This is a genomic window from Anaerocolumna xylanovorans DSM 12503 (assembly GCF_900143645.1).
Taxonomy (GTDB): Bacteria; Bacillota; Clostridia; order Lachnospirales; family Lachnospiraceae; genus Anaerocolumna; species Anaerocolumna xylanovorans.
In genome coordinates, this window is the sequence record NZ_FRFD01000013.1 from 57672 (window position 1) to 173014 (window position 115343).

The window sequence follows — 115343 nt, forward strand, 5'->3', positions numbered from 1 at the left end:
TTCCAATCGGAAATACGGATACGCAGAAAGGACGGAGCATATGATTGGTGCATTGTAGCACATGCACCCTATTATAATCTGCAAGGAGAACTTAAAGGATACTTGGCTTCCATTCTTAACATACAAAAGCGCAGGGAAGCAGAAGAAAGACTGGAACGCTACCGGACTATATTTATCAGTGCAAGGGATATTGTTGTCATGATGGAGCCGGACGGGACCATCCTGGAAGCAAGTAAATCCGCACTGGAAGCTTATGGGTATACAAAAGAAGAATTGACCGGCATGAGTATCGGAAACATCTGGCTGGATAGCCATTTAGCAAGAGAGAGGCTTAATAAAAGCAGGCAAAAAGAGATTTTTTTGGAAGCTGTACATAAACGGAAAGATGGGAGCATTTTCGAAACAGAGGTCAGTACGCAGCTGGTTAATATCGGAGAAAAGATGATACTATTTAGTATCATCCGGGACATAACCGAGAGGAAAAGGACAGAAAGGGAAATACGTATAAGCCAGGAGCGCGCAGAGGCTGCCAACCAGGCTAAAAGTGAGTTTTTGGCAAATATGAGCCATGAAATCAGGACTCCTATTAACGGAATGACCGGCATGATTGACCTTACACTGCTGACGGAATTAAATGACGAGCAGAAGGAAAATCTGATAACAGCCAAGGCATGTGCGGGTTCTCTGCTAAACATCATAAACGATGTATTGGATTTCTCCAAGATGGAAGCCGGGAAGATGTCTATTGAATACAAAGATTTTGATATCAAAGAGATGATGCAGGAACTTGTTAAATTGTACACCGTACGTGTAGAGGAAAAGGGACTCTCACTAAAATATTCCTTGCAGGAGGACATTCCAACATATTTGAACGGAGATTTGGGGCACCTTCGGCAGATTATTGATAATCTGATGAGCAATGCCGTTAAATTCACCAATAAAGGTTATGTCAGCCTGGAAATCAGTAAGACCGGAGAAGTACAGGGGATGATAGAATTACTGTTCCGGATATCTGACACCGGTATTGGAATTGCAGAGAATAATCTTTCTTCTCTGTTCACAAGTTTTCATCAGGTGGAACATTCCTTTACAAAAAAATACGGAGGTACGGGGCTTGGACTTGCCATTGCAAAAAGGCTCATAGAGATAATGGGAGGTACCATAGAAGTTGAGAGCAAAGAAGGAGAGGGCAGCAGCTTTTTCTTCCGCCTTAAATTCAGAGAAGGAATTCCGGTTGCAAGTACAAAAAGAAACATACCGGAAATGCGGAAAACAGACAATCCTCTGAACATACTGCTGGTGGAGGATGATGAGATTAATCAGATGGTTACCACCAATATGTTAAAGAAGCGGGGACATAAGGTTGAGCTTGCCCGTAACGGAAAAGAAGCGGTAGGGATGTTTAGGGACAAAAAGTACGATATTATACTGATGGATATCCAGATGCCGGAGATGAATGGATTTGAGGCCACCCAGAAAATCAGGCAGATGGAAAGAGACGGGAAGCATATTCCAATAGTTGTCCTGACTGCCTATGCCCTTGAAGGAGATAAGGAAAGATTCCTGCAGATGGGGATTGACGGCTATCTGCCCAAACCTGTAAACATGGATATGCTTTTCAATATGATTGAAAAAAACTCATACCCGGAGGGAGTTTATTTGGATAAGAACGGAGAAATAAAGTACCTTACCCGGATAGAGAAAGAAAAATCCTCTCCGAAGACAGAGGAGCTGTTAAAGGAACTTTCGGGAAATATAAAGGAGCTTGGCAAAGCAATAGAAGGCTGGGATTTTGAAGTAACAGAGAAGATGGCACATCAAATCAAAGAGCAGGCTATAAAAGCCGGATTGGATGTATTAAAAGACATTTGCTTTAAGACGGAATTGTCTGCCAGAAAGGAAGAGATGGAGAAAGTGAAGAAAAACTATCAAAAGATGAAGGAGGAGCTGACAATTATCAGGGAACAGCTGGGCTGACAGCTTGGTCTAAGACGAATAAGAAGGAGGTGGCAGGATATGAGAATACTAATTGCTGAGGATGACTTGATAAGCAGAAAATTCTTATATAAATTTTTAAGCAGGTACGGGGAATGCGATCTGGTAGTGGACGGGCTGGAAGCATTGGATGCATTTTTAATGGCAGTACGGGAGAACCAGCATTATGACCTGATCTGTCTTGATATTATGATGCCGAAGGTAGATGGTGTTAAAGTATTAAAATCTATACGGGAACTGGAAGAACAGAAAAATATGCTTCCGGAAAAAAGAGCAAAAATCATTATGACTACGGCACTTGCAGAGACCAAGATAGTTCAGGACGCCATGGATATCGGATGTGATGCTTATGCAGCAAAACCTCTTGATGTTGAAAAAATAGCAAAGGTGTTGGAGGACTTTGGATTTACGAAAGTATCATAAAACAATGGGAAGGAGAGGATGGCATGGATGACGCGCAGAGATTTATAGAGGAAGAGGAGGATACGCAAAAGGACAGGTACTTGACATTCCAGATAGGAAGCGAAGTATATGGGATAGAAATTAAGTATGTGACAGAGATTATCGGAATACAGCCTGTCACAGAGATACCGGAGCTTCCGGCTTACATGAAGGGAATCATCAATCTGCGAGGCAAAATTATACCGGTGATGGATATACGGCTGCGGTTTAAAAAGGCACCCAGGGAATACAATGACAGAACCTGTGTTATCGTAATAGATATTAATGCATTGTCGATCGGACTTATTGTTGACAGCGTAGCAGAAGTGTTGACAATACCGGAAGAAGACATCGTATCCCCTCCTGATGTAAAAAGCGGCGGGAACCGTTTCATGAAAGGGATTGGTAAGGCAGGAAATGAGGTAAAGCTTATATTGGATTGTGAGCATCTGCTTAATGAGCAGGAGCAGGAGAATTTGATAAATATCTAAAAAGCACAGACCGGAAGAAATTAAAAAGAAAGGATGCCACAGTTATATCTTCCGGATGAAAAATAGTGGCAATACCACAGGCCTAGCCTTAAGGTTATTGGTTTACAAAGGATGAAATTTAGAGATTTAAGAATCGCTACAAAGCTTCTTATAGGATTTGTTATAGTTGCAGCCATTGCAGGGGCTGTCGGAGGAGTAGGAATTTACAACCTTTATTCCATGGATAAGAAATACACTTCCCTATATCAGAATTACGGTACGCCATTGGGAAATATCGCAGAGGCCTCTCTGGATTTCCAGCAGATACGTGTTAGTCTTAGAGATCTGCTGTTAGAGGAGGACAATGCGAAGCAAAAGGAATATGTGGAGAAAGCGGAAACTTATCATGGAGAAATGACGAAATCCCTTTCTGTATTTGAAAGCTCTCTTCAGACAGCGGAAGGAAAAGAGGTATTTGCTAATCTGACGGCTGCATTAGATGAATACCAGCCTTTGCAGGAACAGATAATACAATTGGCTCTGGATGGTCAAAAAGAAGACGCCACCGCTTTATTAAAGAAAAATAGCAGTGCGGAATTGGTAGCGGAAATAACAACGGATATCGATAAATTATTCGAGTTAAAAGACGAGGGCGGAAGCAGCTTATCCAAACAATATAGCGCGGATTCCCGGAAGACGATTGATCTTGTAGTTGGCATCGTTGTCGTAGCAGTCTTAATTGCTGTTTTTCTTGGGATTATACTTTCCCGTATAATCAGTAAGCCTATAGTAAATATGGTTGGGGTTGCTGAACGGGTTGCACAGGGAGACCTGGATTTAGAGGTGGAAGCTCGTGGAAAAGACGAGATAGGTATCCTGTCTGAAGCTATACGTAAAATGGTCGATAATCTGAATGGAGTCATGGCAAGCATCAGTACCGCTGCACAGCAGGTTTCCATCGGTTCCTCCCAGCTTTCCGATACAAGCATTGTACTTTCCCAGGGAGCTACCGAGCAGGCCAGTACCATTGAAGAACTGTCTGCATCTGTGGAAGAAATATCTGCACAAATCAAAACCAATGCCGATAATGCCGATAAGGCAAATTCAATTACAGGGCAGACAAAACTTAGTGCGATGGACGGAAATGCCCAGATGCAGGAAATGCTTCGAGCAATGGAGGATATAAACAATGCCTCCATGAACATATCTAAGATTATAAAAGTAATTGATGATATTGCCTTCCAAACTAATATTCTTGCCTTAAATGCGGCGGTAGAAGCAGCAAGAGCAGGGCAGCATGGCAAAGGCTTTGCAGTTGTTGCGGAGGAGGTACGTAATCTGGCGGCCCGTTCAGCTGATGCAGCAAAAGAGACAACGGCCATGATAGAAGGTGCTGTAAAGAAATCTGAAAGCGGAACGAAAATTGCCAATGATACAGCTGCAGCGCTTAAGAAGATTGTAGAAGGTATAGAAAATGTAGCAAGTCTGATCAGTAGTATATCGGTTGCTTCCAATGAGCAGTCCATAGGGATTGAGCAGGTAAATCAGGGTATTATCCAGGTATCGACTGTAATCCAGACGAATTCCTCCACCTCCGAAGAAAGCGCAGCAGCCAGTGAAGAATTGGCAAGCCAGGCAGTATTATTGGAGGATCAGGTGCAGAAATTTAAATTAAAAAATCAGAAGAATTATGATATCCGCAAAGAAGCCGCCAGTTCCGACTTCAGATACGGCCATAATAACAGTTCAAAGAAGATCGACGGAGGACATAACCCGGAAAAAATAAAAAAAATCATATTAAGTGATGAAGAATTTGGGAAATATTAGAGTGGCCTCCTATGGTAGAAATAACAGAAAATGAATTCAGGCAGCTGGCAGATTATATCCACAAATATTGCGGAATTAATCTGAAAAGCGAAAAAAAGGCATTGGTAAACAGCAGATTGCAAAATACACTATACCGGTACAATATGCAAAGCTTTACGGAGTATTTTACATACCTTACACAAAACAGCTCTGAGAGTGAGATTACGGAAATGATTGACAAACTCACGACAAACCATACCTTTTTCATGAGAGAGTCGGAGCATTTCCGGTTTTACGAAAAGGATATCCTGCCGAAACTTAAGAATACCGTAACCGACAGAGACATGCGTATCTGGTGTGCTGCCTGTTCGACGGGAGAGGAAGCCTATACACTTGCTATCTTGAATAATGAATTTTTGGGCAGAGAAAAGCTTTGGTGGGATACGAAGGTACTTGCGACTGATATTTCCGTAAGCGCTCTGGATATTGCCAGAAAAGCTACCTATTCCAAGGAGAATACGGCACCCTTGCCGAATGAATGGAAGAGGGATTATTTTTATATGAAAGAGGATGACCAGTGGGAGGTTAAGGATTTTCTGAAGAAAGAAGTAATCTTTCGCAGATTTAATCTTATGGAGGAAGTATATCCTTTTAAAAAGAAGTTTCATGTGATTTTTTGCAGAAATGTAATGATTTATTTTGATCAGGCAGATAAGGACAAGCTGATTCGGAAACTGCAGGAGAATTTGGCAGAGGGGGGATATCTGTTTATCGGTCATTCGGAAGCTATTAATAAAGAAGACATCGGCCTTCAGTATGTTATGCCTTCCGTATACCGGAAAACAAAACAGAGGATTTATGGTTAGAGATAAAATAAAGGTATTGGTTGTAGATGACAGTATTGTATTTCGGGAAGCAATCATACGTGGAATCAGGCAGGACAGGCAAATAGAAGTAGTGGCAGGAGCAGAGGATCCCTTTATGGCGAGGGACAAAATCATTGAATTCGAGCCGGATGTCATGATTTGCGATGTGGAAATGCCAAGAATGAATGGTATTGAATTTATTCGAAGGCTGCTTCCGCAGTATCCGCTGCCAGTAATTGTAATAAGCGGAAGGAGCAATGCGGTCTTTGAAGCAATGGATGCCGGTGCGGTGGACTTTATTTCCAAGCCGGAAGAGAAGACTTCCTCTGCCATGCAGCTGTTTTACCTGGATCTGATTACAAAGATTAAGATGGCAGCAGCAGCGAAGGTCGTTGAACAGAAGGAAATGTCAGGGGACGGTCTTCCCGCAGACATGGAATTTCCGCTTGGAAAAATAATTGCTATGGGCGCCTCTACCGGAGGGACAGAAGCTCTTTATCAGATATTAAAGCAGTTGCCGGTCGGCATACCTGGCATCGTGATAACACAGCATATACCGCCTGTGTTTTCGGGTATGTTCGCAAGAAGACTAAACACCCAGACTTCACTTGAGGTAAAGGAAGCAGAATCCGGAGATGTCATACGAAAAGGGCGTGTCCTTTTAGCACCCGGGGACCGGCATATGAGGATCAAAAGAGCAAAAGAGGGCTATATAGCAGAAGTATTTGAAGCAGAAAAGGTTAATGGGCATTGCCCTTCCATTGATGTGCTGTTTGATTCCATAGCAAAAGAAGCCGGTAAAAATGCCGTGGGAATCATTCTGACGGGCATGGGATATGACGGTGCCAGAGGTCTTTTGTCTATGCGAAGAAAAGGCGCCAGGACTATCGGGCAGGATGAAAAAACCTCTGTTGTATATGGAATGCCCAAGGTTGCCTACGATATCGGAGCGGTAGAAAGGCAGGCGGCATTGCAGGCCATACCGAAGGTATTGGCAGATATACTGCTGGAATAGTATTAGTTGGGAGCTGTTGCATTTGGATTAATTTTGCAGCAGCTCCTTTCACGTTATACAGGGCAAATGTATGAAGGAGACCTTTGGAAGTGTACGATGTTTTTCGTTTATATTTATTCATTTCTTATATGATTGCAAAGTGGTTCCGGGTTCTGTTAGGTTGAAAAATAAATTTTTCAACTACGTATTCAGGAATATCAAATTAAAAATTTGATATTGACGAAAGAGGTTAAAATGAAGAAAATAAAACTGGTATGGCAGGAATATAACATTGGAATGAAAGGGGAAAGATATATGCTGGCTACTATTTATAATTTTCAGGACTTTAAAGAGAATCTTTATAAGGCAGGGATGAGTACAGGAGGAGTGAATAATGAGGGAGTGTTTTCACTTTGTGATTATTACGGGGATACCATACAGTGGCATACAGAGGATGCAGATACCGATCCATGGGAATGGAGAATGAGAGTATTAAATGAGGAAACCGATATTGCCTATGGCAAGTTCTTCTTTAAAAAGAGCGGTTATATAACCAGGGAATGGTATCCTTACTTTTATGCAGTCAGAAGAGGGGACAGGGAGTTGGAAGAGGAATATGAGAATGGGAATATCAGCCTCTTTGCCAGAAAGATTTACCGGCTGCTTACAGAATACAAGGAGCTGCCTCTTCACCTGATAAAGCAGTATGGAGGTTTTAGCGCAGAGGATAAGGCAAGGTTTGATGCAGCCATGACGGAGCTTCAGATGAAATTCTACATTACCATGTGCGGCAGGGCCAGAAAGACATCAAAGGCAGGGGAAGAATATGGCTGGTCTTCTACGGTTTTCTGCCTGACAGAGGACTTTTTTGGTAAAGAGATTATAAAAGAAGCTCTGAAGATAAAACCGGATGATGCATATGAAAAGATATATCAGTGGATTAATCGGCTCAATGCAGGAGCGAATCCTAAAAAGGTCAGTAAATTTATCAAAGGTTAAAATCTGATGTAGAAAAGTTCCATTATGATGCGCCGGGGAAGTTGTCACTGCGTGACGGCGCATCAGCGCCAGAGTCTGGCTTGCCAGACTCTTTCTTGTTTTTATTATAATTGTTGTAACGAAATAAGAAATGGCAAGTCTAATCTATGTAACAGGAAGAAACGAGGTGATAAAAAGTGGAGAATATGGACTTTGACCGGATATATAAGGAGCACTTTAAGACGGTGTACGCCTATATCCTTGGCTTATGTGCCAGTCAGTCCGTTGCGGAAGAGATAACCCAGGAGACTTTTTATAAGGCATTAAAAAATATAGGACGTTTTCGGGGAGAATCCAGAATCAGTACCTGGCTGTGCCAGATTGCAAAGAACAGCTACTATACCTATTGCAAAAAGCAAAGGGCAGAATCAGTAGAAGAGTGGGAGCAGGTACCGGATGACAGGGATTTTGTTATACGGCTTGAGGACAAAGAGATGGTGTTTACGATTCATAAACATCTGCATAATATGGAAGAACCTTATAAAGAGGTATTTTCCTTAAGGATTTTCGGAGAACTGTCTTTTTTACAGATAGCAGAATTATTTAATAAGACCGAAAGCTGGGCAAGAGTCACTTTTTATCGCAGCAAGAAAATGATTAGAGCATTAATGGAGGAAATGGAAAATGGAAAAGACCTGTGATATTATAAAAGACTTGCTGCCTCTTTATATAGATGGTGTATGCAGTGAAGACAGTAAAAGGGCGGTGGAAGAGCATATAGAAGGGTGTGAAAGCTGTAAAAGGGAGCTGGAAAGTTATAAAGGAGAGATATCCGCAGTGGACAGACAGGAAGAAGAAGTCATTAAAAAAATCTCGTCCCGCTGGAAAAGGTCAAAAACCAAAGCCTTATTAACTGGTATCCTGGCAATGGCAGTTGTTATTGTATTTGGAATATCAGCCCTGCTTTATTCGGTCACAACCAGAGCTGTGAAAGATAGTGAAGTAACCGTGGAGGATTTGAGTATGCTGTCGAATTCCAATGTCTATTTTGCCTTAAAGGTTTCGGATGCCATTCACGCAAAAGGTGTAAGCTGGTTTGAGGAAAAAGGGGATATTTATATTACACTTAAGACGGATAAGCTGCGGCTTAAGAATACGAAAACAGCAGAAAACAGCTTTGCAGAAAATACGGACGATTACAGCCGCTGGGAATTCGACACGAAGATGAGCGGTATTAAAAATATATACTTGTATGAAGGATTAAAGGGATATGAAGACGGGAAGTCTGCAAAGACCTTAATCTGGAGCAGCGGTATGAATCTTTCGGCGGCAAAAACGGAAGCGGAGGTCTGGATAAGAACCTATCACCCGTGGGGAAACACAGAACCCGGCTTATTGGCAAATACCCTGTATGAGCATAAGAATCCCTATGTGGGTAATATGTCTGCCAATGGCAGGATAGTAGCAGATCTTAAAGTGGGAAGGGTACTTGGGAACTTTAAGAATGAACTGCAGACAAAGAAAGAGCCTTATGGCTACACTCTGCTGTTTGAAGAAAGTATAAAGGACAAAGAGCAGGACAATTTTGACAGTACTATGAAAAAGTATGCCTTTTGCATGCTGGCATTGATAGAAAATTTAAGTGAGGTAAGCTGGAAGTATACACTGATAGAGGATGGAAAAGAAAGAGCAGTAACACAGAGCATTACAAAAGAAGAAGCTTCAAAGATTCTCGGAAACAATATCAAAAGTTATGGGGCCTCTGCGGCAGATGTACAAAATCTCTTATATACCGTAGGAATAGAACAGTAGCTTTAAGCTGGTGCCGCAGGAAAGAACACATGTGGACACCAGCTTGCTTTCTATGGTTAGGTAAGACCAGCATACTTTTCAAACGTAATAACAGGCAGCGGCGGTGAATAAAAATATCCCTGTGCAATCTCACAACCAGACCTGTATAAGAATTCTGCCTGGCTGAAGTTCTCAACACCTTCTGCAACTACTTCAATGCCAAGGCTTCTTGCTAAAGCAATCGTATATTCAAGGACAGTTTCTTCCTTGCGGTTCTCCCCAGTTCCGGCAAGGAAGGCTTTGTCCATCTTCAGGATATCCAATGGAATATCCTTTAGACAATTTAGGGTAGAATACCCGGTACCGAAATCATCTAAGGAAAGCTTGAAACCCTTATCTTTTAAGGTGTACAGCTTAGTCTGCAAGTCCCCCTTATAATTAAAGAAAGCAGATTCTGTAATTTCAAGTTCAATGCACGTAGGAGGCACATGGTACCTTTCCGAAAGATAAATCAGTTTTTCTACAAAATCAGAGTTACCAAAATGTACACGTGATACATTAACCGATATTGGTATAACCGGGTAGTTTTCTTTTATCCAACCAGCAATTGTTCGAAATGCTTTTTCCCAGATATAATAATCAAGTTTGACAATAAAACCATTCTTCTCAAAAAGATGGATGAAATTGTCCGGTGTGATTAATCCTTTTTCGGGATGATTCCAGCGCACCAATGCTTCTGCACCAACGATTTCCGTCGTTGGGATAGACATCTTGGGCTGCAGATACATTTCAAACTGGTGATTTTTCAAAGCAGACATCATTTCATTTTCGATATCGGTATCTTCCAGGTTGCGCTTTCTTAAGGAATCCTCATAAAATGCAAGAGTCTTTAATACATCATGCTTTATGGATTTCTTTGTCAGATTGGCACGTTCGCATAATACAGATATTGGCATATCAGCATGATCGACCCGGCAGACCCCTATGGAAAAAGCAATCTCCATCTTTAACGGATACTTTTTCATACGCTGCTTCAAAACAAAAGCAAAATCATAGATTTCGGAGTCATTCCTGTATTCAGTAAACACAGCAAAATTATCTGCATATAATCTGCAGCATGCATAACAGCTGGATTTGTTGGAAGACAAGATACTTCCGATATATTTTAATACACTATCCCCCTCTTTGTTACCATACAAATCGTTGATAACACTAAAACGTTTTACATCAAGCACAATTACTGCGAATTTTTTGCCAGGATAATTCGCGCGAATACGTTTTGTTCTGGCTTCGAACTTGTTGAAGGAAGGAAGACCCAAGGCTTGTCCTTTGAAAAAATCTATTCCTTTCAATGGGTTTGCAACCATTTCCTTAGAAATATCCTGTGCGGTTCCGAGAACCCTTGTCAGTTTATTCTCTGCATCAAAGTAACATTTTTTCTTACAGCGAATCCAGACATATTCACCCTTTTCGTTCCTTCTGCGGAAAGTTAAGGATACGGAAGCACCTTTTGGGCTGCAAGCTCTTATAAAATCTTTGAATTTGGAGATATCATTTGGATGTATGTACTTTGTTTCAAGAAGACATTTTAATATGTTTTTCTTATTGCATACGGATATCCCTGCCGACTCAATAAAATTATCAGACACATAGAGCTTATCATCCACAAAATTCATGTCAAAAATAATTAGGTTTGTCTGCTCAGCTATAACACTGTACCGCTCGCACATATCGTCAAAAACGGTACTCTTGGGTATCTTGTGGACACTGTTGATACTGCTGCCTCTTTTGCTCATTAAAACCCCTCACTTTTCAAATCACAAGTGGATCAGCCTCTTATATTATTTTTGACTATATTTCACAGGAAATAATTGCAACTGGCTGCCATACCTGTAAGGCTTAGGCCCTGTAGCTTTGCGTCACTGCCTTTAGGCAGTTATGCTCATCCTCTTTAGTTATTAAGTTAAGAACATATGAATCTTTTAAAATATTTCATATTATGGGTGCGTACCCTCTGCCGAAATACATAAAAGCCAGGTCATCAAATTATATGTGTCTCGGCAGAGCCAAAAAATTTGTAACCTTTTCCAGGATATGCTATAATACATTATGGATAACTATCTTGTTTCTAAGAGCCAGTTAAATCCAGGCTCTCCTAAAGTTGTTATTAAGCCTGTACTTCTGGTTGGCGTAGCTATGCTTGAAACAGTGGCAAGAACCAATAATAATGCAATAATATAACGTACCTTTGTAAATTTCTTCATGTTATACCCTCCTTTCAGATAGAAATTTATTGATGATTAGATTATAGCATTGTATTTTTTTCATATAAATGGACACTTATGTCCATCGAAAGAAAAGGCGGACAAGACATATGAGTTATGAGCATTTTGGTGTATTCCTGCGGGAACTAAGAGAATCCAGAAATTTAACAAGGGAGCAGCTGGCGAAGGATATCTGTACTCCGAAACAGATTTACCGTATTGAAAAGGGAGACTTTGAGCCTTCCCTTTACTTACTGAACCAGTTATCTATCAAATTTAATATGGATTTGAATGAATATTTCAAAATGTATTTTTCCGTAAATACAATTATCGGATTTGAGGGTATCCAGGCATTAAATAATGCTATTGCAAAAGGAGATATGGGATTAATCAAGAGCTTGGCCGAGAAGTATGAAAAGCATAAGGATTTCAAGAAAGGTGAGAATTTACAGCATATTTATTATGCAAAGGCTATCTGCGCTGCCTTTGAAGAGAACTATACTTCTTCCTTAAACCATTGTCTTAAAGGTATTATGATAGAAAATCCATCCTTTACTCTGGATAGCATTAGAAAAAGTACATATTCCAATGTTGGATTATCAATTATAAGCTGTATGGGTTTGGATTATATTTCGCTTAATAGGGAAGATATTGGACTTAAAATATTATTTGATTTACTGTATACTTTGGAAAACTACGTTTTGTCATCACCCTATCCGATGTATCAGGCATCTCAGTTTTCAAAAAAGATTTACCAAAATACTCTCAATAATTTAAGCTATCAGCTTCTCAATGAGGAAAAGTATGAAAAAGCCGAGGAACTCATTGAAAAAGGTATTGATTTTTCCATTCAGGAGAACAGCTTAAGATTTTTACCGGGTTTGTTTTTTATGAAATTTAAACTTCTTTATAAACAAGGATATTTTGAAAAAGCAAAAGAGATATACGCCCAGATGCGCTGTCTCTATACAATAACCAAGCAGACAATGGTACTGGAAGAAATGGATAATTCCATAAAGGAAGATTATCCGGAGATTTTTAAAGATACTGGCACGGACACAAACACCGATAACTGATTTTGACTACAAAGGCCTTTGGATGGATTGCATAGAGCATCTGTCAGGAGGTCTTTTTTGGAGATATTTCCATTAATAGTTAATTCAAAGGACTAAGGCAGCAAAAAAACATTGTTAATATTTTATTTTGTATTTTTTGTAATACATTGGTGGCTGTCATCAATTGAAGATGTATTGTCAATAATACGTATATAAATGCAAAACTAACCTCATCATACGATGGAACTGTCTATACAATATACGAATAAATCTTGTTAAAATTTAAACAATTAGACAAAAAATTCTTTCTAAAATCAGAAAATTTTATACAAAAAGTAAACAATAGCTTTGCATTGTAAACTATTTAGGTGTATAATTAGACATAATCACGTATAATGTGATGAATAAAAGGATAGTTGTTTAAAAGGCAGTCTTAAAAGACTGCATTTCTTATGACATGCCTTAAAAAAATGACGACAAGGTGACAAATATGAACTTAATAACCACACTCATTTTATTTCCATTGGCAATAGCTGTTTTAACCTTTCTTATCAGAAATGATAAAATCAGAGGCGCTATTGTTACTATTGGGGCAGCCTGTATTGCCCTCTTAGCCGTACTGGTGACTGTTACGTATTTTCAGAACGGCATTACCTTCTCTTATCAGGGAGAGGAAGCAATCTCATACCTCATAATGGTTTTAGAAGTCCTTATAGCAGGCTACGTTATCACAATAGGTATAAGGGACAAGAAGTACATTGTATCTGTATTTTCAATTATCCAGACCCCCCTTATTTTATGGTTTGAATTAGCCAGAGGACATGAAATAGAGGTTGCAAAAGACATGGTGTATGATAAGCTGTCCGGAATTATGGTGCTTATCGTAGGTATTATCGGAAGCCTTATCTGCATTTATGCAGTTGGGTATATGAGGGATTACCACCACCATCATAAAGAATATGCCGAAAGAAAATCCTTTTTCTTGTCCGTATTATTCTTATTCTTATCAGCCATGTTCGGGCTTGTATTAAGCAATAACATGACCTGGCTGTATTTTTGCTGGGAGATTACATCTCTTTGTTCTTTCCTGCTTATCGGCTATACGAAAACAGAAGAAGCAAAGAGAAATTCTTATCGTGCGTTGGCAATTAATCTAGGCGGCGGTGTCGCTTTTGCCTTTGCCATCGTATTTATTGGAATCCATTACAAGACATTGGAACTGTCCGTGCTGACCTCCATGCAGCCGGAAGCCGCGGTCATGATACCGGTATTTTTACTTGCTCTGGCGGCCCTTACAAAGTCTGCGCAGTTCCCGTTCTCTTCCTGGCTTCTTGGAGCCATGGTAGCACCCACGCCTTCTTCTGCTCTGCTTCATTCAGCAACCATGGTTAAGGCCGGTGTTTACCTGATTATCAGACTGGCACCTTTACTTGGAAATTCACCGGTTGGAATTGCTGTTACAGGAATCGGATGTGTAACCTTCCTTCTTAGCTCTTTAGCAGCAGTAACACAGAGTGACGGCAAGAAGATTCTTGCCTACTCTACCGTAGCAAACTTAGGTCTTATCGTAATCTGTGCAAGCATTGGCAGCCAGGAGGCTTTATGGGCAGCCATCCTTTTGATCATATTCCATGCTTCCTCCAAGTCCCTGATGTTCCTTTGCGTAGGATCGATTGAACACCAGATAGGAAGCCGTGACGTAGAAGATATGGCCGTTTTGGCAGAGGTGTCCAGAAAGTTGAACCTGTTTATGTTTATCGGTATTGCCGGTATGTTCTTAGCACCCTTTGGGATGCTGATTTCCAAATGGGTAGCAATGAAAGCATTTATTGATTCCAAGCATATATTATCCGTTGTAGTAATTGCTTACGGAAGTGCCGTTACCCTGTTCTACTGGGCAAAGTGGATGGGTAAGCTGGTTTCCGGTTCCAATAAGAAACAAAAAAATGACCACAAGCTTTCCATTCACGAAGAGATACCTATTACAATCCATGCAATTCTTGTAATAGTATCCTGTTTTGCATTTCCTTTTATATCGGATTATGCTCTGATTCCTTACCTTACAGAGCTTTTTGGTAAAGATGCCGTGATACCCATTGGCACCAGCGATGTGAATCTGATGATTATGATGTTAGCCATGCTAATTATCATTCCGATTAGCTTTATTCCGATTTACAAGAAAGATAAGAGACGTATTGTACCGATTTATATGGCAGGTGAAAATACCGGAGATAACGAGACCTTCTATGGAGGCCTGGGAGAGAAGCGCAAGGCCACGATGCGTAACTGGTACCTTACCGAGTATTTTGACAGTAAGAAGATGCTTTATATAGGAAATATCATTGCTGTTCTTATTTTAGTACTTGGCATAATACTTCTAATTGGAGGGCTTGCAAAATAATGTTAATTATCAAAATTTTAGCCATAATAATATTAACGCCTATTGTAGGCGGATTGCTTACCGGGATAGACCGGGTAATAACTGCAAGAATGCAGGGCAGACAGGGTCCGCCGATACTGCAGCCTTTTTATGATGTGTTTAAGCTGATACAAAAGGAACCGATAGAAGTTAATCTGATGCACCGGTTTTACGTATACCTGTCCCTTATTTTTGTTATATTGACCGCTGTTATACTTTTAGTTGGTGGGGATATCCTGTTGGCGGTGTTTGCATTAACTCTTGGCTCTGTTCTCTTTATCCTGGGAGGCTATGCTTCCAATTCACCTTACAGTCTGGTGGGTTCCGAAAGAGAGCTGTTGCAGATGATGGCCTATGAGCCGATGGTGCTTCTTACCGGTATCGGTTTTTATCTTGCAGATAAGAGCTTCTTTGTCAGCGATATTGTAAAAAATGATATTCCGGCAATTGTATATCTGCCGGGTATGTTCCTTGGATTTGTATTTATACTGACCTTTAAGTTAAGAAAATCACCCTTTGACTTTAGTATGTCCCATCACGGTCATCAGGAAATTGTACAGGGTATTACGACAGAATATTCCGGCAAGGATCTGGCAGTAATAGAAGTTACGCACTGGTATGAGGAAATCATAGCATTTACGTTTATCTTCCTTTTCTTTGCCACGAAAAATCCAATCAGCATTCTGGTTGGCATTATTGCCTGCTTTTTGGTATATTTCCTGGAGATTTTAATTGATAACGGATTTGCCAGAATGAAATGGAACTTTGCATTAAAGTCAGCATGGATTGTAACCGCTGTTTTAGGTTCTTTGAATTTAATCATACTGTCCTATTTTAAATAATATATCAGACAAACAGCAGAATAGATATTGCTGCTAAAAAGAGAGGTTCTTATGAATTTTGTCAAGAAATCACCGTGGATATTACATTATGACGGTTCCAGCTGCAATGGCTGTGATATCGAAGTACTTGCCTGTCTTACACCTCTGTATGATGTGGAGAGATTTGGCATTATAAATACAGGCAATCCGAAGCATGCGGATATCCTTTTGATTACGGGAAGCGTCAATGAGCAGAATATACCTATTGTAAAACAGCTCTATGAGCAGATGCCGGAACCTAAGGTGGTAGTAGCCGTAGGTATCTGTGCGACCTCAGGAGGAATCTTTGCCGATTGCTATAATATTGTCGGCGGCGTAGACAAAGTACTGCCTGTTGATGTATATGTACCCGGCTGTGCTGCCCGTCCCGAATCCATTATTGACGGGGTTGTGAAGGCTCTGGCCGTTCTGGAAGAGAAGCAGAAGGCGCTTTCTAAGAAGAAATCAGCCGTTAAAAAGTAAAAGAAGTTTCAAATCTTTCGTTTGACAGTTTGTGTCTGCGCTGCGACCACAAGCTTGGAATATGTAAAAGGCAGTGCAGAAATGAAGGTGAAGGTTGAAAGATTACATTTTTTCAACCGGAGATTTGTGCTGCGCACAAAGTCTCCAGACTTTGAAAGGAGCATGGTTATAATTATGGAACAAAATATAAAAGTGATACAGACAGGAGAGCTTCTTTCCCATGCTGTTTCGTTAAATCATGAAGGATACCGTCTTGTGGCTATATCTGCTACAGCAAAAGAAGGAATAGAACTTACTTATTCTTTTGATAAGGAATATGACTTTATTAATCTTAGACTGGAAATTGATGCAGACACGGAAGTTGACAGTATCAGCCCGCTTTATTCCTATGCTTTTCTTTATGAAAATGAAATCAAGGAATTATTCGGTGCAAAGATAAGAAATATTACTCTTGATTTTAATAATCAGTTATATAGAATACCGATAGAAACACCATTTGCGAAGAAGGAGGAGAAGGCATGAGCGAACGTACAGTAATCCCCTTTGGGCCGCAGCATCCGGTATTGCCGGAACCGATTCACCTGGATTTGGTGCTGGAGGATGAAACAGTTGTGGAAGCAATTCCGCAGATTGGATACATTCACAGAGGACTTGAGAAGCTGGTAGAGAAGAAAGACTTCCAGCAATACACTTATGTAGCAGAGAGAATCTGCGGGATCTGTTCTTTTATGCATGGAATGGGCTATTGCATGTCCATTGAAAGCATCATGGATGTTAAGATTCCGGACAGGGCCGACTATCTAAGAACTATCTGGGCAGAACTTTCCAGAATGCACAGTCATCTTTTATGGCTTGGACTTTTGGCAGATGCCTTTGGCTTTGAAAGCCTTTTCATGCATTCCTGGCGTTTAAGGGAGCGAGTGCTTGATATCTTCGAAGAAACCACCGGAGGCAGAGTTATTTTTTCCGTATGCGATATCGGCGGCGTCAGAAAAGATATAAGCAGCGAGACATTAAAGAAAATCAATGAATCAATGGATATTATCGAGAAGGAACTTACGGAGCTTACAGCCGTGTTCTTTAAAGATTCTTCTGTAAAATACCGTACCAAGGGCGTGGGCGTACTTTCAAAGCAGCTGGCCCATGATTTGGGAGCGGTAGGACCTATGGCAAAAGCCAGCGGCCTTCCCTTTGATATGAGAACACAGGGGTATGCAGCTTATAAATATTTGAAGTTTGAACCCATCATTGATACAGACGGTGATTCTTATGCCAGGACCACTGTACGTATTAAGGAAATATTCCAGTCCATTGACCTGATAAGACAGGCAATCAGCCTGATTCCGGAAGGTGAAATAAAAACGAAGGTAGTGGGAAATCCCAATGGTGAATATTTCACCAGAGTGGAACAGCCGAGAGGAGAGGTAATATATTATGCAAAAGCAAACGGTACGAAATTCCTTGACAGAGTGAGAGTCAGAACACCGACGTTTGCCAATGTACCCGCACTTTTGGAGACCTTAAAGGGCTGTTCTTTAGCAGATGTACCAATTCTTATCCTAACAATTGATCCCTGCATAAGCTGTACGGAGAGATAGTTTGAAAGTTTGAATAGTAATTTTTATTTTTGATTTATGGCAGTTTCGCAAGTAACTTGCGAGATGTATGGGAGTTAAAAGATAAGTAACAAACCAGAATGGAGTGAAACGATATGGCCATACTTAATATGTCAAAAACCCTGTTTAAGAGCTTATTTCATGGTCCTTACACAACGCTTTATCCTTTAAAGGAAAAGGATAAATATGAGCGTACCAGGGGAAAGATAGAGATTGATATGCCGCAGTGTATTTATTGCGGTATGTGCCAAAGACGCTGTCCTACGGGGGCAATCCAGGTCGATAAGGCTTCTGTTTCCTGGGGGATCGACAGGTTAAAGTGCATCCAGTGCGGTTATTGCAGCGAGGTATGCCCTAAGAAATGCCTGTCCATGGATAATCATTACACAACACCATCCTATGGTGAATCAAAGGATAAGTTTACCAATGCATGAGTATCCTATTACCCAGCACATAATTGAGATGGCTGAAAAGTATGCAAAAGAGCAGGGTGCCTCTTCTGTTGAAGCCATTAATCTGGTGGTGGGAGACTATTCCGGTTATGTAGGGGAGTCTATCAACCTGTACTTTGATATCATAGCAGAAGGGACCCTTTGTGAAAGGGCAAAGCTTAATATTGAAAGGGTAAAACCAAAATTAAAATGCACTTCCTGTGGGGAATATTTTGAAAGACGTCCTTTTTCCTTTGAATGTCCTTATTGTAAAGGAGAGGGAGAGCCTACAGAGATTGGGAAGGAATTCTATTTAAAATCTATTGAGATTAAATAACGAGACTTCATAGAGGTGCGGCTGGGATGCTTGTGTTTTCCGGCAGCACCCATTGCATTTGTATGATAAATAAAAAAGCATTATCGCAGGCAGGCTTGCGGTATGCATAAGCTTATATAAGAAAGGCGGCTTTGGTTGAAAAATAAATTTTTCAACTACCAATTATGGAATATCCAATCAAAGATTGGATATTCAGGAAAGAGGTTTAGCATGGAAGAGACAAAAGAAATCGAAATTATGGAAGCTGTGTACGATAAAAATGACGAAGTAGCGGCACAGACAAAGGATAGCTTTACGAAAAAAGGAATCTTTGCCGTGAATGTAATGGGAGCGCCCGGTGTTGGCAAGACTTCCTCACTGGTACAGATAATCAAGGGGCTTTCCGGTATCACTTCCTATGTCATTGAGGGAGATATTGAAGCAGACTTTGATACGAAGCTTTTACAGTCTCTGGGTGTTGATGCCATCCAGATTAATACAGGCGGTGCCTGCCATTTGGATTCTCCTCTTATTGAAAAGGCAGCAGGAGAGTTGCCTCTGAAACCCGGTGTACTCTTCATTGAGAATATCGGAAATCTTGTATGCCCTGCGGAATTCCAGATTGGAGAGCATGTGAAAATGCTGATTTCAACTGTTACCGAAGGCAGTGATAAGCCATATAAATATCCTTTGGCTTTTGAAAAGGCAGATATTATATTGCTGAATAAATGCGACCTGATACCCTATGTGGATTTTGATGAGGAATTCTTCTTAAAAGGCGTCCGCGCCCAGAATAAGACAGCTCCCGTTATCAAAGTATCTGCAAAAAGCGGAGAAGGCTATGAGGAAGTAGTGAAGTGGATAAAGGAAAAAAAGGAAACGTTATAAAGCGTTATCTGATATATGGTCTGGTACAGGGGGTGGGTTTCCGCCCTTTTGTATATTCTCTGGCGGTGCGGCTGGGAGTGGATGGAAGTGTATGTAACCTCGGCGGAATTGTCGAGATCATAGCAAAAGCGCCAGGGGAAGTTCTTAATGCATTTTTAGGTGAACTTAAGGATAATAAGGGCAAGGACTATGAAATTCATGCTGTGGAAGAAGAGGATATTACAGAGGAGAGGTTTTTAACGGAAGGAAATAAAGAGGGTTTTATTATAAAATCCAGCGCAGAAAGCCTTCATACTTTTTCTTTAACGCCTGATATCGGACTTTGCGATAAGTGTGCCAAAGAGGTGCTAGAAAAAGGAAACCGAAGATATCATCATCCCTTTATCAGTTGTGCCGCCTGCGGGCCCAGATATACTATATTAGAGCAAACGCCCTATGACAGGCAGACCACAGTAATGAGGGAGTTTCCCATGTGTAAAACCTGCGAGGGGGAATACACCTCCAAGGAAGACAGGCGTTTTCATGCGGAAACCATCTCCTGCAAAGCTTGCGGCCCTTATCTTTTATGGAAGGACAAAAAGGGCGGCAGGTCTTCGGACAACCCATGCTCTACCAAAGGGGAAGATGCCTTTAGGGAGGCTCTGACAGCACTGAAAAATGGCGGAATTATTGCAGTGAAAGGAATCGGCGGTTATCATTATGTCTGCACGCCCTTTTCACCTGAGACTGTAAAACGGCTTAGGCTCTTAAAGGGAAGGGAAAAGAAGCCCTTTGCCCTGTGCTTTCCGGATATCAATACGGTTAAGGAATATGCCAAGGTTTCAATGGAAGAAGAAAAGCTTCTCCTTGACAAGGCAAAGCCCATTGTACTGCTTTATGAGAAGAGGCGCAAAATGGCAGAGGAAGTCAGCGAAGAGAGCATTTACCTTGGTGCCTTTCTTCCCTATACGCCCATTCAATTGCTTTTGACGAAAGAGCTTGGACCGCTGATTATGACCAGTGCCAATGAGTCGGGCAAGCCTATCATAAGACAGGATGAAGAGATGTTAGGCGTAGAAAGCGGGTATCTGGACGGCATCTTGTATCACCAAAGAAAAATTCTCCGCTCTGTTGATGACTCTGTAGTAAGGATAACAATGGGAAAACCGCAGATGATACGAAGAAGCAGGGGGTATGTGCCTTCTCCTCTTTTGATGGAAAAGAGCGGGGCGGATATCTTTTGTGCCGGCGGGGATCTAAAGGCTGCTTTTTGCTTTTATAAGGAGGGAAGAGCGGTACTTTCCCAGTATTTCGGGGACTTAGAAGAGTATGATATCCTAAAGGAGTATGAGAACTCTTATAAGGATTTAAAAAAGCTCTTTTCAGCAGAACCAAAGCTTGCAGTCTGCGATATGCATCCCGGCTATTTCTCCGCTGAATTTGCCAGAAGCCTAAAGCTTCCCCTGTTACAGGTGCAGCACCATCATGCCCATATTGCTTCAGTCATGGCAGAACACCGCCTAAAGGGCAAGGTACTGGGGATTGCCTTTGACGGCACCGGTTATGGTACGGACGGGAATATCTGGGGCAGCGAGTTCTTAATCTGTGAAGGCGGAGACTTTACAAGAGCGGGACATTTGCGTTATACTTCCCTGATAGGAGGGGATGCTTCCTTAAAGGATGTGAAAAAGATTGCTCTGTGCTATCTGTTACAGGAAGGCCTTGAGAAGGCACTGCCGGACGAGAGGACACCCCTTATAAGAGCAGCATTGAAATGCAATACCAATACCTATCTTACCTCCAGTATGGGAAGGCTCTTTGACGGAGTATCCGCCCTTCTTGGTATCTGTATGGAAAACCGTTATGAAGCAGAGGCGGCCATTTTACTGGAACAGGAGGCAAGAAAGGCCCTTATAAATGGAGCAGAACCTGTCAGCCTCCAATTTGCAATCAAAAAAGAAGAGGAAATGTATCTTTTGGACCCGGCACCTGTTTTAAAGAGCCTGGTACAGTTAAAAGAAACAGAAGGAACAGGGGCTCTGGCTCTTGGTTTTCACTATGCGGTTGCGGAAGCGGTCCTTACTTTATGTAAAGAAATAAATAGAAATCAGAATATAAATGACATCGCACTAAGCGGCGGAGTGTTTGGAAATACGCTGCTTTTAGAGAAGGTCAAGGCGCTGCTGACAGAAAGCGGTTTTAATGTTTACCGCAATGAGTCAGTTCCCCCGGGAGATGGCTGTATCAGCCTGGGGCAGGCGTTTATCGGATTAGAAAGGGATGTATGAGCAGAAAACATGTGCAGGAAGAGAGGCAAATATGTGCGTAGCAATACCGGGAAAAATAATTGAGATTCATGGAGACACTGCCAAAGCCGATATCATGGGAAATATATTTGAGGCAAATATCAGCCTTGTGGACGCCAAGTTAGGCGACTACATTCTTATCCATGCAGGCTTTGCCATTGAAGTGGTACAGACAGAAACAGCACAGGAAATGATAGATATCTTTGCAGAATTGGATGAGGTTATAAGAAATGACACTGGAGCAGGTAAAGAAGGAGCTTAAGGGCTATAAAGGAAGAACAATTAAGATTATGGAGGTCTGCGGCACCCATACCGCAAGTATCTTTAAGGCAGGAATCCGTTCCATATTGCCTGCAGAAATCAGACTGATATCGGGGCCTGGCTGCCCTGTATGCGTAACACCTTCAGCCTATATTGATAAGCTGGTAGAATACTCTTTGAAAGAAAACCATCAGGTGCTTACCTTTGGCGATATGATGAAGGTGCGGGGAAGTGAGTATTCCCTGACTCAGGCAAAGGCTTTGGGCGGACAGATAAGCTATCTCTATTCCCCCTTGCAGTCCCTTGCCCTTGCAAAGCAAAATCCACAGACAAATTATATCTTTGCAGCAGTAGGCTTTGAGACCACGGCTCCTCTTTATGCCATCCTCTTGGAGGAGATGGAAAAAGAGGGGATTCGGAACTTGAAGCTTCTTATTGCGGTAAAGACCATAGTTCCTGCGCTCTCTTATCTTTGTGAGAAGGAGGAGATTGACGGATTTTTATGCCCGGGACATGTGAGTGTTATTATTGGCAGCAAGATATATGAGCCTTTAGCAAAAAAATACCAAAAGCCTTTTGTTGTAACAGGCTTTGAGGGAGAGCATATCTTAGCCTCTATCTATGAAATAATGACCCAGCTTAGTACGGAAGAATACCGGGTAAAGAATCTATATACCAGCGCTGTAAAGGAAGAAGGAAATGAAAAGGCTTTTGGTGCAATTATGAAATACTTTGAACCCTGTGATGCCTACTGGAGGGGAATCGGCACTATACCGGGTTCCGGACTTAGGCTCAGGGAAGAATTCTTAAAATACGATGCCGGAAGCGAAGAGGCCTTTGCAGAAGAAACTCTTCCGAAGGGCTGCAGCTGTACCGATGTCATACTGGGAAGAATCCAGCCCATAGAGTGTCCTGCTTTTGGTAAGAGATGCACGCCTATGGATGCGTTGGGTCCCTGCATGGTATCCTCGGAAGGAGCCTGCGGAATCTGGTATAAGAACCGGTAATGAGAAGCGGTTAGGTTGAAAAAACAAAAATGCTGTTTTTTCAACTACCAATTATCGAATATTCAATCAGAGATTGAATATTCAGGAAAGAGGTTAATATGCATATTGATATGTCCTACGGAAGCGGAGGGAAGCAGACAACGAGCTTGATAAATGAAGTCTTTGTAAAGCATTTTTCCAATCCGGTCCTGCAAAAAATGGAAGACAGTGCTGTTCTTACGGTAAAAGAAAAGATTGCCTTTACCACGGATTCCTTTGTAGTAACGCCTATGTTTTTTAAGGGAGGAGACATCGGAAAGGTTGCAGTTTGCGGTACGGTCAATGACCTTCTTATGATGGGAGCTAATCCGAAATACTTAACGGCCGGCTTTATCATAGAAGAAGGAGCCTCTCTTACGGACCTGGAACATATTGCAGCCTCTATGGCAGCAGCAGCGAAAGAGGCAGGAGCCCAGATTGTGGCGGGAGATACCAAGGTGATAGAAGGAAAAGGCGGTATCTACATCAATACTGCCGGAATCGGTGAGATTGAAAGAGAAGGAATCAGTATTTCGGCTTGCAAGGAGGGGGATATCATTCTCCTGTCCGGTAACTTAGGAGAGCACCATACGGCTATTATGTCCCACCGGATGGAAATAGAGAACGATATCAAGAGCGATTGTGCGCCTTTAAAAGAAATCGTGATGAATCTCATAATGGCAGGAATTGATATTCACTGTATGCGGGATGTGACCAGAGGCGGACTTGCCACAGTTCTAAATGAAGTATCTGCTTCCTCTTCCTGCAAGGTAGAGATAGAGGAAAGGGCACTTCCTGTCAGCCCGCAGGTAAAGGGCTTTTGCGATATATTAGGACTTGATCCTCTTTATATGGCAAATGAAGGAAAGTTAATTGCTGTCGTAGCACAAAAGGATGCCAAAAGAGCATTGCAGATAATGAAAGAATCCCGGTACGGTGAAAATGCTGCGGTAATCGGCACCATACAGGCTGGGTCAAAAGTTGTAATGACAACAGCCTTTGGAGGAAGCCGTGTTATCGATGTATTATACGGAGAAGGACTTCCAAGAATCTGCTAGGTTTTTATATTACCATAAACATTAAATGCAATAGCAAGGCGGGAAGTTCAAATAAGCGCCCTTGTACTTGAACGGACCTTTAAGGTGGGGGTCAGGACTATCTTTGTGATAGGCTCGTCATTACCGTTAATCCGTTCTATAATCCGGTCTGCTACCAAAGTCCCTATCTTGTCATATGGATGGCTTATAGTGGTAAGATTGATAAAGCTGGTGCCGGATAAGGGAATATCATCAAAACCTACTATGCTGACATCTTCCGGTATCCGTATTCCGTTCCGTATCAATTCGTCCATTACGCCATAGGTCATCAAATCGCCCCCGATAAAAGCAGCAGTAGGAGCATCGGGGCGCATCAGTATCTTACGGGCAAATTGCTGGCCGGATTCCATATTCAGGGTCCCGCAGTGGACATAAGATGGGACAGGCTCAACATGATATTCCTTTAAAGCATGAAGATATCCTTCATACCGCTTCTGACTGGTAGTGGATATTTCCGGTCCCCGAAGCATTGCTATTTTCCGGTGTCCCAAGGACAGCAGATGGGTGGTTGCAAGATAGCCGCCCATTTTATTGTCTATGGAGATACTGTCATACCCTGCCATAAAATCAATCTCACGGTTAACGAGTACAATGGGGCAGGAAGCACCTTTTAAAATTTCTCCGAAGGATTTTTCATTACGGGCATCCGCTATAATAATGCCGGAAAAACCATAATCTAAAAGCTTCTGTAAATGCTGGTCGTTTTCGCCGGCTATCTGGGAGCTGTTATATAGGGTCATAAGATAGCCCTTTTCCCGAAGACTGTTATTAATAACCCAGATGAGCTCTGCATAAAAGGGATTCCGGATATCACTTACAATGAGGGCAACCATATTAAGTCTGCCGGTAGCCAGTCCTCTGGCTACAATGCTGGGATGATAATTTGCCTTTTCCATTACCTCTAATATCCTGTTTCTTGTTTCTTCTTTTACCTTTGTGCTGTTCATAAGCACTCTGGAGACAGTGGAGCGGGAAACACCGGCCTCCTTAGCAATATATTCAATATCTATTTTCTTGGACAAACATATCCCTCATTTCCGAAAAATTCAAAGTATAATAGTGTTGCATCAGTATCATTATAGCACATAGGAATATATATGAAAAGTTAAAAGTAGTGAGAGCGGTACCAAAAAATGTTCGCGCTTATACAGAGAATATATAGGAATTTCATCAGGTGATAAAGAATGCTTAGATATTTAAAATTTTAAATAAAAATATGCACAAAATTAAAAGCTAAAAATGGTGATTCTATATAATTGACAAAAGTATAGACTTGGTATTATGATAAATGCATGAATATTTTATGAGAGCGCTCTCATAAAATGCAATTGCTTGATGAATACATTATCAGAAATGATACCAAACACTCGTATCATTGGATATGGTTAACTTAACATGGAAAAGAGGCGGGGTATGATTAAAGGAAGCACACTATGGGATGACTCCATTACCCAGGATATGGAGAGTACAGTGTTTAACGGGATACAGGTTCTATCCTATACCGATATGCCAAGCAGCCTGTATCACGCATTGAGGTTGTCAGCGGATCGGTACCCGGATAAGATATTATTTTGCGATAATTGGGAGCGCTCCTATTCATATCGTGAATTTCTTGCAATGACGGACAAAATGGCCTGGTGGCTGAAAAATAACCTGCAAGTAACCAAAGGAAAGCACGTAGGGCTGCTTTTACATAACAGTATTGAATTTTGTACGGCATTTTTTGCAGTTGTAAAATTAGGCGCCATTGCTGTTCCCTTTCCCACGAAATACAAGGAAACGGAAGCAGCGCACTTGATTATGAAAGCGGATTTGGATGTACTGATATTCAGTGAGACTTTTAAAGGCTGGATGAAGCCTTATGAGGAGGCAGGTATCAGACTGTTGGAGTCAGAAAACGAAGAAGCGGGATTTGGATTCCGGCATCTTTTACGAAGCGGCTTTTACGGAGAAGAAAGTGTGGGGGAGGGGAACTTATCGGATGAAGTAATCATCATGTTTACTTCCGGCACCACCTCCAGGAGTAAGGGGGTAGTGCTTCGGAATTACAATGTCATGAATGCAGTTGCTATTTACCATAGGATACTTGGTATTACTGCACAGGATAAAACCATCATACCGGTGCCTGTTTATCACATTACCGGTATGGTAGCACTCCTGGGCCTGTTTGTATTCACCGGCGGAACGGTTTATCTGTATAAACGGTATGATGCCGTAAGGATACTGGAGTGCATCAGGCAAAACGGTATTACCTTTATGCATGGAGCTCCTACCGTATACAGCCTGATGTTAGAGCATAAGGAGGAATATCCCATGCTTACGAGTCTAAGAATCCTCGCCTGCGGAGGCAGTTATATGCCGACGGAAAAACTAAGAGAGCTTCATAAGTGGCTGCCGCAGGCTAAGATTCAGGTAGTATACGGTATGACAGAGACCTCATCACCTGCTGTTATATTTCCGGGGGATGCACCAACCAGTATTTTCGCCGGTGCAGCCGGAAAGCCTGTCCCCGGGCTGGAACTCAAGATATTGGATGAGGAAGGAAATGAGAAAGGATATCTTGAAACCGGTGAAGTATGGATAAGGGGAAATGTAGTTACCGGCGGTTATTATAAGATGGATACAAGCCTTATTGATTCAGAGCATTGGCTTAATACCGGCGATATGGGGTACTGCAACGAGGAAAGCTATGTATTTATCGTTGACCGTAAGAAAGATATGATTAACCGGGGCGGCGAGAAGATATGGTGTACGGATGTGGAAGAGGAACTTTTAAAGCTGCCCTTTCTTAAGGATGCCGCAGTAGTCGGAATAAAAGATTCCCTTTATGGGGAATCAGCTGCAGCAGCTGTTGTTATTCCGAAGGGGCAGAAGGTAAATGCAGAGGATATCAGGAAAGCCTTAGAGCCTAAAATGGCAAAGTTTAAGATACCGGTCAAATACCTCTTTCTTGACGAGATACCTAAGACTGCCGGAATGAAGACGAATAAAAAAATAATCAGGGAAATGTTTGAAAGGAATCCAATATGATAAAAGCAAATTTTGTGACAGCAAGGGAAGCTGCAGCTATGATCCGGGACGGGGATACCTTGTGTCCTGTAGCAATGACTTTGGTCAGTGCCAGCGAGTCCATATTAAAAGAAATTGAGAAGAGCTATGAAAAAACAGGGCATCCAAAGAACCTGACACTGCTCCATTCCTGCGGGCAAAGTGACAGAAAAGACGGAATCCAGCACTTAGCCCATGAGGGACTGGTGAAAAGGATTATTGGTTCCCACTGGGGACTTCAGCCGAAGTGGATGGAAATGATAGCAGAAAATAAGGTAGAGGCTTACTGCCTTCCACAGGGGCAGATAGCCCAGTTATACCGGAGCATGGCCTGCGGACTTCCCGGGAAAATGTCAAAGGTCGGCCTTGGGACCTTTATCGATCCCCGCATTGAGGGCGGTAAAATGAATGAAAGGACCAAGGTGCTGGAAGACATTACGGAAATCCTGACTTATAAAGAGGAAGAATACATGTTTTACCGGGAGATTCCCATTGATATTTGTCTTATTCGCGGTACTGTCTGTGATGAAATGGGAAATCTGACAACCACGGAAGAAGCCATGAAGCTGGAGGTACTTCCGGCGGTTATGGCGGCAAAGCGTTATGGCGGCAAGGTAATCGCCCAGGTTAAGAAGGTAGCGGCCTTCGGAACCCTTAATCCCAAAGAGGTAACGGTTCCGGGAGTATTTATAGACGCCGTTGTAGTTTGTGAGAATCCTCTCACAGATCACAGACAGACCTCTTCCTGGTACTTTGACCCCTCTTACTGCGGGCAGCTTAGGGTGCCTTGGGGCAATATCGAGCCGGCACCCTTTAATGAGAGAAAATTTATAGCCAGAAGGGGAACCTTGGAGTTATACCCCGGTGCGGTGGTGAATTTAGGAACCGGTATCCCAAATGATATGGTGGGTAAAATCTGCAGTGAAGAAGGTATCTCCGAGGATATTATGATAACGGTGGAATCCGGTATCTACGGAGGAGTACAGGCCGGAGGCATTGATTTTGGCATCGGGCAGAATCTGTGTGCCATGATCGGACACCATGAGCAGATGGACTACTATAACGGAGCAGGAGTTGACTTGACTTTTATGGGTTTGGGAGAGCTGGATGGCTCCGGTAATGTCAATTCTACCAAAATGGGAACCAGGTGTACCGGAGCCGGAGGATTTATTGATATCACCCAGAACGCCAAGAAGGTGGTTTTTCTTGGAACCTTTACGGCAGGAGGGGCGGAATACGGCTTTGAAGACGGTAAGCTGGTTATCAAAAAAGAAGGCAAGATTAAGAAAATGGTAAGTCAGGTAGCACAGATATCCTTTAACGGACCCTTTGCAAGAAAGAAAAAACAGATGGTCGTAATCGTTACGGAGCGGGCGGTTTTTGAGCTGGCAGAAGAGGGAGTGGTGCTTACGGAAATTGCACCGGGCCTTAAGCTGAAAGAGGATATTCTGGACCGCATGGATTTTAAACCAATCGTAAGTCCTGCACTGAAAGAAATGGATAAGGAGCTTTTTATTCAGGACGGAACTTTTGGTTTGAAAAATAAAATATTGAAATAAAGGATGGAGATATGTTGAAAAAACAAAAATGCTGTTTTTTCAACTACTAATTATCGAATATTCAATCAGAGATTGAATATTCAGGAAAGAGGTTAATATGAGAAAATTAGCAGTTATCGGAGCCGGATTAATGGGAGGCGGGATCGCCCAGACCTGTGCCCAGGCAGGCTTTGAAGTAGTAAATGTGGACACCTTTGAACCTGCCCTTTCAAAAGCAAAGGCAAATATCGAAAACCTTTACAGCAAAAAAATTGCAAAAGGCACCATGACAGAAGAGCAGAAGCAGGAAATACTGGGAAGGATACGCTACAGTACGGATATGAAGGATTTAAGGGAAGCGGATATTATTATCGAAGCTGTGCCGGAAAAGATGGAGATTAAGAAAGAAATCTTTCGCATGGCTGATGAGGCAGCAAAAGAAGGAGCCATTATCGTGTCTAATACATCCGGCCTTAGTATTTCTGAAATGGCCGCAGCTACGAAAAGACCGGATAAGGTAATGGGAGTACACTTTTTCTATCCTGCCCCGGTTATGAAGCTGGCAGAACTAATCAGAGGAATTGCCACAACGGAGGAAACCTATCAAAAGGTCAGGGAATTTGCCATAGCAATCGGTAAAGAAGTCGTGGATTGTCCGGAACTTCCGGGATTTATCGTAAACCGGATTCTGGTACCCATGATGAATGAAGCTGCCTTTTTAGTGATGGAAGGCTGCAAAGCGGAGGATGTGGATGCTGCTATGAGGCTTGGAGCAAACCATCCTATGGGACCGCTGGAACTATGTGACTTTGTCGGTATTGATGTAATGCTTGCTACCATGACAGGACTTTATAATGGTTTTAAAGACAGTAAATACAGACCCTGCCCAATCTTAGAAAATATGGTAAAGGCAGGACATCTTGGCAGAAAATCAGGAAAAGGATTTTATTCCTATAACAAGTAACATACGCGGGGAAAACAGATACCGCGCCGTAAAAGGAGGATTATTATGGCAGACTTAAAAGAAGTTGTAATTGTAAGCGGAACGAGAACTCCCATAGGGAATTTTGGGGGCAGTTTAAAGGATATATCGGCTATTGATATGGGAGCAATGGTGGTAAGGGAAGCGGTAAAAAGAGCGGGACTTGCACCGGAGGATATTGACGAGGTAATTGTAGGGCAGGTAGGACAGATTGCAGAATGCGGCTTTGTTGCAAGGGCAGTCAGCCTTACAGCAGGTCTTCCTGATGCTGTGACGGCTTATTCCGTCAACAGGCAGTGCGGCTCCGGGCTTCAGGCCATAGCCGATGCGGTAATGGAGATACAGACAGGGCAGGCAGATATCGTAGTAGCGGCAGGAACAGAAAATATATCCCAGCTGCCTTACTATGTCAAGGATGCCAGATGGGGAGCCAGAATGGGGCATAAGACCTTTGAGGATGGTGTAATCGACATCCTGACCTGGCCTTTAGGACCTTATCATAATGGGGTAACGGCAGAAAATGTTGCCAGGGAATACAATGTCACAAGAGAAGAGCAGGACAGCTTTGCATTAGAGAGCCACCAAAGGGCAGTGAATGCTATTAAGGAGGGCAAATTTAAAGAAGAAATCCTCCCCATTGAATTAAAAGGTAAAAAGGGTGATATTACTATCTTTGACACAGATGAAGGTCCAAGAGAAGGGCTCACCATGGAAAAGCTCCAGAAATTAAAGCCCTGTTTTGTAAAGGACGGTACGGTTACACCCGGTAATGCCTCCAGCTTAAATGACGGAGCCGCTGCCGTGGTAGTGATGTCGGCAGAAAAAGCAAGGGAGCTTGGTATTAAGCCCATACTAACTGTCAAAGGCTTTGCAGTAGCCGGAAATGACGGCGCCCTGATGGGTTACGCACCCAAGCTTTCCAGTGAAAAGCTTGGAGAAAAGCTCTCCCTGGATCTAAAGGATATTGATATGTTTGAAATCAATGAAGCCTTTGCAAGCCAGGCCTATGCGGTACGCAGGGATTTAGGACTGGACGGGGACAAGGTGAATATATACGGGGGAGGCATTTCTATCGGACATCCAATCGGAGCAACGGGAGTTGTTCTGGCAGTTAAGGTTCTGTATGAACTTCAAAAAACAGAGAAAAAGGATGCCATGATAAGCATGTGTATTGGCGGGGGACAGGGGATCTCCATGTACTTTACCAAAGCGGAATAAAGAAAGATATCTTTTGCCAAAGCAAATTTTAGGGTATAATAAAAATAAGTATGGGGAGAGAACTACAGTTAATTGCGTCAGTAAAAAAGCAATGAGGTGAAGCAATGCTATTAACCCGGGAGAAGAAGATATTAGAACTGCTATATACAAAAAACAGGGATTTTACGGTGGCTGAGCTTGCGAATGCAATGCATATCAGTCCCCGTACCGTAAAGACGGACATCAAGCGTATTTCCGAGGAACTAGGGGAAGAAAAAACGGGATGTATTCTTCATACAAAAACCGGTAAGGGAATATGGCTGACCTATGATTCCCGCGGAAAGGAATATCTGGACGAGCTCCTTCGAAACGGAGAAGAATCCTCCTATCTGGTACCGGAAAACAGAAAATATTTTGTGGCGTTAAAGCTTTTAGACGCAGACGGGTATATTTCCATGGAGTCCATAGCCAATTCCATGTTCGTCAGTAAAGGAACGATTGTTAACTGCATGAATGAATTGGAGCCCTTTTTTAAAAAGCAGGGTATTATTGTGGAAAAAAAGGTCAAGTACGGCATGCGTCTTATCGGAGAGGAAGGACAGCTTAGAATTGCAAAAGCCTCTATTATAAGAAAAAATATATCCGTACAGGGCAGCCAGATAGCAGACCGGCTGCAGCCTTTTTTTGAAGGTATTCCTCTGGCGGCCATTAATAATATCATTCAGGATGCAGAAAACAAATTTGAATTTTTGCTGGCAGATACCGCCTATTCAGAGCTGGTTATACAGCTTACTATTGTGGTTAAGCGCATACAAAAAGGCAAAGGCTGTACCATTGGGGAAGCAGACCTGAAAGCTTACCAAAATAAAAAGGAATGGAGTATTGTCCTGTATTTATCCGAAAGATTGGAAAAGGAGTATTCCATTACCTTATCCCCCGGGGATATGGCCTATCTGATGATGAATCTGGAAGGAATGAATACCCGGATGAATTCCCTGACAGCGGAAGAGAGCCTGCTGGAGCCGGACGGAGCGGAAGATTACGATTTACAGAGCTGGGAGGAAATATTAATGGAAGCGGGAATTGTCTTTCATGAAAACCTGCCCAGGGATGAGATGTTAAAGTGTGCGCTTTATATGCATCTAAAGGCTATGTTTAACCGCCTAAGACACCAGATACACCTGTCCAATCCCATGAAGCATATGGTAAAGGAAGAGCTGGTATATGAGGTAGAGGTCGCTTCCTTTATGGCAAAGCGTATTAAAGATAAGTTCGGTATGGAACTGGGAGAGGATGAAATATGTGACATTGCTATTTACCTCGGAGCCAGCTTAGAGAGGGAGAAAGCCCAGAAGTCAAGGAATAATCCTGATATCGTAGTAGTATGCGGCAGCGGGCTTGGTACCTCACAGTTTATTGAAGCAAAGCTTAAGCGGATATTCCCCCGCATTAATATCAACAAGGTACTTTCCGTAAAGGATGCGGAGAATGAGATTCATCCGGGACATCAGGATCTTGTGATTTCAACTGTGCCTCTTTTATTGGAAGGGACGGAGGTTCTCTTTGTATCCCCCATCCTGTCAGAAAGTGATATCTCTGCCATTGAGAAAAAACTGTATGGGAATATTATGGCTGCCCAAGCAGCGGATAAAGGAAAATATGAAAGCTTATTTTCTCTGATGGATGAAAGGATATCCATTTTCAAATGTGATTTAAAAACCAGGGAAGAAGTAATAAGGCTTTTAGGAAACCGCCTGCTGCATGAGAAATATGTGGAAGAAGGCTTCATTGAGTCTGCTTTTAAAAGAGAGGAATTATCAGCTACTTCCATCGGTGATTTCATAGCTGTTCCCCATGCCTTTGAAGGGTATGTAAAGAAAATAGGAATAGGGCTTCTTACACTTAAGAAGCCCATCCTGTGGGGAAATGAGAAGGTTCAGATAATCCTTATGCTTGCTCTGGATGCAAGAGCCCAGGAGCAGTTTAAAAAAGTATTTACAGACTTGGCGGAGCTTACAAAGGATACCTCTTATCTGGCAAAAATCATGAATGCCGAGAGATTAAGTGATGTTATAGCGAAGTAAGGTGCCAAAGGGCACCTTATTTCGCCATATTGAATATCCGGACAACATCCTCTTTATAAAGGGGCTTAAAGAAACCTATCTGTCCGCCTCCGGCCGTAACGCATTTTTCTGCCATTTCTTCAATCTGTTCATCTGTAGGATGAATTCCAAGGGCTGCCATAGTAGTCGGCATGCCTATCTTTTTACACCAGTTCTCCCAGCCTTCTATTCCCTTTAACGCCGTTTCCTCCAGGTCAAAAAGATTCAATGGGGCATCAAAAACCTTAACGGCAAACCTGGCAAAACGAGCCACATTTGTTTTATATACATAGCGTGCCCAGCTTCCCCAGATGGCACAAAGCCCGGCACCATGGGCGACGTCGAACATACCGCCCATCTCGTGTTCGATTTTGTGGGAGGCAAAGTCCGCTACCCTTCCGGTACCGGTAAGTCCGTTATGGGACAGGCTGCCGGCCCACATAAGGTCTGCCCTGGCATTGTAATCACTGGGGCTTTTTAAGGCTTTTACAGCGGCTTCCCTGACAGTAACAAGCAGCCCCTCTGCCATACGGTCGATCAGCTCGGTGTGTTCCGTGTTGGTAAAATAGCGTTCCATGGTATGCATCATAATATCTGCGGCACCGCTGGCAGTCTGGTAAGCCGGCAGAGTGTAGGTAAGTTCGGGATTCATGATGGCAAAGATGGGACGGGAGCAGTCATGGTTGTAGGAGCGCTTTAACATACCCTCTTCAATGGTTATAACGGAAGAATTGCTGGTTTCAGAGCCGGTGGCTGCGATAGTGGAGATGCAGCCCAGGGGAGCAATCTTATTAGTAGTTACACTTCCCATGTATAAATCGGTCAGGTCGAAATCATTTACAAGTCCGTAAGCGATAGCCTTTGCAGAATCAATGGGGCTTCCGCCTCCGATGGGCAGAAGAAAGTCCACGCCCTCTTCCTTGCAGAGTTTTACGCCTTCTTTGACCAGGGACATGTGGGGATTGGGAACCACACCTCCAAGATCGATATAGGATATGCCGCTTTCTTCAAGGCTTTTGTGCACTCTGTCAAGTACACCGTTCTCATACAGATAGGTTCCGCCAAAATGAATCAGAACTTTCTTATAGCCTCGGGATGCGATTTCTTTTCCAGCCAGGGTTTCCGTGTTTTTACCGAAGATAACCTTGGTGGGTGTGTGAAATTCAAAGTTAATCATAAGTTTGTTGCCTCCTTTCAGATGTAGCTTCATTATAGCGCTGTTAATTGGGAAAAGAATAGTTATACAGTTACACCAATATGATGCAAAAAAGTTAACAAAGCTGTATTTACAGAATGATATATATGCTAAATTACCAGTAAAAGAGGGGAGCAATATATAAAAAGTTAGATTTGTTGTGCATTATGTATAATTAGTACAGGCGAATGAGAATAAAAAACTAAAAATGCACCAATATAGTGCAAGGAATTGATTTGTGGAACAGGAAAACTGTTGATATACTAAGCTCAAGAACAGGAGGTACAGCAATGGAAATAAATTTAAGCACATTGATTGACGAAAAGGTTATCCGGTTTGAATTTCCCGGAAACGATAAAAATGAAATAATAAAAAGCATTGCAGCTTTAATGTATGAAGCAGGAAAGGTTACAGATAAAGATAAATACGCAGAGGGCGTATTTGAAAGGGAAAGGGAATGCACCACGGGAATAGGAAAGGGAGTTGCAATTCCCCACTGCAAAAGTGCAGCGGTCAAGGAAGCTTCCTTTGCACTAATCAAACTAAAGAACAGCGTTGAATGGAATTCACTGGACGGGAAGCCTGTCAGTTATGTCATAATGCTTGCGGCTCCTGATAACGGTGAAGATGAACATCTGAAAATGCTGTCACAGCTTGCCAGGAATTTAATGGATGACGACTTTGTAGATATATTGACACATGCCGCCACCGTTGAAGAAATAGAAAAATTATTTATGGGAGGAAGGTAGACTATGTATATTGTATGTGTGACAAGCTGTCCGGTCGGAATTGCCCACACCTATATGGCAGCGGCGAATCTGGAGAAGGCAGCCAAAGCCAAAGGTCTGGAAGTTAAGGTGGAAACACAGGGAGCACAAGGGGTTGAAAATGAAATCACCAAAGAAGATATTAAAAGGGCAGACGGATGCATCATAGCCAGCGATATCAGGATCAAGAACAGCGGCCGGTTTGAGCCGATTCCTACCTTGAACGTCAGCGTAAGCGAGGCGGTAAAAGATGCAAAGAGTATTGTAGAAGAATTGTTGGAGGCGATTGAATAATGGCAGAGATTAAAAGGAAATCAAAAAGCAAAAAAAATCAGTTTATGTTCCTGAAAGATTCCATAATGACCGGTATTTCCTACATGATTCCAGTAATCGTAGGAGGCGGTGTGCTCCAGGCAATTGCAAAAATGCTCGGAGGCTATGATATTGCAACAAGAATGACAGACATTGATTCCCTGGCAAAGGTAATCATGCTTATCGGCCAGGCGCTTATGGGCTTTACGGTACCTGCTATTGCAGCCTTTATTGCCTATGCTATGGCGGATAAGCCCGGTATAGCGCCCGGACTTGCTATGGGAGCTATTGCAACTACTTTAAATACCGGCTTCGTCGGTGGTCTTGTAGGCGGTATCCTGGTAGGCTATCTGGTTATTGCCGCTAAGAAAATTAAGGTTCCAAAAGCTCTGTCCGGTATTATGCCCATTCTGGTCATTCCTACCCTAGTAACGTTGGCAGCGGGGCTTATTATGTATTACATCCTGGGAATCCCGATTTCAGCCTTTATGAAATTGCTTACAGGTTTCCTGACATCCTTAAACGGCGGTTCCAAATTCCTGTTTGGCGCAGTAATCGGAGCAATGATTTGTGCGGACCATGGCGGACCTATTAATAAGACAGCAGCCCTTTTTGTTAATGGATTAAATGCAGACGGATTCTTTATCCCCACTTCTGCAAAGATGTGTGCAGGTATGACAGCACCTATGGGTATTGCTCTTGCTACGTTTTTAGGCGGTAAAAAGAAATTCAGCGACGGTGAAAGAGAACAGGCAAAATCCCTGGTACTGCTTTCGGCCTGCTATGTACAGGAAGGTGTTATACCCTTCTTATTGAAAGACCCCGTTCGAGTATGTGCATCCTGTATGACAGGCGGTGCCATTACCGGAGGCTTATGTATGATGGCAGGGCTGGAATCACCGGCTGTACACGGCGGAGCATTTGTAATTGCCATGACTTCCAATCCCTTGTTATTTATTGGTTTCTGGGCTCTTGGTGCATGTATAACGGGCGTCCTTTATGCCATCTTGAGAAGACCTCTTCCGGAAGGCTATATAGATGAGGATATGTCCTCACCACTAATCTAAGTATAAGAGTCAGGCTAAAGTATTCAGGAGGAATTAAAAATGTATGTATCCATGAAAGAGATGCTGCTTCACGCACATGAAAATAATTATGCAGTTATGGCTATTAACTGTGTCAACATGGAACAGGCCAAAGCTATCATTTCGTCTGCTTCCGAAGAACATTCAGCAGTAATTATCAATATATCCCCCAGACAGATGAAGGCTCACGGACATCCGGAAATTCTGGCTCCCATGATACGGGATATGGCAGAAAGAGTTATGGTTCCCGTTGCTTTTAATCTGGATCACGGAAGCAGTTACGAAGACATAGCTTATGCCGTCCAATGTGGGTTTTCCAGTGTAATGATCGATGCCTCGGGCTTTGAATTCGAGGAAAATGTCAGAAGAACAGCCCTGATAGCATCTCTGGCCCATGGAAAAGGCTTATCCTGCGAAGCAGAGTTAGGTCACGTGGGAATGGCAAACCAACAGGACAATATAAAAACGGATTTGTATACCAATCCCTCCCAGGCAAAGGAATTTGCCAGCAGGACCAAATGTGATTGTCTGGCGGTTGCCATTGGAACGGCTCATGGAAGTTATCCTAAGGGCTTTGTTCCCGAACTGGACTTCGGCAGGTTAAAGCAGCTAAAAGAAACTTTAAAGATGCCCCTTGTACTGCACGGCGGCTCCGGTGCAGGGGATGAGAACATAAAAAAAGTGGTTGAAAGCGGGATTAATAAGATAAATGTGTGCACGGACCTTTTCAAGCATGGCAGACAGGCAATGGCGGATGCAATAGCAAAAAATCCGGACATTGACTACATGGATGTGAATATGGCAGCCGAAGAAGCAATGAAACAGTTTATTAAACGTTATATGAGATTAATCGGCTCCAGCGGACGGTATACTTTTGAGCGGTATACAGGCGCCGAATTGGATTAAAAAAGAAGAAGGGGACTGCTGCAGCGTTATCTTTGCAGCAGCCCCGGGATTGCAATCTCCGGACTAAAATAAAAGGGGGAAGGCTGTTATGGATGAATTGGTATTTGGTTTGGCGGTAAGTGCTTTGCTGGTGTATTTGCTAAGGTTAATATCCGGCTATGGTATGTATAAAAGAAGTGTCCACCAGATGATATATTCCGGGTATCTGGAATATGTGACAAAAAGAAAGCGGATAAGAAAGCTTTCTGTAAGCAGTGACTTTGAGGAGTTGTTTGGGAAAAGCAGAATATTATATCAGTTCTATAAGGGGACAAATCAGAAGCAGCCCCTTCCATATATTATAATAATATTGTCAAGCGGAGTATTTTGCTTTAAAATATGTAATAACAAAGGAAATGTAACAGGGAATATAAGTAAAAAGCTCGTACAGGAAATGAATGATTTTGTCATGAAGCTGCAGGGTAAAATAACAAAGATAAGTACAGAAATCTACCGGATAGCGGTATTTCCTGACCAATGCAGCTTAAATATAGCGGATAATAAAGTAGGTATGGCTGTCATAAAACGTTCCCAGTTAAGACAGGTACTGATTGACATACACAAATCCAGGGATAAGGAGCTTGAACCTTGGGAAATCGATGCAATCTGGGATATGCTGGCGAAGGATTCCCTTGCGCTGGAGGAAAGAAAGAATAATTGGAATGTGAAAGCAGAGGCTTGAGGTATGCAGGAAAGGAGAATGATAATATTATGGTAAAAGAAAAAATCACAGTTGTAAATAAATCAGGGATTCATATGAGGCCTGCAACAGAGCTCTCCAAGCTTGCAGCAGGCCTTAGTTCTGATATTAAAATAATATCCGGCGGGATGGAAGTCAATCCGAAAAGTATCCTTATTCTAATGAGTGCCGGGATTACCAAAGGAACCGAAATTGAGGTGATCTGTGAAGGAGAGACAGAGGAGCAGGATTTAAAAATATTACTGGAAGCTATTGCAGGCGGACTGGGTGAAGAATAAAAAGGAGAGATACAATGAAGACATGGAAGGTAAAGAAAACCTATTCAAGAGGATATGCGCTGGGCCCGGCGCGTATTATCGAAAAAAAGGAAATCAGAACCGTATATGACAAAATTACCGGAGATAATATTACGGCAGAAATCAAGAGATTTGATGAGGCCGTAGAGGAAGGATGCAGGGAGCTTATGGAGCTTTCAGGGAAATCCGAAATATTTGCCGCTCATGCAGCCCTTGCCTCTGATATTGCTCTGCGTGAGGGAGTGGAGAATAAAATTAAAGACAAATTAATGTGTGCCGAGGAGGCGCTCCTTGAAACCAGCGGGGAATTTGTCTTCATCTTTGAGAGCATGGAAGATGAATATATGCGGGAGAGGGCAGCAGACATGAAGGATGTCTGTGAGAGGCTTCTTACTATTTTATCGGGAGAAAATGAAAATCCTTTTGAGGGAATAGAGGAAAAATCCATCATAATAGCCAGGGAACTGACTCCCTCGGATACGGCAAAGATGAATCTTAAGCTGGTTGCAGGTTTTGTAATGGAACTTGGCGGAGCTACAAGCCATGTGTCTATTATGGCAAAAAACCTTGGAATTCCCTGTCTTACGGGAGCAGAAGGTGTCCTTAAAGGTGTAAAGGATAAGGACTTTATCATAATGGATGCGGGAGCAGGAGAAATCTTTGCGGAGCCTTCTAAGGATTTGATTGAAGAATATGAAGAGAAAGCAGGAAAATGGCGGGAGGAAGAGAAACGCCTTAGGGAGTCCGCAGGACTTCCATCCCTTACGAAGGATGGGATACGGTTTGAATTGTGTGCCAATGCAGGCAATCCGGAGGAAGTCCGCGGGGCAGCAGAATATGAAATAGATGGAATAGGTTTGTTTCGGTCGGAGTTTTTGTATATGGGCTCGGATCATTTTCCTACTGAGGAGGAGCAGTTTTTTGCTTATAAGGAAGCAGCCTGCCTGTTAAAGGACAAGGAACTTACCATAAGAACCTTGGATATCGGCGGTGACAAGGAACTTAAGTACTGGCAGCTTCCAAAGGAAGAGAATCCTTTCCTGGGTTACCGGGCAATCAGAATCTGCCTGAAGGAGCCGGATATCTTTAAGCCCCAGTTAAGAGCTATTCTAAGAGCCGGAGCCTTTGGGAATGTCCGGATTATGTATCCTATGATAACCTCCGTGGAGGAAATAAGGGAAGCCAATAAAATCCTTGAACAGTGTAAAAAGGAACTGGAAGAGGAAGGGATTCCCTATAAAAAAGATATCCAGACAGGAATTATGATTGAAACACCCGCAGCTGTTATGATTGCGGAGGAGCTGGCAAAGGAAGCAGATTTTTTCAGTATCGGAACCAATGACCTGACGCAGTATTTTCTTGCAGCTGACAGAGGAAATGAAAAGGTTGCTGAAATTTATAATTCCTACCATCCTTCCGTATTGCGGGCCATTGCCGCAACGATACGGGCAGCCCATAAGCAGGGGATTAAGGCGGGCATGTGCGGGGAGTTTGCAAGTGATGAAAAAGCTGCCGTATTGTTACTTGGCATGGGACTGGACGAATTCAGTATGTCCGCAGGGGAAATATCACGTGTTAAGAGCCGCTTAAGAGAGACCGATTACAAAGAGGCAAAAGAAACTGCGGATAATATCCTGTCAAAGGGCTCTGTTACCGAGGTTATCAATTGCCTGATATAGGACGGCAATAATAGGAGATGGATCTATGAAGGTAGTAGTTGCAATGGATTCCTTTAAGGGGAGCCTGACCTCAATGGAAGCGGGGAATGCGGTAAAGGAAGGAATACAAAGGGTAAGTGAAGATGCCAAGATTATTATAAAACCCCTTGGGGACGGCGGCGAAGGTACGGCAGAGGCCCTCTTAAACGGAATGGGGGGAAGAAAAGTTTTTAAAATGGTCACCGGACCCATGGGCAAACCGGTGGAAGCTATGTATGGAATTCTTTCGGATGATAAAACGGCCGTCATCGAAATGGCCCAGGCTGCCGGAATCACCCTTTGCAGGGTAAAGGAGCGCAATCCTATGACTGCCACTACTTTTGGCGTAGGGGAAATGATTTTGGATGCCATGAAAAATGGCTGCCGGAATTTTCTTGTGGGTATCGGCGGCAGTGCAACCAACGATGGCGGCACCGGCCTTTTGATGGCCTTAGGCTATGAATTCTTTGATAAGACAGGGGAGAAAGTAGAACAGGGAGGAGGAAGCTTAAAAGACATTGCCGGGATATCCTGTGAAAATGTGCCGGCAGACCTGGCAGAGTGCCGTTTTCATATAGCCTGTGATGTGAGTAACCCTCTGTGCGGTCCCCTTGGAGCTACCCATGTCTTCGGACCCCAAAAGGGAGCATTGGCAGATGACCTGGAGGTGTTGGAAGCAGGAATGAGGAATTATGCCGCCCTTACAAAGAAGTTCACAGGCACGGATTATTCCGGGTATCCGGGAGCGGGAGCAGCGGGAGGACTTGGCTTTTGCTTTTTGGCATATCTAAAAGGACAGCTTATGCCAGGAATTGAAATGGTTATGAAGGCCGTTAATCTGGAAGAAGAAATAAAAGATGCGGATTATATAATAACCGGCGAAGGACGGCTGGACGGACAGTCAGGCATGGGAAAAGCTCCCGTTGGAGTTGCAAAACTGGCAAAAAGGTATGGCAGGAAGGTTATAGCCTTTGCAGGAAGTGTTACCAGGGAAGCAGCGGAATGCAACCGGATGGGAATTGATGCGTTTTTCCCGGTTATAAGGGAGATTGTGACCTTGGAAGAGGCCATGAACTCTAAGAATGCCGCAGATAATCTAAGGGATACGGCAGAACAGGTATTCAGACTTTTAGTATAGAGCGGGTGGGGGATGCACTTACCATGAGGTGGTAAGCGCATCCCCTCTTTTCTTTGTCATTAATTAGTCATATAATTCTTCCGGTACTGTTTGGGACTGATGTTCTTTAATTCTTTAAACTGGCTGATAAAATAGCTGGAGGTAGTAAATCCTGTCTCCAGGGCAATTTCTGTAATGGTACTGTTGGTACTGATTAAGAGTTTCTCTGCTTTTAAGATACGTACGTAAGTCAGATATTCTTTGAAGCTCTTTTTCATTACTTTCTTAAACATTCTTGAAAAATAGCTGTAGCTCATATGGCAGTATTTTGCCATTTCTCTTACGGTTATATCCTTCTGATAATTGTCTTCAATATAATCAAAAACCTTCTTAAGCTGCTTTTCCATTTCCTTATTAATAGGGACATCAATATTTAAATCAATATCCTGCTTATGCCAGTTCCTTAAGATGTATAAAAAGAGTGTCAGGATATCTGCACGGATAGCAAGTTCAAAGCCATACCGGGATTCCTTATATTCGGTATTGATATCATGAAGAATGGAAGGAAGTATGGTAGCCTTAATCTCCTCCTTTGTAAATATCTTCTGATGGGTGGATTCCTTTAGGATAAAGGGCATTAAATATTTCATTTCCAGCAGGGATTGGGAGGTGTAGAGCATTTCCGGCTCGAATTTAATGCAGATATATTGGTTGAAAGCTTCTCCCTGAGAGAATACATTATGTATTTCATTGGAATTAATAAGTACCATATCACCTTCACCAAAGGTATAATCCTTGTTGTTTAACAGAATACGGAACTGTCCGGACTGTGCATAAAGGATTTCAATGTAATCATGGATATGGGCGTGGACCATAACCCCGGGGCCCTTCTTTTCCTGGGTGTGGACACTGAACTTCCGGGGAAGCTCCGCATTGGGATTCCGTTTTTCAATATAATAAGTCTGTTCCAAAGCTGCACTCCTTTAAGGACAAATTTTTGATATTTTTTTATGTATTTATTATATCATGGACAAAGTGATTATGCTATATTTAAGAAAAATCAACAAAAATAAATAAGCAAAAAGGAGAAGATATAATGGAGAGAAAAGTAAAGATTGGAATTATTGGCTGCGGCGGAATTGCAAACGGAAAACACATGCCCTCTTTAAGCAAATTGTCAGATGTAGAAATAGTGGCCTTCTGTGACCTTATCGAAGAGAGAGCGGTAAAGGCAAAGGAGCAGTATGGTACTCCTGATGCCAAGGTTTATACGGATTATAAGGAATTGTTAAAGGATGAGGAAATCGAGGTGGTTCATGTATGCACCCCCAACCGCTCCCATGCCCCGATATCCATTGATTCCCTCTATGCCGGCAAGCATGTAATGTGTGAAAAGCCCATGGCAAAGACTGCGGAGGATGCCAGAAAGATGGTAGCAGCAGCCCAAGAGACCGGTAAGAAGTTAACGATCGGATACCAGCACAGGCATAAACCGGAAGCTATCTATCTTAAGAGCGTGATTGAAAGAGGAGATTTAGGAGATATCTATTTTGCCAAAGCTTTTGCGGTAAGAAGAAGAGGCACTCCCAACTGGGGTGTATTCTTAAACGAGTATGAGCAGGGCGGCGGTCCCTTAATTGATATCGGTACCCACTCTTTGGATGTTACCTTATACCTTATGAATAACTATGAGCCTAGGATGGTTGTTGGTACAAAATATAAGAAGGTAAGCGATCCGGAATGCGGCAATCCGTGGGGCGGCTGGAAAGAAGGAGAAAATACCATGGAGGATTCCGCATTTGGCTTTATCGTAATGAAAAATGGGGCAACCATTATCCTGGAATCCAGCTGGGCACTGAATACTATTGAGCCTATTCAGGAAGGCAGTACTGTTCTTTGCGGAACAGATGCAGGAGCACAGATTAAGGGGGGAGTTACCATCAATAAGGCAGAGTTTAACAGGCTGGTTGAGATTAAGCCGGATTTATCAAGCGGCGGAGTTGCTTTCTATGAAGGTATATCCGATAATCCCGCTGAGGTTGAGGCAAGACGCTGGATTGATGCTGTTAAGAATGATACAGAGGTGGTTGTAAAGCCGGAACAGGCTTGCGTGGTATCAGAGATACTGGAAGCTATCTACACCTCCGCAAGGACAGGGCAGCCTGTGTACTTTGACTGATATAACAGGAAGGAAATAAATAAGATGAATATAGCAATTATCAGCTACTGGCATGTTCATGCAGAAGGCTATACAAAAGAAATAATAGAAAAGACAGACAGCAGGATTTCTGCTGTCTGGGATGAGGAAGAAGAGAGGGGAAGAAGCTTTGCTGACAGGTTTGAGGTGCCTTTTTATAAGGACTACGACGAGCTTTTAGCAAATTCTGATATTGAAGGAGTGGTAATAACTGCTCCCACCTCCCTGCATAAGGAGCTTATCCTAAAAGCCATCAAGGCGGGTAAAAAGGTGTTTAGCGAAAAGGTTCTGGCACTCACTGTTTCGGACTGCCTGGAGATTAAGGAAGCTCTTTTAGAACAGGGCAGCGATATTACTCTTTCTCTGGTAAAGAAATGTGAAAGCCGCTTTCTCTTTGCAAAAGAATTGGTAGAAAAGGGAAGCCTTGGACGTATTACCTATGCCAGAATGCGGAATGTACATGACGGAAGTATCGGTGAATGGCTGCCGGAACATTTTTATAACAGGGAGCAGTGCGGCGGAGGCGCCATGATTGACCTGGGTGCTCATCCTATGTACCTGTTAGCCTGGCTGCTTGGAACACCTGTAAGTGTCCTGTCCTTATTTACAGACATTACAGGGCATGGAGTGGAGGATAATGCGGTTTCTGTAATAGAATTTGCAGAAGGGGCTACCGGTGTGGCAGAGACCGGCTTTGTATCCCGTTATACGCCGCCCATCCTGGAGATAAGCGGAACTGAAGGAACTCTTATGATAGGGGAAAGTATCCGCTATGCCGCCAAAGAGACCGGCGGGGAATGGATCACAGTAGAAAAACTTCCCGAAGCGCTTCCTTCGCCCCTGGTTATGTGGGCAGATGACCGGCGGGAAGAGAAGGCGGCCTTTGGAATAGAAGATTCCATAACTCTTACTCAATTAATGGAAGCAGCCTATGAGTCACAGGCCACAGGAAAGAAAATAACTATCAGGCAGTAACCGTATCCATAAAATGAATTATTTACAGTTGGGGCAGAAAGTCAGAAGCAGCGGTATAAACGGCAGCAGAAAGGACGGAAAGAGAGGAAAGATGGAAATATCAATACAGCTTTACTCAGTTCATACAGAAACCGAGAAGGATTTTAAGGGAGCAGTAGAAAAGGTAGCTGATATCGGCTTTCAGGGCGTGGAATTTGCAGGCTATGGCGGGTTGTCAGCAGAAGAAATGGCAGCCTTTTTAAAAGAGAAAAACCTCTATTCTGTAGGGGCGCATGTTGGCGTCCAAAGATTTGAGGAGGGTTTTTTAGAAGAGCTTGGGTATCATAAGGCAATCGGTTCTAAATATATCATTTGTCCATATGCCAGTACAGAGACTTTAGAAGAAGTCAAAGAACTGGCGGAAGTTTTAAACAATGCGGCGAGGCTGGCAGAAGGAAGCGGCATTAAAGTAGGCTACCACAACCATGCTCAAGAGTTTAAAATAATTAATGGAAAGTATGCACTGGACCTTTTAGCTGAACTGACAAGGGAAGACGTAATTCTGGAATTGGATGTATTCTGGGCAGCTTACGCAGGCGTTGAGCCGGTAGACTATATTAAGAAGTCAGGGAAGAAGATTGAATTGATTCATATGAAGCAGATAAATGAGACAAAGGAAAATGTGGATATGCCGGAAGGCTGCCTGGATATGAAGACAATACAGGAAGCTGCAGAATATGCATCGTATTTTGTGCTGGAGCATGAGGAATATGACAAGCCTATATGGGAAAGCATCCAAAATGACTATGAATTTTTAAAGAAGTTATAAGCATCATAAAAGATAATGAGTGTCAGAGTGGGTTGCGGCAATCTTAAGTTATAATTGCAGCAACCCATTTTTTGAGACTATTTTTGTACATATTGCTGATAAGATTCTATCTTGTATCTATAATTTGTTATATAATAATGGGAGAAGAAGGCAACTGTCAAGAAATATTAGCAAATAAGGGGAAATAATCTCATAAAATTATTGTGGTGCATGGTAAATTATGATAAAATTAAGACGGTGGAACTGGAAAATATCAGATACGGATTGGGATGATGTTTCCCATAAGGAAGGAGCAAAGGGATGGTACGAAAGGTAAATAAGTATGTGGACATTTTAAGAATTGAGCTAAATGATCTTATAAATGAAATCAACGAACATGTCGAGACCTCTCACCAGGAACATAATGACCGGGTTATTAAGAATTTTACTTATCACGGGAATCTGACTATATATGAAAAGCAGCTTGAAGGTATCAAACAGACAGCCAAGCTGTTGGAAGAGATGGATCTTTCAGATTACGAATCCATCAATGACCTGGCAAAGGACTTAACAGAACGTATGAAAAGCTATTTTACAACCAGGGGCCTGTTAGAGGGCGGATATCACTTGACTTTGAAAAGAGTTGAGGGGGCAAGGGATTATGTGCTTCGTACGGAAAGAAACACCAAATACTCCGCATAAGAGAGGTTAAGTTGAAAATGAGCAAGGGATTGATACATGTATACTGCGGTGACGGCAAAGGGAAAACTACTGCAGCAGCAGGACTTAGTATAAGGGCAGCGGGATGCGGTATGAAAGTAGTATTCCTTCAGTTTTTAAAGGCGATGGAGTCCGGTGAAATCGAAATATTAAGAAAGATAGACCTGATTACGGTAATTCGTAATGAGAAGGACTATGGATTCTTTAACCGGATGACAGAAGAGGATAAGCTTGCCATCACAGAACTTCATAACAAAAATCTTAAGGCTGCATTGGACATGGTAGAAAGAGAGCACTGCGATATGCTGGTTCTCGACGAAGTGTGTGCAGCCTATAATTATAATCTGCTTGACAGAGGGTTAGTGGAGAAGCTGGTAAAGGAGAAAAGGGATGATCTGGAGCTGGTGCTTACAGGAAGAGAGCCGGCTCCGGTGTTTTTAGAATATGCTGATTATGTATCCGAAATCAGGAAAATAAAGCACCCTTACGACAGAAAAATTACTGCCAGAAGAGGGATAGAATACTAAAAATCAGGAAAGAAAAGTAAGGTTGTCCGGGTGAAATCTTAAAAAATCTTCATAAATCTTTAAAAAAATTAAGAAATTCATAATTAAGATTAAGGGTATACCAAATTGATAATTAAATTATTATATGATAAAATGCCTCATTGTGATAGACAGAAATGAGCTTAACTTCAGTCTTCTGATAGTGGAAGTTCTTTCTTAATGAGAAAGCACTCAATATGAAAAGAGGCGGGTTATCATAAAAGATAAAGCAATTATCAGTAAAATAGAAAATACACAATTTCATATAAAATCGAATATCCATAAAAACGAACTTACAAAAGCAGCGGAGAATATATTGACGGATAACAATCTGGTGATGGCTGCGGCTGCATCCATATTTTTACCTTATATGATATCCGCGGTAATATTGGTTTCCATTGCTATTTATATAGCCATTAATAAACAGACGAGAGAAATATGCCTGCTACATAAGGAATTTAAAGGAATTCTATATTTCCAGTTGTTTTTCCAGATGGTGTCCTTAATCTATGGGAATTGGATGGGAGTATTGGGAGGCTTTGCCTTTATGCTGGCGGCTATTTTAGGAATATTCCAGTATCATGTTATGACGGCAGAGCTTTATGAAAAGAGTCTTAGTGTCATGTGCATATTCAGCTGCTTTTCAACGGTCTATGCATTGGCTGAACAGGCTATGATATCTGGCGGATACCTTCATTACGAACGGGTATGCAGCATATTCTTTTATCCAAACTACTTTGCAACGATATCGGCAACGGTTGTTTTGATCAGTACCTATAAATTACTTACCAGACAAGGTAACCCGTATATATTCTGTACAGCAATCGTAATGAACCTTATTAATATTTACTTAAGCCAAAGTATGTTTGGCTGGGTAGAGGTACTGGCCGGAATCTCTGTTATGTTTTTTGTACTTCGTTATTACCGTTTGCTTGCTTCCTTTGTAGGAGCTGCCCTCATTGGAATTGCATTGATATTGGTTATTAATCCGGATGTCATTCCAAGAATATCCCAGGCAAATCTTACATTAAGTATGCGTTTTCAGATATGGAGAGATGCAATTCTCTATGTCAAAGAAGCACCGCTTTTTGGCAAGGGAACTATGACCTATGCATACAATACCCTTCAGACCGGTAAGATCGTACCTCATTCCCATAATATGATGCTGGAGTCACTTTTGAACTACGGAATTCTTGGAAGTGCCGTTTTAGTGGGAGCAGTTGCCAAATACCTGGTAAGTGTTATAAAGAGATGCTACTATCAGGGGGATATTAGGATAACCTCTCTTATACTGGGGGTTACAGGAGCAGCCCTCGTACATGGAATTACGGATATTACCCTTATGTGGCTTCAGACCCTTCCGTTATTTGTGTTCTTGTTGGCCGGAGCCGGAGTATTTGAGAAGAGTGCGGCGGAAGAAGACAGTATCTACGAAAAGATACCGGGCTATATGGTTCAAAAGGTTGCACCTGTTATCGTTTATTGTAAAAAATCCTGTGACAGTTCAAAAGAGCTGCTTATAAATAAAGAAAATATAAAAGAAAGAGCCAGCGCTTAAAGGGCGAAAACATATTATTAATGCAGAAGGTGCAGTTGTAAATTATTATAATGCAGCTTCTGCATTTTTGATATAAGGTTCCATACTAAGGCAATTGACAGGGTATCGTTATTTTGTTATGATATCGAAGTATGCTTATTAGTTTATTTATTTTTACCGAAGAGGTATCTTATGTCATTAGCTGTGATTGCACTAAACCAAATACTGGTTATGTTTCTGATAATGATTCTGGGCTTTTTGTGCTATAAGATTAAGATTATCAATCATGAGACCAACAAAAAGCTGTCGGATTTCTTACTTCTGATTGTGAATCCACTGTTAATTTTTAATTCCTATCAAAGAGAGTTTAATAAAGAACTGCTTAATGGACTGGCCGTTTCATTTATTCTGGCCTTTATCAGCCATTTCATAGCCATAGCGGCAGCATGGCTGTTTGTGAGGGGAAAGGATAAGCAAGACATTCCCTTAGAGAGGTTTTCCTGTATTTATTCCAACTGCGGCTTTATGGGAATCCCTTTGATTAACAGCTTATATGGAAGCGAAGGAGTATTCTATCTGACTGCCTATATGACGGTATTTAACCTGTTAATCTGGACCCATGGCGTTATACTTATGACGGGGCACAGAAACCCAAAGGCCATGCTAAAGACATTGGTATCACCGACCTTTATCGGCATAATTGCCGGATTGCTGCTTTTTCTTCTCAATATCAGAATACCCCAGGTGCTATACCGTTCAATGGACTACGTAGCGTCGATGAACACACCCCTTGCTATGATAATAGCAGGAGTAACCATGGCACAGTCAGACCTTAAAAAAGTATTTTTAAAATGGAGAATTTATCTGGTTATCTTTGTAAAGCAGCTTGCCATTCCCGTGCTGTTAACATTACTATATTATAAGCTGCCTATTAATAACACAATCCTGACAACGGCCATATTGGCAGCAGGATGCCCCGTGGCGGCAACAGGAATGCTGTTTGCCTTACGCTACAATAAGAACCATTTGTATGCGTCGGAGCTTTATGCTGTCAGTACCATGGCAGCGATTGTTACCATACCGGTTATCATGCTGGTTGCAGGACTTCTCATACGGTAATCGGTAATCACGATGACATTTGTCTGCGGTAAGAGGGCTAAGGATTAAATTATCTTAATCTTTTGTAGTATTATATAGGGCGGATACTGCAAAATAAAAATATAAATCTAAATATTGTAAAAAATGGTTGACACCCGAACAAGAGTATGTTATAGTTACACAGTAATCAAATAAATCATTATGTTGACCTGTATTTCAAGTCATTATTTTAGAATGATTTGATAGCAAGTCAATTTTTTTATATTGATGCGAATAAGAAAATGGAGGTACTATTAATGAACAATGGTACAGTAAAATGGTTTAATTCACAAAAAGGTTATGGCTTTATCACAGATGATAATAGTGGAGAAGATATTTTTGTACACTTTTCAGCTATTGAATCAAATGGTTTTAGAAATCTTGATGAAGGTCAAAGAGTTATTTTTGATATCGAGAAAGATCCTAAAAGCAAGAAAATTAAAGCTGCTAATGTAAAGGTGGCATAAAGCCAAATTATAACAAAATAAATTAATAGATGTACCGATTGTTGAATCCATTCGAAGATTTGTATCATTTAGGTAATTTAAATTTTTTACAGAGTAGAACTTTTCTACTCTGTTTTTTTTGCATTACATAGTATGGAAGCTGTAAAATCTTATATATCATTACGCGATTATTCTTTTCAATGGAGAATTTCTGTGATATAATGCCATAAATTAGTAGAAAAGTTAAATTAGGCCGGGAGACAGGGAGGAGCAGCTATGACGGATGGTAAAGAGAAGGAAAGGTATCTATATATTGATAATCTGCGGTTATTAATGATTATTTTCGTAGTAATGATGCATCTGGCAGTTACATACAGCGGGATAGGAGGCTGGTATACGGTAGAAAGAAAAGAGCTTGGCATATTCCAGACAGCATTTTTTGGTTTGTATCAATCCTTTACCCAGGCTTATTTTATGGGATTCTTATTTCTGATATCAGGTTACTTTGTTAAGAAATCCTATGATAAAAAAGGCTTTCAAAGGTTCATAAAAGACCGTCTTATCCGATTGGGAATTCCTACTCTGATTTATATGCTGCTTATCACTCCGTTCATCATGGTGGTTTTGTTGGATTATACATGGGAAGGACATAGTGCTATAGAAGTTTATATACAGTACATAGTGAGCCTTGACTTCCTTGGATCAAGCGGTCCTCTCTGGTTCGCCTTTGCCCTGCTTATTTTTAACATTGTTTATGCCCTCCTCCGTAAAGTATCAAAGAAGCAGCAGGAGAATGGAGAAAAGGAACTGCCGGGCATGGGTGCAGCCATTCTGTTGATTCTTTTAATTTTTGCAGGTGCATTCCTGATTAGGCTGGTACAGCCAATCGGTACAAGTATCCTGAACATGCAGCTTTGTTATTTTGCCCAGTATATCATTCTATTCATCGTAGGAGTAACAGCGGGAAAATACCGCTGGTTCTCTAAGCTGACCTATCAATCCGGGCGTAAATGGCTGTTTGCGGCTTTGGTTCCGGGCATCCTATGCTGGGCGGTAATTATACTGGCAGGCGGAGCCTTAAATGGAAATGATGGCTTGCTTTATGGGGGCTTGCATTGGCAGAGCGCAGCCTATGCTCTGTGGGAATCATTTACGGCAGTGGCCATGTCAATCGGCCTTATCACAGTGTTTAGAGAAAAATACAATAAGCAGTCAAGGTTTGTAAAAACATTGTCTGATAATTCCTTTGCAGTTTATGTGTTCCACGCTCCGGTTATCATAGCAGTCACCCTTGCAATGACGAATTTACATACGGATCCGGTAATAAAATTCCTTCTTGCCTGCATCCTTGGTATTCCGCTAAGTTTTCTCTTCTCACATTACATATTCAGGCGTATCCCTTTCTTAAAGAAGGTATTGTGACTGGGGCAGTGATTAATAAAGAGGCTGTACACCAGCGGTTAAAACCGTTTGTGTACAGCCTCTTTTGCATGCTTATTTCGGCCGTTTTATATTTTACTTAGAATTAGTCTTCCCAGGAAGCAAGACGTACAAGCTTCTTATACTTAGCCTTTGCACTGGCCTCTGACTTTGCAAAGAGGTCCTTTGCTCTTTCAGGGTTAGAACGTGCAAGAGAGCTATATCGTACTTCGTTAGAAAGGAATTCCTGATAATCAGCAGTAGGCTCTTTGGAGTCTAACTGGAAGGGATTCTTGCCCTGTATTTCCAGACGGGGATCGAAACGGAATAAGTGCCAGTATCCGCAGGCAACTGCACGTTTCTCTTCTGTCTGAGCACCCTTCATACCACCCTTGATACCATGGTTGATACAAGGAGCATAAGCAATGATAATGGAAGGTCCATTGTAGCTTTCAGCTTCAACAAATGCTTTTACGCACTGGTTGTAATCAGCACCCTGAGCAATCTGTGCTACGTATACATAGCCATAGCTCATTGCGATAGCAGCTAAGTCCTTCTTCTTAACTTCCTTACCGGCAGCAGCGAACTGAGCAATAGCACCGGTAGGTGTGGACTTGGAGGACTGTCCGCCTGTATTGGAGTAAACTTCCGTATCAAATACTAAGATGTTAACATCTTCGCCGCTGGCAATTACATGGTCTAATCCGCCGAAGCCGATATCATAAGCCCATCCGTCACCGCCAAGGATCCACTGGGATTTCTTGGATAAGAAATCTTTGTTTGCTAAGATGTTAGCTCTGTCTTCATTATCACAGCTGCAGCTTTCAAGAGCAGCAATTAATTCTGTGGAAGCAGTTCCGTTTAATGCGCTGGAATCTTTTGTAGCAAGATATTGCTCGCAGGCAGCCTTGATATCTTCTTTCTCAACAACAGCAGAAAGTGCTTCTACGGAAGAGATAAGACGTTTTCTAAGAGCTTTCTGTGCAAGAGCCATACCATAGCCGTACTCTGCATTATCTTCGAATAAGGAGTTAGCCCAAGCGGGACCTTTGCCTTCTTTATTTACGGTATAAGGAGTGGAAGGTGCGCTGCCGCCCCAGATAGAAGAGCATCCGGTTGCATTGGCAATGTACATTCTGTCTCCGAATAACTGTGTAGCAAGTTTAGCGTAAGGTGTTTCACCGCAGCCTGCGCAGGCACCGGAGAACTCAAGTAAAGGTTTCTTGAACTGGCTTCCCTTAACAGTTGTTTCCTTGAATTTGGTAACAACTTCATTAGGATATCCAATCTCTACGCCGTAATCAAATAATTTCTGTGAATCTAACTGGCTGTCTAAACTTTCCATTGTAAGAGCTTTTTCGCCCTTCTTACCAGGACAAACATTTACGCAGGAACCGCAGCCCTGGCAATCCAGTGCAGATACGGAGATAGCGAATTTGAATCCGGGCATACCGGTTAAATCAACATTTAAGGAGCCTTCAGGAGCGTTAGCAACCTGTTCTTCTGTCATAGCAACAGGACGAATGGATGCATGAGGGCATACATAAGAACAGAAGTTACACTGGATACAGTTTTCCGGATGCCAGCTGGGAACATCTACTGCGATACCACGTTTTTCAAATGCAGCAGAGCCTAAGGGGAAAGTACCGTCTGCCATATCTGCAAAAGTAGAAACGGGAAGACTGTAACCGTCCTGGGCATTAACAACATTCTGGATTTTATTTACATAATCTACGACCTCTGTTCTGGAACCAGTTGCAACGCTAAGAAGGCTTTCATCTGTTGCATCAGCCCAGGAAGCGGGAACCTTAACTTCTTTCACATCGGTAATACCGCGGTCAATAGCATCATGATTCATCTTAACAATAGCGTCACCCTTCTTGCTGTAAGAAGCAGTAGCTGCTGCTTTCATGTATTTAACAGCATCTTCAACAGGAATGATGTTAGCTAATTTAAAGAAAGCAGCCTGTAATACGGTATTAATACGTCCGCCAAGACCGATTTCCTTACCAATGCTGATACCGTCGATGGTGTAGAATTTGATGTTATGCTCAGCAATATAACGCTTAACCTGTCCAGGTAAGTGAGCTTCAATTTCTTCCATTGTCCATCCGCAGTTTAATAAGAATGTTCCGCCGTCCTTTAAATCCTGAACCATGTTGTATTTTCTCACATAGGAAGGATTGTGGCAGGCAACGAAGTTAGCCTGGCTTACAAGGTAAGTAGACTTAATAGGAGCCTTACCGAAACGTAAGTGGGAGGTTGTAATACCGCCGGACTTTTTGGAGTCATAATCAAAATAAGCCTGAGCATACATGTCTGTATGGTCACCGATGATCTTGATGGAGTTCTTGTTAGCACCTACAGTACCGTCAGCACCAAGTCCCCAGAATTTGCAGCTGATAGTTGCTTCGGGAGTGGTATTTGTCTTTTTTGTTGTTTCAAGAGAAAGATTTGTTACGTCATCTGTGATACCGATTGTAAATTTCTTCTTCTCTGCATTGTTATAAACAGAAACAATCTGTCCGGGTGTAGTATCTTTGGAGCCTAAACCGTAACGGCCGGTGAATACAGGGATGTCCTTGAATTTGGTTTCCTTTAAGGCAGCTACAATATCTAACCATAAAGGCTCGCCAAGGGCACCGGGCTCTTTTGTTCTGTCAAGTACACTGATTTGTTTAACGGAATCAGGAATGACATCTAATAAATGCTTAATAGAGAAAGGTCTGAAAAGTCTAACCTTGATTAAACCAACCTTCTCACCTTTTGCTGTTAAGTAATCAATGGTTTCTTCAATGGTATCGCATACGGAACCCATAGCAATGATTACATGGGTAGCATCGGCAGCACCATAGTAGTTGAACAGTTTATAATCTGTTCCGAGTTTCTCATTTACTTTACCCATATATTCTTCTACGATACCGGGAATAGCATCATAGTAAGGATTACATGCTTCTCTGGCCTGGAAGAAGATATCAGGATTCTGTGCAGTACCGCGTGTTACGGGATGTTCCGGATTTAATGCACGCTTACGGAATGCAGTAACGGCATCCAGATCTGTCATTTCTTTTAAATCTTCATAATCCCACATCTCAATTTTCTGGATCTCATGGGAAGTACGGAAACCATCGAAGAAATGAAGGAAAGGAACTCGTCCCTTTATAGTAGAAAGATGTGCAACAGCACCTAAGTCCATAACTTCCTGTACATTTCCGGAACAAAGCATTGCAAAACCTGTCTGGCGGCATGCATATACGTCGGAGTGGTCACCGAAGATTGACAGTGCGTGGCTTGCTAAAGCACGGGCAGAAACATCAATAACACAGGGAAGTAATTCACCTGCGATTTTGTACATATTAGGGATCATTAAAAGTAAGCCCTGTGATGCGGTAAAGGTAGTTGTCAAAGCACCTGCCTGTAAGGAACCGTGAACGGTACCAGCTGCACCAGCTTCAGACTGCATTTCGGTAACCTGTACTTCATGTCCGAAAATGTTCTTTCTTCCCTGAGCAGACCATGCGTCAGTAACTTCAGCCATAACTGAAGACGGTGTGATTGGATAGATGGCTGCAACATCGGTAAATGCATAGGAGACATGTGCCGCAGCATTATTTCCATCCATGGTTTTCATTTTTCTAGCCATGTTATATTATCCTCCTTAAAGAATGCAGTAATTGAGAAAATAAATGAACACAAAAAGAATGAGTCACCTCACCGTGCGCCTCAATTACTGGACATTGTTAATTATGTAACTGGTTATGTATGGCATTAGCCGATTTCTTATAATATATTATAAGAAAATATGGTAAAATACCTATAGTAGAGAATAACACTATTCGACAGATGTGTAAAGAGTTAATTCGTACTTATTCGAATTTTTAATAAATCATCCGGTACTGTTTTTGGAGTAAAAAACCGGTCAAAACAGCACGGTTTTTGGATGAAAAGGGAGGATGCCGGGCTCTAAGCATGTCCTGCTTTGTAAGAAGCTGTAACAAAGGGGAAGCAGGTGAAAAATAAAAAATCATTAGGTTAAAATATTATCATGAGGAATAAAAATCCCAAAAAAGTTAATGATATGATGCGGAATATTTTTGGGCATACCATGATAAGATATAAAGTACTTACAAACTGCAAGGGTAAATTATTGACAACAAACCAGTGATAAGTTATAATACTTTGAATGTATCGTTAATACGATTGAAACGGAGGAAGGGTGTTTAAATATGGCAGATAAAAAGAACATTTTGACCTATGAGGGATTAAGACTTTTAGAGGAAGAGTTACAGGATTTAAAAGTCAACAGACGTAAGGATGTTGCACAGAAGATAAAGGAAGCCAGGGAACAGGGAGACTTATCTGAAAATGCGGAATACGATGCAGCGAAGGATGAACAAAGAGAGATAGAAGGAAGAATTGAAGAGATAGATAAAATCTTAAAAAATGCGGAAGTCGTTGTGGAAGACGAAGTCGAGGTAGATGTAATTAATATAGGCTGCAGGGTTAAGATACTTGACATTGAATTTGAAGATGAGATGGAATATAAAATCGTAGGATCTACGGAAGCCAATAGTCTTAAAGGAAAGATCTCCAATGAATCACCGGTCGGTAAAGCATTGATTGGTGCGAGAGTTGGGGATATTGTTAATGTTGAGACCCATTCAGGCTTATTACAGTACAAAATTCTGGAAATACAAAGATCCAATTGATTTTTTTAGAAAGGATGAAGAAAAGTGGCTGAGGAAAAGATACAGGCGGAGGAAAAGGTACAGACAGAGCAGGAGCTTAATGAGCTTTTGAAGGTAAGAAGAAATAAACTTGCCGAGCTAAAAGAAAATGGCAAGGATCCTTTTCAGGTAATGAAGTACCAGGTTACACATCATTCAAAGGATATTGAAGAGGGATTTGAAGCACTTGAAGGAAAAGAAGTATCCGTTGCCGGACGTATTATGTCCAAACGTGTGATGGGAAAGGCTTCCTTCATGAACCTTCGTGATATTAAGGGTGATATTCAGGCATACGTAAAGAAGGATACCATAGGGGATGACTCTTATGCAGAATTTAAGAAATATGATATCGGTGATATTGTTGGAATAACCGGTGAGGTGTTTAAGACACATACGGAAGAAATCTCCATCAAAGTTACAAGTATTGTTCTTTTGACAAAGAGCCTTCAGATACTGCCTGAAAAATACCATGGACTTAAGGATACCGATACCAGATACCGTCAAAGGTATGTGGACCTTATTGTAAATCCGGAAGTAAAGGATACCTTCGTAAAACGCTCCTTCATTATAAGAGAGATTCGAAAATATCTGGACAGTAAGAACTTTATTGAAGTTGAGACACCTGTTCTTGTTCCCAATGCCGGCGGTGCTGCGGCGAAGCCTTTTAATACTCATCACAATGCGCTGGACGAAGATATTCATTTAAGAATATCCCTGGAGCTTTACCTAAAGAGATTGATTGTCGGCGGACTTGAGAGAGTTTATGAAATCGGAAGAGTATTCCGTAACGAAGGACTTTCTGTAAGGCATAATCCTGAATTTACCCTTCTGGAATTATATCAGGCATATACCGATTACTATGGCATGATGGATTTGGCAGAAGAGCTTTTCCGTACAGTGGCACAGAATGTACTGGGAACCACGACAATTTCCTATGACGGTGTTGAGATCGATTTAAGCAAGCCTTTTGAACGGCTTACCATGTTGGAGGCTGTTAAGAAATATTCCGGAGTTGACTTTACGCAGGTCAAGACCGAAGAAGAAGCAAAGGCGATTGCCAAAGAGCGTCATATTGAATATGAGGAGAGACATAAGAAGGGTGACATCATCAATCTTTTCTTCGAAGAATACGTGGAAGAGAACCTGGTACAGCCTACCTTTATTATGGACCATCCTGTGGAAATATCACCTCTTGCCAAGAGAAAGCCGGAGGCCCCTGATTTCACAGAAAGATTTGAGCTGTTCATTACAAAGAGAGAGATGGCAAATGCTTTCTCGGAATTAAATGACCCCATTGACCAGAGGGGCCGATTTGAAGCGCAGGAGGCTTTAAAAGCTGCCGGAGATGAAGAAGCCAATTCCATGGATGAAGACTTCTTAAATGCACTGGAATACGGTATGCCGCCTACAGGAGGTATCGGTATCGGCATTGACCGTCTTGTAATGCTGCTTACAGATTCCGCAGCCATCAGGGATGTTCTTTTGTTCCCGACGATGAAGAATAAGGAATAATAAAGCCTGTATTTATGCGGGTTTGAGAAAATTAAGGTCAAGATTTACGACCAACTTACGACCAAATAGTAAAGCATATTTAAAAGAATCTCTTGGAAACAGGGGATTCTTTTTTATATTCGAGTAAGGAGTATAATTTATGTATGATATATCAAAGAGTCCATGCGCATATCGTTCCGAAGACACGACTGTGCAACAATAGTCAGTTTGATTTCTCTCACTTTATTGTTGCCAATAAACACGTATGAATCATTTAATATGCCGTCTTTCCATGTCTAGTCGGATTCTTTTGAAACTTCTTAAAAATTCCCATTATCTAAGGTTGAGATACAATAACTAACTACTTGAAAAAGGAGTCAGCAAATAATTGACCACGTAATCGCACAAGGTCAAGTACGATGCACTACTTACCAGTTAGTAGATGAAGTAAATAAATACCAGTATTTACTGATTAGATACATATGGAAATAATTAGATTGATATTATTCGCAGTTAGGCTTATAATTTTTATGTCATGTTTTATTGATTATGATCGAGAAAATGGAGATCGAAGTATGGAATATTTATCAATACGTCAAACTGCAGACAAGTGGGATATTTCAAAGAGAAGAATCCAGGTCTTATGTGCAGATAACCGAATACACGGAGCAATTAAAATTGACTCATCATGGGCTATACCAGCGGATGCTGTTAAGCCGAAAGATGAGAGAGTTAAGAGTGGGAAATATATGAAGAATATATGATACTTGCTTATCAGTTAGGGGAAATATCATGGCTAAAATGATTGATCAAAAACCAGATGATTATAAGGGTGAAGCCAAAGTATGGCAAAGTATTTCTGACTATTTGCCAAGCGATGTTGTTGCCTATCACAATCGGGAGGTTAATGGAAGAGAATATGACTTCTGTTTGCTCATGGAAAACAAGGGTGTTCTTGTGATTGAAGTAAAAGGGTGGATGAGCTCAAAAGTCATTGTAAAAGGAATAGATGAAATTATAGTTGAAGGATATGATAAACCACAGAGATCACCTAAAAAACAGGCCAGAGCTTACAGGTTTGCTATATTGGGAAAGATATCGCAGAAATACAATGTGACTCCACTTGTCTATGATATGGTGTGTTATCCATTTATAACTGAAGATGAGTATCATTCTATTAAATTAGATGTTGTATCTGAGCCAAGTCTTACAATTTTTAAAGAAGATATTGAAAGTGAACAAGCATTACGAAATAAGATTAATCAAGCATACAAAGTGGCAGATATTATGCCGCATGCAGATTTTTCATATGACCTGATGCTAAAGATTAGGCATGACTTGGAACCTAATTTAATTATTTCAAAGACAGAGGTTAAGGAGCGCCCTTATTCAATGCTGTCAATTATACCTGGAAGTGTTGATGTTAGTAGGAGGATAGCAATAGTAGAGGCTTATTTTGAAGGCACAAAGCAAATTCTGTTTTTGGATGATAAGAATTCATATGTGCAAATTGTTGAGCAAATAGATTCAGAATTGAAGAAACATAATATGGATGTTAAGGGAAATAACCTTAGAGTTGGTTATGATAAAGGTGTTAAGAAATATTGCTTTGATACATCATTCCGTATTTTTAACTTTGATATGTATCTCATACATACACTTTCGAAAATCACCAGTGAAGATGTATATGTAGTAGAAGGAAAGGTAGATGCAAAGTCACAGGCAATTCTCAATCATATATCAGAATGTTGCACTTTTAATATTCAGCAGTATGGTGTAGAACACGCAACTACAGAGAAAAATATACTAGTAGAGGCAGGGGCTGGAACTGGTAAAACATATTCTATGGTTTCTCGCGTAGCTTATTTATGCAATAAGATTGATCATTCTGTTGCATCTTTTGCAGATGAAATTGCCATGGTTACCTTTACAAATGAAGCAGCCATAAACATGAAAAAACGTCTTAAGCAGATGTTTGTTAACTATTTTGTGTTAACAGGCAATGAGAGGTTCTTGAAGTTTGTTGAAGATGTAGACAGATCTAATATTTCTACAATTCATAAATTTGCAATAGAGTTACTTCGTAAGGAATCTTTATATACTGGACTGGGAACTAATTTCAAGATATCTGCAAATGAATATGATAGGGGAAAAAATATGATGTTTACTTGAGCGAGTTTCTTGAAAATATGGAAGAAGAAAACCCGAATTTTGCCAATGAGTTACCTGTACCGGTATATGATCTCAAGAAGAAAATCATGGGTATTGCAGATCGACTGTTAGATAAGAGCATTGATTTTGATTCCATCTCAGGGTCTGAAATGGGAACAACGGTTGAAAATAATATTCCGTACATGAATAAATTAATAGAGAGTGTTGTATTTCAGGCAGAGAGAGAATACTTGGATGGAATGAAGATATATAACGAGATTGACTTAAAAGAATGTATACTTATTTTGAATAAGATTCTCATAGAAGGTTGTACAAAGCTGGAGAATTATCATATCAGATATCTGTTTATTGATGAATTTCAGGATACGGACGATGTTCAGATTGAGGTGTTTCAAAGATTGCAGAAGGCAATTAATGCAGATTGCAAACTCTTTGTAGTAGGAGATTTAAAGCAGAGTATTTATAGATTTAGGGGAGCTAAACTTAGTGCCTTCACAAAGTTGAAGGGAAATAATAGTGATGGCTGGGATGTTCATAAACTGAATATAAACTATAGAACTGACAGTCGTTTATTGAATCTTTATGATGAAATATTCAAGAGTATGGGAAGTCAGGGAACACTCCCGTACACATATGAGAAAGACAGATTATCGAGTGAAGTATGTAAGGAAGCTAAAGATGAGGAGTTACTTGTATGCGTTCCTTGTCATGCAAAGGATGATGATATAAGATATGAGACTATCATGGGGATAATAAAGGCAGAAAAGATCAAACTTGAAAAGTTAATGGCACATAAAGAACTAAAAAAAGAAGAACGAACAATAGCTGTACTTGTCAGAAATAATTGGCAGGTGGACAGCGTTCTGAAAGCTGCTGAAAAAGATGGCGGAGAATTGAATATTGAAATTAAAACGGGCGGTGATCTGTTTCAGCTTGAATCAACTATAGATTTTTATAAGTTGGTTTCTGCACTTTGCAATAACACTAATCCTGTTTATTTGGCTAATTTTATAGAATCTAATTATACAGATTTGATATTAGATTATGCTAAACTTCGAGGCCTTTCTGAAACGGAGACAAAGAAAGAATTAGTTCGTGTTTTAGATGAATTCTTTGAACTACGCATGAGAAAAACATGGAGAAAGGTTGTTAGTGAAGTGTATTCACAGCCAGTTTTGTTTGTACTTAAGCAGATATACGAAGCACTAAGACCATGGAAGCAATATAGTAAGCAGTTTGATGGGCAAAAGTTCTATATGTCCAATTATGAATACCTACTAGAAAAGATAATCAAGTTTTCAAGGGTTGATGCGCTGACATTAAACCAGATTAATGTATATTTGGGGATTAATATATTGACAGGACAAAGGCAAATGGCCAGGACAGTTGAATTTGATGATAAAGGAATTCACATCGTTTGTACGACTGTACATAAATCAAAAGGACTTGAATATGCAACGGTTATCTTGCCTTACACAGATGATGATATTGGGAACACAAATAAGGTCAAACTCGAGGCAAACTACTTAGAATCCAAGATGTCTTATGTTGTTCAGTTCGAAAATAAGATAAGAGAAAGTAATTCAAACTATTGTGACCCGGATGAGTTTAATGAACAAATTGCTGAAGAATCAAGAATATTGTATGTAGCATTAACAAGGGCGATAAAGAATTGCATTTGGATAAAAAATATCGATGACAAGTCACCAATTAGCTGGGGATCTATTTTGGAGGATTAAGATGTCTATTGAAATATATGTGTATCATGATCCATACAGATTAAAAGAAAACAAAAATCTATGGAAAAAAATAATAAAATGTCCATATTTCTGTGTCTCACAGACGCTTGTAAATGGACTTCGGAAAATCTATAGCAAGGATTTTGAGGCTGGAAGAGTTACAACTGTGCGTAATTTGACAGAGTCACTATATTCAGAATGGCTAAGCACCGCATGTGCAGTGAGACAGCATACTGATATTGATAACATCATCAATGCCGGTACATTTTCAGTATTATCTGATAAAGATCAGGAGAACCTTGGAAAAGCCTTTTTGTTCAATAGAGATGATGTATTTACTAGCATTAGGACAATGTTCGAATTAAGAATGGACATAAATGACATTGTCGAGGATAAGCTCACTCCGGAACAGGTATACATAGTTGAAATATTTAACAAGGTTCTAAACTCAGATAAGAAAAAAGATTTTGAATTAAAAGAGGACTTTTCAATTGAAGAAGTAACACAAGCGTTAATAGATGCGGTCACAAAGGCGAAAGAAGGATTTGATGTTGGTTCTTTAGATTTAGATACTGTTGTAATTCATGGCGTGCACCAGTTTTCACCGATTATGCTTCGAACGATAGAAGAGATTGGTAAATATAAAAATGTGATTTTACTATTCAACTATCAAAAACAATATAAAACTGTATATCAAACTTGGATTGATATTTATTCAGCATTTGACTGCCCTATTGTTGATGAGGAGGGAAACGAGTTTTACTCTACAGATTCTTCATCAGTTAGCTATGAAGGAAATGTACTTGCTGATAATATTGGAAAAATGCTCAACGGCAGAAAAGATGATGTGGTAATAAGTAAACCATATGAAATCCTTGAATTTGATAACATGACTGAATTTGCAGGATACACAGCAAAGGTCTTCGAAAATGCGCAGAAAAAAGATCCTGATCATCCAATGACGGCTATGAGCGAACAGATATATGCTGCGGATAGCTCTGCCAATGATATTCTTAAAATTTATTTTCCTGATCAGTTTGGCGAAAGACAGTTTTTGAATTATCCGTTAGGGCATTTCTTTATTTCGATTGCCAATATGTGGGATACCGGAACAAATGGAATAAATATCGCTGATATTAATGATATAGTCGAATGTCTTGGGGCTGGTATCTTAGAAGAAACACGTCCTGGAGAACTGGTTTCGATTTTTGAAAAAATAAAAGCATTATTTGATGGATGTACTACAGTAGATGAGATGCTTTCTCGTCTTAAACGTGTGTGTAAAAACCAAAAGTATATAACAGATACCACTCGCCAGAAATATGTAAATCATATATCATATTATGCAATATCTGCAGAGGAAATTGGAAGGCTTGAAAAGGCACTAAATGATTTAGAAGAGCTGGCTGCATTTTTTTATGAGGATTTTGAAAAAAGGCCACATAACTTCAAAGACTTTTATAATCGACTTAAAAAATATCTTCAAGAAGAAATTGTTGAAGATAGACAGCTTGATGATGACTTTTCCGATATTATCAGTAGGGTACTTGCAAGATTAGATGAGGTTGAATCTATCGATGCTTCTGCGTCATTTGAATGTTTAAAGTCTACTATGTCTCTGTATTTGGTTCAAGAAACAAAGCCAGGGAAAAGCGCAAACTGGATTGTTCGTAATTTTGAGCAGATTGATGGTGATGTTTTACGAACTCACAATGATGAAAAGACAACTCTACATTTTGCATGCCTGTCTGATGAGGATATGAACGGGGGTAAAAATTCAGAGTTTACTTGGCCGTTGAATGCAGACTTTTTTGAAGTGGCGCAGGATCCTGTAGACTGGAAATATCAAGTATATGTTAGATCTAGAAAAGAATATAAGTATTTTAAAAGATATGCATTGATCTTTGGCCTTCAGTTTAACAGAGGTAAATATAAGCTTAGCTATGTAAAAAGAGATGGAGATCGAGAAAAAGATCCGTATTATCTTTTAAAAATCCTCGGGATTGAAGAAAGGAAGTATTCAGCGACTCATTTTGGCGAAAAATTAGAGGACACAACTGGAATAATCCTGAAAGGAAGTAACGGAGCTGCATTCAATCATTATGATTATTACAGATACAGAATATGCCGCTATAGATTCATGATGGAGTCGCTGATAGAAATGAATACGGTATATAAAGACAATTTTTTGCTTATGAAATATCTGGAAGTATGGCTTGAGAATGAAACGAAAGAGAAGATGCAGGGATTACCATGTAGCGAGGTTGTTTTAGTTGAAAAACTAAATGAAATATATGATGAACTGAAAAAGTATTTTCCGTATGTGCTAAATATCAACCGCATGGATGTGATTAATAATGTACGTGGAAGATTGAGCAGTCAAAAGAAATTCCCTGTATTAACTGAAAAAGATCGCGAATATATGATGATCCGAGATCTTTTCATTTATAAAAAGCTTGAGGATCCAAAGAATTATAAACAGGATGTTCTTAAAGATATATTTATAGAAGTAAATCAGGATAAAATTGATCAAGAACTGGCAGAGGAAAAGCTAAATAACTTTAAATATAAGGCCAATTCACATATTTGGTGTAAGTATTGCACTAATCGAGAAATATGTGTTACTTATTATGCTAACACAGATCAGTAGATGGAGATGACAATTATGATAGCAGAGAAAATGTATGTTAGATGCCCTGCAGACAAGGAAAGTATGACCGATCCGCGAGTTTTTGTATGTGGACAGGTTATAAAGAGGGATGAGTTTCAAAAAACAGTTAGTGTCATGATATTTGACCCATTTAATTATTTGCTATTTTTTGAAGATATTCTAAAAGGAAAAATTGAACTACCTGAATCTGTAGTGGATCATTGCAGTATGTTTATTAACTCTGTTGTTGTATACAAAAAAGAGTCATGTAAAGTGTTGTCTTGTATTAAGGAAAAAGATGGATTTTTCTACTACTATATTCAGAATATAAATAGCAAGGAAGTTCTTAAGGTATGCGAAAAAGATATAGTCGCTTCATTTAACAATGGACAGGTAGATCCGGCGTTACAATTGAGACGTTATGAGTTTCAGAATCCATGCTGGTATTTTGGAAGAACTATAGTTTCCAGAAGTATGAATATTCTCGAAAATTCAATGTATGGTTTCAAGGAACTGGCAGGGTCAAAGATATATCTGCTACCGCATCAGATTAACACTATTATGAGATGCCTACAGGAAGATCCATGCAGATATATGCTTGCTGATGAAGTCGGAATGGGAAAGACAATAGAGGCTATTTCTGTATTTAAAATTCAAATACAGAACAAGAGTAACGTGCAGGCTTTAATCGTTGTTCCCAAAATGCTAAAGGCACAGTGGGAAACGGAACTTTTATTCAAATTTAAAATATCGCTTGAACCAGATACAAATAACAATTCTGTAACGCTTAAAGCCATAGACGAACTTACTATGGATGATTTGAACCATAATTGGGGATTTGTAATAGTTGACGAGGTTCATAGATATCTAGTTGATGAATTTCAGTATAAGAAGCTGCACACGATAAGCATTAACGCAAAAAATATACTTCTTCTAAGCGCTACACCTGTCCAACAGAAAAAAGATGAATACCTGGACTTACTTAGGTTGTTGCTTCCTCAAAAATATGATTCGTACACATCGGAAGAATTTGGCGAGCTGGTTGAAAAACAGAGCAGGATAATACAAAAAACTGCTTTAATCTTAGATGACCTTGGCGATTATGAAGAAGAGATAGAGGCGGCGAAAGTAGATGAGACCGATCCACATGAAAGTGAAGACTGCCAGGATCTTTTTGAGGAAATACATGATGATCTTGAAGAAATCTGTGAAGAATTAGCAGATGAAAAACTAACAGATTTATTCGAAAAAATAGATATTAATGCTGATGATTTAGCAGTATATTCTATAAAAGTTGTTATTTCATACATTTGCAGTAACTACCAGATTGAAAGCAATATTATAAGAAATAGAAGAAAAATCCTTGAATCTGAGGATAGTGAAGAAAAACTTATGGCTTCGCGGGAATTAGAAGAGCTAAGCTATTGTTTGGACGAGGATAAAAATGTATATGAAAGTCTAACATATCAAGGTCTTACTGACTGGATTCTGATGGAAACCGAAAATGAGAATCTTGATGTTGAACAGGAAGTTAAACCATTACTGTCAGCTTTTTTTAGTTCGCCTTGGGCTTTTTCAAAGCAACTCCATGACTTAAAAATATCAAACACGGATGGGTCTATTAGTGATAATGCAAAAAAATGGGAGAATTCAGAACAGTATAATTTAGATCATATTGATGAAATAATGAATGACCCAGATTCCTTTGCTGATAGTTTCTCTACAAGGCTGATTACAATTCTTAATGCCTTATATGATGAATATTATGATAAGAAAATTGTCTTATTCACTAATTTCATAGAGACTTTTTCAGCCTATCGTAGTGCACTTCTTAAAATGTTCAAACCGGAAGAAATCAGTTTCTATGGAGCGGATATGTCAGCTGAAGAAATTGAGATAAATGCTTTTAGGTTCCAGAATGATCAGGAATGTCGAATTATGCTTTGTGACTACACCGGAGGAGAAGGAAGAAATTTCCAATGCGCAGACTATATATTGCACATAGACTTATCATGGGATGCTAGTTCGATTGAACAGAGGATTGGACGTTTGGATCGTTTGGAGAGAGATCCGTCCAGACCAATTGTGTTTTCGGTTGTTGTTCATACAGAGGATACTTTCGAGGATGCATTATTTAAATTTTATAAAGATGGTCTCCATATCTTTAATCAATCATTGAGCGGTATGGAAATAATCATGAAGGATATTAACAATGAAATTGTCACTGCAATAAGAGAAGATTTCAAATATGGTCTTTTTGATAGGATACCGAAGATAATAGAACTTGCTTCTTCTATGAGAGACGCGATTCGCAAGGAGCAAAACTATGATGCTGCAGGCTTTATATTCAGACCGATGTATATGGAATTGAAACGCCTGATTAATTACTATGCGCAAAATGAAAACCAGCTCTTTGCAAATACAATGATCAATTGGGCAACTCTTGCCGGATTCAAAGGTCAAAACTGTAAAAATGAAACAATTATGTATTCGGCTTCGTCTTTTTCACCACAATCAGCTATTAACTCGCAACTTATCCCGCCTAAGTGGAATGAATATTTGGATGAGAAACAAAATAAGATTGTGAATGATGTCCAAGCAGCATACAACAGATCAAAATCAATAAAGTCAGTAGACAGATCAATCAGGGGAACGTTTATAAGAAAAAATGCTATAGAGAACGATTATCTTCATTTCTTCGCACCAGGCGACGAAGTTTTCGACTGTATCGTGGACAATGCAATTAATTCATGCAAAGGTCAGGCCAGTGCATTTGTATTACCTGCAGGAATTAATTGGTGCGGAATTGTTTTTGTATGGTCCTTGATGCCAAACATCTCTTATCTGTTAGATAGCAATGTATCTATCTATGCTCTTAGCCCGTACAGAAATTATCTTATGTCTGAGCAGGTTGTTGTCCCTATTTCAATAGTTAATGAAGAATCAATAAGTGATGAGATGGTTATTCGAGAGTTTACACAGATAATCAATAGTGGATTTAACAAGAGCAAGATTGTACATTTGGGAAAACGAAGCAAGTCTCCTGGTTTAATGAGAACGACTATTCCAGAAGACTTAACCAATGTTGGATGGTTCAAAACTACATATTCAACAGAGAATTGGCAAAATATAGTTGCTAATGCACGTAAAGAATCTGCAGAAAAAGCGCATGAGGTTTTTAAAAAAAGATCTAATGTACGCGGCGCTAGGGAAGAGATGGAGAGAAACCTATCAGCAAGAGTAGCAAATGCGGAGTTTTATGGGATAGATGATGATGGAATTGAGGAATTAAGAGATACGCAGCAGATTATTCTTGAGAGTATAAGACATCCGAAACTGGTATTGGATTCTGCAACTTATATTTTGATGGTGAAGACGAATGAAGAATCAGAGTGAATTGGAAATTCTTGTTGAAAAGTATATTGGTGGGAAGTTAGAAAAGCTTGTCATAGACTATAGTATTGCAGAAAATGTTGTAGATATGTTTGCTTTAAAAACAGTTAAAAGACTGTTTATTGCTTATGAATTATACAAAGGAAGTCGCTCATTTTATGAAGACTTTTTATTGGCGATTCGTGAGTATTTATTAGTGTTTAAAACAAGTATATCATTGCCATTTCGCATTCCTAAGACAAATGATTATGCCATTTCATTCGATGATGAAAAGCAACGTTATTTTACTTCATTACAATTACCGGATGGAGTCATAACGGATTTTGTAAACCAAGTATATTCTGGAAATGCACCTATAGAAACAGAGTCGGGTTATATCCTAACAACGGATCCTTTTATATACCACCTGACGGAGTTCTCGGCTTTTAAAACACATGCGCAGAAACTATCTGTATATGGTGCATTGAATACACCGGATGGATATACAACATTGGTATCACTTCCTACTGGCGGTGGAAAGAGTTTAATTACCCAAACCATTTCATATCAAAAAGACGGGCTTACCATTATTATTGTTCCTACTGTATCGCTGGCAATTGATCAGGTTCGAGTAGCAAAGCAGATAATCAAGAATCGTGATGTTGATGCTGAAATCTTTTCATACAGTAGTGATGTGGATGCTGCACCAATAATAAAGGCAGTAAAGGATCAGACGGCGAAAATGCTTTTTATTTCACCGGAAGCGCTCATTAATAATCAGGGATTTAAAAATGCGATAAGCGAGGCAAACAAGAAGAGGTACCTGAAAAATATAGTAATTGATGAGGCTCATATTGTTGTTGACTGGGGGGCTTCTTTTCGTGTTGATTATCAGTGCCTTGAATCCTGGAGGAAAAATCTTATATTTTCTAATCCGAACTTAAGGACTTTTTTACTCTCTGCAACATTTGAACAGAAAAGCATTGATATATTAAAGTCTTTTTTCTCTCAAGAAGACAAATGGATTGAGGTTAGGTGCGATGAATTGCGCCATGAACCAAGATACATGGTAATAAATAATAAGTCATATACAGCTAAACAGAAAAAACTTATTGAACTCGTAAAGAAATTGCCACATCCTATGATTATATACGTGGCAAGGCCTGTAGAGGCGGATGAGCTAAAGAAATTGCTTCATGAAAATGGAATAAATAATGTTGTGACATTTACTGGGTTAACAAGTAATTCCAAGCGTAGAACACTGATCGATGAATGGGTTGATGATAGATTTGAAATAATGATAGCTACCTCTGCATTTGGTGTAGGCGTGGACAAACAGGATGTAAGGACTGTAATACATACCTATATTCCAGAAAATCCAAATGCATATTATCAGGAACTTGGTAGGGGTGGAAGAGACAGACTGCCATGTCTTAGTGTTTTATGCCTTTACATAGAAGATGAGAAAATCGGGCGCAATCGTATTTCTAAACGAGTCTTAACTACGGAGAAATTAGTCAGACGTTGGGATAGCATATATAACAATGTGAATTCAAGACGTCTTGATAACAAAATATACATTGACACAACTATTAAGCCTAACTATGCACTGGATCCGATGGATGATTCACCAACTAGTGATACAGATATGAACTGGAATGTGTATGTCTTGCTGTTCCTTAGAAGATATGGCTTGATCAGGGTTGATGATGTTATAACTGAGAATGGGAAGTATATTTTTATTGTACAAATATTGGATGATGCACTAAGAAGTACAGATGATGCACTGACAAATGTTATTGATCACTACAGGTCTTTGGAGTGGGAATCATTTTCAGGTGCTTATTCCAGAATGGTAATTGCAACGAAAAAAATTAATTCGGAATGCATATCAGAGATGTTTTATGATACATATCAGAAAGTGTCTGAATATTGCGCTGGATGTAATGCACATACAACAGCAATTATTGGAGATTCTAGAGATTATCCGTTAAAAATGCCAGTAAGAGAACCTAAAAAATTGATAAGCTCTGAAGCAATGGCATTTGTTGGAGACGGAGATGATATGGCTATTATGGCTCCGAATAATGTAGATATCAGTACTATGAAGATATTAGCTAAAAAAGGAATCTCTACTGTCATACTAATGAATGACGAAACATCCAGTATTTGTAATGATATTATATGCAAGCTTGATGCCAGAAATATGTTTATTATTGGCGAAGAGGAACTGCTGGGATTGATAAAAATATCGGCATATTACTTTATATCAGGAGTAGTTGCTGTTATATATCCAAATGATGACGGTAAGGCATTTGAAAAGTACAGAATTGTGAAACAGTATCTTGTGGGACGGTCGGGCATAAAAGTTGTTCATATAATTAGTCATAACTTTGAGTTTAAAAGTATTGATAAGACATTTACAGAACTGATAGCAGGCCAGGTGACTGCGTTAGAAAACATTATTTGATGGAGGTAAAGAATGTTTGGAGATAAAATGGTTACTCCTGCAATTCCTGAGAGAGTATATGCGCTATGCAAATTAGTTGAAAAAGGCCCAGCTACAAATGCAGACTTGAGGGCCCGCATGGAACCGGATTACTTAGAAAATGGTACATCATATTATGCTGATTATAGAAATGCTGCCGAAGAATTAGGGTTGATTTCTATATCAGATGATTTGATTTCTTTAGCTGTTGATTCTAAGACAATCAAGACTATGGATTCGATGAGAGTTTATATAAATGGTAAACTTGATAATTTTAATGATGGACAATTTTATGCAGTAACAAAAGCCCTTTTTGAGAAAGACACTAATATTCTGAAAGGCGAAAAAAACATAGCTAATATGGGACCGGAATTATCACAGTTAACTGGTCTACCAGTTGATGCCATGGCAATACGTGCATGGAGATTCTGGGTATCTTATCTAGGATTTGGATACCTTCAAGACATGTTCTTTATCCCAAATGCAAAGGTTTTTATCTGGGATGTTATTTGCAGCTCGGAATTGGAGAAAGGAAAATTATATTCAGTAAGTGATTTTGTTGATGCTATTAGGCCGGCATGTAATATAGTGGTGAACTCAATAACGGCAAGACAACGGTTCAATTATGGAGTTTCTAATGGATTGAGGGCTCTCTATGATAGCGGTCTGATTAAGCTTCAGCATATAGGTGACCAGAAAGATATGTGGGAAATCTATCCAATGGTAGCCCATCCATTCAATGATTCAGTAACCAACATAACGATATGTAAATAATCGAGGGGGCTAGATATGAACTCAGAAATAGCAAAAGAAAGAATTTCATATGTTGTAAAACCAGATTCTATTACTGCCTCTCAGGGAGATTTTCTTGCAACACATGTGGCAATTAAACGTATACATATTTTGGATAAGTTTGTGCTCATGCCAACTAAAGAAAAAGCATATACCGAAGAGCAGATCTTTACGAATTATGTACTTAATCCTAACAATCTGCATCAGTTCATTGTTGTTTATGGTCAAAGTGGAACCGGAAAATCACATTTGATTAGATGGTTTGAAGCAAAATTCCAGCAGGCAAAACTGGAGAATGAAGTTATTCTTTTTATTCGAAGGAGTGATAACACCTTAAAGGGAACTATTAGGCAACTTTTAGAAAAGCCTGAAGTGCAAGGAATAAGCAATAGAGAAGTGTACGAACGTCTTGTCAAAGCGTCTGTTTCAGTAGATGAAAATAAGCTGAAAGACATGATCTATCACAATTTTATTATTGAGATACACAATGATAATGATGAGCATGATATCGAAATCAATAATGTGAAAAGGAAAAGACTTGAGGCTTTTTTGAACAATGAAATAGTTCATGATCATTTGATGTCATTTGATGGACCTATAGAAAGAATGTACTCTAGAATTGCAGAACATACTCTGGTAGACAGGGATACTGTTGCTAAGTTTGAGCCAAAGGATTTTTATGTATCTACAGATTTTTTTGATAATATACAAAGAGCTGGAGCAGACCCTAAAGCAGAGAAAATGGCCAGAGAGTTTATGGCTGATGATACAGGAAAAGAAGACGCGGAGAAAATCGCAGCATATCTCAATCAATTTGTGAATGACGTTATTCAAAGATGTGCAGGAATAGAGCCTGGTGATTTCAAACAGATATTTCAAGACATTCGAAAAGAATTATATAAGCTTGGAAAAAATCTAACGCTGTTCATAGAGGATGTTACTTCCTTTACTGGTGTTGATACTGCCTTGCTTGATGCACTGATGGAGGAGCACACTGGTGTTAGAAATGGCGAAAATATCTGCAGATTGTCTTCTGTGGTTGGAACAACAGGTAACTATTTGCAGCACAATTTTAAAGATAACCATAAAGACAGAGTAACGAAATATGTTTATATTCCTAGTGATGTACTGGATGAATCTGGCTTATTTGAGTTTGTAGGAAGATACTTGAATACAATGTCTTTGCCTGAAGAAATTGTAGAGTCGTGGGTGAATAATCAAGCAAAAGCAGAAGATTATCCTATTCACGAAGCGAAAGAAGGAAGTAACTGGGAAACGCATGATTGTGGATTTGGGAAAAAAATAAGTCTATATCCATTCACAAAGGTAAGTATTAAGTATTTATATCAGTATGGCCTCACTAATGGTCATAAGACACCCAGATATGTAATAAGGGATATTATTGAGCCCGTTGTTAATGACATTTTATATAATCCTCAAGACTTTCCGAGTGTTAAATATAACATGGTTAATGTTAATACGACTCTAAGTTTCATGATTCATAATCAGGTGAAGGATGAAGATCAGACAGATAGAGTTTTGAGATTCATCAGCATTTGGGGTAACGGAAAGCCGGAAAAGTATGAAGATAAAGGAATATCATACATTGCGGGAATTAATGAAAAAATATATGAGGAACTGAGTCTACCAATATTAAAGTTTGGTGAAATAAAACCTGGACCAACGCCTGGACAAGGATCAATTACGGAACCACGACCGACTCCGGGACCTGCACCAGTACAAAACCCAGAACAGAGACCCGTATCTCCAGAGAAAATAAAAAGGTTTAATGATGCAAATATTATTTTAACTAAGTGGTCAATTGGCGCGGCAATCGATCTTTCGGCAACTGGTGGTACATTAGGTATTATTCGTGCTGCTAAGGAAGATATGTGTAACTTTCTCTTTTCAGCTATTAACTGGCAGGCAGAAGGAATGTCAATGGATAATGTCTCAAAAGTGAAGGCCTCTGCAGCAAAGCTTGTTATTTTTGAAAAACAGACTAAAGGAACGGGCTTTTATATTCTTCCGGCAACATGGGATAGCTTAAATATAGTAAGTGCATTTATCAGATGGAGAGAATATGGAAATCAAAGTTGGGATTATCCGGATTCTGATTTTGATGCATATTTAGTCACTTCATGGACTTCAACTGTCAAGGATGAGGTAGTAAAAGCTGTAGGAGAATATAAGAAAAATACTCCGGTAAATTATATTGATGCAGCTGTTGCTGCTGAAATGTATAGATTAATCCTTTGCGGAGAATTCAGGGAAAGATCTCTTAAGAATCTTACAGCAGATTGTCTGTATACAAATAAGCCTAATAAGGCAATGCAGAATTCACATAGTAAAGAGTGGAATTCACTTGTAAATTTAATCAACCAAAAGGGAGCCGATCAAACAAATCGTGATACCATTAGACAGTATTTTAATATTACCCAGGGTAGTGGCGGTACTGTGGTTGTTTTAGATGCACTGGGATTAGCAAACACTGTAAGAAGAGTAAAAACTAATAAATTAACTATCCCGGAAGATGACCAACAGGCTGATGACAAAGTAAAACTTAGACGAGATGCATATACATACCTACAAGACATTTTGGAACGCATAGACAGCGTGTCAAAGGCGGAATTATTTGCTTCAAAGGAATCCCTAAATCTAATTATCGACAAATTTGATGATGATAAAATTGAAGAAGAAGATATTTTGAAATTGGTGGAAGTAGCAAAGAAATTCTATGAGAATGTTGAAAAAACACAGATAAACATTTCAGTAAATTCAACGGATAAGGTTAAAAAATTAGCTACACAGATTGCAAAGGCTTTGCACGATATCAGCGAAGTAATGGATGAAGCCGACCCGCTAACAATACTTATGACATTTTCATCAGATCCGGTAAGTATACTGCAACCTTTAGTAGACTTATTAGTACAGCTTGATAAGGATATCGAAACTGTTGACCTGAAGATGGCGAAAAGACTTGAAGCTGTGCAAGATATACAACCGTCAAAAGAAAATCAAAGATATACGCTGGAGATAGAACAATTGGATAAGTGTGAACAGAAATTAAATGGAATGAGGTGATTGAACATATGATAATAAGTGAAATGGAAAAGCGAGTTATTGATATGGGAAATCTCCGAAAGCTTGAGGACTTGCAAGCAAACAAAGCACAACAAGACCAGACCGATGCAAAATATCGTATACTCGTGACGCAACTTGATAAGCACTCAGAAGTTATGGCTTTTCTTAAAAACAGCAACAATATTTCTCAACAGAATATAATTCTTGATGAGATACAGGCATTAATCGATGAACTCCGTAAGGCCGTTGATTCTGGATTGGCAGACAAAGACGATGTTAAGTCTGCGGATGGCAAATTTACTAGCTTACAAGTTGATTCAAAGAAAAACTGGCAAAAACAGTATTCTGATCTCACGGGTGCCACCGTGAGTACATTGAAGGTCATATCTGGAATTGAATCGGAGAAGGTCAACGAATGCTTGGACAAGATTAAACAGGCTGATACCTGGACGCTTGACCTTAATACGTTTAAGAATCTCTCAAAAAGTCTGGAAAGTGCAAATGAGTTGATCGATGGGCTTGGCTTGGATCCGGACATAGTTACATTCCTGCAGAACATGAATTCTGGAAAGGCAACATTAAAAGATTTGTCAGATAAAGTGCTTAACTGGATTAGGGAAGAGGATTTATCTGGTAGAATCAAGCTTTCTTTCTCGATAGGGTTGAGAAAGTAATCAAATGTGTATAATTATTAATTGACTTGATAGCATTACAAGGATATACTTAAGTATATCCTTTTTGAATGGAGAAAATATGGATTTTATATATAAATTTCCGGTTGTTAAAGGTGTCCAGGCTGGCAAGGAATATTACATAGCCATGGTTCCACTGAATATGCTGACAAAGCTGTTTCCTTCAAATGAAGACGAGTTTGTACTACCGGAATATAGAGCACAAAGGAAGTTGAACGAGGCAAGAATACCGGTAATTAGTAAATATATTCTTGAAAATCGTGATAGTTATGTTTTTTCGGCTTTAGCTGCCTCTATCGATGGGAAATATAAATTTATGCCAAGTGGCCTCAATAATGATACAGGTATGCTTGAGGTTTCTATGGACTCTAAGTTTCTGATCAATGATGGTCAACATAGAAAGTCTGCAATATTAGAAGCTTTACGAGAAGATGAAAGTCTTGGAGATGAAACAATATCTATTGTTTTTTATGCTGATAAGGGACTTGAAAGAAGTCAGCAGATATTTACAGATCTGAACAAAAATGCGGTCAAAACATCAAATTCAATTGCAGAGTTATATGACTCACGTGATGAGATGGCTGTAATGACAAGGAATGTCATATGGAATATAGAGTTTCTGAATTTATACACAGATAAAGAAAAAGACATACTTGGCAAGTTTTCTTCGAGTCTCTTTACGTTGAATACATTTTATACAGCAAATAAGCTTATAGTAGGTAGAAACATAGGGAAGAATGCAGAAGCATTTCTGAATGAGTATTGGTCACATATTGTAAAAAATATGCAACAGTGGCAGGAACTGCAAAACAAGGAAATTACAAAAGTTGATTTGCGAGAAAATTATATTGCAACGCAAAGCATAGTTATTCAAGCCCTGGGAAGAGTAGGTAATTATTTCTATGTTCACAGTGATGTAAATATGGATGAGTATATAGAAAGGTTGGGCAATATAAATTGGAACCGTAATTCGAAAACATGGCTTATGCGAGCTATAGGTAAGAATGGGAGGATAATAACAAATAAAAAGGCAACATTGTTAATAGGCAACATAATAAAGATAGAAATGGGAATCCCTCTATCGCAGGAAGAGCTGGATGCGGAGGAGTCTCATAAGAAAATAGTATAGGAGAGTACGAACCTAGATGGGAAACATAACAAAAGAAACAATAGAAGGTATGCTGGAAACTGTCCGTAACTTATATTTGGCAGATGAAATTCCTTGGATGATTGGATACTCAGGGGGAAAGGATAGTACCGCAGCTGTTCAGCTTGTATGGATGGCAATAGAAGGGTTACCGGAGAAAGATAGAAAAAAACCTATTCATATCATGAACACCGATACACTGGTTGAGTCTCCAGTTGTGTCTAAATGGGTTGAAAAATCATTGGAGGCAATGAAGAAAAAGACCAAAGAAGAAAAATTACCTTTTGTGCCTGAAAGATTAATTCCGGATTATGATAACACTTTTTGGGTAAATCTTATTGGAAGGGGATATCCCTTTCCAAGAATGAAATACAGATGGTGTACCGATAGATTGAAAATACAGCCGGTAAACAAATTTATAAAAGAAAAGATAGCTGAGCACGGAGAGATAATCTTAGTCCTTGGAACAAGAAAACAGGAGAGCTCTCGCCGTGCGAGAACGATGCTCAATCTTGAAAAAAGGCGAGTTAGAGAGCTGCTTAGCCCGAATCCAACATTGGCTAATGAGCTTGTTTTTTCTCCTTTGGAAGCTTGGTCAGATGATGATGTATGGGTGTTTCTTATGCAATACAAGAATCCGTGGAATTATTCGAACATGGATCTTTTGACGATGTACAGAGGAGCAACAGCCGATAATGAATGCCCACTTATGGTAGATAAGAGCCTTCCGTCATGTGGAAAAAGCCGTTTTGGGTGCTGGGTTTGCACTATGGTTGAAAGTGATAAGTCCATGGAAGCAATGATAGCAAACGACGAAGAAAAAGAATGGATGACTCCGCTGCTTGAGTTCCGTAATCATTTTGGCGATTTAGTAGGCGACAGCAGTAGACGAAGCTTCAGGAGAATGAAAGGTAATTTGCAGGGTAATTATGGTAAACTATTTCATGGACCATATAAAAAGGAGGTACGTGAACAGTGGCTGCGTGAACTGCTGACAATTCAGAAGGATATAAATCAGAATGGACCTGAAGAATTTCATGATATCGAACTTATAAGGCTTTCGGAGCTTATGGCAATTCGACGTATTTGGCTTGAAAATAAGCATGAGTTTGATGATTCTCTTCCAAGAATTTACGAAGAAGTAATAGGGAAGGAATTTGAGGATCTTGAATGGATTCATAATGATAGTTTTGGAAAAGACGAGTGGGATATTCTTAGAGATGTCTGTACAGAACTTTATCCCGATGAAGAATTGTCATTTGAGATGATGTATTCATTAATAGATATTGAGAACAATGCATCCAATGTTAATTTGCGAAAAGGAATTCTGGAAAGTATTAATGAAGTAATCGGAAAGACATTCTATAAGAATGAAGAGGATGCAACAAAATTCTATACTGCCAAGATGGTACGTAAGAAAGAAAATGGCGGAAAATATAACGAAAAATTCTTGGACTATCAGACAAATGAATCTGAATATTCAGAATCAGAGGAAGAAGACGCATGATAATTAAAAGGTTTACTATGCATAACTTTGGAATTTATGCAGGTACAAATACATTTGAATTTAATAGTTATAAACCAATAGTTCTTATTGGTGGAATGAACGGCCGTGGAAAAACCACATTTCTCGAGGCTATTTTACTTGCTTTATATGGACCGAATTCGTTTGCATATAGTGAAAGTAATTATAAATCCTATAACCAATATTTGCGTTCATATGTAAATAGAAATGATGCCAGTCAGACTTGCTATGTAGAGCTCGAGTTTGAAATCGATAATGAAATTAAGGAAAAGTATCTTGTCCGAAGAGAATGGGATAGTGTTTCCAAAAGAACGAATGAGGTTATCACTGTAAAAAAAGATTATCAAGAGAGTGAATTTTTGAGCAAAAACTGGGCAATGTTTGTTGAGAACATTCTTCCAAGTGCCCTTTCAAGCTTCTTCTTCTTTGATGGTGAAAAGATTGCTAATTTAGCAGTTGATGAAACGAATGACCAGCTGAAGGAATCTATACGATCAATGCTTGGCATTTCAATATTAGATGTATTGAATAATGACCTGACCCGTAACATAAAAAAAATTGGAAAAGAGAATAAGACATCTGAGGCGGCTGAAAGAGTTCAAAAACTTCGAGAAGCAAAAGATTCCGCTTTACAAGATCTTAACAAAGTGGATCAGGAAATATTGAAGATAGAGGACAAAATTGCAAAGGATAACGATCAGCTTGTGACACTGCATCAGAAATACATAGCAAGAGGTGGAGATGCTGCGGAACAGCGCCAAAAAACCCTCGATCAAAGGGCGAAAGTAAATGCTGAGTACGCCTCAAATGAGGAACAGCTTATGGTTTTAGCATCAGGAGAACTTCCACTAGCATTGGTAAGAGATCTGATCATGGAAATAAAGCTGCAAGCGGAAGATGAGCATGATGAGGCAATTTTGAAGCAGTCTTTATCTCAGATAAGTGTGTTATTTGATGAGTTCAAGTCAACTTATACAGAAAACGCCGATGCAGGAAGCAAGTTTATAGAGTATATCAGTAGAAATGTTGAGGATAATGTAACTGAACCGCTTTACCAGTTATCGGATTTGGCTTTATTCCAAACAAATTCATTGGCTGAGAGCAAAATTGAGGAATCACTGAAAGTAGCTCGTGCTACGATATCCTCAAAAAGAAAACTCAAGAGACAGCTGGACGAGTTTGATAGTTACCTTTCTGTGGATGTAAATGAAACGGAGCTAACTGAAATATATGGAAAGATAAAAAAAGCTGAACAGATTTGTATAGAGGATAAGGTCAAACTGTCAGCACTACAACAGGAAAGGACATCAATTAATTCGAGAGTGATATCGTCTACTGCTGAATTTAATCAGGCAGTTGAAAAGTATCTATCTCAGGCTGAAACGCAAGACGAGACTGATAGAACTATTAAGTATACCAATATGGCGATGCATATCTTGGATAAATACATGATTGCATTACAGACAAGAAAAACTGATGTTTTGGGTCAAACCATAACGGAGTGTTATAAAAAACTGGCAAACAAGAAGAACCTTATAGATACGATTGTTATGGACCCGATGACATTAGATCTTAAGTATTTGTCGTCGCAAGGGAAAGAAGTTCCGAAGAGTTCATTGTCCGCAGGTGAGAAGCAACTAATGGTTATTGCTATATTATGGGCACTTGCTATATGTTCGAAGAAAAAGCTTCCTGTGATAATTGACACACCATTATCAAGATTGGATTCGTTACATAGGACTGCGTTAATAAAAACATATTTTCCTAATGCAAGTGCGCAGACAATTATTCTTTCTACAGATTCAGAGATAGATCAGAGCTATTATCAAATGATGGTTGAAAATGTAGGTGATGAGTTTACGCTGGACTATGATGAATTAACAAAGAGTACAACAATAAGAAGAGGGTATTTTTAGGTGATAGCATGATAATGAATCAAATAAGACTCTCGCAGCAAGCGAAAGATCAATTATCGAGATTAAAAGCAAAGACTGGAATTAAAAATTGGAATATACTCTGCCGCTGGGCATTATGTTATTCGCTAAGCGAAAAGACTTTACCTACGGATATTGAGATAGTTGCGGACAGCAATCTGGAAATGTCATGGTTTACCTTCGGTGGAGATTATTATGAAATATATGAAGCATTGGTAAAGGCATGGTGTATAAACATGAAATTACCAACTGATGAAGAAACTGTTGCCAAATACTTTAGATTAAATCTGGAAAGAGGTATTGCACATTTGTGCGGAACCGGATTTATCAAGAGTATAGATGATTTAGTTAAGTTGGCGGTAAAGGAAAAGGCATGAGTATATATTTAGATTATAATGCGTCAGCACCGATAGATTCCAGAGTCTTGGAAACAATGATGTCAGTGTACACGGAAGACATAGGAAATGCTGACAGTAGAACACATGAATATGGTGACAATGCAAGGAATGTTGTTGAAACAGCCAGAAAACAGGTTGCATCGCTTCTAAAGGTTGATACAGGAGAGGTTTTTTTTACAAGCGGAGCTACTGAAAGTAATAATATAGCAATTCGTGGGCTTGAAGAGTATGCAGATACAACCAGCAAACACCATATAATTACAACTTCAATCGAGCACAAGGCAGTATTAGAGACAGTAAAACATTTGGGCAATAAAGGATATGAAATAGATATTGTTGCCCCTGATGAGGCTGGCCGTGTCAGTACAGATGAAATACTGAGGAAAGTAAGAGATGATACGTTGCTTGTTAGTGTTATGCATGTAAATAATGAGACGGGAATTATTCAGCCTGTAGAAGAAATCGGAGCCGAACTCGAAAAACGAGGTGTCTTGTTTCATGTAGATGCAACACAGAGCTGTGGCAAACTTGTTGAGGAGCTGCAAAAACTTAAGTACAATATGCTCTCTTTCAGTGCGCATAAGCTACGAGGGCCACAAGGAATAGGCGTACTTGTCCTGAAGAAGAAGGCATATAAGCTGCCGCCTGTAAAAGCGATTACTTTTGGTGGACAGCAGGAACATGGTATAAGACCAGGCACAATACCTGTGGCACTGACTGCTGGCTGCGGAAAGGCATGTGAACTGGCTCTGAATGAGTATAAGGACAATGAAAAGAAAACCGAATCAATAAAAAAAGAGATTATGAAGATATTGGATGAATCTGGAATTCAATATCAGATAAATGGTGATGCCAATAGTTGTATAAGCAGTGCTATAAATATTTGTATTGATGGTGTAGCATCAGAAGCACTTATGCTATCAACTAAGCAATATTGTGGTTTATCAAATGGGTCTGCCTGTACTTCTCATAGTTATTCACCGAGTTATGTTCTCTCCGCAATGGGTTTACCTGTAGAGCGAATAGAAAACTCTATTAGAGTAAGCTGGGGACCTGAAACAGATATAAATTTATTGAAAGAGAATTTTTCTGAGCTGATCAATGTGGCTAAAAGTATGGTGTGGTAGCTTGAGGAGGTGCCGTATTGGACCTGGAATTAGTTTCTGATGTTATATATGAAAACAATCTTAACACATTAAAATTTGCCCAAATGCTGGATGATCCATCTCAATGCTATAAGTTTTATTGGATGGAATCGGTGATTAATCTTGCAAGGGATAACGAAGATGACTTTTCTTTTGAAAAAGTAATTGATGAGATGATTTGTGAGGCATGGTATTCTGTCACTCAATATCATTTACGTTTGGGACCCACGATCAAAGGAATTACAGAGAATTTTCTTGAACATGCAATTAATACGATTCAGGACAAGACGGATCTTCCACAGAATGCCACTAAAGACCAAATTATGCGAGCCATCGCTGAATGCAGTCAGGAAATAAAAGATGACAAGTCGAAACTAACAAATTATGTGCCTTATAGACTGCTATCGTCTTTTTTGGATGCTGAAGGTATGAGTCTTCTTGATAGAAGGGCATATAGGAGATTGATTGCTTATATGGAAAAGATTAATGAAACTCAAAATCTTTTTTATACAGTGATTGATGGAAGAGGATTGCAGAAGAAAGTCCATATTAGCAAGCAATGGCGAAAACTGTTGAAGGATAACTATCTTGTAATCACTAGCTGGATTCAATTGAACAAAATCCGTTTTCTTCAAGACAGAAATCCTGGTGTTCCAGGGATTATTTACAAGCTTTCAATGGAAAGTGAACGAAAACTGTTGTGCGCAAGAGAATTGTGGAAGATGACCACTCAGATTACTGGTAAACCGCTTCATGACATTTACACAGGAGATGATCTGGAAATATCACGTTTTGATCTGGATCACTTTGTACCTAGATCATACATAGCTAACGATGAACTTTGGAATCTTACTCCGATCGACAAACAGCTTAATTCAAGCAAAAATAATCATCTCCCTAGTTGGGATGCCTATTTTAAGGGGTTCTCAGAAAATCTATATTTTTTATATGGATGTATTTTTTCTAATGATGCTATGAGGCAGAAATTTGAAGACTGTAGAAAGGATAACCTGAATGCAATATGGGCAACTGAAACTCTCTTTATAAGTGGAAATACGAAAGTTCAATTTAAAAACATACTGAGTCATAACCTGCTACCGGTTTATGAAGCAGCAAAATTACAAGGATACGGAGAATGGAAACGTCAAAAATATGAAAGGACATAACAATTTAGGTTTTTATGAGTGCTGACATGTCCGAAATCTATTAGATGTTTCTGGAATTTGTTTTGAAAGGTGGAAAAACCATAGATGCAGGATACGGAATAGGAGAAATAGTTATCGATTAACACAAATATACCATCTGATTCGGATAAAGATGGAATATAATAATCGTGAAAGTTAAGATTTATAAGCTCTACAGAGCCTGACGGAGTAACATCGAGGATTCCTGCGTAATATTCCAAGCATTGATTTTGAACTGAAAAGCCAGTAAAATCAAGGCTTGTAGAGATTTGATGACATAACGTATGCTAACCTATCCCCCCTTCATTAGGGGGCTTTTTTTTTGCTTCAAAATACGATTTTGTTTTCTCATAAGATTTTGTGATAAGCACTGTGCCACATAATGTGTGTGTATCTAATAAATTTTATAATTGCAGGAGGAATCATTATGAAATGTATATCAGCGTATCTATGGGAACTTAAAGAAGTCCACAAGAAAATTCAGAACGAACCACTTACAAAGGAGGAACAGGAAGAAATCATTCGTGTCTACAATCAGGTCGTTAACCTCTGTCGTACAGCTGACACAAGCGGAATTGAGATCTTCGATATGCAGAAGATAAAGATTAAACAGATGAACTGCGAACGTATACTTTTTGAGCTTGCCGGATATGTAGCTAATAATATGAAACCAGATTCATTTGAAGAGGCAGCATTTTCACGATTACTTACACTTGAGAAATCACAGTCATACGAAATACTTTTATATCTAATATATCTGGGAGGAATACATTTTCTTTCTGCACAGTTGGACTACATATCAATCGGAGTACAGCTTAGAGCGATGCTGCCAGAAGAAATAGCAGTAAAATTAGCAGAAGAGGCATAATCTTATGGATAGACGTGATCTCTATACGTTTTATCGTGTAACAAAAACAAGAATACAAGCGTTTAAAGTTTCGGGGGACTATATTAGTTCACTTGAGAAAGTCATCGAAGATGGAAGTAGAGTTCAAGATGATATTATTGCACGTAGAAAAATGATAGCTGCAAAATACATTTTGGTTTTTCATAAAATTATTACGGCTGATGTTACTACGGCAATGCTTATAGTACTAGATGATATAAGTGATCTGGCTGACGGATATTCCAAGGTAACGACATATTATTTAAACAATAATTGGGAAATGAGAAGGTTACTAAAACAAGTGGAGGAGTGTATGCAAACAGCCCTTGATTTTCTTATGGATTTGATATCAGCATATATTGTTGATATTAGTACAGATAATAAAAATGATGAATTGTTCGACCGAGCAATAGCATTTTTGGAAGATCAAAAACCAAATTTTGATATTAACGTGGAACTTGCTGATTACTACAAGAAGACTGTTGCGTTTTACAGATTTTATGTCAATACCTGCCGGATGGCAATTGTAGGAAATGACGTTTCACTTTTAAATCATATTGCATTAATAACCTCAGCATGTCTAATAATTCACTGCAGTACAATGGCAGATAACTTGGCATTTGATAATTATAATGACAAAGAACAGTGTCCGTTTTTATGAAATTAATAAGTGGTAAGTAGGTATGTGAGTGTACTTTTCGAAACAGCAAAGACTGGTTGTTATTGATTTACAGCAAAACCGTTATGTATATGCAAAATGCATAAGCAGTATGTTCATGCAAAAATAATATGCTTTAGGTATTTTAATTTGGTATATACATAATAAAAATATAAGGAACCTTTCCTTATTCGCTAAAAAATATTAGAGAAAGAGAGGATCGGATTTGAGAAGAACAGTTTATCTTAGTTTTGACTTGTCAAAAGCAGAGGAACGAGCCTGTTATTTATTTCTGGTTAACTCGGATAGAGCGAAGAAAAAGATAATTTGTACTCTGTTGGCCAATTCGGGATTAATTAATCCGAAAATTATCATCACTGATGAAGAGTTACCCAAGCTAAAAAAAGAACAGAAAACAGGTCAAAAGAAGGCAAACCAATCAGTCCAAGAAGTGGTAACAGAGGTCTCGAAAATAATGGTACGGTCGGAAATTGAAAAAACGGTTGACATGGCATCTAACGTAATAATACCTACTTTTCCGGATGGGACACCAGTTAATGAAACAAAAAAGGACAATCCCTATTCAATGTTCATAGAAGAACAGCTGATATCTATGCAGCAAAAGGGCATTGATTATGAAGTCCTTAAGCCAATTCAGCTTAAGGTGCTAGCAGACAGGTTGAATGAGGGTTATCCATATAAGGCAGCTCTTATGGAAGCTCAGTTCACCCAGTAACCAACAATGATTTGAGAAAGAGAGGAAAAAATTACGATGAAGTATGTAGCAGTAGATAGTGGAAAATACGCAACAAAAGCAATGACGCTCAGACAGGATGGCACTGAAAAGAGTCTTGTTTTTAGAACCAAGATGGAAGAAACAATAAGAAACGAAGCACAAGGACAAAGCTATATCGTAGAGTATGGTGGTAAGAGATATCTGTTAGGAGAGCAAGCTGAAAGTAATTCAGCTAAGTCAAGTAAAGCAGAAGATTTACATAAGATTGCAACTTATACAGCACTGCATCAACTGTGCAATTCGGGTGATGAGATTGTAGTCGCAATCGGGTGCCCATTATCGGTATATGAAAATCCTGAGAGTAGAAATACTTATAAGGATTTTATGTTTCCGGGTAAGCAGATCTATATTAAAGTAGGAGATACAACAAAGTATTTGGTGATTCGTTCAGTCATAGTGTTGCCAGAAAGCTCTGGTGTCATCTTTTTAGAGCCTGAGAAGTATGGAAAGTCGTTAATTGCTGTAATTGACATAGGTGGTCTCAATATTAATTGTTCGACCTACAATCTTGGTGTTCCAGTCCTGTCAACACTTTATACAGATACTCTTGGCAGCAATGTTCTCACACAGAATCTTAAGAACGCTCTTTCAAGCAAGTATAATACTGATATCCCTCAGTGGATGATGGATGATATCATAAAGGATGGCTACATTGTTGATAACACAAGGGAAAATGGTATCAAGGAAGGTTCAAGAGAATTTATTGCTGATTTCAAAAAGAGACATGTTCAGACCATTTTGAATAAATGTGAAGCCAATGGATGGAATCTTTCGATGATGAGATTAGTATTTACCGGAGGTACCTCCGAAATGCTGGGAGAAGAGATCAAATCAGTGCTCCCAGGGGCTACGATTTACCCCAATGGATCCAAAGCGAATGTAAGTGGTTTCCTCAGGGCTATCACAGAATAATAGTATACAAAATCGAGGCCGTTTCTTAACAGGAGCGGCCTTTTATTATTTATTTTTACCGACCACATAATGTTTTATGAGTGAGGGGTAACTTGTTACCCCCATCTTGAGTAGCACTATGAAAGGATGCGGTAAGAGATATGGTTTATGATAGTATGACATATAAACAGGTTGAGACAGCGTTCTATGAAGCTATGCGTACAATAAAGAAAAAGACATCAGAATGGAGCAAAGAAAAAGAAGGGAATGCATTAATTGATCCAACCAGAACTTGTGATAATTTTGAAATTATACCACATCATGAGATATTGGACCCAAGCAATGTAAATAAAAGAAATAGAGGAAGAACGCTTGCTGAACACCACAAAGAAGTAACTGGACGTGCTGCTCGAATGCAAGGTGAAGAAAGGCAACTGTCAAAATGTGCATGTTTGATTGGTACTCTACCAAGAGATTATTTACGAATTGATTACGGTATTACTGATGCTGAGTACGCAGCTGTAGTTAACCACATTGAAAATGATGAAAAGACAGAAAGTCCGGAATACAAGTCCGCTATGAGTAAAATAAAAGATTATAGATTTACAGAAGAAGAAAAAGCAAAGGTTAAAGTGTTTTTTACTGTATTCTTTGAAGCCTGGAAGAAAATATCAGGAATACGAGACGATGACGTTTTATATGTAATTTGCCATATGGATGAAAGTTTCCCTCATTTACATGCAGCTGCCTACCCTACTACGAAGCGAGAAGACGGTAGTATAACTTATAGTGTGGCTAAGTTCAGTAATTTTGGTTACGATTACAGATCTGAGCTTCATCCACGAATGATTGAAGAAATGGGTAAGAGGGGGATAGATGCTAAAGGACTTTTGAATGGGGCTACTTCAAAAGGAAAAAAGTTTAAACCAGCTGATTTTAATCACCAACAACGTGAAGAAGCTGTAAAAATTGCTAATCAGAATCTGATTCTTAGCCAGATGAAAGAAAAGACAAAAAATGAGCTTGTTATAACCGAAGGTGAGCGTATTGTGGAGGAGAAGAGGCTTGAGAAAGTACGTATCTTAAGAACAGATACGGCTCTAAGTGAAAAAGATCATAAGAAGCATATGAAAGAACTAAAAAGAGTACGAGATGAATCATCTCAACCCCATTTGGTCCAGTATGAATACGAGAGATTATTAAATGATGTTGCACTTGCTAATGATCTTAAGAGACGTGAGAAAGAGCTTGCAGAAAGAGAGCGTAACTTTAATGCAGTAGTAAAAGAAGAGGCCAGTAAAATGCTTCCAGAAGTGTTACAGCGTGCAAGAGAAGATCGTGAATATGTTGAAAAGTGGAGATTGGAGGCTAAGAAGCTAGAATCTTGGGCGGAAAGCTTATCTGCACTGTCTCAGGATATTGCAAAGAGAGAAGACGCTGCTGAAAAGCGAGAAAATCACTTTCAGAAGATAGTTGAGCAGGAAGTTGAAATTAGACTGCGAGATCGTGTTAAAGAGATTTTTATGGTAATCATAGAAGAGATATTTAGGCCAGATGGATTTATTATCCGAAACATGAAAAGGTGTCTTCCAAGAGAAATGTTTGAAGGTTTAGAGCAATTCCTACGAAGGACATTTGATAATATTGAAAGAAAACTTGCAGGTTCAATAGAGGGTCAGGGAGATGTAAAGGAAAATCAGGTATTTGAAGTTGATGATCAAGATTTGGTAACAGGAATTGAAGATTGTTATGAAAATATGGGTTTTTAGAAAGATTAGTTGTCATTTTGCGACAATAATATTTTTGCCTTGATTAGGTTTTGTATACACATGCGGAGGGATCAAATAAAGGACTTCATACCTTAGATAAGGTGGCTGAAAATAAGACTGCGAAAGGTGATAGGTCATTTATTATATTTTACTTATATTGAGCGCTAATTTTTGAGAGAGGTGATAATCTTGGAACACATTTAGATGCCTTTTATTAAAAAATAAATAGTGTCCACATAATATAATTGTAACTAATAAAAATAAAAACCGTTAAGGGAGGTACATTAAATGAAAGAAGAATTTTTTAAAGATGCTATGGTTATGGTAAGTGAATCAATTTAGGAGGAACGGTGATTTGAGGTTTTGTGCGATGTGGTTGATCCAAATGGAAGGATTACAAGTGAAGCAGCATTAAAGCTGTTCGTTAAGGACAGTTCATCAGAAGCTGTACGCGAATTTTTAGAAAAGCAGGAACTTCAAACAAAACCGGTAACAGATTCTGTTGTTGAATGGGGCGATATTGGATGCTATTATGTGGTTGGATCTGATTGTACGTCGTCGCTTGGTGATGACGCAATGTGCTATGTATTTGAAGATTTGTATTGCATTTCGATAACCGGAAAACTCTTCAAGCTTTATGTTCTAAATGTTTCCGGTATAGACTTGGATTATGAAAATACGCTTACACTTAGCGTTGAGCCATATAGTAGCAATGTTAAATGGTATGTTAACCTTAACGAATTGACGAATGGGGAAGATAATCCTTTACATAGGTACCATGAGTTCTTTGAGGATTAGTTCAAAAGCTTCATGCAATAATACTAAAACACGTTCAAATATCCTGCTAGTGTAATGGTTTCTTGACTTAATTATATGATTTCAAACGCCAAGGAAGCTGTCAACGAGAATGAGGTTAGTAGCTTCCGTTTTTATGTTATGATCTTAAAAAGGTTTGCCTGTGCTTTCTGTTTACAATATTCTTTCAGGTATAATTCCAATATAAGATATTATGCTTACTAATGTTTCTATTCTTATTATAGGGGTACATTTTGATTCGCAACAGAGGAGATGTACTCAAAAGATATAAAGTAATGACATGATTAGCCAATAATGTGTAGGCATAATGTAGTTAGATTGTTAAGCAATGTTGATGGTCATGTAATTAAGGTACTTAATAAGGAGTGATTTAATGAGAGGAAGATATAAATGCAAAAGAAGGAGATAGCAATACCTGAAGTTGTAGACGATATTGAGAAGCTGCCAGTACTTAATTTTGGAAAGCAGTATATGAACAATTCTAAAATCAGTCGAATTATATCGACAAAGGATATTCCGATTGGTGAGCAAATTAAAGAGATCAAGATATTAATGCAGGATAGTATTATCAACCTTGTTAATATCTGGGCAGATCCATGTATCACACTATCTCAGCAGGTGACACAGTTTGACATGGCTGTCATGGATGCGGCATATACAATCATGTGCAGTGGACAGATGATTTTAACAGCTGAGTGGATTGCAAAGGTGCTGTCAGGCAACACGAAACAAAAAGTTACTCAACAAAAACTTGTAGTGATACGAAAAAGCATTGACAAGCTTCGGTACATACATATCAAGATCGACTGCAAGGATGAGATGAATACGAGAAGAGATACAAAAGACAAGATAAAAAAGTATGTATATGAAAGCTATCTACTTCCTCTTGATAAGATTGAAGCGATATATCAGTCCAATGGTACAGAAATCATTGCATATCCTGTACTACGCAAACCTGCCCTTTATACATATGCGGAGCTTGTACAACAGATCATTAATGTCCCTGCGGAATTACTGGATACACAGAAGTATTACAGTGATACTGATGACGCCATATTGATCAAAAGATATGTAATCAAGCGAGTAGCACAAATCTTAAACAAGAAAAACAAAATGCATAGTAATAAGATTTCGTATCTCTGGTATGAGAATAAAGAGGCACAAGGACTTTATGCTGAATTGGGATATATTCCGGACGACAATGATGATATCTGGAGGAAAAAAACTAAGTTTATGATAAACAAAATCGTGAAAAGCACACTTTTATCATTGAAAGATAAGAAGATAATAAATGATTTTGAGGAATATCGTACCTCTGGTACCAAAAATCCAGCATCTCCAGTCATGGGTTACCAAGTTTATATCGGAAAGCAGGTGAAAAACCGGTGACACGTTGGAAAAAAACCGGTGACATGCTGAGGAAAAACCGGTGACACGTCGGAGGGGTAAAAATACCGTCAAAAACAGTATTATCAAAGGTTCTAGGAATTCAATGTTTTGGAGTGTAAGTATTACTGTAAGTAATGTATAGACTTACAGAAGGGGATATGCTTTTTGAGCAATCCCCTTCTGTAAGCCCACTATATGTCATATTAACTGTATGGTCGCTTCGCTCCCTGGCCATACCGAGTGAAACATTTTACTACAGGATACAAATATGTAAATGCAACAATTGAAAAATAAATTGTAAGTCATATCATGTAAAATATTTGATTTTCCTTGGTTAGGACGGAGCGAAGCGACTATAGTATATCGTTTTCACAAAATAACATTATAACTATTGCACAGAAAGGAGTATACAGGCCCAAGATATCTTGCCCTGCAGGTATATTATCATGATAATGCAACAAACTAAAGATTCTGATAATCAGATGACTGCACGATTTAAGGAGACGTCTGCAAATCAAAAGATGTCAGTTATCGCAAGCCAGTTTATTATTAAAAACAACGCATCTTTATATAAGAAAAAGTATCCTACAGGTTTCGTTAAGCTCGATAATACCTTAAATGGTGGCCTGACTGCTGGGTTGCACTGTATTGGCGCGATTAGTTCCCTTGGCAAATCGACGTTTGCAATGCAGATAGCTAATCATGTTGCCCAGACGGGTAATCCGGTCATCATTTTTTCATTGGAGATGGAGGTAGTTGACCTTACAGCAAAGGCAGTAAGTCGTCAGACTTTTATTGATACTCCGAAGGATCCGCATCTTGCAAAATCGTCTGATATGTTGCGATCAGAAAGTATTGCATCAAAATTTTCTGATCAGGAGTGGAACGTGATTAGTAGTGCTGCAGAGAAAATAGCAGAAACAGGCGAAAACATCACTCTTGTCGGATGTGGAGCTGAGCCATATAGCGTTGAGAAGATATATCGATACGTCGAAACTTATATTGATGTGTATGATAAGCATCCTTTCATCGTTGTCGACTATTTACAGATTCTCGATCCGCCAGAAAAGCTGAAAAGTGCATCGGACAAACAAATTGCCGATTACAATTTAAAAAGGCTCAAAGTACTGTCGGATTATAATAATCTTCCAATCATCATCATATCCTCCTTTAATCGTGAAAATTACGATGCCGAAGTGTCCTTCAGATCATTTAAGGACAGCGGAAATATTGAATATTCCTGCGATACAGTGATAGGCCTGCAGCTAAAAGGTACAGGAGCTAGCGGATTTAATGTGGACGAAGCAAAACAAAAGTATCCACGAGATGTTGAACTGAAAATTTTGAAACAAAGATATGGACAAGTAGGACAAAAAATTGAATATAAGTTTTATACGATATACAATTTTTTCGATGAGTGTATAAATGGAGTGATTAGACGTGATTATGATAACAATGAAGATGACGGAACCTTATGTTACTAGCAAAGAAGAAGAGAGGAAAACCCTCAAAATGGTTTTCATTCAGGTGGAATTTTTCATAAGTAATGACATTTATAATATACTATAAAAACTGAATTCGTTGGTCAGATACGAAGTGTAGAGAAGATAGAGATACCCTTTCTTAAAAATACCATCGTCTCAATAGTTTCGGAACGATGGTATTTTTATTTGCATTTATTTGATTTACATAGATTTATCGTCTTTATGATCCTTTATCAATAACTCATCAGTTGTTATTCCAAAGAAATCGGCTAAAATGATAACCTCAAAATCGGAAACAAATCGTTTTCCTTGCTCTATTCGTAATATTGTCAAATCTGAGAATTCATGTCCTTCTAATTGAAGTTTTTCTGCTAACTCTTTCTGCGTAAGGTTATTCTCTTTTCTTAAAGTCTTAATTTTACTTCCAATTATGTTCTTTGAAATTCCGTCCCAAAATATTTTCATAGTCAAATATCTCCTTCTAAAGATGAAGTTAATATTGATATTAAAACAAATATTTGGTACACTCCTTCTAAAGGTGAAGTTTTGGAAAATTATCTGTTCTGTGGCTCAAAAGCAGTATTATATTGAAACAATGTGTGTTCGTATGGAGCATCTCTTAATTCCGGTCTTTGAAAAGGTAAAGGAACAGAATGGAAATAAAACGAATTCTAGTGGGAACAGGGAAATTTTAAACATAATATCTAAACATAATTTTTTTACGAATATAACATATGGAGGAATCCCATGAAAAAAAAGAGGTTATTAATATTCTGCGCATTACTATCCATCCTTTTAATTACGATGGACGGTTATGGGCAGAAAGAAGCGATGGCAGCTTCAGCATCAAAATCAACCAAAACCACGGTAAAAAAGACCGATATGTCGAAATATCTGGTTTATACAAAAGCCGATTGGGAAGGTGATAAGACTGTAGATCTGTTTGATAATTATTATAGCGGCGGGCAAGGTAATCCAAATACTGACGCAAGTATATCGAGCGGCCGAGTGTATTACGACTACCCAGAAAACGTAAACCCTAAAGTCATAAACGTATATGAGTTTACAAAGAGACCGTCTTTTGCGGGGAAAGCACGCACCGTTACGCTTTCTGACAAGGATCTGTTACCGGATAATCTTCTTAAGTACAATCTCCAGGTTGGTGACACGGTTATAACAAAATCATTTATTTATGAGCAAGACGGAAACACCAAAAATGGCAAAGAATCTATTGTGTGGAAAGTTGAAAAAGTACAGATAATTTATACTATGTATGGCACTGACTTCAAATATGCACAGCAAAAATTCCGAGGAAAAGGTGCAAACCTTTCTGCAAGTTACTACCTTGTAGCCCAGAAAACGCTTGATTATGATGAGTATTTCATATTCGAAAATTGGACTCAGTTATATACAGGTAAAAGCCTTACAAATCAAACCTGGAACAACAAGTTTATTAAAAAAGACGGAAGGTTTAAGGGCTTTGTATTTGATTCCTTGCAGGGTGTGGATATCGATTTTACGATATCTGACCATATTGAGAACAGATTCTGCTGGAATACATGCAATACCACTGCTTATACTGGTATGATGAGTATCTACAAGTTTGACGGTAAAGATACCAAGTCAAAGCCTTCAAATTATGCTCTGTCAAAGGAAATCCCAACATCCAAAGATGGATACGCAGAGTATAACTGGCTTTACGGAACAAGTCCTTACTATATTGATGGTAAAGATATGATGTATCGTGGTTTATCGGTGTCATACGATGGAGATTTACGTTGGAACCATCCATTTACAGACCTATCGGGTTTTAGACCTGAGATGACACTATGGACAGGTGTAGACACCGCTGCAGGACGTAAGACAAACGATCCATATGATATTACTCTAAGTCAGCTAAAAGATGGCTCCTGGAGAAAAAAATATGAAATCAACTATAATGTCTGGAAAGTGCTTGAAGATTTTGTCACATGGAAGATGCCATAGAAGAGAGGATGTACATTATGAGAAAAATGCTAAAATTTTTAGGAGTGTTACTGTTGGTATTAACAGAGTGTTTACCCTTAAATACAGATAAGGCATACGCATACACATTAGAGAACCTCGAATCTTACATTGTAAATCCAGAGTGGTTTGACAATCAGGAAGGAAGAGCCGGTGACAATACTGGTACGGGTAAGACCGATTGCAGTTACCCGCAAATCAATTCCGATGTTATATATTTTGATAAAACACATAAATCATATCAGCTATTGTTAAGACAGTATGACAAAGAAAAAGGCATTGACTTTGAAAATGACGATTTTGAATGGGAAGTAATAGATGAGCGAATCTGTACAGTTGATAGTGATGGTTTTGTAAAGGCAGGAGATATGACCGGCGCAACTACAGTCATTGCGGAAAATCAGAATTATGCTTTAGTTATTGTAGTTATCAATCTGACAGGAAAATATGATAGCTGGTATGAAAATATGTTTGTAAACAATTGGTTTTATGGAGGACTTTATAATATAAAGGAAGAAGAGTTATCGAGAAGTCTTGGTTCTGCTTTAAAGGGAATTGTAGATGCTTACGTGCAGCATGGAGACGAGCTATATACTAATCCTGAGATTAGAATTGAAATAGTTAGGGAGGCTGTGAGAATAATAAACGGTAAGGGATATCATCCGGCGAGAATATTTGATTTATTTTTAGATGGCATTAGGACACAGAAATGTGCACATGTAATAGGTGCGACAGTGGAAAATGGGGTTGTCTTAGATTCGCCGACCCTTTTATTACTTGACGGTAAAATCTATGAGTTAAATATTCTTGGGGGATTTTATGAGATAGCCACAGAAAAAGATGGATATTGGAAGAATGGGTACTTTTATTATACATATTTGCACCATGGATTAACTGGGACTGATGAATGGAAAGTAAAATTTTCGACAACAAAAGAGTACAATTATAACAATGAACATGATTATATGATAAATAAACTGCATGGTATTAAGATAGATTAAGGAATGTTTCATACAGAACTAAAAGAGGAACTGCACCAGACAAGATAGTGTTTTCCAAACGGGCGCTCGACTTGTTGAAAAGCTCTCAGTTGTTTTCTCACACCGTGCTCGTTTTTGGTTATGCCACATAATAGTTACGTAACCAATTATTATTGAATCGGAAGGAGATTTATATATTATGACTCTCAAAACACATTTTGAGACAGGAATAGGATTATCTTTGCTTTTAGGTGGAAGCGCAATTCAAAAAATAGATGTTATGAATATTTCACCTGCATCTAAACTTGGAATTATGGCGGCTATTGTGGTAGGGGTAGCGGCGGGGAGTGTCTACCCTGATATTGATCTTGACGAATCTAATTTGAATGCAGAGGATGTAGATCTACACTGGGAAAATAAGCTGGATCGCCGTGGGGTGGTACATACAATGATTAATGTAGTTGGTGTGGCATTTCCATTTCTTTTAATAGCATTCGTGCTTGGCAAAGTAACATCTCTTGATTTCACCTGGATCGCTGTTTTGGGTTTATCTATGAGTGTTGGATGTATATGGCATATGCTCGTTGACACTCTTACTCCAGATGGAATTATGTGGTTGTATCCAATTACGGTATACCGATTCAGAATCCCACTCATTAATAACTGCACAATAGAAAGAATTTTCCGCATTCTTGTGACGGGTGTATTGATCTATGGTGCAGTTTATTATTGGTCAACGAATCTTTATTAGGAAGGAGAAACAATATGAATCCAAGTGCAGCAAATAATATCATAATCAGCTATGCATCCAGACAAGGATACCCTACTGTGGCACAAGCCCAAGATATGGAACACAGCGATTTCTTAAAAGGACTCGAAATCTGGCCGACAGAGTATATAACGGCTCTGCCTGATGCCGGTCTTCATTACAAATTAAACGGTAAAGTACAACACCCTCAGACTGGGCAGATTGTACGCTCAGAATGGGGCTGGAAGATGGAACAGGTACAAAAAACTCTTGAGTTCAGAAATTCGACAGAAGGTAAAAAGTATGTTCTTCGCTCTATTACGCCTGTGGCAGTAAGAAACGAAGATACTGATGTAAATGATATGCTTAACACCGTATCTATCAAAGTATCTGCTACTACCGGTTCTGCAAAGAGCGATAAGAAACAGACTCAGATTAACATTGAACGATTGACTCACATCAGTGCTCTCGAAAAAAGTATTTCTGCTGGAGGTGCTTTAAGAACAATGTATGACGCTACTCTTAAGGCACACAAAAATGGCATAGAAAACCTCATGACGAACGAAGATGCGGCAAAAGCAGCTATGTACAGCAAGAGACGTAAGAGAATCCCTGCTCTTCTGCTCTCTTGGCTTGTTATGCCTCTTTACGTCATCCTTAGAGCCTTTGACATGTTCTTCGATGGCGGTATTATCTCTGCAAAGATGGGATACCAGGGATTAGCACTTGGTCCAAAGGTTGGTAGTAATCATCCGTTTCTCGGAAGATTCTCAATCCCAATTGTTGTAGCGACCTTCATTTCCTTTGTCAGCGCAATTACAAAGTATAACGCTGGAGTTGAAAATTATGTTAAACATGGGATCGTTGTCTCCGGAATAATCATGATCCCGCTGTATATGATTGGATTTATCATCCTGAAGCAGTTTTTCGATATTCCGTTTATTATTCTAACAAATAAGTATGGGATCATTGCAGAGTGGGCAAGTCACAAGTTTAATCCTACTGCTGCTGAAGAATTCCAGCTTGGCGGCGTAACCCAGACTTATGAACAGCAAGATATTCTGGGACGGATGATTAAGGAAAGAGAAGCGCTCATTCGGGATCTGAAAATTTCGATAGAAAACAACATACCATATGCCAAATGTGATACGTTATGCAAGGACAAAAAGTTCTCGCTCAAAACTCTTGAGAAAGAAGATGGAGATGTTATTGGGATTTCATGAGATCCTTTCTTCTGATTTAAACCCATAAGCCAAAACGGAAACTTTACTATGATCGCGTAAAAATAGAGTATGCATGGAATTTACAGATGGTAGTACCATGAAGTATGTAAATACAAACTCAAAACTACAATCATTTTACAAGATGTAAACGTAGATTAAGATTAATTTTACGAAAGGAAATATTCTTTATGAATGTGGCTTATATCCGAGTATCGACAGTAGAACAGAATGAAGGCCGTCAGGTCGAAGCACTTAAAAAGCATAATATCGAAAAGTGGTTCACTGAAAAAGTCAGTGGCAAGGATACGAACCGGCCACAGCTACAGGCAATGTTGGATTATGTCAGGGAAGGAGATACGATTTACGTACATGATTTTTCACGACTGGCTAGAAGCACGAAAGATCTTTTATCTATTAATGAAAAAATAAAAGCAAAGGGTGTTCATATCGTAAGTAATAAGGAAAACATTGATAGTAGTACACCAACCGGAAAACTGATGCTTACGATGATTGGTGCCATTGCAGAATTTGAGAGACAGAATATGCTTGAAAGGCAAGCCGAAGGAATTGCCATTGCGAAAAGAGAGGGTAAGTTTAAGGGTGAGCAGGTAAAGAAAATTGACGACCAAATTTGGAATCGGTGTCACAATCAGTATATGCAACGGGAACTGACAAAGGCTGCCTTTGCGAAAACACTGAATATCAGCAGACCTACTCTTGACAAGCTTTTAAGGGAAAAGATTGGTAATAATGTTTCGAGCTTATAATTTAGAAATTTGAAAAGTGGGTGTAATTAAAGATGGGTCTGCTACATCAGATAATTGATTAGAGCAAAGAGGAAGTTGGAAGGAGTAAACCGATATGCTTAGAAAACGCAAAATGATTATGATTATGAAAAACGAATATGATAGTTTTATGAGGAAACAAGAAATACAGACTTATCGCTCCAGTTCAGGTTTTCTAAAATATCTTCGTGAAAAAGCGCTAAAAATAGATCCTTGGGCAAGAATTATGCAGATTGATGAAGTGCCTACGTTAGTTATTCACCGGACAGAAGCGCCTAGTGTGGTTACTGTTCGTCTGGTAGAAAAAGAAACAGAAACAAGATGACTAGATAAGAAGGAATATGTACTTAAAATATTATACGATGTAGATTACCCTACGAATTATTTTGAGTTTCTCAAAATAATTTGTACCCTAGTGAATTTTTCCGAGAAGGAAAAGAACCAATAATTTATAATGATACATAGGAACTGAGACATATGAAGACGAGGAGGTTGATTTATCCGATGATGATTAAAGATATCTATGGCAACGATAAGATGATTACCCCTGGGGATCTTGTTGTAAAAAATCAGAAGTATACATTTATTATGAATGTAAGGAAGAAAGGCAGAATAGATGTCCAAAAAGCCGCGGAGCTAAACGGGTACAGTGTCATATTTGTAGATAACGCATCCACTATGTACGCAGATCCTTTACCAGATGATTGTTCTGTCTATATGCTACAAACAGATTTCGATAAAAAATGTAGCATGGACAGATTAATAAACACATGTACCACTATTTCAACAAAGTATAAGGAGAAACTAAACGAAAAAGGCTACGATGTATCTAATGTGCGCCTTAATGATATATATTTAGGATGCGAGATACATGAAAATATTCCACTAAAATCATCATGTGATTAATAATTAAGAAGGATCAGTACAAATGTACGTACGTAGACTATTCAGTCGAAATTGATTTTCTCGAAAAATTATTACCAGATTATATTGAGCTCTTAAAGGAAGCAGAAGAGTATGATGCTGCCGGAAGGTATGGAGAATATGATAACTGCGTTCAATCAATAGATATCGGTGCAAAGTTAATGTGCATGGGTGGACGAATCAGCTCATATCAATGGGATACATTAATGAGGAGATATAGTTCATAGAAATGGGAGATGACTTATGGGGAAAATGTACGAGAGTATTATACAGGGGCTACAAGAGGCAATAGATGACGCTCAAGGTAAGATCCAACTCAAGAATAAATTAACAGGTTCTGAATATACCCATGGCGTGCCAGAAAGACCGGTGCGAGTGAAAATGCCAGAATTCACACAACTAAAAACAGACTATACCATTCCGCCAATGCTGCAAAAAGATATCGATGCTCTACAAAAAGGCGTAGAAGAGGATGTTCTGTATGTTGACTGTCTGCAGGATGAAGTACGACAGTCGGCGCATGGCTATACAGGTGGAGAAGATGGCTTGACGGAAGAACAGGCTGAAGAGATTATAACTTATTATTGCAGGCGAAGATGGTAAAATTAAAAGCCATTATAGCGCATTTAAAGTAGTTACCGATTTATCTCAAATCTTAAGGAGGCGGAATAGATGCTAAAAGCATTACCAACGCACGATGGCTTTAGAGCAGTGAGAGAATATGATTATTACAGCCATTACATACTTACAATTGATGAGTACAATCAGATAATTGAAGAAAATAGGGCAATGAAAGAAGAAATAGCGAAACTAAGAAAAATTATTTAAATGGGAAGGTGCGATGACACTGTAAGACCTTTGAAGCAGGCTTAATGTTATGATAGAAACGAAAACAAGTAATGAATAATAAATGCATTAGAATAATAAGGCAGGGAACTCATATCAGAATTCCCTGTCTCTATTTGTTCTATTCGCTGATACTTGGCTAGTCAAAAGGATTCGGTTCGTCATTGTCATTATTTTGAGCTGGACGTTCTACTATCTCTAGCAAAATATCATTCGCTTCTGCTTTGTTTCCAAAGGGGCCTTCGATAATTTTGGACCCTTCAAGGTCAGCTTCATGGAGTGCTAATACGAGTGGATATTCCTCCATGGCTTTTCCTAGACTCGGATAAAGAGACTTTTCCTCAGAAAATCCCATATGCCAACGAATCGCCATAATCTCATCAGTTGTTAGATTGATGAACCGATTTATGAGTATTACGCTTTTTTCTCCGTGTCCTAAAGGCATTTTATCATCGATTACATACCTTTCTACACTTTCCCAGATAAAATCACCCATACCATCATGCTTCACCTCACCTTTTGGTGCAGCTGCTACTTTGTCTGCATCGTATGTTTTTTGATTTCTTGTACCTTTGGTATAAAAATTGGCCTTACACAAATCATGCAAAAGTGCAACAAGAATTAAACTTTCATCTGAAATATCCTTAAGAACTTTATTCCACACGAGACATAGCTTCTTAATAGCCAAAAAATCATATATATTCAGACTATGAAGCAACAAACCGCCCTCACATGCAAGATGGAACTGCGTAGATGCCGGAGCAGAATAAAAGTCTGTATCCGTTCTAATGTAATTAATCAGTTCGTTCACTCCATTCCGATTAACTTTTTCTAAGAGACTTTCAAATCTTTTAATATTTTTCTGGTTATCCATAAAAATCATCCTTTCTCAATTATATTTTTATTATGTAAGAAAAAATCTGTTTCATCATTTTGTGAGAAATTAAATTTTACTAACTCCTTTTTAGCCAAATGGTTCGGATATATACTCTCTATAAATAATTGAAGAGATTCTTTGTTTGTTGCAATTAAATTGTATAGACGTGATTACGGGTTCCTTAATTATGAGAAAACACAATCCGGATTATTTGGTTGTAATATGTAATATTTCCAAATATAGCTTGTTATGCTAACTAAATATGGTAAAATAAATTTGTCAGAACGAATAAATTTCCGCTAATAATTAATGAAATAAAGTATATGTGAATTCAGGTAATAGGTAAACGAGGAGCTGGGAAGTGTAATTATTGTTATATGAATAAAGATGAAAGAAAAGATATTTTAATAAATCCAGAGTTAAAACAAGTATACATATGAATGATACACCGAATAGGTTAGAAAATAGATTTTTTGTTAGAAATATAATGAAAAAACATTATCTGCTTTAAGGAGAAAGTAAATTATAGTTACCTAGGAGAAGAAAGATTATGATTGGAAAACGAGTATTAGACTTAAATGGTGGTTTAGGTGGAAAGGTGCATGCTTTTCAAAAAAAGGGATTTGATGTTGTTAAAGTGATTGATAACGATTCAGAAAATTGCAAAATATTAGAAAAAATTACTGCAAAAGATAAAGTTACTAATAGTGACATTCTGGAAATTGATTCAAGCAATTTACCTGATGTTGATATAATTATAGCAAATTACGCCATTCAAGCATTTTCAGTAGCTAGGAAAGGAAAATTTGATAATAATAGAGATATTAATCATGTGATATATAATATAATATCACAAAAAAGGCCACAGTTTTTCCTGATTGAAGTGCCGGTACATATTATTGCTAATATTAAGTACAATTTGGAATCCTATATGTCAAATTATATTACACTTGGATATGAAGTTTTTTATCAAATTTATGATGAGATGAATTTTTCGGGTTATCCAGTTGTGGGAAAGCAAGGATATTTCATTGGAATATTGAATTTATCGTATGAGAAGTTCGAATTCCCAGAGACAGTTTATTTTGAAGCTGTTAATGAGTTGCCTTTTGAAAAAATCGACAATGCAGAGAGCTGGTATAGAGTAAATAATTTTCCGATCAAGGATTTGGAAGCAGGACAGATATATGTAAAAAAAATTAATGAATTGAAAGAAACAAAGAATGTATATTTAGGTAGAGCATATGAAAATTACTTGGTTGATTCTATTGGACCAAGGAGATTTACACATAATGAAATAGCAAATCTCAAAGGTCTTGCTGATATGGATTATAATTTCTGTTTAAATAAAAGACGTATGTATAATAAGATTGCAAATGAATCTAACGTGTATATAGTAAGTGCTATTGCTGATCGAATACTAATTCTGATAGATAACATTAATAAAATAAAAAATAACACTGAGAGTATAGGGAATACTATTGAAAACAAAGAAAAAAACAGCAATATTATTTTCTCTAAGCTAATTCTCAAAGAGATTTATATTAAAAAACTCAAAGGATTAAATGATTTAGAGTTAAAATTCGAAAAAAATTTGACAGCACTAATGGGCGTAAATGGATCGGGAAAATCTACTATTCTTCACGCTCTGGCATGTGTATATATGCCATTTGAAAAAGGAGAAAATTATGTATTTAGTGAATTTTTCACTCCAACTCCGGATGCAAATTGGAGGGGGAGTTCGTTTACTGTAGTAAATTATGATGAAAATTTGGGAGAAGTAACCCAAAAAAAATATGAAAAAAAGGGTTATCGGTGGGCAAGATATAGTAATCGGCCAGAGAGGGATGTATTTTATATTGGAATTACGTCTTGTATTCCTGAAATTGAAATAGAAAAAAGCACATCGTTTATTAATTATATATCAAAAAATATAACCGAAAAACATGTGAAAAAAATAGTAACAGATGCAGCCTATATAATGCAAAAAGATTATGCAGAATTAATGCTTCATGAAACACGAAAAAAAAATTATATTGGTGTACGAACAAAAGCAAATATTAATTATTCTGCTTTGAGTATGGGAGCTGGAGAGCAACGAGTTATTAAGATATTACAGACGGTATATAATGCACATCAATATTCAATGATTCTTATAGATGAAATTGATTTGCTTTTACATGCAAATGCATTTAGAAAATTAATCGAAATATTGTCAGATATTGCATGCACCAAAAAATTACAAATTATTTTTTCTACACATTCAATGGAAATGCTTGATCTTGAACAATATGCAGATATTAAGTATTTAGATCATAAAGATGGTAAAATACTTGTATATAATACAGTAAATCCGGATTTGTTATATGAGTTAAGTGGGAAAACTGAAAAGCCCTTTTCAATTTATGTAGAAGACTATTTAGCGCAATCTATTGTTAGTAAAGTGGCAAAAGATCTCAAAATGCGAAAATACATAAATATTATTTGTTATGGAGCTATAGAAAATGCATTTACAGTAGCGGCTGGAAAAGTCCTTGATGGAGAAGAATTAAGTAAGTTTTTGGTAGTAACTGATGGGGATAAATATATTACAAGAGAAGAAAAAAAGAAGCGTTTACAAAGCGTATTGTCTGGAACAGAGCAAGAACACGGTGATAAAATAGAAAAAGCTCTTTCAATAATTGTACAATTTGAGTTGCCTAAGAATACACCTCCCGAAGAATATATACATTCAATGCTTGTGGCAATGGACAGTGAAGAAGAATGTGTCACATGTGCAAAAAAAATAAGAAATGTAAACAATAGTCATGAGTGGATTGGAAAAATTGAAGAGCAGATGGGAACTGGAAAGGATGTTTACTATGATATTATGGAAGTTGTTGCGGAAAATGAAAATTGGCTAAAGTATGTAGAAAATATACAAAAGTGGATTAAGGAAAAAAAGGAAGAAGTTTAGCTGAATGTAATTGTATTATTTTAAGGAGATCACTATGAAACTTACGAGAAAAATATTGTAAAATGCGGTTTTTTTCCAGATAATTTGCCTTCTAGAGTGTTTAGTTCGAAACCAATATCAGATTATGTAGAATCAGATATATTAAAACTTAGTCAGATTGAAAGTAATATGAGAAGTAAAAAAATTGAATTCACACCTTGCCATTTAATTTCGAGTTATAAAAATGATATGGAAAGACGTATTATTGCGATTCCACATATTGAGACATATTTCTTATTATCACAGGAAATAGAAGATAATCGGATAGATATAGAACAAAGATTTAGAAATAATATAAATTCGTACTCTTGTAATAGTAATAAATTTATGGATAAAAGAGGAGTGGAATTATTTTAAATTTTCACTTTTGAATTAATTAAATTGTACTCTTGACACATGTAGGATTCACTGCTACACTTTGTGTAGCAGTGAATCCTACATGTGGTGACAATGGGAAATTATGATTATTTCAATTATTAATTATGAATAGTAAAAATATTTCTTGCATTTTTTATTGTTTTTGCATATACTATAAGTGAAAAGAGAAATCTTTTGGGAGGCTCAACTGGGTAGCACCTCTTTCCCTAGTGGGGGACTTAAAATATACCATGAACGCTCGGCAATAGGTGATATGTTGTCAGCTATCCATCATGAAGAACGTATGGGCTTGATTCTTAGGAATCAAGCCTTTATTCATATACAGGAGGATAAAGTTGTTAACTGTAGGAGACTTAATTGATATTAATTATATTCCAGCGGAAGCAGAAATTTCATTAGATCTGTTAAAAGAATTTTATGAAAACTATTTATGCAAGAGAATATTCATTTTTACATTAAAAAACGGTGAAACTGTAAAACTTTTTTTCCGAGATACAACTGAAATATTTCATATTTCTGGAATTGATCACATATATGAAGATGTTCCAATGGATGGAACAAGATTCATCAGCGAGATTGAAAGTGGAAACATCGACCTCGCGGCAGTTAAATCTGTTAATCCTAATGCATATAAAGATTATGAAGATAGGATATGCAGTATGGCGTGTTTAGATACAATAATAAAAAATTGTGAATACTTATTTTATCCAGGTGGTAAGATTCCACAGACTGAGGTAAAAGTCAAATACCTGTTATTGAAGGGACTCAATGGAAAAAATCTTCATTTAGGTATTGATACTTATAAAAAAGGACGTCCGTATTTTACAAGAACTTTGTTGGTGACAGAAGGCAATTCTGCTGGAAAATTTATTGAGAAGGCTGATGAACGTTTAAGAGTGGTAGAACTTGTGATAAAAGACAAAGATACGGATAAAATATTGATACATGTTAAGCGAGAAGAAGCGGAAAAACAAGCTATCATAGAAGTAGAAAGAATTGCACAGAAATGGTTGTCGTGTGATTTCCCCAAATTAATCGAAGAGAGTATTTTAAATAAGGACATAGAAGATAAAATTGGCCGTTATTGGTATGAAGATATTGGGAATAATAAGTTAAAAAATTTAGAAAATATACATAATGATCTTGTTTACATAAAAGAAAACTTAGATAATATGGAAGATGATGAATGGAGAGAATTGTTGTTTGATGTGTTAAAGGATCTTCTTACTAGTGTAAATGCAATTGATAAATTAGCTGCATTGTCTGATTTGAATTCTGTAGAATATCAAGAAATTTATTCGAGTTATATGAAAAGAGAACAGAGAGATAATTGGAAAAGAATGTTACTTGAGAACATTGAACAACATAAATTGGAGATTAAAGAAATAATTGATGCGTTGGATCCGTATTGGTCTGGAAAAATTATTGGTGAGTCTATTAGGAAGTACGAGGGTGATAATACCTGTGAAGTAATTAAATTGGAGTTTCAGAGAATAATTGAGCAGAAATGTGAGGATATGACAAGACGAGCATTATTTCATTACATTTATGAGAACCGTGAAAATATCTGCATATATATATCGAAAAATATAACTTGGTAGTAAAAGCAAGTATTTAATTTGAAATAAAGATTAAAAAAAGATCAGCTTTCGGGCTGATCTTTTTCGTTGTGGTGTAACAGAGAAAAAAGGAACTTGTTTATTATATTGCAGAAAGAGTGAAATGACCAATTGAAAGGACATTGCAATTACTTTTTTTCATAAAAGCACACAACCATAAAGTTTGATTGATTTAATTCGTTTTCTCACAAAAAATGAAGAACATGACATGGTCACATAATAGATATATAGCCTTTCGAATACTAATAAATACAAATAATTCAGAATAGGAGATTTAATGACAACTTGATGAACTTATCTTTCCACATAATAAGTATAGAACAGTTTTATAGATAATGTTCACCAAGTATTTTGTACTTCTTAAAGAAAGGAGGATGGCGGCACCTGCCACGGTTAAAATAGTGGGGTCCTCGCCTAAGATTTTATTATGAAGAAAGAAGTCCCGGTTTGGGAAAAGTCGAATCTGACACTTGAAGAAGCAGCAGCCTATTTTGGTATCGGTATCAATAGGCTCAGATATCTTACGGACGATACAAATTGTCGCTTTGTTCTATGGTGTGGAAGTAAGCGGCTAATTAAGCGGAAATTATTCGATGAGTATTTAGAAAAAGAGTATTCGATTTAATATTGAATACAAATCACAAATGGCTCAGAGGACATAATTAGTATAGTATAGTGCTGAAAATGTCCTCTATGCCAAAGGAGGACTTATGGCCGTAGAGAGGCGTAAAGATGATAAAGGACGTGTTCTAAAAGATGGGGAACATCAAAGAACTAATGGAACTTATGAGTATAAGTGGAGAGATAAACGAGGAAAACGACATTCCATTTACGCTAAATCGCTTGATGAACTAAGGGATAAAGAGATCGATGTACTTAGAGATGCTTTAGATGGCATTAGAGCAGACAAGAACGATCTAAGTATTAATGATCTATATTACCGGTGGGTGCAGCTGAAAAAGGGTTTAAAGCTTAATACATTTCAGAATTACAAATATATGTACACACAGTTTGTGAAGCCCGATTTTGGCGAAATGCATATAGTTGATTTAAAACGATCAGATGTTAGAGCCTTTTATAATTATTTGGCAGATACACAGCATGTTAAGGCAAATACGATTGATAATATACATACAGTACTGCATCAAGTGCTGGAATTAGGTGTCGAAGATGAGTATTTGCGCTATAATCCCAGTGATAATGCCTTAAAGGAACTAAAAAGAGCCCACAATGCTGATTCTGAAAAAAGAAGGGCTTTGACTGTACCTGAGCAGGAATTGTTTGAACAATATTTAAGTAAGAATGGGAAGTATCATAGATGGTATCCTATATTTATTGTTATGATGTGGACAGGGATGCGTGTCGGCGAAATAGTCGGTTTACGTTGGTGCGACATTGATTTGGAAGAAGAAACAATTAGTGTAAATCATACACTCGTATATTTTGACAAGGGAGGTTCGGAAAGATGTGGATTTGCCGTAAATACTCCAAAGACAAAAGCCGGAGAAAGAATAATTCCTATGCTGCCAAAAGTTAAAGAAGCTTTTATAATGGAAAAAGAATACCAAAAGGAATGCGAAATTACTTGCGAGGCAACTGTTGATGGATATACAGACTTTATCTTTATCAATCGGTTTGGCGGTGTACAACACCAAGGAACACTTAACAAAGCATTGAGACGTATTATTAGAGATTGTAATTATGAGGTCTTAGATAATGCAAAAGATAAGGAAGTTGTAACGTTACCTCGCTTCAGTAATCATTCTCTCCGACATACGTTCACAACAAGAATGTGCGAAGCAGGAGTTAACATCAAGGCTATGCAGGATATATTAGGTCATGCAGATGCAGAGACGACACTTCAAATTTATACTGATGCAACAAAGGAGTTAAAGAAGTCAGAAATGATTAACTTCGAGGATTACTTCAAGGCTCAAAGACTTGTTAAATTTAAAATGAATAAGATGGAAGGAGAGAATGAATAATGGAAGAGAGAAATATGTTTGCAGTAATTGTAGATAAAATATCAACAGAGCTAACTTGGTTTACTTTATCAAAAAAATTAACTGAACTTGACGAAGAGAGTATAAAAGAGATAGTGGAAATGCTCGCAGACAATAATCCTGCATGGAAAGATGTATTATATAATAAGAGAATAGCTATGATATTTGAAGCCGAATCTGGCGATAAAATGACTATTAATAGGAATTCATCCAAATTTATTATTAATCCTTAAATTTTCTTAGGACCAACTTACGACAGATTTACGACCATTTATAAAGAGTAGTTAAAATATTGAAATGACAAGAAAACAGTACATGCAAGCAATAAGGATATGAAGACATATAAAAGGATTTACAATGTCAAGAATGATTTCCCAACGATGAAGGTGCTGAAGAAGTAAAAATAGTATTTATCAGTGTTTCGGGAGAATCAAATCACGTATGCAAATGTTGCAGAATGCTATGTCATGGAATTGATTGACTTGTAATCCAAAAGGAAATTAGAAGCAATAAAAATAAGAGTTTTACCGGAAGAGAGTAGAATACTCCTGAGAGAAATCTTGGGAGTGTTTTTTATTTTCGGGGAAAGTGCGGATATTAAGAGAAATGTTGATATGTTGACAGTATGAGAACCTGTGCTAGGCTAAGGGTACCGGACGGAAGAGATTAATGGATGTGATTAAAATGAGAGCCTTCCGACTTACAGCCTGTGAGTACGGATGCGAGTTCAAGTTGTTAAAGTTAGTAACTAATAAATTAGTATAATTAGTATTGACAAATACTAAGCGACTAATTATAATACAAAATAAGAAGAGAAGGGAATGATGAATCAATGAAGAAAGAGATTACATTTTCACTAGATAATGATGTTTATGAGAAGTTCTGTATCGCATTGCACCTTACGAATGAAGATGAGGATGATGCTGTAGAAAATTGTATGCGAGCATATATTGCAAAAACATTTGAAAGAGCATCGCACGAATATAGTCCAAATACGATAAAGAAGCCAAGTGCAGACAGTGAAATAGATTATTACAGAAAGGCAGCTCAAAGAATTCCGGTTTGGGCATTAAAGCCAAACCAGTATAATCATAAGATTATAAGAGCTTTTTTTGAGGCTGAACAGGCCACCGGAGAGGTAACACTGGATACAATGGAATTATTGTGTAGTAAAAAGGAACGCTCAGAATTATACGTACCGACTTTTAAAAACAACTATTCACAGATGAAAATTGACGGACCGAAAAGTCACGGAAGAGTCTTTGAAGACGACGGGGAACGAGTATGGATATGGAAGGAAGTTGAGGATGTACTGCGTAGATATAAAGATAGTTTCTTGATTTAGTTAGGAGGCGAAGTAGATGGATTCATCATATAGACGTTATAGAAAATATCAGGAAAATCGGTATCGATATAAAGTGGACCAGATTGCAGCACCGATAGCAATGATACTTGTAATTGGAGTTATTACGAAGTATGGGTGGATTATAGCTGCGATAATTTTGGTGACGGTTATTGTGAAGTGTAGTGAAAAGAGCAATAAAAAGAAAATACCGAAAGAGCAGCGAATTGTATGTACCACAGATATAGGTACTGAATATAAAGAGAATATGCATTATCAAAAGGAGGAGATTGAAATTATGAGTACAACAGAGACTGGATATATCAACAAAAACAATCAGAGAAACAATGGAAAAACATCGAAGCCAGGAACAGACTATGGACAATGGTTTTATGATATGGAGTGTTTGAATTGTGGACATAAGTACCATGCGAATGGTAGTAATATTTACGAGAAGAAATGTCCGAGTTGTCAGGTGAATAGTCAATCTAAGAGAGAAGGAACTATTAAGAACAGTACTGAAAGAGGATATGTGAATAAAAATAGTCAGAGAAACAATGGAAAGACATCTATGCCCGGAACGGGCAATGGACAATGGTTTTATGATATAGAGTGTCTGAATTGTGGAAATAAGATCATGCAAACGAACATGATGTGTGGTTAAGAAAGTATCCTGAGTGTCAGGGTGGCAGACCATAACGATATGAACTGGAGGAATTGGGATGTTAGTAAAATAACAATAGGTATGTGTAGGAATAACAGTTGGTGTATGCGTAGCTTTGTTCGTGGGATTGACATTCATGGTATTCGTGGAAGTGTTGCTTGAGAATTGGTGTGAATACTTAAAATCATTTATTTTTCAGAAGCAGATTTATGAATGAATAAGAACAAAAGTCTGTGAATAAAATACTGTTTCGGTTTTATGTAAACAATGATATAATATATCTGCTGGTTTTACGGTTGGATTAGGGGCACATAGGGTGTCTACTACTTAATATAAGGAGGTATTTGCCATGAAGGTAAATGCTAGAACCGTAAAATTTGTTCTCGATCTTGTTACAGCATTAGCTGTAACTGCTGCAGGTGTAGTTGCAAAATACTACATCGATGCACCGCAGGACTAACCAGCGGGGGAGCGTACAGAGTAATCTGTGCGCTCTTTTTGAAAGGAGAAGTGAGTTGTGGAAAACGGTTTTATGGAGAATGCATTAAAAGCTATAACGAGTTATAGAAATGTTCATGCTGCAAGACCAGAGGAAACGGAATTGGGCCTTAGTATTGTTAGGCAGAACTCTATTTTGAAATTAGAAGATAATGATTTTGATAAGTATATGGATATATATGAATATATTAGATTGGTAACGTTTAATTGTCTTGCAAAAAATATTTCTAATGAGATGGCAAATCAAGGAAGACCACATGAGGTTATATTTGATGTGGATGAAGACTGTGGATTATTGCGTCCAATAGTGTTTGCAATATCTGATTATAATACCAGGAATTTATATATTTTTAAGCAAGTAATGAAAGATAATCTGTGGAAAAATGAAGGCGGGGAAAACACAGAAAGAATCCTACAAAGGTACAAGTCTGATAAATGTAAGTACATATTTTTAGTTCAAGATTACGCTTACCTTCAAATTATTAATCACAATGATGATGAGAGTGATCCAGGACGTGGACATAACTTTTACTCATTTAAATGGTTTTGGGAAAAAGAGTTTGGAAGCGATTCATATAGTATATTTGAAAACCAGTTTAACGAGTATTTGCGTGGGGTGAAGGAATATTTAAGTTATTTTTGTGTTAAGTCATTGACTCCGAGAGCAAGTATTGACTTTAGAAGAATAGTTGAACATGACTTGTTAACAAAGGATTACGCTAGTATATTAATTGGACGATTTACGCAAAGTAAAAACATTGCAGAGTTGGATAATGAAAATTTTGGCTTGATAGAGAGTTCCTTCAAGAATGAATTGTATTCGATAATGCTTGGAAAGCGTGAGTTTGCTGAAAGCTTTATTACTGCTGAGTGGCTTTACAATTCGATGAAAAAAGCCAAGGCGATTGATTTGACAGTAATAGGTATCAGTTATTTTAAGACTATTGAACAACTTTTATACAGTTTGATTTGTTTGCGTAAAGATGATAACCCTAGAAGAAATATTAAAAAAAATCGTTCAGATTTGACTGATGCCCTTTGCGATAGAACGATTTCAAAGAAGGACTATCTTGATACAACTATTGGTTCAATGGCACATTTTTATGAAGATAATTTGGATATATTATCTGATGAATTATCTGCTCCAGCAAAAGAATATGTGAAGAAAAAAATATTTGAATATGTAACTATTAGAAATGGTTATACCCATAAAGATAATATTCATGATTGGAGCAAAATAGATTATATAAGAGAAAGTACAATATCGCTTATTTTTTTGCTTATTGGATCATACAGATTTGACGAATTGGAAAAGAATGAGATGGGTATTCGAGATAAGCGGTATTTTAGCAATTTTTATAAACTATGTGAATATATGAATTTTTATCAAAATAATCTTTTCTGTTTTGAAAAGAATGATGGACAAAAAGTTTGGGTGATTGCTTATCCAGATGATGGTGCAAGTATGAAAGACGGGATTTTAGAGTATTCAGGAGAGATTTTCTTCCATTTATTAGGTGATCCGCAAAAACGTCTTTGTAAAATAAATGAGAACGGACTTCCTCAAAAGATTTCATTAGGTAAATTAAGTTTTGGAAGGAATGACACGATTTCGATTAATCCAATCATCGTAAAAACAATTTATGAGGATGGAAAATATGTTGCTTTACCTATTTGGGCGAAGGATAAATTAGATTATTGATTACAAACTGATTACCATCGATGACTATAATGTTCTTTTAACCCTAAAACAAGTGTGTTATATTTACAATGAACAATTTTAGAGGACGACAAAATCTTTTCAAAAGTTCTATATTCTTTTGCAAAAGAATACCGAGTAAACGAGCGTCAGCTTATGACCGAAAGGTCGTGGGTTTGGCGCTTTTTATTATGGGCTTTAGCTTATTTCGCATGGCTCATTTCTCTGTTGAGAAACTCGCTTCATGCTCATCATTATTTGCCGGTAACGGGACACTAACAGCTGATCAAAACTCAATGTATTGTAAGGGCGATTTTTATTGCCAATTAATTGGATTTAGTGTTACAATATAGGAAAATAAATCCTGAATCGAGCAAATATATTCCACAATAATTTTCTGGGTATTCATAGTTGACATAGTCCTAGTATTACTATAATTTCCACAGAAACAGAGGAGGAGACTTAATGCAGATAAAATATCAAGATGATTATAACTTGGTACATAGATATTTGACTGGTGAAACAAAAGCGGGCGAACAACTATATGCAGAAGTTTTTCCCATGCTGACGAAATATGTTTATAGTAGAACAAATAATTCAATAATTTCAGAAGATGATAAAGAGGAAATAATACAAGATGTATTGCAAAAAAGCATTGAAAAATTAAGTTATTATAATGGTAATAGTAAATTTACAACTTATGTAATAGGCATTGCAAAGCTTAAAACACAAGAACTCTATCGTATTAAAAAGAGAAGTAATGCTATAGAAGTAGTAATAGGCGAAGAAGATGAAATACTTGACGATTCTGACAATTTCTTTAATAAGAATCCATTGCATATTATTATTGAGGAGGAGCAACGTCAGGCATTAGAAACAGCAATTACTGGGTTATCATCGGATCATAAAATGGTATTACAGTTGAAAATGAATGGAATGAAAACGAAACAAATAGCTGAAATATCCGGGAAATCAGAAGAAGCGGTGGAATCAATGTACTGTAGGGCGATAAGGGCACTTAAAAATAATTTTCAAAAAGTCTATAATTAGTGCGACGGTAAATAGCTATTTAGGACATATATGAATGTAGGAGGTAATTAATATGCTTCAACTTGAAAAGGCTTTAAGTATATATTCAGATAAGCTTATCGATGGAGAAGAGGTTAATCTGTATGACTTTAGCAATGAGGTGGAAACGGCAGATAGAGAAGAGTTCCTCGAATTGGCAAAGTTTGTCGAACTTACAAGTAGCAAAAAAGCGACAGATAAGTTTAAATCAATCTTTTCAAAATTGAATGAATATAAGGAAGAGTATTATGGTTATAGCAAGGTAGCTAATTTCCATAGCGAGAAAGGTGCCGACCTAAATTCAGATATTATTGATAAATTATTTGATGAGGACTTCCCTGATGAAGAGTAAAAGAATAATCAGTAATCCAATATCCAAGGCTAACGAGGTAAGAAGTCAATATAATTATGAAATATCTGCAAAAGTAAATTTGTTTCAAATAATCGATAATATGAATATTCGTTACAGAGAGTGCTTCCTTGGAGATAAGATAATGGGAGCATGCAAAGCGGAAGGTTTACATAGGCTGATTGCGGTTGATCCTAATATTGAATATAATGGAAGGAAAAGATTTACCATAGCCCATGAACTTGGTCATTTGATTATGCACCAAGGCCGCCATAGTTGTACTGACGATATGATGAATGAACTAAAGACAAGTAATATGATAGAGACGGAAGCAAATGATTTTGCTTCGGAATTGCTTCTGCCACATAGAGCATTACAGGAATATCTTAAAATTGAGGATGTCTCCTCAAAATTGGTTGAGAAAGTTTCAAAGCAATATGAAACATCACTATCAGCAGCAGCGGTCGCATTAATTAAGAATTGTATTGATGAGGTTGCGATATATTATCATGATGGAGAACGACTGGAATGGAAGATACGCTCAAAGGAATTAAAGCTCACATTGGAAGATTGTATCACATGTAGTGATATAACAAGAAAATCAATGCAAGATGGGCAGGCAACAGGTGAAGTTGATGCCGAAAAATGGTTTAAAGTTAATGATGAAGACATGACCTGTGTGGAAGATACGATGTATTTTACACACTTGAAAAAATTCATGACTATTATAAGAATAGAGCGTTAAAAAGCATCGGAATTGTGACCGATGTTTTTTTTGTGCTCGGAAAGGATAAAGCATGAGGATAAAAGGATACGGTTAGAAGCTCCAAGGGAGAACTTATAGAAATAGAAACCTATTAATTAATAAGATGGAGGCAATTTTATGGAAAATAATGAAACAATGGTAATTGATTTAGCGGAGTACGCAAAAGAACAGAAGAAACCACCGAAGGGTGCCAAGTACAAGTTTCAGGTTAAAAACAAGGTGTATGAAGTAAACGTAGAGGAAATGACCGGTAGAGAAATATGTGAATTGGCCGGACTTATACCCCCGGAAAATTATAAGCTTGATATGAAGTTACATGGTGGTATTTACGAAGAAATTAAGCTTGACCAGATTGTATCATTTCTGAAGCCGGGAATTGAAAAGTTTACCTATATATCACGCGATCAAACGGAGGGTTAAAGATGAATCCACGAAGGGAATTTGATCTTCCCGAGGAGGAAACGGAGTTCTTAGGAACTTCGTTTCCTGAATGGGAAGCTGTAAAAGAAGCTAGTAAATGGATTTTACTGCCTAATTTTCGTATTCAGGAAGGATATACTGTTGATAACGCTATTGCAGCCATAGAAATACCTACAAACTATCCTATGGCCAGATTAGATATGGTATATTTCTATCCGGATATTAAAAGAAAAGATGGACTTATAATAAGGCAGACAGAAACTAGTATGAATATCGATGGGAAGAATTTTCAAAGATGGTCCAGACATTACCCTACGGACGGTCCTAACAAATGGGATCCGATGAATGATTCAATTATTACTCATGTTATGGCAATTGAAGATTGGCTTGCCAGAGAATTTAAGATAAGGTAGGTTAGGTAGATGAAAGAATATAGAAGATTTAGAATTCTGCAAAAGCAGCTTGAAAAAGTAACCTCTATTATTTGCGACGAGAAGATATTTGCAGTAGCAAGTCTTGGGGGTGGATATTGGGAAGGTGATGTTACTTATCGAAGCTTCAGTGTCGTGGATAGCATTCAAGTGCTAAATTATATATCGTCAAGTGATGGGCTGCTAAAGTATAAAGATATCGTAATTTTTGCAAATGCCAGTATTTCTATGGATAATGCTTTAGCATCCATAAAAACAATATTGGACAGCAAAGGGATTAATTTTACTAAAATTTTTCTGGCACTGGTTAATCTTGAAACAAATATTTTGTATACATATGTATGCAGTCTGGATGAAATAGAATTGATAGATACAACATCTGTTATTGGAAATGATGTCTGTTTCTATTTAAAACCTAATATTGAAAGTGATATATCAGATATTAATATTCGCACACAACAGGTATTCGGTACAAAGACCACAAACCTACTCTCGAATCTAACCTTTGGTATTGTAGGGATATCTGGTACCGGTAGCATTGTTGTTGAGCAGCTATATCGTATGAATGTCGGTACCTTGGTGTTAGTTGATGATGATATAGTTAAAAAAGAAAATCTTGGGAGAATTTTGAATTCATCCCAAAAAGATTGTGAGGGAATGAAAAAGAAAACAACCGTTCAAAAGGAAGCTATTGAAAGAAGCGGCCTTAATACAAAAGTGGTAGATCTTTGTACTGTTATTACTGAAGAAAATACAATCAGATGCCTATCACAATGTGACATCTTGATTGGGTGCATGGATTCTGTGGATGGTAGGCATCAGCTTAATTTGATATCGACATATTACTCAATACCATATTTCGATGTGGGAGTGAAACTGAAGGCTGACGGAAATGGTGGGGTTGATGAAGTAACAACAGCAATTCATTATATTATCCCAGGAGAATCTAGTCTATATAGTAGAGGGGTATATAATACAGATTCGTTAGTAGCAGCCACATTATTACGTGAGAATCCAGAGGAATACACGAAACGGCTTGAGGAAAAGTACATCATAGGAGCTCATGAAAGTAGTCCGGCAGTTATTCCGGTAAATATGCTGGCATCAAGCATGGCAGTTCTTGAGATATTAGCAAGAATACACCCTTTTAGAGAAGAAGATAACGTAAGTTATGAAGCTATAAGAGTGGACTTAATGGTACCAAGAATAGTTGGGCAGCCTATCACTAAACCTTGCTCCTGGTTTGGAAAAAATATAGGAGTGGGTGATATCAGCCCTTTATTAAGATTGATTTTTTAAGGAGAGATAATGAAAAAATATAAAATATGCTTACTAATGAATCGTATATTAAATATTTTTAAAATTCAAAAGTCGGATATCATAAAAATAACAACAGATTTGCCGGATGTAGTTGATGCTAATACGGTCTATATTACTGGCGAAAATGAAATGTGGAATTACTTTACTTTTAAATGCCCCTGTGGCTGTAATGATAATATTGAATTAAATTTAAATCCACGTTACCGTCCAGGATGGTCGATAACGTGGCACCTAACTGGAACCATTTCTATCTCGCCATCAGTAAATAGAATTAAAAAATGTCGAAGCCACTTTTTTTACAAGAAGGGTAAGATAGTTTGGTGTTCATATAATAACGGATATATTGAAACTTGATAATTATGATGGGAGGACATGAATGCAGGAAAAAGCGAAAGATTTTATAGCGAATACGTTGGGAAAATTAAACGAATATACAATTTTGCAAGTGTTATGGATCATAGAAATTTATTATTTAAGCGCTAATTCTATTTCCCGCCTATTAATGCTTAGTGATGATATAATAATCCCAAATAATATATTGGAATATAATAATCATATATTAAAGTTATTTCATCTATATAATGGGACAGTACTTTATATGGCAATAGTTTTTATATGCTGTGGCCTTGCTTTTGTTTTGATTAAGGGGATAGATATATTAACAAGATATGAACTGATTTACAGGTATTGTACATATGGTATTTCATTAGGGATTTGGTTATTACTAATGTATTGTAGCTATTATGTGTATAAGATATTAGGTCCCGCATTTCTTCTTTCAACATTATTTGTATATGTATTATCTGAAGTATTTAAATTGGTTAGAAGAAACATAAGAAAAGCATTAGGTTTTACCGATTATGAAGTATAAAGCCAAGAAACATATAGTTAAAAGTGAAATGATTTCACTTTTAACTATATGGATTCAGGAAAAATATAATCTTATTGGAAGTTGAAATAATAATGGAGTATCACCCAGATAATGCCTATATATAATCAAAATCAGTAGATGTTTTGAGTTGAAGCTCACAATCATATACAGAATTAAATTCATGAATATAAATGGGCTTTGTAAGTTTAAAAGATTTCG

103 protein-coding genes and 1 riboswitch (2 of these 104 cut by a window edge) are annotated in these 115343 nt (G+C 38.6%); of the genes, 94 read left to right on the plus strand and 9 right to left on the minus strand.

What is annotated here, in order from left to right:
• The 9 genes from BUF11_RS20140 to BUF11_RS20180 form a co-directional block, all read left to right on the plus strand.
• A protein-coding gene (locus BUF11_RS20140) for a PAS domain-containing hybrid sensor histidine kinase/response regulator (RefSeq protein ID WP_073590671.1) crosses the window boundary here: on the plus strand, positions 1-1977 show its 3' portion. The gene continues 1068 nt to the left of window position 1, outside the view; only the last 1977 of its 3045 coding nucleotides appear in the window; the start codon falls outside the window, past its left edge; it ends in the stop codon at positions 1975-1977.
• A 39-nt stretch (positions 1978-2016) separates the two neighbouring features.
• Positions 2017-2418 carry a response regulator gene (locus BUF11_RS20145; RefSeq protein WP_073590672.1) on the plus strand — a complete coding sequence of 134 codons (402 nt, stop codon included), beginning with the start codon at positions 2017-2019 and terminating at the stop codon, positions 2416-2418.
• A gap of 23 nt (positions 2419-2441) precedes the next feature.
• Positions 2442-2927, plus strand: coding sequence for a chemotaxis protein CheW (locus BUF11_RS20150; protein WP_073590673.1), 486 nt, complete (start codon positions 2442-2444; stop codon positions 2925-2927).
• Positions 2928-3038: 111 nt separating this feature from the next.
• Positions 3039-4733: a methyl-accepting chemotaxis protein gene (locus tag BUF11_RS20155; protein ID WP_073590674.1), complete on the plus strand. Its 1695-nt coding sequence runs from the start codon at positions 3039-3041 to the stop codon at positions 4731-4733.
• An 11-nt stretch (positions 4734-4744) separates the two neighbouring features.
• Complete coding sequence (locus BUF11_RS20160; RefSeq protein WP_073590675.1) at positions 4745-5578, plus strand: CheR family methyltransferase; 834 nt, start codon at positions 4745-4747, stop codon at positions 5576-5578.
• On the plus strand, positions 5571-6593 hold the full coding sequence (locus tag BUF11_RS20165) for a protein-glutamate methylesterase/protein-glutamine glutaminase (protein WP_073590676.1): 1023 nt from the start codon (positions 5571-5573) through the stop codon (positions 6591-6593). The genes BUF11_RS20160 and BUF11_RS20165 overlap by 8 nt, the downstream gene beginning before the upstream one ends.
• Positions 6594-6827: 234 nt before the next feature.
• Complete coding sequence (locus BUF11_RS20170; protein WP_242952431.1) at positions 6828-7571, plus strand: AlkZ-related protein; 744 nt, start codon at positions 6828-6830, stop codon at positions 7569-7571.
• 185 nt (positions 7572-7756) lie between these two features.
• Complete coding sequence (locus tag BUF11_RS20175; RefSeq protein WP_073590773.1) at positions 7757-8251, plus strand: RNA polymerase sigma factor; 495 nt, start codon at positions 7757-7759, stop codon at positions 8249-8251.
• Positions 8235-9362, plus strand: a complete 1128-nt coding sequence (locus BUF11_RS20180; protein WP_073590677.1) for a DUF4825 domain-containing protein — start codon at positions 8235-8237, stop codon at positions 9360-9362. The genes BUF11_RS20175 and BUF11_RS20180 overlap by 17 nt, the downstream gene beginning before the upstream one ends.
• A 56-nt stretch (positions 9363-9418) precedes the next feature.
• Here the strand turns inward: BUF11_RS20180 and BUF11_RS20185 are convergent, their stop codons facing one another.
• Both BUF11_RS20185 and BUF11_RS24520 read right to left on the minus strand, forming a co-directional pair.
• Entirely contained in the window at positions 9419-11137 is a 1719-nt protein-coding gene (locus BUF11_RS20185; RefSeq protein ID WP_073590678.1) for a bifunctional diguanylate cyclase/phosphodiesterase, read from the minus strand.
• A 73-nt stretch (positions 11138-11210) separates the two neighbouring features.
• A riboswitch (cyclic di-GMP riboswitch) is annotated at positions 11211-11294 on the minus strand.
• Positions 11295-11458: 164 nt separating this feature from the next.
• The gene (locus BUF11_RS24520; RefSeq protein ID WP_175562116.1) at positions 11459-11605 is read right to left on the minus strand and encodes a hypothetical protein; all 147 of its coding nucleotides are present in this window, start codon (positions 11603-11605) and stop codon (positions 11459-11461) included.
• A gap of 110 nt (positions 11606-11715) precedes the next feature.
• On the opposite strand from BUF11_RS24520, the gene BUF11_RS20190 reads away from it, so the two are divergent.
• From BUF11_RS20190 to hypE, 13 genes are all read left to right on the plus strand, one after another.
• Complete coding sequence (locus BUF11_RS20190) at positions 11716-12681, plus strand: helix-turn-helix transcriptional regulator (RefSeq protein ID WP_073590679.1); 966 nt, start codon at positions 11716-11718, stop codon at positions 12679-12681.
• 469 nt (positions 12682-13150) lie between these two features.
• Positions 13151-15061 carry an NADH-quinone oxidoreductase subunit 5 family protein gene (locus BUF11_RS20195; protein WP_073590680.1) on the plus strand — a complete coding sequence of 637 codons (1911 nt, stop codon included), beginning with the start codon at positions 13151-13153 and terminating at the stop codon, positions 15059-15061.
• Positions 15061-15921 (plus strand): respiratory chain complex I subunit 1 family protein, encoded by an 861-nt coding sequence (locus BUF11_RS20200; protein ID WP_073590681.1) that lies wholly within the window; start codon positions 15061-15063, stop codon positions 15919-15921. Before BUF11_RS20195 ends, BUF11_RS20200 begins: the two co-directional genes overlap by 1 nt.
• 51 nt (positions 15922-15972) lie before the next feature.
• Positions 15973-16422, plus strand: coding sequence for an NADH-quinone oxidoreductase subunit B family protein (locus tag BUF11_RS20205; RefSeq protein WP_073590682.1), 450 nt, complete (start codon positions 15973-15975; stop codon positions 16420-16422).
• A 174-nt stretch (positions 16423-16596) separates the two neighbouring features.
• Positions 16597-16944 carry an NADH-quinone oxidoreductase subunit C gene (locus BUF11_RS20210; RefSeq protein ID WP_139243472.1) on the plus strand — a complete coding sequence of 116 codons (348 nt, stop codon included), beginning with the start codon at positions 16597-16599 and terminating at the stop codon, positions 16942-16944.
• Complete coding sequence (locus BUF11_RS20215; RefSeq protein ID WP_073590683.1) at positions 16941-18020, plus strand: hydrogenase large subunit; 1080 nt, start codon at positions 16941-16943, stop codon at positions 18018-18020. Before BUF11_RS20210 ends, BUF11_RS20215 begins: the two co-directional genes overlap by 4 nt.
• Before the next feature lie 113 nt (positions 18021-18133).
• A complete protein-coding gene (locus BUF11_RS20220) occupies positions 18134-18472 on the plus strand; it encodes a 4Fe-4S binding protein (protein WP_073590684.1) in 339 nt (112 codons plus the stop codon).
• Positions 18465-18806: a hydrogenase maturation nickel metallochaperone HypA gene (gene hypA, locus BUF11_RS20225; protein WP_073590685.1), complete on the plus strand. Its 342-nt coding sequence runs from the start codon at positions 18465-18467 to the stop codon at positions 18804-18806. Before BUF11_RS20220 ends, hypA begins: the two co-directional genes overlap by 8 nt.
• Positions 18807-19016: 210 nt before the next feature.
• Complete coding sequence (gene hypB / locus BUF11_RS20230; protein WP_073590686.1) at positions 19017-19673, plus strand: hydrogenase nickel incorporation protein HypB; 657 nt, start codon at positions 19017-19019, stop codon at positions 19671-19673.
• Complete coding sequence (hypF, locus tag BUF11_RS20235; RefSeq protein WP_073590687.1) at positions 19643-21940, plus strand: carbamoyltransferase HypF; 2298 nt, start codon at positions 19643-19645, stop codon at positions 21938-21940. Before hypB ends, hypF begins: the two co-directional genes overlap by 31 nt.
• Before the next feature lie 31 nt (positions 21941-21971).
• Positions 21972-22220, plus strand: coding sequence for a HypC/HybG/HupF family hydrogenase formation chaperone (locus BUF11_RS20240; RefSeq protein WP_073590775.1), 249 nt, complete (start codon positions 21972-21974; stop codon positions 22218-22220).
• Positions 22189-23226 carry a hydrogenase formation protein HypD gene (gene hypD / locus BUF11_RS20245; RefSeq protein ID WP_073590688.1) on the plus strand — a complete coding sequence of 346 codons (1038 nt, stop codon included), beginning with the start codon at positions 22189-22191 and terminating at the stop codon, positions 23224-23226. Before BUF11_RS20240 ends, hypD begins: the two co-directional genes overlap by 32 nt.
• Before the next feature lie 98 nt (positions 23227-23324).
• On the plus strand, positions 23325-24302 hold the full coding sequence (gene hypE / locus BUF11_RS20250; RefSeq protein WP_073590689.1) for a hydrogenase expression/formation protein HypE: 978 nt from the start codon (positions 23325-23327) through the stop codon (positions 24300-24302).
• Between the two features lie 47 nt (positions 24303-24349).
• On the opposite strand, the gene BUF11_RS20255 is transcribed toward hypE, so the two are convergent.
• Positions 24350-25363, minus strand: coding sequence for a LacI family DNA-binding transcriptional regulator (locus BUF11_RS20255; RefSeq protein WP_073590690.1), 1014 nt, complete (start codon positions 25361-25363; stop codon positions 24350-24352).
• A gap of 391 nt (positions 25364-25754) precedes the next feature.
• Between BUF11_RS20255 and BUF11_RS20260 the strand changes: the two genes are divergently transcribed.
• The 5 genes from BUF11_RS20260 to BUF11_RS20280 all read left to right on the plus strand — a co-directional run bounded on the left by BUF11_RS20260 (position 25755) and on the right by BUF11_RS20280 (position 33190).
• Positions 25755-27371, plus strand: coding sequence for a class I adenylate-forming enzyme family protein (locus BUF11_RS20260; RefSeq protein WP_073590691.1), 1617 nt, complete (start codon positions 25755-25757; stop codon positions 27369-27371).
• Entirely contained in the window at positions 27368-28948 is a 1581-nt protein-coding gene (locus BUF11_RS20265; protein WP_073590692.1) for an acyl CoA:acetate/3-ketoacid CoA transferase, read from the plus strand. Before BUF11_RS20260 ends, BUF11_RS20265 begins: the two co-directional genes overlap by 4 nt.
• A gap of 97 nt (positions 28949-29045) precedes the next feature.
• Positions 29046-29891 carry a 3-hydroxyacyl-CoA dehydrogenase family protein gene (locus BUF11_RS20270; protein ID WP_073590693.1) on the plus strand — a complete coding sequence of 282 codons (846 nt, stop codon included), beginning with the start codon at positions 29046-29048 and terminating at the stop codon, positions 29889-29891.
• Between the two features lie 45 nt (positions 29892-29936).
• On the plus strand, positions 29937-31127 hold the full coding sequence (locus BUF11_RS20275; RefSeq protein ID WP_073590694.1) for a thiolase family protein: 1191 nt from the start codon (positions 29937-29939) through the stop codon (positions 31125-31127).
• Positions 31128-31231: 104 nt separating this feature from the next.
• Positions 31232-33190 (plus strand): BglG family transcription antiterminator, encoded by a 1959-nt coding sequence (locus tag BUF11_RS20280; RefSeq protein ID WP_073590695.1) that lies wholly within the window; start codon positions 31232-31234, stop codon positions 33188-33190.
• 16 nt (positions 33191-33206) lie between these two features.
• On the opposite strand, the gene BUF11_RS20285 is transcribed toward BUF11_RS20280, so the two are convergent.
• Entirely contained in the window at positions 33207-34385 is a 1179-nt protein-coding gene (locus tag BUF11_RS20285) for an iron-containing alcohol dehydrogenase (RefSeq protein ID WP_073590696.1), read from the minus strand.
• 308 nt (positions 34386-34693) lie between these two features.
• Here BUF11_RS20285 and BUF11_RS20290 point away from each other — a divergent pair, with 308 nt between their 5' ends.
• The 8 genes from BUF11_RS20290 (at position 34694) to BUF11_RS20325 (ending at position 41343) form a co-directional block, all read left to right on the plus strand.
• Positions 34694-35152 carry a PTS sugar transporter subunit IIA gene (locus BUF11_RS20290; RefSeq protein WP_073590697.1) on the plus strand — a complete coding sequence of 153 codons (459 nt, stop codon included), beginning with the start codon at positions 34694-34696 and terminating at the stop codon, positions 35150-35152.
• A 3-nt stretch (positions 35153-35155) separates the two neighbouring features.
• Positions 35156-35464 carry a PTS fructose transporter subunit IIB gene (locus tag BUF11_RS20295; protein ID WP_073590698.1) on the plus strand — a complete coding sequence of 103 codons (309 nt, stop codon included), beginning with the start codon at positions 35156-35158 and terminating at the stop codon, positions 35462-35464.
• A complete protein-coding gene (locus BUF11_RS20300; protein ID WP_073590699.1) occupies positions 35464-36549 on the plus strand; it encodes a PTS fructose transporter subunit IIC in 1086 nt (361 codons plus the stop codon). Before BUF11_RS20295 ends, BUF11_RS20300 begins: the two co-directional genes overlap by 1 nt.
• A 39-nt stretch (positions 36550-36588) precedes the next feature.
• Entirely contained in the window at positions 36589-37473 is an 885-nt protein-coding gene (locus tag BUF11_RS20305) for a class II fructose-bisphosphate aldolase (protein ID WP_073590700.1), read from the plus strand.
• Between the two features lie 88 nt (positions 37474-37561).
• A complete protein-coding gene (locus BUF11_RS20310; RefSeq protein WP_073590701.1) occupies positions 37562-38194 on the plus strand; it encodes a hypothetical protein in 633 nt (210 codons plus the stop codon).
• Between the two features lie 29 nt (positions 38195-38223).
• Positions 38224-38490 carry an HPr family phosphocarrier protein gene (locus BUF11_RS20315; RefSeq protein ID WP_073590776.1) on the plus strand — a complete coding sequence of 89 codons (267 nt, stop codon included), beginning with the start codon at positions 38224-38226 and terminating at the stop codon, positions 38488-38490.
• Between the two features lie 14 nt (positions 38491-38504).
• Positions 38505-40187: a phosphoenolpyruvate--protein phosphotransferase gene (gene ptsP / locus BUF11_RS20320; protein ID WP_073590702.1), complete on the plus strand. Its 1683-nt coding sequence runs from the start codon at positions 38505-38507 to the stop codon at positions 40185-40187.
• Between the two features lie 25 nt (positions 40188-40212).
• Positions 40213-41343, plus strand: a complete 1131-nt coding sequence (locus BUF11_RS20325) for a glycerate kinase family protein (protein WP_073590703.1) — start codon at positions 40213-40215, stop codon at positions 41341-41343.
• A 59-nt stretch (positions 41344-41402) separates the two neighbouring features.
• Here the strand turns inward: BUF11_RS20325 and BUF11_RS20330 are convergent, their stop codons facing one another.
• On the minus strand, positions 41403-42293 hold the full coding sequence (locus tag BUF11_RS20330; protein WP_073590704.1) for an AraC family transcriptional regulator: 891 nt from the start codon (positions 42291-42293) through the stop codon (positions 41403-41405).
• Between the two features lie 125 nt (positions 42294-42418).
• Between BUF11_RS20330 and BUF11_RS20335 the strand changes: the two genes are divergently transcribed.
• From BUF11_RS20335 to BUF11_RS20375, 9 genes are all read left to right on the plus strand, one after another.
• Positions 42419-43501: a Gfo/Idh/MocA family protein gene (locus BUF11_RS20335; RefSeq protein WP_207665496.1), complete on the plus strand. Its 1083-nt coding sequence runs from the start codon at positions 42419-42421 to the stop codon at positions 43499-43501.
• A 24-nt stretch (positions 43502-43525) separates the two neighbouring features.
• Positions 43526-44494, plus strand: a complete 969-nt coding sequence (locus tag BUF11_RS20340) for a Gfo/Idh/MocA family protein (RefSeq protein ID WP_073590706.1) — start codon at positions 43526-43528, stop codon at positions 44492-44494.
• Positions 44495-44507: 13 nt separating this feature from the next.
• Positions 44508-45302 (plus strand): sugar phosphate isomerase/epimerase family protein, encoded by a 795-nt coding sequence (locus tag BUF11_RS20345; protein WP_073590707.1) that lies wholly within the window; start codon positions 44508-44510, stop codon positions 45300-45302.
• Positions 45303-45602: 300 nt separating this feature from the next.
• The gene (locus BUF11_RS20350; protein ID WP_073590708.1) at positions 45603-45983 is read left to right on the plus strand and encodes a hypothetical protein; all 381 of its coding nucleotides are present in this window, start codon (positions 45603-45605) and stop codon (positions 45981-45983) included.
• Between the two features lie 17 nt (positions 45984-46000).
• Positions 46001-46528 carry a cob(I)yrinic acid a,c-diamide adenosyltransferase gene (locus BUF11_RS20355; protein WP_073590709.1) on the plus strand — a complete coding sequence of 176 codons (528 nt, stop codon included), beginning with the start codon at positions 46001-46003 and terminating at the stop codon, positions 46526-46528.
• Between the two features lie 334 nt (positions 46529-46862).
• The gene (locus BUF11_RS20360; protein ID WP_073590710.1) at positions 46863-48104 is read left to right on the plus strand and encodes an O-antigen ligase family protein; all 1242 of its coding nucleotides are present in this window, start codon (positions 46863-46865) and stop codon (positions 48102-48104) included.
• A 171-nt stretch (positions 48105-48275) separates the two neighbouring features.
• Positions 48276-49202, plus strand: a complete 927-nt coding sequence (locus BUF11_RS20365; protein ID WP_073590711.1) for an AEC family transporter — start codon at positions 48276-48278, stop codon at positions 49200-49202.
• A gap of 275 nt (positions 49203-49477) precedes the next feature.
• The gene (locus BUF11_RS20370) at positions 49478-49687 is read left to right on the plus strand and encodes a cold-shock protein (RefSeq protein ID WP_073590712.1); all 210 of its coding nucleotides are present in this window, start codon (positions 49478-49480) and stop codon (positions 49685-49687) included.
• Between the two features lie 255 nt (positions 49688-49942).
• Positions 49943-51088, plus strand: coding sequence for an acyltransferase family protein (locus BUF11_RS20375; RefSeq protein ID WP_073590713.1), 1146 nt, complete (start codon positions 49943-49945; stop codon positions 51086-51088).
• 103 nt (positions 51089-51191) lie between these two features.
• On the opposite strand, the gene nifJ is transcribed toward BUF11_RS20375, so the two are convergent.
• Positions 51192-54728, minus strand: coding sequence for a pyruvate:ferredoxin (flavodoxin) oxidoreductase (nifJ, locus tag BUF11_RS20380; protein ID WP_073590714.1), 3537 nt, complete (start codon positions 54726-54728; stop codon positions 51192-51194).
• A gap of 583 nt (positions 54729-55311) precedes the next feature.
• Between nifJ and greA the strand changes: the two genes are divergently transcribed.
• The 25 genes from greA (at position 55312) to BUF11_RS20500 (ending at position 90314) form a co-directional block, all read left to right on the plus strand.
• Positions 55312-55794: a transcription elongation factor GreA gene (gene greA / locus BUF11_RS20385; RefSeq protein ID WP_073590715.1), complete on the plus strand. Its 483-nt coding sequence runs from the start codon at positions 55312-55314 to the stop codon at positions 55792-55794.
• Between the two features lie 24 nt (positions 55795-55818).
• Positions 55819-57324: a lysine--tRNA ligase gene (lysS, locus tag BUF11_RS20390; protein ID WP_073590716.1), complete on the plus strand. Its 1506-nt coding sequence runs from the start codon at positions 55819-55821 to the stop codon at positions 57322-57324.
• Positions 57325-57878: 554 nt separating this feature from the next.
• Positions 57879-58067, plus strand: coding sequence for a DNA-binding protein (locus BUF11_RS20395; protein ID WP_073590717.1), 189 nt, complete (start codon positions 57879-57881; stop codon positions 58065-58067).
• Between the two features lie 28 nt (positions 58068-58095).
• Positions 58096-59475, plus strand: coding sequence for an NERD domain-containing protein/DEAD/DEAH box helicase (locus BUF11_RS24850; protein ID WP_084558792.1), 1380 nt, complete (start codon positions 58096-58098; stop codon positions 59473-59475).
• The gene (locus BUF11_RS24855) at positions 59472-61214 is read left to right on the plus strand and encodes a UvrD-helicase domain-containing protein (RefSeq protein WP_084558793.1); all 1743 of its coding nucleotides are present in this window, start codon (positions 59472-59474) and stop codon (positions 61212-61214) included. Before BUF11_RS24850 ends, BUF11_RS24855 begins: the two co-directional genes overlap by 4 nt.
• Position 61215: 1 nt before the next feature.
• Positions 61216-63864 (plus strand): hypothetical protein, encoded by a 2649-nt coding sequence (locus BUF11_RS20405; protein WP_073590718.1) that lies wholly within the window; start codon positions 61216-61218, stop codon positions 63862-63864.
• Between the two features lie 15 nt (positions 63865-63879).
• Entirely contained in the window at positions 63880-67260 is a 3381-nt protein-coding gene (locus tag BUF11_RS20410; protein WP_073590719.1) for an SNF2-related protein, read from the plus strand.
• Positions 67244-69706: a DEAD/DEAH box helicase gene (locus BUF11_RS20415; RefSeq protein ID WP_073590720.1), complete on the plus strand. Its 2463-nt coding sequence runs from the start codon at positions 67244-67246 to the stop codon at positions 69704-69706. The genes BUF11_RS20410 and BUF11_RS20415 overlap by 17 nt, the downstream gene beginning before the upstream one ends.
• A 12-nt stretch (positions 69707-69718) precedes the next feature.
• Positions 69719-70498, plus strand: coding sequence for a hypothetical protein (locus tag BUF11_RS20420; RefSeq protein ID WP_073590721.1), 780 nt, complete (start codon positions 69719-69721; stop codon positions 70496-70498).
• 15 nt (positions 70499-70513) lie between these two features.
• Complete coding sequence (locus BUF11_RS20425) at positions 70514-73600, plus strand: ATP-binding protein (RefSeq protein WP_073590722.1); 3087 nt, start codon at positions 70514-70516, stop codon at positions 73598-73600.
• 8 nt (positions 73601-73608) lie between these two features.
• Positions 73609-74274 carry a hypothetical protein gene (locus BUF11_RS20430; protein WP_073590723.1) on the plus strand — a complete coding sequence of 222 codons (666 nt, stop codon included), beginning with the start codon at positions 73609-73611 and terminating at the stop codon, positions 74272-74274.
• Positions 74275-74353: 79 nt separating this feature from the next.
• The gene (gene dndB / locus BUF11_RS20435) at positions 74354-75421 is read left to right on the plus strand and encodes a DNA sulfur modification protein DndB (protein WP_073590724.1); all 1068 of its coding nucleotides are present in this window, start codon (positions 74354-74356) and stop codon (positions 75419-75421) included.
• Positions 75422-75437: 16 nt separating this feature from the next.
• Complete coding sequence (gene dndC, locus BUF11_RS20440) at positions 75438-76946, plus strand: DNA phosphorothioation system sulfurtransferase DndC (protein ID WP_073590725.1); 1509 nt, start codon at positions 75438-75440, stop codon at positions 76944-76946.
• Complete coding sequence (gene dndD, locus BUF11_RS20445; RefSeq protein WP_073590726.1) at positions 76943-78880, plus strand: DNA sulfur modification protein DndD; 1938 nt, start codon at positions 76943-76945, stop codon at positions 78878-78880. The genes dndC and dndD overlap by 4 nt, the downstream gene beginning before the upstream one ends.
• Positions 78881-78894: 14 nt before the next feature.
• Positions 78895-79275 (plus strand): DNA sulfur modification protein DndE, encoded by a 381-nt coding sequence (gene dndE, locus BUF11_RS20450; protein ID WP_242952432.1) that lies wholly within the window; start codon positions 78895-78897, stop codon positions 79273-79275.
• A complete protein-coding gene (locus BUF11_RS20455; RefSeq protein ID WP_073590728.1) occupies positions 79272-80423 on the plus strand; it encodes a cysteine desulfurase family protein in 1152 nt (383 codons plus the stop codon). Before dndE ends, BUF11_RS20455 begins: the two co-directional genes overlap by 4 nt.
• A gap of 17 nt (positions 80424-80440) precedes the next feature.
• Complete coding sequence (locus tag BUF11_RS20460; RefSeq protein ID WP_073590729.1) at positions 80441-81607, plus strand: HNH endonuclease domain-containing protein; 1167 nt, start codon at positions 80441-80443, stop codon at positions 81605-81607.
• A gap of 445 nt (positions 81608-82052) precedes the next feature.
• Positions 82053-82493, plus strand: a complete 441-nt coding sequence (locus tag BUF11_RS20465; protein WP_073590730.1) for a hypothetical protein — start codon at positions 82053-82055, stop codon at positions 82491-82493.
• A gap of 4 nt (positions 82494-82497) precedes the next feature.
• Complete coding sequence (locus BUF11_RS20470; RefSeq protein ID WP_073590731.1) at positions 82498-83172, plus strand: hypothetical protein; 675 nt, start codon at positions 82498-82500, stop codon at positions 83170-83172.
• Between the two features lie 223 nt (positions 83173-83395).
• Positions 83396-83905, plus strand: a complete 510-nt coding sequence (locus tag BUF11_RS20475) for a hypothetical protein (protein WP_073590732.1) — start codon at positions 83396-83398, stop codon at positions 83903-83905.
• Positions 83906-83941: 36 nt separating this feature from the next.
• A complete protein-coding gene (locus BUF11_RS20480) occupies positions 83942-84877 on the plus strand; it encodes a ParM/StbA family protein (protein ID WP_073590733.1) in 936 nt (311 codons plus the stop codon).
• 140 nt (positions 84878-85017) lie between these two features.
• Positions 85018-86625: a hypothetical protein gene (locus BUF11_RS20485; RefSeq protein ID WP_073590734.1), complete on the plus strand. Its 1608-nt coding sequence runs from the start codon at positions 85018-85020 to the stop codon at positions 86623-86625.
• Positions 86626-86997: 372 nt separating this feature from the next.
• Positions 86998-87423 carry a hypothetical protein gene (locus tag BUF11_RS20490; RefSeq protein ID WP_073590735.1) on the plus strand — a complete coding sequence of 142 codons (426 nt, stop codon included), beginning with the start codon at positions 86998-87000 and terminating at the stop codon, positions 87421-87423.
• Between the two features lie 408 nt (positions 87424-87831).
• Positions 87832-88830, plus strand: a complete 999-nt coding sequence (locus BUF11_RS20495) for a hypothetical protein (protein ID WP_073590736.1) — start codon at positions 87832-87834, stop codon at positions 88828-88830.
• Positions 88831-89276: 446 nt separating this feature from the next.
• The gene (locus tag BUF11_RS20500) at positions 89277-90314 is read left to right on the plus strand and encodes a DnaB-like helicase C-terminal domain-containing protein (RefSeq protein WP_073590737.1); all 1038 of its coding nucleotides are present in this window, start codon (positions 89277-89279) and stop codon (positions 90312-90314) included.
• A 201-nt stretch (positions 90315-90515) separates the two neighbouring features.
• Here BUF11_RS20500 and BUF11_RS20505 read toward each other — a convergent pair whose 3' ends face one another.
• Positions 90516-90779, minus strand: a complete 264-nt coding sequence (locus BUF11_RS20505; protein ID WP_073590738.1) for a helix-turn-helix domain-containing protein — start codon at positions 90777-90779, stop codon at positions 90516-90518.
• A 282-nt stretch (positions 90780-91061) separates the two neighbouring features.
• Here BUF11_RS20505 and BUF11_RS20515 point away from each other — a divergent pair, with 282 nt between their 5' ends.
• From BUF11_RS20515 to BUF11_RS24525, 9 genes are all read left to right on the plus strand, one after another.
• Complete coding sequence (locus BUF11_RS20515; RefSeq protein ID WP_073590740.1) at positions 91062-92300, plus strand: hypothetical protein; 1239 nt, start codon at positions 91062-91064, stop codon at positions 92298-92300.
• A 17-nt stretch (positions 92301-92317) separates the two neighbouring features.
• Positions 92318-93319: a hypothetical protein gene (locus tag BUF11_RS20520; RefSeq protein ID WP_207665497.1), complete on the plus strand. Its 1002-nt coding sequence runs from the start codon at positions 92318-92320 to the stop codon at positions 93317-93319.
• 178 nt (positions 93320-93497) lie between these two features.
• Complete coding sequence (locus BUF11_RS20525) at positions 93498-94049, plus strand: metal-dependent hydrolase (RefSeq protein ID WP_073590742.1); 552 nt, start codon at positions 93498-93500, stop codon at positions 94047-94049.
• A gap of 14 nt (positions 94050-94063) precedes the next feature.
• Positions 94064-95269, plus strand: coding sequence for a hypothetical protein (locus BUF11_RS20530; protein ID WP_073590743.1), 1206 nt, complete (start codon positions 94064-94066; stop codon positions 95267-95269).
• 188 nt (positions 95270-95457) lie between these two features.
• Complete coding sequence (locus tag BUF11_RS20535) at positions 95458-96036, plus strand: recombinase family protein (protein WP_073590744.1); 579 nt, start codon at positions 95458-95460, stop codon at positions 96034-96036.
• Between the two features lie 94 nt (positions 96037-96130).
• A complete protein-coding gene (locus BUF11_RS20540) occupies positions 96131-96379 on the plus strand; it encodes a hypothetical protein (protein WP_073590745.1) in 249 nt (82 codons plus the stop codon).
• A gap of 179 nt (positions 96380-96558) precedes the next feature.
• Positions 96559-96960, plus strand: coding sequence for a hypothetical protein (locus BUF11_RS20545; RefSeq protein ID WP_073590746.1), 402 nt, complete (start codon positions 96559-96561; stop codon positions 96958-96960).
• A gap of 261 nt (positions 96961-97221) precedes the next feature.
• Entirely contained in the window at positions 97222-97581 is a 360-nt protein-coding gene (locus BUF11_RS24150; RefSeq protein WP_139243474.1) for a hypothetical protein, read from the plus strand.
• 69 nt (positions 97582-97650) lie between these two features.
• The gene (locus BUF11_RS24525) at positions 97651-97806 is read left to right on the plus strand and encodes a hypothetical protein (RefSeq protein WP_175562117.1); all 156 of its coding nucleotides are present in this window, start codon (positions 97651-97653) and stop codon (positions 97804-97806) included.
• A gap of 157 nt (positions 97807-97963) precedes the next feature.
• On the opposite strand, the gene BUF11_RS20555 is transcribed toward BUF11_RS24525, so the two are convergent.
• Complete coding sequence (locus BUF11_RS20555) at positions 97964-98698, minus strand: hypothetical protein (protein WP_073590747.1); 735 nt, start codon at positions 98696-98698, stop codon at positions 97964-97966.
• Between the two features lie 553 nt (positions 98699-99251).
• Between BUF11_RS20555 and BUF11_RS20560 the strand changes: the two genes are divergently transcribed.
• The 16 genes from BUF11_RS20560 (at position 99252) to BUF11_RS20635 (ending at position 115124) form a co-directional block, all read left to right on the plus strand.
• The gene (locus BUF11_RS20560; RefSeq protein ID WP_073590748.1) at positions 99252-101657 is read left to right on the plus strand and encodes a DNA cytosine methyltransferase; all 2406 of its coding nucleotides are present in this window, start codon (positions 99252-99254) and stop codon (positions 101655-101657) included.
• 752 nt (positions 101658-102409) lie between these two features.
• Positions 102410-103675, plus strand: a complete 1266-nt coding sequence (locus tag BUF11_RS20565; protein WP_073590749.1) for a hypothetical protein — start codon at positions 102410-102412, stop codon at positions 103673-103675.
• Between the two features lie 445 nt (positions 103676-104120).
• Positions 104121-104318, plus strand: coding sequence for an excisionase (locus BUF11_RS20570; protein ID WP_073590750.1), 198 nt, complete (start codon positions 104121-104123; stop codon positions 104316-104318).
• An 85-nt stretch (positions 104319-104403) separates the two neighbouring features.
• Entirely contained in the window at positions 104404-105678 is a 1275-nt protein-coding gene (locus BUF11_RS20575) for a tyrosine-type recombinase/integrase (protein ID WP_073590751.1), read from the plus strand.
• Entirely contained in the window at positions 105678-105929 is a 252-nt protein-coding gene (locus BUF11_RS20580; RefSeq protein ID WP_073590752.1) for a hypothetical protein, read from the plus strand. The genes BUF11_RS20575 and BUF11_RS20580 overlap by 1 nt, the downstream gene beginning before the upstream one ends.
• A gap of 599 nt (positions 105930-106528) precedes the next feature.
• Positions 106529-107041, plus strand: coding sequence for a hypothetical protein (locus BUF11_RS20585; protein ID WP_073590753.1), 513 nt, complete (start codon positions 106529-106531; stop codon positions 107039-107041).
• A gap of 16 nt (positions 107042-107057) precedes the next feature.
• Positions 107058-107702: a hypothetical protein gene (locus BUF11_RS20590; RefSeq protein ID WP_073590754.1), complete on the plus strand. Its 645-nt coding sequence runs from the start codon at positions 107058-107060 to the stop codon at positions 107700-107702.
• Positions 107703-108219: 517 nt separating this feature from the next.
• Positions 108220-109902: a hypothetical protein gene (locus BUF11_RS20595; protein WP_073590755.1), complete on the plus strand. Its 1683-nt coding sequence runs from the start codon at positions 108220-108222 to the stop codon at positions 109900-109902.
• Between the two features lie 462 nt (positions 109903-110364).
• On the plus strand, positions 110365-110949 hold the full coding sequence (locus BUF11_RS20600) for an RNA polymerase sigma factor (RefSeq protein ID WP_073590756.1): 585 nt from the start codon (positions 110365-110367) through the stop codon (positions 110947-110949).
• A 52-nt stretch (positions 110950-111001) separates the two neighbouring features.
• On the plus strand, positions 111002-111319 hold the full coding sequence (locus BUF11_RS20605; RefSeq protein ID WP_073590757.1) for a hypothetical protein: 318 nt from the start codon (positions 111002-111004) through the stop codon (positions 111317-111319).
• Positions 111309-112061, plus strand: a complete 753-nt coding sequence (locus BUF11_RS20610; protein ID WP_073590758.1) for an ImmA/IrrE family metallo-endopeptidase — start codon at positions 111309-111311, stop codon at positions 112059-112061. Before BUF11_RS20605 ends, BUF11_RS20610 begins: the two co-directional genes overlap by 11 nt.
• Before the next feature lie 138 nt (positions 112062-112199).
• Positions 112200-112502: a multiubiquitin domain-containing protein gene (locus BUF11_RS20615; RefSeq protein WP_073590759.1), complete on the plus strand. Its 303-nt coding sequence runs from the start codon at positions 112200-112202 to the stop codon at positions 112500-112502.
• 2 nt (positions 112503-112504) lie between these two features.
• A complete protein-coding gene (locus tag BUF11_RS20620; protein ID WP_073590760.1) occupies positions 112505-112915 on the plus strand; it encodes an E2/UBC family protein in 411 nt (136 codons plus the stop codon).
• Positions 112916-112924: 9 nt separating this feature from the next.
• Positions 112925-114232 (plus strand): ThiF family adenylyltransferase, encoded by a 1308-nt coding sequence (locus tag BUF11_RS20625; protein WP_073590761.1) that lies wholly within the window; start codon positions 112925-112927, stop codon positions 114230-114232.
• A gap of 9 nt (positions 114233-114241) precedes the next feature.
• Positions 114242-114607 (plus strand): DUF6527 family protein, encoded by a 366-nt coding sequence (locus BUF11_RS20630; RefSeq protein ID WP_073590762.1) that lies wholly within the window; start codon positions 114242-114244, stop codon positions 114605-114607.
• Between the two features lie 22 nt (positions 114608-114629).
• Positions 114630-115124, plus strand: coding sequence for a hypothetical protein (locus tag BUF11_RS20635; RefSeq protein WP_073590763.1), 495 nt, complete (start codon positions 114630-114632; stop codon positions 115122-115124).
• A gap of 115 nt (positions 115125-115239) precedes the next feature.
• Here the strand turns inward: BUF11_RS20635 and BUF11_RS20640 are convergent, their stop codons facing one another.
• Positions 115240-115343: the final stretch of a hypothetical protein gene (locus BUF11_RS20640; protein WP_073590764.1), read on the minus strand. Its footprint extends 982 nt past the window's final position; the window shows 104 of its 1086 coding nt (coding positions 983-1086); its start codon lies off the right edge, out of view; its stop codon occupies positions 115240-115242.

Bases quoted from the DNA above. Each gene is read 5' to 3' on its own strand.
- BUF11_RS20145 (WP_073590672.1), top strand. From the start codon at position 2,017: ATGAGAATACTAATTGCTGAGGATGACTTGATAAGCAGAAAATTCTTA.
- BUF11_RS20150 (WP_073590673.1), top strand. From the start codon at position 2,442: ATGGATGACGCGCAGAGATTTATAGAGGAAGAGGAGGATACGCAAAAG.
- BUF11_RS20155 (WP_073590674.1), top strand. From the start codon at position 3,039: ATGAAATTTAGAGATTTAAGAATCGCTACAAAGCTTCTTATAGGATTT.
- BUF11_RS20160 (WP_073590675.1), top strand. From the start codon at position 4,745: ATGGTAGAAATAACAGAAAATGAATTCAGGCAGCTGGCAGATTATATC.
- BUF11_RS20165 (WP_073590676.1), top strand. From the start codon at position 5,571: ATGGTTAGAGATAAAATAAAGGTATTGGTTGTAGATGACAGTATTGTA.
- BUF11_RS20170 (WP_242952431.1), top strand. From the start codon at position 6,828: ATGAAGAAAATAAAACTGGTATGGCAGGAATATAACATTGGAATGAAA.
- BUF11_RS20175 (WP_073590773.1), top strand. From the start codon at position 7,757: ATGGACTTTGACCGGATATATAAGGAGCACTTTAAGACGGTGTACGCC.
- BUF11_RS20180 (WP_073590677.1), top strand. From the start codon at position 8,235: ATGGAAAAGACCTGTGATATTATAAAAGACTTGCTGCCTCTTTATATA.
- BUF11_RS20185 (WP_073590678.1), bottom strand. From the start codon at position 11,137: ATGAGCAAAAGAGGCAGCAGTATCAACAGTGTCCACAAGATACCCAAG.
- BUF11_RS24520 (WP_175562116.1), bottom strand. From the start codon at position 11,605: ATGAAGAAATTTACAAAGGTACGTTATATTATTGCATTATTATTGGTT.
- BUF11_RS20190 (WP_073590679.1), top strand. From the start codon at position 11,716: ATGAGTTATGAGCATTTTGGTGTATTCCTGCGGGAACTAAGAGAATCC.
- BUF11_RS20195 (WP_073590680.1), top strand. From the start codon at position 13,151: ATGAACTTAATAACCACACTCATTTTATTTCCATTGGCAATAGCTGTT.
- BUF11_RS20200 (WP_073590681.1), top strand. From the start codon at position 15,061: ATGTTAATTATCAAAATTTTAGCCATAATAATATTAACGCCTATTGTA.
- BUF11_RS20205 (WP_073590682.1), top strand. From the start codon at position 15,973: ATGAATTTTGTCAAGAAATCACCGTGGATATTACATTATGACGGTTCC.
- BUF11_RS20210 (WP_139243472.1), top strand. From the start codon at position 16,597: ATGGAACAAAATATAAAAGTGATACAGACAGGAGAGCTTCTTTCCCAT.
- BUF11_RS20215 (WP_073590683.1), top strand. From the start codon at position 16,941: ATGAGCGAACGTACAGTAATCCCCTTTGGGCCGCAGCATCCGGTATTG.
- BUF11_RS20220 (WP_073590684.1), top strand. From the start codon at position 18,134: ATGGCCATACTTAATATGTCAAAAACCCTGTTTAAGAGCTTATTTCAT.
- hypA (WP_073590685.1), top strand. From the start codon at position 18,465: ATGCATGAGTATCCTATTACCCAGCACATAATTGAGATGGCTGAAAAG.
- hypB (WP_073590686.1), top strand. From the start codon at position 19,017: ATGGAAGAGACAAAAGAAATCGAAATTATGGAAGCTGTGTACGATAAA.
- BUF11_RS20240 (WP_073590775.1), top strand. From the start codon at position 21,972: ATGTGCGTAGCAATACCGGGAAAAATAATTGAGATTCATGGAGACACT.
- hypD (WP_073590688.1), top strand. From the start codon at position 22,189: ATGACACTGGAGCAGGTAAAGAAGGAGCTTAAGGGCTATAAAGGAAGA.
- hypE (WP_073590689.1), top strand. From the start codon at position 23,325: ATGCATATTGATATGTCCTACGGAAGCGGAGGGAAGCAGACAACGAGC.
- BUF11_RS20260 (WP_073590691.1), top strand. From the start codon at position 25,755: ATGATTAAAGGAAGCACACTATGGGATGACTCCATTACCCAGGATATG.
- BUF11_RS20265 (WP_073590692.1), top strand. From the start codon at position 27,368: ATGATAAAAGCAAATTTTGTGACAGCAAGGGAAGCTGCAGCTATGATC.
- BUF11_RS20270 (WP_073590693.1), top strand. From the start codon at position 29,046: ATGAGAAAATTAGCAGTTATCGGAGCCGGATTAATGGGAGGCGGGATC.
- BUF11_RS20275 (WP_073590694.1), top strand. From the start codon at position 29,937: ATGGCAGACTTAAAAGAAGTTGTAATTGTAAGCGGAACGAGAACTCCC.
- BUF11_RS20280 (WP_073590695.1), top strand. From the start codon at position 31,232: ATGCTATTAACCCGGGAGAAGAAGATATTAGAACTGCTATATACAAAA.
- BUF11_RS20285 (WP_073590696.1), bottom strand. From the start codon at position 34,385: ATGATTAACTTTGAATTTCACACACCCACCAAGGTTATCTTCGGTAAA.
- BUF11_RS20290 (WP_073590697.1), top strand. From the start codon at position 34,694: ATGGAAATAAATTTAAGCACATTGATTGACGAAAAGGTTATCCGGTTT.
- BUF11_RS20295 (WP_073590698.1), top strand. From the start codon at position 35,156: ATGTATATTGTATGTGTGACAAGCTGTCCGGTCGGAATTGCCCACACC.
- BUF11_RS20300 (WP_073590699.1), top strand. From the start codon at position 35,464: ATGGCAGAGATTAAAAGGAAATCAAAAAGCAAAAAAAATCAGTTTATG.
- BUF11_RS20305 (WP_073590700.1), top strand. From the start codon at position 36,589: ATGTATGTATCCATGAAAGAGATGCTGCTTCACGCACATGAAAATAAT.
- BUF11_RS20310 (WP_073590701.1), top strand. From the start codon at position 37,562: ATGGATGAATTGGTATTTGGTTTGGCGGTAAGTGCTTTGCTGGTGTAT.
- BUF11_RS20315 (WP_073590776.1), top strand. From the start codon at position 38,224: ATGGTAAAAGAAAAAATCACAGTTGTAAATAAATCAGGGATTCATATG.
- ptsP (WP_073590702.1), top strand. From the start codon at position 38,505: ATGAAGACATGGAAGGTAAAGAAAACCTATTCAAGAGGATATGCGCTG.
- BUF11_RS20325 (WP_073590703.1), top strand. From the start codon at position 40,213: ATGAAGGTAGTAGTTGCAATGGATTCCTTTAAGGGGAGCCTGACCTCA.
- BUF11_RS20335 (WP_207665496.1), top strand. From the start codon at position 42,419: ATGGAGAGAAAAGTAAAGATTGGAATTATTGGCTGCGGCGGAATTGCA.
- BUF11_RS20340 (WP_073590706.1), top strand. From the start codon at position 43,526: ATGAATATAGCAATTATCAGCTACTGGCATGTTCATGCAGAAGGCTAT.
- BUF11_RS20345 (WP_073590707.1), top strand. From the start codon at position 44,508: ATGAATTATTTACAGTTGGGGCAGAAAGTCAGAAGCAGCGGTATAAAC.
- BUF11_RS20350 (WP_073590708.1), top strand. From the start codon at position 45,603: ATGGTACGAAAGGTAAATAAGTATGTGGACATTTTAAGAATTGAGCTA.
- BUF11_RS20355 (WP_073590709.1), top strand. From the start codon at position 46,001: ATGAGCAAGGGATTGATACATGTATACTGCGGTGACGGCAAAGGGAAA.
- BUF11_RS20365 (WP_073590711.1), top strand. From the start codon at position 48,276: ATGTCATTAGCTGTGATTGCACTAAACCAAATACTGGTTATGTTTCTG.
- BUF11_RS20370 (WP_073590712.1), top strand. From the start codon at position 49,478: ATGAACAATGGTACAGTAAAATGGTTTAATTCACAAAAAGGTTATGGC.
- BUF11_RS20375 (WP_073590713.1), top strand. From the start codon at position 49,943: ATGACGGATGGTAAAGAGAAGGAAAGGTATCTATATATTGATAATCTG.
- nifJ (WP_073590714.1), bottom strand. From the start codon at position 54,728: ATGGCTAGAAAAATGAAAACCATGGATGGAAATAATGCTGCGGCACAT.
- greA (WP_073590715.1), top strand. From the start codon at position 55,312: ATGGCAGATAAAAAGAACATTTTGACCTATGAGGGATTAAGACTTTTA.
- BUF11_RS20395 (WP_073590717.1), top strand. From the start codon at position 57,879: ATGGAATATTTATCAATACGTCAAACTGCAGACAAGTGGGATATTTCA.
- BUF11_RS24850 (WP_084558792.1), top strand. From the start codon at position 58,096: ATGGCTAAAATGATTGATCAAAAACCAGATGATTATAAGGGTGAAGCC.
- BUF11_RS20405 (WP_073590718.1), top strand. From the start codon at position 61,216: ATGTCTATTGAAATATATGTGTATCATGATCCATACAGATTAAAAGAA.
- BUF11_RS20410 (WP_073590719.1), top strand. From the start codon at position 63,880: ATGATAGCAGAGAAAATGTATGTTAGATGCCCTGCAGACAAGGAAAGT.
- BUF11_RS20415 (WP_073590720.1), top strand. From the start codon at position 67,244: ATGAAGAATCAGAGTGAATTGGAAATTCTTGTTGAAAAGTATATTGGT.
- BUF11_RS20420 (WP_073590721.1), top strand. From the start codon at position 69,719: ATGTTTGGAGATAAAATGGTTACTCCTGCAATTCCTGAGAGAGTATAT.
- BUF11_RS20425 (WP_073590722.1), top strand. From the start codon at position 70,514: ATGAACTCAGAAATAGCAAAAGAAAGAATTTCATATGTTGTAAAACCA.
- BUF11_RS20430 (WP_073590723.1), top strand. From the start codon at position 73,609: ATGATAATAAGTGAAATGGAAAAGCGAGTTATTGATATGGGAAATCTC.
- dndB (WP_073590724.1), top strand. From the start codon at position 74,354: ATGGATTTTATATATAAATTTCCGGTTGTTAAAGGTGTCCAGGCTGGC.
- dndC (WP_073590725.1), top strand. From the start codon at position 75,438: ATGGGAAACATAACAAAAGAAACAATAGAAGGTATGCTGGAAACTGTC.
- dndD (WP_073590726.1), top strand. From the start codon at position 76,943: ATGATAATTAAAAGGTTTACTATGCATAACTTTGGAATTTATGCAGGT.
- dndE (WP_242952432.1), top strand. From the start codon at position 78,895: ATGAATCAAATAAGACTCTCGCAGCAAGCGAAAGATCAATTATCGAGA.
- BUF11_RS20455 (WP_073590728.1), top strand. From the start codon at position 79,272: ATGAGTATATATTTAGATTATAATGCGTCAGCACCGATAGATTCCAGA.
- BUF11_RS20465 (WP_073590730.1), top strand. From the start codon at position 82,053: ATGAAATGTATATCAGCGTATCTATGGGAACTTAAAGAAGTCCACAAG.
- BUF11_RS20470 (WP_073590731.1), top strand. From the start codon at position 82,498: ATGGATAGACGTGATCTCTATACGTTTTATCGTGTAACAAAAACAAGA.
- BUF11_RS20480 (WP_073590733.1), top strand. From the start codon at position 83,942: ATGAAGTATGTAGCAGTAGATAGTGGAAAATACGCAACAAAAGCAATG.
- BUF11_RS20485 (WP_073590734.1), top strand. From the start codon at position 85,018: ATGGTTTATGATAGTATGACATATAAACAGGTTGAGACAGCGTTCTAT.
- BUF11_RS20495 (WP_073590736.1), top strand. From the start codon at position 87,832: ATGCAAAAGAAGGAGATAGCAATACCTGAAGTTGTAGACGATATTGAG.
- BUF11_RS20500 (WP_073590737.1), top strand. From the start codon at position 89,277: ATGATAATGCAACAAACTAAAGATTCTGATAATCAGATGACTGCACGA.
- BUF11_RS20505 (WP_073590738.1), bottom strand. From the start codon at position 90,779: ATGAAAATATTTTGGGACGGAATTTCAAAGAACATAATTGGAAGTAAA.
- BUF11_RS20515 (WP_073590740.1), top strand. From the start codon at position 91,062: ATGAAAAAAAAGAGGTTATTAATATTCTGCGCATTACTATCCATCCTT.
- BUF11_RS20520 (WP_207665497.1), top strand. From the start codon at position 92,318: ATGAGAAAAATGCTAAAATTTTTAGGAGTGTTACTGTTGGTATTAACA.
- BUF11_RS20525 (WP_073590742.1), top strand. From the start codon at position 93,498: ATGACTCTCAAAACACATTTTGAGACAGGAATAGGATTATCTTTGCTT.
- BUF11_RS20530 (WP_073590743.1), top strand. From the start codon at position 94,064: ATGAATCCAAGTGCAGCAAATAATATCATAATCAGCTATGCATCCAGA.
- BUF11_RS20535 (WP_073590744.1), top strand. From the start codon at position 95,458: ATGAATGTGGCTTATATCCGAGTATCGACAGTAGAACAGAATGAAGGC.
- BUF11_RS20540 (WP_073590745.1), top strand. From the start codon at position 96,131: ATGCTTAGAAAACGCAAAATGATTATGATTATGAAAAACGAATATGAT.
- BUF11_RS20545 (WP_073590746.1), top strand. From the start codon at position 96,559: ATGATGATTAAAGATATCTATGGCAACGATAAGATGATTACCCCTGGG.
- BUF11_RS24150 (WP_139243474.1), top strand. From the start codon at position 97,222: ATGGGGAAAATGTACGAGAGTATTATACAGGGGCTACAAGAGGCAATA.
- BUF11_RS24525 (WP_175562117.1), top strand. From the start codon at position 97,651: ATGCTAAAAGCATTACCAACGCACGATGGCTTTAGAGCAGTGAGAGAA.
- BUF11_RS20555 (WP_073590747.1), bottom strand. From the start codon at position 98,698: ATGGATAACCAGAAAAATATTAAAAGATTTGAAAGTCTCTTAGAAAAA.
- BUF11_RS20560 (WP_073590748.1), top strand. From the start codon at position 99,252: ATGATTGGAAAACGAGTATTAGACTTAAATGGTGGTTTAGGTGGAAAG.
- BUF11_RS20570 (WP_073590750.1), top strand. From the start codon at position 104,121: ATGAAGAAAGAAGTCCCGGTTTGGGAAAAGTCGAATCTGACACTTGAA.
- BUF11_RS20575 (WP_073590751.1), top strand. From the start codon at position 104,404: ATGGCCGTAGAGAGGCGTAAAGATGATAAAGGACGTGTTCTAAAAGAT.
- BUF11_RS20580 (WP_073590752.1), top strand. From the start codon at position 105,678: ATGGAAGAGAGAAATATGTTTGCAGTAATTGTAGATAAAATATCAACA.
- BUF11_RS20585 (WP_073590753.1), top strand. From the start codon at position 106,529: ATGAAGAAAGAGATTACATTTTCACTAGATAATGATGTTTATGAGAAG.
- BUF11_RS20590 (WP_073590754.1), top strand. From the start codon at position 107,058: ATGGATTCATCATATAGACGTTATAGAAAATATCAGGAAAATCGGTAT.
- BUF11_RS20600 (WP_073590756.1), top strand. From the start codon at position 110,365: ATGCAGATAAAATATCAAGATGATTATAACTTGGTACATAGATATTTG.
- BUF11_RS20605 (WP_073590757.1), top strand. From the start codon at position 111,002: ATGCTTCAACTTGAAAAGGCTTTAAGTATATATTCAGATAAGCTTATC.
- BUF11_RS20610 (WP_073590758.1), top strand. From the start codon at position 111,309: ATGAAGAGTAAAAGAATAATCAGTAATCCAATATCCAAGGCTAACGAG.
- BUF11_RS20615 (WP_073590759.1), top strand. From the start codon at position 112,200: ATGGAAAATAATGAAACAATGGTAATTGATTTAGCGGAGTACGCAAAA.
- BUF11_RS20620 (WP_073590760.1), top strand. From the start codon at position 112,505: ATGAATCCACGAAGGGAATTTGATCTTCCCGAGGAGGAAACGGAGTTC.
- BUF11_RS20625 (WP_073590761.1), top strand. From the start codon at position 112,925: ATGAAAGAATATAGAAGATTTAGAATTCTGCAAAAGCAGCTTGAAAAA.
- BUF11_RS20630 (WP_073590762.1), top strand. From the start codon at position 114,242: ATGAAAAAATATAAAATATGCTTACTAATGAATCGTATATTAAATATT.
- BUF11_RS20635 (WP_073590763.1), top strand. From the start codon at position 114,630: ATGCAGGAAAAAGCGAAAGATTTTATAGCGAATACGTTGGGAAAATTA.